Genomic DNA, 94,877 nt, shown 5'->3' with positions numbered 1-94,877 from the left:
ATGGGAGTGTAGCGAAGTCTGGCTAAACGCGACGGACTGTAACTCCGTTCCTTCGGGTTCGTAGGTTCGAATCCTACCGCTCCCATTGCTGCCCCTGGACAGCTGGTGTTTTACGACTGCCCCTTGGCCAAGTGGTAAGGCAGAGGTTTTTGGTACCTCCATGCGCTGGTTCGATCCCAGCAGGGGCAATCGTTAAAGGGCAATCTCAGTATTGAGATTGCCTTTTTCTTTATCAAAAAAGCCCTGACATCATTGTCAGGGCTTTTTGCTTTTAAGCTAGGTAGCTTTTGTAAAGTTCAAGTTCTTTTGGTTTGAGGGCGACCCGGATAGTCGTACCGCTTTCATCAAAGTCTTGGCTAATCAAGGCGTGGTCGTCCAAGATGGTCGCCACAATTTTTGATTCAGCAAACGGCACGTGCAGATTAACTTCGGTCATATCCGCAAACAGGGCCTTTTTGATGAGGTCAAGAACCGCATCCTGTGAGGCGCGGTCTTGAGCCGTAATCGTGATTGACTGGTCACCATCAATAATTGGGTAAGCCAAATCGGCCCGGTCCGCCTTATTGTAAATCGTAATCATTGACTTATCTTTGATACCAAGACGAGCGAGTGTTGCCTCTGTCGTTGCCATCATCTCTTGATAATGTTCATCTGAGACATCAACCACTTGCAAGAGCAAATCGGCTTGTGCCGCCTCTTGCAGAGTTGATTCGAAGGCTGCCACTAAGTGGTGGGGCAGCTTTGAGACGAAACCAACTGTATCAGAGAGCAAAAACTGCGTTTTGTCAGGTAGAGTCAATTGGCGAATGGTGGTGTTCAAAGTCGCAAAGAGCATGTCCTTTTCAAAAACTTGCTTACTTTGATCAGTTTCTGCTCCTTGGCCAAAGCGCGCTAGTAGTTGGTTCATCAAAGTTGACTTACCAGCGTTCGTATAACCAACCAGGGCAACGGTTGGCATGTCGGATTCTTGCCGCTTTTTAGACTGGATACTGGCATCTTTTTGCAGTTCAGCCAGTTCCTTTTTGATTTGCACCATTTCACCTGTCAGGCGCCGCCGTGATTGTTCGAGCTTGGTTTCACCAGAACCACGACTGGTAAAGCCGGCCCCACCGGCACCAGTTTGCTGGTCTAGTGACACAGACATCGATGTCCGCAAACGAGGGAGCTGGTATTCCAACCGTGCTAGTTGAACCTGCAACTTGGCGACCTTGGTTTGGGCCCGGTCGGCAAAGATGTCCAAGATTAAACCGGTGCGATCAACAACCGTCGCACCTGTCTCGGCCTCGAGGTTCCGGATTTGTGATGGGGATAATTCATCATTGGTGACAATCAGGTCCGCATCGTAAGTCTGAACGGCGATTTTTAATTCTTCGACTTTTCCCTTACCAAAGTAAGTGGCTGGGTTAGGTCGGTCTAAGGCCTGCAAAAAGGTCTCAACGGGTTCCAGGTTATTGGCGAGGGCCAGGTTCTCCAGTTCCGTTAGTTCATATTCCAAATTTTGCTTTTGATCCGTCTTTAAACCGGCTAAGAGAACCGGTCGGACGGGTTTTAAGGTCGTGTCTTTAAAGGTTGTGGCCATAAAGTATTGTTGCCTTTCGATACAAGAAACCGGTTAAGTAGATGACTTAACCGGCGGGGGATAAAGTGCAATTTTTACCCGAGTTATTCAAAGTGGGTAGTAATGTCGTTGAAGGCCAAAACGTCGCAACCATCATCCGTCAAACGCAAGTGCATGACAGCACCATTATGCACGGAATTGGCTGCCATTTCGGGGTGACCAAAGTAATTGGCGATGGCGCGAATTGTCGTCCCATGGGAAACAAGCAAGACCTTGTCACCATCTTGGTGGCGGTCACGTAATTGCTGGAAACCGGCTTGAACGCGGTCTAAGAATTCCTGGTATGATTCGGCTAGTTGGTAGGGATCATGAGCGGCAAAGAGGTCCATGACGGCTGGCATGCCAAGGTCGGCTACCATCGCAGCATAATTCTCATATGGCTTGTCAACGTAGGCGTTTAAATCCGTCAAGGTCACCTGTGAATCACGGCCTTCAAATGAACCAAAGTTTTCTTCCCGGAAGTTTGGGAGGGTTTCTGGTTCCTTTGGTGAGCCAGCTTGGTTTTCACTCAAGGCATAGCGGGCGGTATGGATGGCGCGTGTTAAATCTGAGGAGTAGGCCCCATCAAAGTGGATTTTAGCAAGACGGTTACCGGCGCGGTGGCCATCTTGAATTCCTGATTCTGTCAAAGGTGCATCAGAAAATCCTTGAAAGCGGTGCAAAAGGTTGAAATACGTCTGGCCGTGACGAACCATGTAGATGTCGATAGCTGCCATGAAATGTGGGTCTCCTTCAAAGTCATTTAATTACTTTAAGTGTACCACGAAAAGGCCAAGGGCTAAATGATTCTGCCCTGCTTTTCAGTAATTTGGCCAAAGAAAAAACCACTCCTTTTCGAAGTGGCTTTCACGAACTGATTAATCGTGGTGCTTTTCTTTTTCGGATAGTTGGAACTTCAACCGTTCACGATCCTTATCGGACATAGCATCCTTACTTTGACCTTCGTTACCTTGTTCACCTTCCTCAGCACCATCTGCTTCGGGTTCAGGCTCAAGTTCCTTAACGGCGAATTCAGGAATAAAGGCATTTTCGTAATCCAGTGCCGTAATTTGATAATTGGCAATTCGCAAGGAATCACCAGTACGGAAGTCAGGATCACGCTTCAAGACGTAACCGGTCAAAGTGACGGCCTCGTCTTCGTCCAATTCCTTCACGTTAGTTTGGAAGTAACGCTGGAAGTCATACAAGGTTGTCTTTCCAGAAACCTTATAGCGGTGGTTACCAAGCTTTTCGATGTACTCATCAGATTCGTCATCGATTTCATCACGGACGGAACCGAAAAGTTCCTCATAAATATCTTTGTCGGTGATGATTCCGGCGGTACCACCATATTCGTCAACAACCACCGCAATTGGGGAACGCTTAATAATCATTTCGTCCATAACGTCATGGAGGTCCATGTTTTCAGGAACGGCAGGAATATCACGCATAATCCGAGCTACAGGTTCTTGACCAGAAATCCGGTTTTGACGGACAAGGTCGTAGTTAAAGACATAACCTAAGACCTTATCCTTATCGTTGTCGGCAACGACAGGGAAACGGGAATGACGCTTTTGCAAATATTCGTCCAAGCCCTTTGAAATTGAATCGTGCACATCGATGACGTCCATTGATGTTCGATCAATCATGACATCAACAGCGACCTTATCATTCATTTCAAAGGCTCGTTGCATGAAGGTCAAATCTTCGGTATCAAGCTCACCAGCTTCAGCGGCACTCTTTGATAAGGACAAAATTTCTGTTTGAGAATAAATGTCATCATCGTTGGTAACCTGGAAGCCAATCAAACGAGTCAACCAGTTTGATAGGTGATCCAAAATCCAAATGAATGGGAACAAGACGATGTGGAAGAAACGTACCGGCCGCACAATCAAAAGTAGAACCTTGATTGGTTCTTGGATAGCAATGTTTTTTGGCACCAAGTCGGTAAAGACGGCATGGACAATCGTAAAGATGACAATGGCCGCGACCGAAGCAACTGGCTTTGCTAAGTCAGCAGGTAAAATATTAGTTGCTAGAATCAAATCCGCAACTGTTTCTTCACCAATCCAACCTAAAATCAGCGATGTTAAGGTGATTCCCACCTGGGCAGTTGAAAGAAACTCTGTCAGATGGGAGACCATGTGGATGGCATGGGCAATGTTTTTTGATGGCTTCTCCCGGTCTTCTTGCAGCGCCTCAAGGGCTGACAAGCGAACCTTAACAAGAGAATATTCCGTTAATGTAAATAGGACCGCCAGCAATAAAACAAAAATGATGACGAACGCATTTAATAAGAACGAGGGACCAGAATCCACAGTTATTACCTCACTTTAATAGTTATTATTTCTATTATAACAAATTTTTACGAAACAACGCAGGATTTACAAGTTTAATAATGAATCTAAAAAAAGTACGTCAGTTTTTTTCACAAAGAAATTCTTTTCGTATGTTCGACAAATGCGATTAGACCGTCTAAAAATTATGAGAAAAATGGGTAAAAAGGCCTCAAAACAACCTTTAGTAAAAAATGAAACATTTGTGAATTAAAAAATTTGTTTTTGTAAAACCGCGCCATAAAGGCGTTTAGGCGAACAAATGTTTGTGCAGACAATTTTAGACCTTGAACTCTAAAAAAAATCGGCTAAACTAGTAATTAGCTCGAATGTTCGCTGCAAATTTCAAAGCAGTTGTAGCAGGGGAATGTAGAAAATCTAGATAGAAAAGGGGACGTTAAATATGGCTCAAGTAACGGTCTTTACTAAAAATAATTGTGTACAATGCAAGATGACGAAGCGTTATCTCGATGGAATTGGTATCGGTTACGAAGAAATCAACATCGAAGAACAACCAGAATATCTTGCTCAATTGAAGGAAGCTGGTTTTAAGCAGACACCAGTCGTTCAAATTGCCGGACAAGAAGCATTTTCTGGTTTCCAACCAGCGGCCTTGAAGTCTTTGACAGCATAAGTTTTTTTAGTGTCGCTAAAGTCCGGATAGGCTGTGATTAGTCTATGCGGACTTTTATATTATCTACTGACGATTAATTTGTAATTAAAAAGCTGGGAGAAGAAGTGTATGTCACTATTAGACTTAGACCTGACAAAGGTTACGTATTTTGATTTAAATAATGAAATCAACATTCCAAAGGATAATCAGATCCAATTGCAAAAGGATCAGGAAGCTTTGGCTGCTTTTATGAAGGAAAACGTTGAGCCTAACTTAAAGCGTTTTGCTTCAATTGAAGAGCATTATAACTGGTTGATTGAGCATGACTTCTTGGACAAAGACTTGGTGGCTAAGTATGACATGGCCTTCATTAACAAGCTTTATGATTTCTTGGAAGCTCAAAACTTCCAATTCCAATCATTTATGGCGGCCTTTAAGTTCTACAACCAATATGCACAAAAGACTAACGATAAGGCTTATTACGTTGAATCATATTTGGATCGAGTAGCCTTGAACGCCTTGTTCTATGCGAATGGTGACGAAGATTTGGCCATGTCTTTGGCCAATGAAATGATTCACCAACGTTACCAACCAGCCACACCATCATTCTTGAATGCTGGCCGTGCTCGTCGTGGTGAATTGGTGTCATGTTTCGTCTTGCAATCAAGCGATGATATGAACTCAATTGGACGGACAATCAACTCCGCTTTGCAATTATCAAAGATTGGTGGAGGGGTTGGAATTAACCTTTCCAATTTGCGTGAAGCCGGTGCCCCAGTTATGGGGATTGATAACTCAGCTGGTGGAATCGTCCCAGTCATGAAGTTGTTGGAAGACTCTTTCACTTTCTCATCACAAGTTGGTGCCCGTCAGGGAGCCGGTGTTGTTTATTTGAACATCTTCCACCCAGATTTGTTGACGTTCTTGGCAACCAAGAAGGAAAACGCCGATGAAAAGGTTCGAGTTAAGACCCTATCACTGGGCTTGATTGTGCCTGATAAGTACTACGACTTGATTGAAAAGGGTCAAGAAATGGCCTTGTTCTCACCAGTCGATGTTGAACGTGAATTCGGTATGCCATTTAACTATGTTGATATTACTGCAGAGTATGACAACATGTTGAAAAACGACAAGATCACCAAGAAGATTGTTTCTGCACGAACGGTTGAAGAAGAAATTTCAAAGTTGCAGCAAGAATCTGGTTACCCATACATCATTAACATCGATACGGTTAACCGGGCCAATCCGGTAGCCGGTAAGGTTGTTTCTTCTAACCTTTGTTCAGAAATTTTGCAGGTGCAAACGCCATCTGATATCAATAATGAACAAAACTATACAACGTTGGGTGAAGATATCTCATGTAACTTGGGATCGATCAACATTGTTAACATGATGAAGACTGAAGACTTCGGTGCTTCCGTTGAAGCCATGATTCGGGCATTATCATTTGTTTCAGAACAATCTGACTTGAACATGGTGCCATCCGTACAAAACGGAAACCAAAACAACCACGCCGTTGGTTTGGGAGCAATGGGCTTGGCAGCCTTCTTTGCTCAAAACAAGATGATGTATGGTGATGAAGAGTCACTAGACTTCACCAAGGTCTTCTTCATGACGTTGAACTATTACTCATTGAAGGCCTCAATGCACATTGCAATGGACCGTCATGAAACGTTCAAGGACTTTGATAAATCAGCCTATGCTGACGGTTCATACTTTGACAAGTACGTAAACCAGGACTGGGGTCCAACAACGGCCAAGGTTCAGGAGCTCTTTGCTAACTTACCAGTACCAACCATGGACGACTGGAAGGAATTACGCGAACAAGTCATGAAGAATGGCTTGTACAACGCTTACCGTCATGCGGTTGCCCCAACTGGTTCAATTTCATACGTCAATAATACGACGGCTTCATTGTTGCCAATCGTCAACAAGATTGAAGAACGACAAGAAGGAATGATTGGTAAGGTCTATTATCCAGCACCAGGCCTTTCAAATGAAACTTTGCCATATTATGTATCTGCTTATGATACCAATATGAAGAAGGTCATCGACATTTATGCTGCGGCTCAGCCACACGTTGATCAAGGAATGTCATTGACATTCTTTATGCGGTCAACGATTCCTGATGGTTTGTATGATTGGAAGAATGGCCGAACTGAGAAGATGACGACACGTGATTTGTCAAAGTTGCGTAACTACGCCTTCAAGCAGGGAATTAAGTCACTTTACTACGTTCGAACATATACTGATGATAATCAAGAAGCTGGTATTAACGAATGTGAGTCTTGCTCAATTTAATTAGTTGAAAAGGATTCTAATTGCGGCCGGTCACAATTGATTTTTTGAAAATTTTTATCAAAATAAAAATATTGTGAAATATAGTTCAAATCGTTTTAATGGTTAGTTTTAATTTTCACAAATAGCCAAGTAAGCCTTGGCTGTACATAATCGAGTGGTTGACGCCTGTTAACCAACCTGATAAATTAATATCCAGTGACCGATGGTTGTTTCATAAAGTTAGAATGTTGAAGCAGTTAATCGGTGACTTTGTCTAGAAAGGACGGTTCATATGGCGACATACCGGCTCTTATACGCAAGTATTGAGGGAAATACCACGTCATTTATTAAAAAGTTGACGGCGGTGGCTGAGGAAAACGGGGATACGGTTGATGCACAAGTGGTCGGCGAGGAAACCGATTATGCTGCTGAAACCAAGCCATTTGTCGCGGTGGTACCAACCTATTTGACGGGTGGTACGGGAACCGGTCTGCAAGTAGTCGAGATCTTTACAAATGCTCTGGCAGACTATATTGATTTTGCAGATAATGATAAACTAATAAAAGGGGTCGTTGGTTCGGGTAACCGAAACTTTAACGATCAGTATATTTTGACCGCAAAACGCTATGCGCAAAAGTATTCTGTGCCAGTGATTGGTGACTATGAATTGCGTGGTAGTGTCTATGACGCAGAAAAGATTTATCAACGAATCAAGGAAACATTAGGAGAATAAGATGGTCGAACACGTTAATAACGGATCATATACAGCAATTAATTGGAATGACATCGAAGATGCCTTGGATAAGGCAACTTGGGAAAAGTTGACCCAACAGTTCTGGTTGGATACACGTATTCCAATTTCAAACGATTTACGGAATTGGCGCGGGGACTTGAACGATACGGAACGCCGCGTTTACAACCTTGTCTTTGGTGGCTTGACTACTTTGGATACTTTGCAATCACAAGATGGAATGGCTTCATTGCGTCGTGATGCAGTTAACCAAAAGGAAGAAGCCGTTTTGAACAACATCCAGTTTATGGAATCTGTTCACGCCAAGTCTTATTCTTCAATCTTTGAAACGTTGAACGAAAAGTCAGAAATCGATGCCACATTTGAGTGGGCCGACCATGACGAATTCTTGCAATACAAGGCTAACAAGATTAATGATGTCTACCAAAACGGAACACCTTTGCAAAAGAAGGTTGCTTCGGTCTTCTTGGAAACTTTCTTGTTCTACTCTGGTTTCTACACGCCTTTGTACTACTTGGGCCACAACCGGATGCTAAACGTTGCCGAAATCATTAAGTTGATTTTGCGTGATGAATCAGTTCACGGAACTTACATTGGTTACAAGTTCCAAATTGGTTTCAACAAGCTTTCCGAAGCTGAGCAAGAAGAAATGAAGACTTGGATGTACGACTTGCTCTATGATTTGTACGATAACGAAGAAAAGTTTACGCACGAAATCTATGACCAAATCGGTTGGACGGAAGATGTCATGACATTCTTGCGTTACAACGCCAACAAGGCTTTGATGAACTTGGGACAGGAACCATTGTTCCCTGACAATGCCGATCAAGTTAACCCAGTTGTGATGAACGGAATCTCAACTTCAACATCAAACCACGACTTCTTCTCAGGAGTTGGTAACGGTTACCTTTTGGGTCAAGTTGAAGCGATGGACGACGACGATTACAAAGACTAATTGCAATACTAAAAAAGCCTCGATTCAAACGAATCGGGGCTTTTTGTATAAAGTAAATAATAATTATGCTTCTTGATCCTTGAAGAGCCAGAAGCGGCGTTGCAGATAAGTGGCAACGGCCGGATAAAGGCTGGCACAAAGGACGACCCAAGCATAAGCAAGGAAGAAGGCAGCAATTGTATCAGAGATGTAGTGGGCTGAGAAATAAATCCGAGCCATCATGTCCATCAAAGCAAGGGTAATCAAGACCCATTTGATAAAGATTCGAATAATGGCTGAGTTGATATTTGGGGTTACCAGGATGAACATGATAAAGATGATAATCCAAATTGAGGCAACGTGCAAAGAAGGGAAAGAGTAGCCGGTATCGGTCAAAAGGTGTCCGATTGGACGTTCGCGGTGCACAATTATTTTTAGTAGTTGAGTGAAGGCGAGACCACCAAAGCTGGTTAGAACCACCCAGATAGCTGGCAGTTTCAAATTGGCTAACAGCAAGACGGCCGCAAGCAAGACAGCATAAATCAAGCACATCACCGGAGAACCAAGGAAGTTAGCGGCAGACATGACGGCGTCACCGTAGTTCGTTTGGATGCCCGTCATAAAGAAACGAACGGATTCATCCATCTGGCTTGGAAAGGATGCGTTAGTGCCGACAAGGACGGCTAAAATAATAAAGAGTAAAGTCGCAAAGACGGCTCGACGTCGTTGTTTATTTTCAACGGAAATAATCATTTATTTGGTCTCCAAAAACAAAATTACTTATAATTTAGTATAAACATGAAATGCTTGTAAAACAAGCATCCTTAATCGGTTTATTAAAAATTACAAAAAAAAACTAGCTTCACGCTAGTTTTTCTTACTTGGTGCTTGTGTTAGGAATATCCTTTTCCTTGCCCTTAGCCCATTGTTGCAACTTAGCAACTGCGGCTTGGCGCTTCTTCTTAGAAGAATCATGTCCGACCTTACGGCCACGCGCGAATGAATTCAAAGGCGTCTTGACTGCCATAATAGTAACTCCTTATATTTATAAATTAAATGTTTCGTACAGAAATCAATTATACCTGATTAGATGGAGGTTTTCAAGTGCTATAATATTAGTTATGGAGAATTGGAATCGAAAGACAATTGAAGCCTTCCGGAAAGATCTGCTTGCTTGGTATGACCAAGAGGGCCGGTCAACTTTGCCATGGCGGCAAAATACCGATCCATACCGCATTTTGGTCTCGGAATTGATGTTACAGCAGACGCGGGTCGAGACGGTGATTGACTATTTCAACCGCTTTATGACCGCTTTGCCCACCGTGCAAGACCTGGCCGCTGCACCAGAAGACCAGGTCTTAAAGCTTTGGGAGGGGTTGGGTTATTATTCCCGGGCCCGTAACTTGCATAAGGCTGCCAAATACGTAACGAACGACCTGCAGGGGCACTGGCCGGAATCTTATGATGACTTGCAAAGCTTGCCCGGAGTCGGGCCATACACGGCGGCAGCGATTGCCTCGATTGCCTTTGGACAAGTCGTGCCGGCTATTGATGGGAACTTCTTTCGGGTTTTTTCCCGTTTGTTGAAGATTGATGATGACATCGCCCAGCCCAAGAGCCGCAAGGTCTTTTATCAGGCCATTGAACCGATTGTTGACCCAGACCGCCCGGGTGATTTTAACCAGGCAATTATGGATCTTGGGACCACTTATATGAAGACGGATAATCCAGATACGGTGCATTCGCCGGTAAAAAAGTATAATGCGGCCTATCGTGATGGGGTGGAAGACCAGTATCCCGTTAAGACTAAGAAAAAGAAGCCCGTGCGCCAACTTTATCAAGCTCAGGTGACTCGTGATAGTCAGGGCCGGTTGTTGTATGAAAAGCGGCCGGATACAGGTTTGCTGGCTGGTTTTTGGACCTTTCCGCTGAAAGAGGTTCAATCAATTGAAGACTTGCAGGGTGAACAGTTGACAGTTAAACCAGTGGTCCACATTTTTTCTCACCGTCGCTGGGAAATCTGGCTGGTGGCAATGCCGGTTGAAGCTGGAACGGATTTGGCAGAGAATCAGGCATGGTTATCGGTGGACGAACAGGCGGCTTTGGCCTTGCCAAAAGTACAGCATAAATTATTGAAACAGTTGGGAGAGATTGACGATGTTTCCAAATGATAAATTCAAGCACATCTTTTTTTGGACAATTGAAGCCCTAGCGTTGGCCTGCCTGATCTTTTTGGTTTTTCGCTTTGACTTTTTGATGCATCCTTTGGCAGTCTTCGCCAATACCGTCTTTATGCCATTGCTGGTGGCGGGCTTCTTGTACTACGTGTTGAAGCCCATCATGAAGGCAATTGAGAAAATCAAGATTAAGGGTTGGCAAATGCCTCGGACTTTGGCCGTTTGGATTACCTTTACCTTGTTTTTGTTGGTGGTCGTTGGGGCTTTTGTAATCTTTGTGCCGTTGATTTTAAACGAAATCACCAATATGATTGCTTCTTTGCCGTCGGTCATTAGGCATGCTCAGAATTATGCCAATGAAATCATGCACGAATCATGGTTTAAACGCTTGAATATTACAATTTCCGATGACGAAATTAAAAATACAATCACCAAATACGGCACGTCCTTGCTGTCGTTAACGGCCGGAACGCTCCAATCGGTCATTATGGGAACGACCTCCTTTACGATTAACGCCCTGATGGTACCAATCATTCTGTTTTACATGTTGAATGATGCCGACCATTTCTTACCAGCCGTTAAAAATTTTTTTCCAAAGAATAAGGCAAAGGATGTCTTTGAACTTGGAGGACAGCTGGATAAGACGATTGAGCGTTATATCTCTGGTCAAGCGATTCAAATGGTCTTTGTTGGCTTTGCCATGAGCATTGGTTACTGGTTGACTGGTTTGCCCTATATTTGGTTACTTGGCTTTGTGGCTGGGGTAGCGAATATTGTGCCCTACGTTGGTCCCTTTATTGGTGTGATTCCGGCGGTAGTGGTCGCCTTGTCAATTTCATGGAAGATGACGATTGGGATTGCAATTACGATGGCCATTGTTCAACAGGTTAATGGATCGATTATCTATCCGGCTTTGATTGGTAAGAGCCTAAAGATTCATCCTTTGACAGTGATGCTGCTTTTACTTGGGGCAGGGAACCTGTGGGGAATGGTCGGTATGATTATTGTCGTGCCGGTTTACGCCATTATCAGGACAATTGCCTTGTATGCCTATAAGTTGCATGTTTCGCAAAATAAAAATGATGCTGTCTTAGAGTTAGTTGATCAGGAACTTGACGATGGTGATGAGCACTGAGGGTAGCCTCGGTGCTTTTTTATTGTTGCGGGATGGAATGGTTAGGCAGGTAAATTTTAGCCAAAAAAGTTTCTAAAATAATGCTTGACGGGCATAGGAAAATCCAGTATTATTAAATGGTTGCTAAAAGCAGTAACAAAGCACTTTGCGGATGTGGCGGAACTGGCAGACGCGCTGGATTTAGGTTCCAGTGGAGTAATCCGTGCAGGTTCGATTCCTGTCATCCGTATGACGATATTTGAAAAAATATTGTTGTAGTATCGAGTAGCATTTGCTATAATATTTAGGTACTGACTTTGCCGACTTAGCTCAGTTGATAGAGCACCTCACTAGTAATGAGGGGGTCAGCGGTTTGAGTCCGCTAGTCGGCATCTTTGCTAAAATACAGCACAATTTAAAAAACACTTTATATTAGCCTTAATGGTTGATATAGAGCGTTTTTTTTGTTTTCTTGATTTTGTATTATCATTGATTTTATTCCGTATTTGATGAGGATATAAAAACTCTGCACCCATCATTGCCGATTTGTGCAGAGTTTTTTGTGTAAAAGATTTCTATCCCAAAAAGGATGAATTAATTAACGCTATTTACCAAAGCAGCAATAATCGCACCAATAAAGGCAATGTAGAGAACTACTAAGACGACAGTGATTAAGAACATAATCAGACCGGCACGGTTCCAAGTTGCTTGAACTGCTTTGAAAGTTTGAACATCTTGATAGTTGCCCTTCTTCCATGCCCATTCGTTACCTTTAGCACCACAGACAAAAATCCAAACGATGTTAAAAATTGGAATTAAGCACAACAATGGGAGGTAGGTCTTGTTTCCCAATCCCCAGGCAATGTTGAACTGGAAAGCACCCCAGTTCCACTTCTTAACTTCTGTCGGAACACTACCGTTGTTAATTACTCTTGCGTCGTTTTGATCCATTTTTTTCTCTCCTAAATGCAATGTATTTTTATGACAAAATACATATCTTCTTAACTGACAATACAACTATATTCTAGAATACTTAGCCATATTTGTAAAATAAAATTAATGTTTTATGCTTATTCGTCATGAAGAGGAGAGACAAGGAAAATTATTTAATCATGGTGATCCAGGTCATCATGATTGTAATCAAGGCTGGAATCAGAATCGCATAGCCGCCCATCGATGGAATCAAGAGACTAATCATTAGCGCTCCGGCAAAGAAGGTGAAGATAACGGTCGCTATGTCCTTGGCTTTGGTAGCCATTTGCTTATTTTTCAAAAAGATAGCTTCATACAATGCTTCATACAGGGTACGGAAGTTTCCCGTCATCATGAGGGGCATGAATGGGGCACCCTTTAATTTGCGAAATTCTTGTAAGGCCGCAGCGGCTGCGAGGGACAAGATTGACGTACCGACGATATTTGGTACTGACTTCTCTAATAAGGCTGAAAGGATAAGTAGGGCGGTAATGTATAGCAGAACGGTTCGTTGTTCAACGGGAGCCTGCGTGCCACGACTTTTTAGAAAATGCTGTAGCATTTTGACAATGATTGTTCCAACGCAAAAGGCTAACAAGGAAATTAAATAATGACCGGCGGTGGCAAAGTGTAATTTACCGAGATTAATCCCTAATAGGATTAGGTTTCCAGTTTGCAAGCCGGCAAAGACTTCACCGTGGATTAAATAAGAGTAGGCATCTAACGATCCGGCAGTCATTGTTAATAGGCTGGCAAAAAGCAGGCGTTCATGTGATGGGAAAGTGTTTTTTGACAAAGTAGTAACCTCCAATACGGATACTATTGTACAGCAGGTAATGGCTGATTTGCGATTGAATTCGTTCAAGACCTTTGGCAAATTTTTCATAGAAAGTTTGGTTTTTGTCTAAAATGAGAATAATTCTAGTCAAAGTGCTATATTCAACTTACCGTGATGAGAAGCAAGGGAGGAGAAGCAAATGAAGTACGGTATGCGGAAACCAAGTTGGAAAAAATCATTGTCGGCGCGCACAAGCGGTCGGATGAAACGTTCAATTAAGCGCGCTCTAATTCCTGGATATGGGACCCGGGGACGTGGTTGGTTGAACCCCAAAAAGAAGCTTTACAACAAGGCTTATCACAAAACGACCTTCGGGGTTTCGGATTTATTCAAATAATCATTTTAGCTCTCACTCAAAATGGGTGGGAACTTTTTATTTAGAATTTTTATTAATTGGTGTTGACAAGCAAAATAAATCGGATTATTATACATGCAACAGATAAATTATAAATTACTGAGAAAAGATGAGTAAATATTTAGCTGATTTTAACAGAGAGCCTGGATTTGGTGCAAACGGGTATTTCAGCGGATATTGAAGATGGTCTTTGTTTACGGTATAAGTGGTGAGTTTTGAATGAGCCGCTTACGGATTAACACTCGTTACTGTGTTGATAGATAGCTTCGATTAGTGTCTTGAGGGTTGGCCAATAAGCCAGCAGTAGGGTGGTACCGTGCCATATTTGGCGCCCCTAGAATTACATTTTTATGTGTAATTCTAGGGGCGCTTTTTTGTTGAATTAAAGACGATTAAGTCATGTTAGAAAGTAATTTCTTGGAGGAAAAAAGATGAAAAAGAAACGTGTTGGTTGGATTTTGTTGATTGTAGTAATTGTTATCGCGGTGGTTGGTTTTACGTTTAAAAAGCCGGAAACTTCGAATGAAAAAATCATTCTTGGTTCTCAAGGGACAGATACCTTAGTTTGGAAACATATCGCTAATTCGGATGCTGCTAAAAAAGCTCATCTTGATATCACGGTTAAAGACTTTACAGATTCGAATAGTTTAAATACCGCTCTTGCCAATAATGATATTCAGGCCAATGCTTTCCAGTCATATGCTTTTTATACAAATTACAACAAGACGAACTCAAAAAATAAAGTTTATGCATTAGGAACTAGTTATATTCAACCGATGGGATTGTATTCATCAAAAACTAAAAACTTGAAAGATATTGCCAATGGTAGCGTAATTGCCATCGCCAATGATCCTGCAGCGGAAAGCCGAGGATTGAAGTTACTTGAATCTGCCGGGTTAATCGAATTAAAGAAGCATAGTGTCAATGATTTGCTTACCCCAAATGACATCACAGCGAATAAGAAGAACATTAAGATTAAAACCGTCGTCTCAACATCGACACCTAATTTGTTACATGATGATGGTGTTACAGCTGTCGTTATCGACAACAACACAGCTCAAATGGCTAAGTTGAATGTCTTTAAGGATTCACTTTATCACGAACAGTTAGACCAAAATACTCGAGCAAATGTTAATGTCATCGTTACCAATCAAAAGCATCGTAACGATAAGGATTATAAGAAATTAGTTGAGCTGTACCACGACTCAGAAATTCAAAAGTGGATTAAGAAGAATTATCCAGGAAAAATGGAAGTCAATAAATCTTTGAGTGATTTAGAAAAGTGAGTTAGCAATGAAATTAATATTATTCGGAGACATGTTATTTTCGAGTAGAAATTTAGCAAAACGCCTCGATCAACAGTTAGTCAATAAAATTAGCTCTGCAGATGCCAGTTTTGCCAATGCGGAATTTACGACCCCAGAGGCAGATAAAACGGTGGCTGCAGGTCGCGGTTATGTGACAGCAGTTCGACCAGAAGCATTAAAAGAACTGGAAAATTTGCAGGTTAATCTTGTCTCCTTTGCTAATAACCACAGTGGTGATTTTGGCATAGCAGGCATGAAGGACACATTAGCCGCCGCCAAAAAACACAATTTAATTGCTTCTGGATTAGCCCCATCACTTGATGAAGCCAGGTTAGCCCAGTTTTATGATACAGAATCAGAGAGGGTTGCCTTTATTAGTTTAACGGCAACTAGGGCAGACGTTTTTAAAGCAAGCAATGCGGGTAATGGTGTTCCTGCCCGTGTGGGGGTGAATCCCTTAAGATGGCATGAAGTCTATCAAGTTAATGAAGATGAGTTCGATCAAATCAAACAAATTTCGAATCATTTAGGATTAACAGCCAGTAATGCTCAGGGAAGAGTTGTGGAAGGTTGGTCAGAATTAACAAGTGACCAGTTCCAATTTGGCTCATTGTTTGAAAAAAATTTGCTCTTCAAACGGGGACAAGAAACGAAATTTAAAACCGAAGCCAATCAAGAAGACATAGAAAATTTGCAAAAAAGTATTGAGGACGCGAAAAAACGTAGCGACTTTGTCTTTGTGGATGTGCATACGCATGAGGGGGTAGACGGGAATTGGTACGCCGATGAACCTGCCGATTTCTTCGTTGATGCAGCTCACAAAGCAATTGATGCAGGGGCCAATATAGTCATTGGCCATGGCGCACATTTTATGCGCGGAGCAGAAGAGTATAAAGGAAAGCTGATTTTCTATAATTTGGGTAGCTTAATAATGGAATTTGAAGCTGGAAATTCCATTATCCCGCCTGAAATGTATGAAGCGTATGGTTTGCCTAGCAATTCAAAGCCATCTGATTTACATGGAAAAAGAACTTTTGATGCGGATGGTGCCTTTATTGGCTTTGGAGCAGATAGAAAATTTTCGCAAAATATTGGTGTTGAAATTAGCATTCCTAAGAATGAAGAGCCAAAAGTAAAATTGATTCCACTTGACTTAGGGTTAAACAGGGAAAACCCAGTGTTAAGGGGATTACCAAAAATTGCTGACCAGCAGGAAGCTTTGAATATCTTGAACCGATTAAATGAATTGAGCAGTGCATTTCAGACCAGTTTTGTCTTGAACGAAGAGGAAAACAGCATCGAATTGGCTACTAAGTCTCGATAAGCAGGAGGAAAAATATGACCGCCAATGCAACCAATGGTTTCTTGCACTACAAGCAAGAATGGCCAAATCAACAATTAAAGAATCCATTGCGGATCTTAGTTTGGAATTTGATGCCGACTAAGGCCAACACCGAGGAACAGTTTTTACAGCTTTTAAACCAGGTGGACCAGGATGTTGAATTGACGTTTCTCTACGCCTGTAGCCATCAGTTTAAGACGGTGCGCCGGGAAGATGTTAAAAAATGTTATGCCTGCCTGCATCAGATTGAAGATCAGACCTTCGATGGTTTGATTATCACAGGAGCGCCGGTGGAAAAGCTCGAGTTTGAAGATGTTGATTATTGGAAAGAGTTTTGCCAAATCAAAGACTGGGCCGAAAAGCATGTCGGGCAAACAATTAACGCCTGTTGGTCTGCTCAAGCCGCCCTTTATCATGACTTTGGCATTCAAAAGCGGGGCCTTAATCAAAAGTTGTTTGGAATTTTTCGGGCAAACACGATTGAAAGCAAGAGTCCTTTGACGGCCGGCCTTGAAAATTTCAAGACACCGCAGTCCCGGCATTCGGAATCGGTGATCGACGAAGCGCATTTGCCAGAGAATTTGCAAGTCTTATTAACTAGCTCAGAGGCAGGACCACTGGTTTTGCAGTCACTAGACAAAAAGCAGACCTACGTTACTGGTCATTCTGAGTATCAGACCCAGACGCTTGATCAAGAATACCGCCGTGATTTGGCCAAGCATACCATTATCCACGAACCAAAGAATTACTATCCCGATGGCTATTATGACCAGGGTGAAGAAATTGAAAATACCTGGCAGCAAAGTAGCTGTCAGCTGTATCAGAACTGGCTCAATTTAATCACAACGAAGGAGAAGATTTATGACTGAAAAAAAACTACATTTTGAAACCCTACAAGTGCACGCCGGTCAGGTAGTTGACCCTGAAACCGGCTCACGGGCGGTACCAATTTATCAGACAACATCTTACGTCTTTAAGGACGCCGAACAGGCTGCAAACCGCTTTGGTTTAACGGAGGCCGGTAACATTTATACCCGGTTGACGAATCCCACCACGGACGTCGTTGATAAGCGGGTGGCTGCTTTGGAAAATGGGACGGCCGGTGTGACTTTGGCAACTGGATCCGCTGCCATTACCGCAGCAATCTTGAACATTGCTGGCCAGGGGGATGAAATCGTTGCTGCCAGCACTTTGTATGGTGGTACTTACGACCTCTTTGCCGTCACCCTGCCAAAGTTGGGCATCACAACGACTTTCGTTGACCCGGACGACCCAGAAAACTTTGCCAAGGCAATTACCGATAAGACCAAGGCCGTTTATGTTGAAAGTATTGGAAATCCCAATATTAACCTAGTCGATTTTGAAGCAATTGGTAAGATTGCCCACGAACACCAAATTCTGTTCATTGTGGATAACACATTTGGTACGTCCTACTTAATTAAGCCGCTGGACCACGGTGCCGACATTGTGGTGCATTCCGCCACGAAGTTTATCGGTGGGCACGGGACCACGATGGGTGGCGTGATTGTCGAAAAGGGTGATTTTGATTATAAGGCGAGTGGCAAGTACCCTGGCTTTACCGAGCCGAACGCCCAGTATAACGGACTGGTCTTTGCGGATTTGGCACCGGCTGCCTTTACGACAAAGGTTCGTGCTGAAACATTGCGAGACCTTGGGGCCACGATTAGTCCATTCAACTCATTCTTGTTGCTACAGGGATTGGAATCCTTGTCACTACGAGTTGAGCGGCACGTTTCGAACGCTGAAAAGGTTGTGGATTATTTGGCCAAGCACCCAAAGGTTGCTTGGGTTAAGTATCCAAAGTTGCCGGACAGCCCTTACCATGCTTTGGCCGACAAATACTTCCCCCATGGTGTTGGCTCAATCTTTACGATTGGCCTAACTGGCGGTGAAGCGGCCGGCAAGAAGTTGATTAGCAAGTTGAACTTGTTCTCATTGCTAGCGAACGTTGCTGATGCCAAATCACTGATTATCCATCCGGCCTCAACCACTCATGCACAACTGAACGAGGAAGAATTGAAGGCGGCAGGAGTAACACCGGATTTGATTCGCATTTCAATTGGTGTGGAAAACGTTGATGATTTGATTGCGGATTTGGACCAGGCATTGGCGCAGGTTTAAAACAGAAAGGAAAAATTAATGGCAACTGACTGTACTTGGCAAAAGAAGATTGATACGATTTTGGCTCAGGCGGGCAATCGGGTGGATAACGTAACGGGATCGATTTCGATGCCGTTGTATTTCTCTACCGCTTACCGCCACGAGGGCTTGGGCAAATCGACTGGCTATGACTATTCACGGATGACGGAACCTACGCGGGATGTCCTAGAAGACGTTTTGGCACAAATGGAAAACGGGGCGAAGGCCTTTGCGGTTTCCTCGGGGATGGCTGCTATCCAGCTAGTGTTCTCGCAGTTTAAGACGGATGACCACATTGTGGTTTCAGACGACCTCTATGGTGGGTCTTTCCGCTTCTTTGATTTGCTCAAGGATCATTATCATTTGCGTTTTAGCAAATGGGATGGACAAGACTATCAGGTCCTGGACCGTCTCCTAGCAGACGATGCCAAGGCAGTTTGGATTGAAACACCGTCAAATCCAACGATGAAGGTCATTGATATCGAAAAGACTGCAGACCATGCTCACCAGGTCGGTGCGCAGCTCTTAGTCGATAACACCTTCTATACGCCGTTGATTCAGCAACCCCTCAATCTAGGTGCTGATATCGTCGTTCATTCTGCTACCAAGTATTTGTCAGGGCATAATGATATTTTAGCCGGCGTAGTTATCTGCAAAACGGAAGAAACGGCAGCAGTCATCGGCAAAAATTTGATCACTATTGGCCCAAATTTGGCACCGTTTGATTCTTGGTTGCTCTTGAGGAGTCTCAAGACGTTACCACTACGGTTAAAGAAGCAGGAAGAAAACGCACAAACACTGGTCGAACACTTTAAGCAGTCGGCATTCGTTTCGGATGTACGTTATCCCGGCCGCGGTGGCATGGTCAGCATTTATGTGGATAAAGCAGTCAATATTGATAAGTTTTTGTCAGCCTTAGAAGTAGCTTCTTTTGCAGAAAGCCTTGGTGGAACAGAAACATTGGTGACAGTGCCAGCCGTGCAAACGCATGCGGATTTGTCAGAAGAAGAGCGGCAAAAGACGGGTATTACCGCCGAATTATTGCGAATTTCTTGTGGAATCGAAAACAGCGAGGACTTGCTGCGCGACTTTAATCAGGCATTTGCCAAAGCAACAACGAAGGAAGAGGAATTGATTAATGGCTAAGGAAGTATTCTCAGATTGGACTGAGGTGATTAAGACGACCACCAAGCCTGATAAGGAAAGTGGGGCAGTTAACCCATCCATTCAAATGTCTTCGACCTTTGAGCAGCGTGACTTTGACCGCTTTGGCAAGTGGGATTATGCCCGATCGGGTAATCCAACCAGAGATGTCCTAGAAGAGTCGATTGCCAAGCTCGAACATGGCAACCGTGGTTTTGCCTTTGCGACTGGGATGGCGGCGATTTCGACGGCATTGCTCACGTTAAATCAGGGAGACCATGTCATTTTGACGAAAAACGTCTACGGTGGAACCTTTCGCTTGGTGACTGAGGTCTTGGTCAAGTATGGAATTGACTATACCTTCGTTGATTTGGGTAATGAAGAGGAGTTGCGCGCAGCTTTTCAAGATAATACGAAGGTGGTTTATATTGAAACGCCCTCGAATCCGACTTTGCAGGTGACAGACATTCGCTTAGTCGTTGAAATTGCTCATGCGCACCAGGCGCTGGTGTTCGCGGACAATACCTTTATGACCCCGGTTTTGCAAAAGCCATTGGACCTGGGTGTTGATTTAGTGGTGCACAGTGCCACCAAATTTTTGGCGGGACACAGTGACATTTTGGCCGGGCTAGTTGTCACAAAGGACGAAGAGTTAGGGAAGCAGGTTTACTTCCTGCAAAATGCCATGGGCGCCACTCTGGGAGTTTCGGATAGTTGGCTGCTACTGCGCGGGATTAAGACTTTGGCCGTTCGAATGGAAAAGGAATCTGCTAATGCACTCGAATTGGCAGAATGGTTGGAACAACAACCGCTCGTGACTAAGGTTAACTATCCAGGTCTTAAGAACGATGACAATTACCAGGTGCAAGCCAAGCAGGCTAAATCTGGTGGGGCAGTGCTTTCCTTTGATATTGGAAGCGAAGATAACGTGCGCCAGCTGATTAAAGAAGTTAAAATTCCGATTTTTTCCGTCTCTTTAGGAGCGGTGGAATCGATTATTTCTTACCCACCAAAGATGTCGCATGCTGAAATGAATCCGGTTGAGCGGCATGAGCGGGGGATTACTGATGGTCTAATCCGTTATTCGGTTGGTTTGGAAGATATTGAAGATTTGAAGGCTGATTTACAACAAGCCTTTGACAAAATTAAATAAGCGATGGTAGTTAAAATGGCTTGTCGCAGGCAGCTCACGAAGTGAAGATAGCTCAGACCATTTTTGCCGCTAACAAAAAAGAAGTTTTGTCCCGTTAAAATTTAATAGCTGCAAAAGAAAAAGCCCCTGCTGATTGAATCAGCGGGGGCTTTTATAAGCAGAGTTTATATTGAGTGTCTTAATTTTTATTCGGCAGTTGTTTCTGAAACAACAATTGTTGACTTCTTACCAAGGGCGAAGAGAATCATACCAACAACGATGTATGAAAGCAAAACAGTCATTGGCAAGGCGATGGCATTACCGTTAAAGAAGGCGATGTCACGCAAGAGTGATCCAGTTGCACCAGGTGGGAGAAGCTGTCCGAAGAAGCCCCAACCCTTTGGCAACATTTCAGGAGCTGATGAAAGTCCTGACAGTGGGTTTCCAAGCAAGATCAACATGATAGCGGCGATAATCAAACCACCGTTACCCATGACTTCCAAGATACCAAGAACGAAGTATGCTGTGGCAGCAATTCCGACCATGGCACCAAGTGAAGTCAACCAGTAGTTACCATCAAATGTTCCAACACCGAATTGGATAACACCAACTAGTCCAAGTCCACCGACAACGGCGAAGGCTAATGCAGCAAAGAACTTTTGCTTCTTACCCTTAATTACGTTAGCGATGGCAACGGCGCCAATCCAACCGCCAAGGGCGATTGGCAAGGCACCAGCGGCCAAACCAGTTCCCTTAGGGTCATCCTTAGGGAAGGCGCGTAATTCAACGACCTTCAAAGTCTTTGCATCAACAGCGGCTGACTTAGCGTTCAAAGCCTTCAAGGCGTTGATGTCTTGAGTTTGGGCCATCATTGGTGCTAATTGTGCCTTAGCGGCTGCCTTTTGTTGGGTAACCACACCTTGACCAATTTGGTTCAAGCCTTGAGCAACAGCGGCAGAAGCAGCAGTTGCTTGGTAAAGGCTCAAATCACCAGTTGCTGATAATTCAAAGGCGCCGTAAATCTTACGCTCCTTAACAGCTGACTTAACGTCGGCAACGTTATCATAGTGCTTCACCTTGAAGCCCTTGTCTGATAATGGCTTAGCCAACTTGTCATAAGTAGCATCGTTGGGGGCTACCACACCAATTGGCACATTGTTAATGCCCGACTTAACGGCTGGCAATGAGAAGGCAGTCATCATGATTCCAAGAACGACTGTCAAACCAACTGCCAAGCCTAAGATAAACTTGTATGATGATTTCATCGGTACTTCCTCTTTTCTTGTACTGTGATTAGTATAATTAAACTGTTTGAGCATTAAAACCAACCAGTGTCGCTTAAAAGTTGGATAAGTGAATATTTAGCCACTTATCCAACAAAAAGATCCCCTTTGATGGGGATCTTTTTCTTTGATTTAAGCTTGAGCATGAATAACTTTGGTTAACATTGGTGGTACGACACGAATAATAATCCGCGTAAATTCCTCTGTTGACTCTTCATAGTCGGACCGAATCCAAGTAATAATCATGTTGGTAACGGTTCCGGTTAAAATGTTCAAAGCGTATTTAGACGGAATTGCTAATTTGACTCCGTCGGTTGTATTAAAGAATTCCTTCTTAGCCCGTTCAACCATGCGATTTTCAAAGGAGTGCTCAGCATGCTTGGAAAGCATCAATGAGGCTAATTCTCGGTTTTGATAGAGCTTTTGTACCAAATAAGCGGCGCGATGTTTGAAAATGTCCGATTTATCAAAGGAGTCAATTGCCATATCGGGTAGGGCACCAATTGTATCGTTTAACAAATCAACTTGGATTGTCTCCATCAAGTCGTCTTTATCCAAAAAGTGAGCATAAAAAGTCGACCGGTTAATCTCGGCGTTCAAAATAATTTCTTGAACGGAAATTTTATGGAAATCTTTTTTCTTTAATAGTTCTAGAAAAGTTTGGCGGATGGCGTCATCGGCTTTTGTATAGCGTGCGTCAGTTTTCATAGTCTTAGATTAATTTTTTTTATAAAATTCGTTAGCAAAGAGTCCCATCATTAGTGAATCATGGTAGCAACCCTCGGCGTAAAAGTGTTGTTTGAGTCGGCCTTCTTCTTGGAAACCAAGTTTTTTATAGATGTCAAGGCGGCAGGGTTCTGGACATCAACAAAAAGATAAATCTTGTGCAAGTTCAAAACCGAAAAACCATATTCGATGCCGGCATGCATTCCTTCTTGGGCTAAACCGCGGCCCTGGAACTTAGTATCAATAATGATTTGAATTTCGCAGTGACGGTGAATGGTGTTGATATCAATCAACTCAACGACACCAGCAAATTCGTTATCGTCTTCGATGACAAAGCGGCGTTCGCTTTGATCGAGGATGTGACGATCATACAAAAGTTTCAATTCGTCCAAGGAGTTAAAGGGCTCCTCAAACCAGAGGGCCATTACGGACCGAGAATTCTTTTGCTGGTAAATATGGGGTAAGTCCTGTCTTTCAAGGGGACGGATATTCACTTTTTCTCTCCATTTTTTTGTGTTGGTAGCAATCCAGGCTACCAAAGGGAAAAGTACTTACTAATAAGATAACATAAAAAGGTGACCTTGTTTTACCAAGGTCACCTTTTATTACAATTATTGCCCCTGCTGGATTCGAACCAGCGCATAATGGCACCAGAAGCCACCGCCTTACCGCTTGGCTAAGGGGCAATTACTTGATATATATTACATGTTTTATTGATGATTTGCAAGCATTTTAAAAGAGAAAAAGTAAAATTTTCTCATTAAAAGGTATGGTTAAAAATGGTTGTTGATAAAGTATAGAAAAGAGTAAAGTTACTGACAGGGTTTGAATTATCTGCCTAGACCAATTATAATGAGCAGAGAAGGTAGGTAGACGTTTTTACTTTTACCAACGAATATCAGTAGCTAAGGAGCATTTTTAATTATGGCTATACCACGTTATATTGAAATTCATAATGAGATTCGTCAACGAATCGCTGCCGGTGAGTGGGGCACCAACAAACGCCTCCCCGCCGAACGTGATTTGGCAGAATCTTTTAATGTTTCTCGGATGACTCTTCGTCAGGCGATTCAAACCCTAGTTGATGAGGGAATTTTGGAACGCCGGGTTGGCTCGGGAACTTATGTTGCTGAAAAAAAGGTTTCTGAACGGGTCTTGGGTGTGACTTCCTTTACCGAATTGATGAAGAAGTCTGGTAAGCAAGCACAAACGGTGACGGTTTCTTATAAGGTGACCACACCATCTGTTTCAGAGTTGGAACACCTCCAACTAAAGCCAGAAGATGAAGTTTTGGTGATGGAACGGTTGCGTTTAGGTGATGATGAGCCGATTTTGCTCGAGCAGACAACTTTGCCGGTCAAGTTGGTGAACAACTTTACGCGATCAAGTTTGACTGAATCATTGTACGCAACTCTGATTGCGGCGGGAATCCAGCCGGGTCGTGCTGAGCAAACGGTGACGGCGTCGCTGGCGACTGAGCGTCAGGCCGACTTCTTGCAAATCAAGCGAGGTGACCCAATCTTGTCGGTTCGGCAAGTCTCTTATGACCAGCAGAATAAACCTTTCGAGTACGTTCGCTCCTATTACGTTGGCGAGCGCTTTGAATTTAAATTAACGCGTTAGTAAAAAAGAATGACCAACATATTGTTGGTCATTCTTTTTGTTTTTAAAAATTATTTATGGTTGTAGTGCTTAGCCAAGTAGTCACCGACCACTTGGACGATAAGGACTAGAATCAAGACCAGCAAAGTGGCCACAAAGGTGGTGTCGTTAGCGAAGCGGTTGTAACCGTAAGCAACGGCCATGTTACCCAAACCACCGGCCCCAATGGCCCCGGCCATGGCAGTCAAACCGATGAGGGAAATCATCGTTACGGTTGAAACTCGAATCAGTTCTGACCGTCCTTCGCGCAGGTAAACGCCAAAGACGATTTCGCTAAAGGAAGCTCCAACTGACTGGGCGGCTTCGACGATTCCTGAATCGACTTCAGAGAGGGCTACCTGCACCTGACGGGCGTAGAATGGGAAGACACCCAATGAGAGGGGAACCAAGGCCGCAGTGGCCCCGATTTGGGTCCCAACGATTGCCTTAGTTACTGGGGCGATGAAGGCCAGCAAAATGATAAATGGCACGGCCCGGAAAAGTGAAACAATCTTATCAAAAATCCAAAAAAGGGTCCGGTTTGGGGTGATGCCGCGAGGGCTCGTTACGACCAAGCCAAAACCAAAGATCAAGCCAAGCAGACCACCGAAGATGGCGGACCAGAAGGTCATGAAAAGTGTTTGGGTGATGGCAGTCAACCAGCCGGTATCACCGGACCAGCCTTGATAAATGACGTTTGGAAAGGTTTGTGATATCCAATTGCTCATGCTTGTTGTCCTTTCAAGATTTCAACGTGAATGCCTTGGTCAGCAAGGTTTTTCAAGGCGCTAGTTAAGCCGTCCTGTGAGCCTGACAAAATCACTAGGAGGGAACCGATTTCAGTTCCTTGGAGGATTTCGACGTTACCGTACAAGATGTTGGCAACCACTTCATACTTTTGGTACAAGGCGGTAATCAATGGTTCGTTCGTCGTATTACCAGAGTAAGTCAACCGGGCAAAGACTTGACCGGCCTGCAAATTAGCCACGGCTTCAGATTCTTCGATGGTTGCCAAAGACTTATCCTGGTTGGTAGCCGTTTCGATAAATTCCTTCGTTAAGGCAGCTTGTGGCTTGGTAAAGATGTCCAATGTTGAACCCTTTTCCAAGACAACTCCTTGCTGCATCACAGCCACTTTGTTGGCGATTTCCTTGACGGCTTCCATTTCGTGGGTGATCAACAAAATCGTCAAATGGTACTTTTCATTCAATTTCTTCAATAGTGAAAGAATTTGATTGGTCGTCTTAGGGTCCAAAGCAGAAGTTGCTTCATCTGAAATCAAGATTTCAGGGTCGTTAGCAAGGGCGCGGGCGATGGCCACACGCTGCTTTTGTCCACCAGACAACTGTGAGGGGAACTGTTCGGCGCGGTCTGAAAGTTCAACCAATTCGAGCAATTCAGCTACCTTGGCCTTCTTTTCGTTGGCTTTTAGGGGGCTGTGTTGCAAGGCAAAGGCAACGTTTTCAGCAACAGTCCGTTCATTCAGTAAGTTAAAGTGTTGGAAGATCATTCCAATCTTACGGCGGCGGTTACGAAGTTCGTTGGCCTTAATTTGTACGCCGTCCTTACCCTTGCTACCGTCATAAAAAGTTTCGCCATTGACAATCACTTGGCCGGCAGTTGGTACTTGGAGAAGGTTGACGACACGGACTAAGGTTGACTTTCCGGCACCGGAATAACCAACAATTCCGTAGATATCACCCTTGTTGACATCAATCGAAACGTCTTTAACGGCTTCGATGGTCTTTTTCTTTTGCGTGAAGGTCACGTCAATATTTTTTAAAGAAATAATAGGATTGCTCATAGATAAATTCTGGTGCTTGCGCACTTTCCTTTCTGTCTGCTGCTACTAATTAGCATAGCTACCAATGATTAGTTTAACAAATTTGATGTTGTCTTCGTAATCGGTGAGGCGAATATTTTCATTAGGAGCGTGGTCCAAGGCACCCTGGTAACCAACGCCGAGGCTGATGATTGGGGCCTTGATGGCATTGTTGACGTAGGCCATTGGTCCAGTTCCTGGAGAAGTTGGTGAAACTACTGGTTCGCCGGGGTAAAGTTCCTTGGCTAAGTTGATAACTTTGATAATTTCAGGGTCAGACATGTCTGACCGGTAACCAGGTTGGCCGAGGGTCTTTTCGACAATTAAGTCGCCAAAGCCCTGGTCGGCCAGGTAGTCCTTGATTTGCTGTAAGGTCTTGTCCGGATCCATACCGGGCACCAACCGGGCTTCCAGTTTCGCGTGGGCTTCGGCTGGTAAGACGGTTTTGACACCGGCTTCTTCGTAACCAGCAGAAATTCCTTCGATGTTGATGCTTGGTTCGAAGTAGAGGGCTTCCTTCCAGTCGACGCCGCGCTTGTCACTTAACAGTGGGGCAGTGATTTGGTAACCCTTGATGAAGTCTTCCTTAGTGCCAGGTAGGGCATTGACCAAATCTTTTTCGCGCTGATTTGGCACGACGACATCATCGTAGAAGCCGGGCACTTGAATTTTACCGGTCTTAGGGTCAAAGAGGGTTGCCAAACCTTGGCTGAGTCGCCAAGCGGCAGAATCGGCCACAACGGCTAATGATGAGTGGAGGTCAATCTTACCAGTCTTAGCAGTCACATCAAAGGTAACGATTCCCTTGGTTCCACCACCGAGCTCAATTTGGCCTTGGTCATCTTTATTACCGGACTCCCAGATAATCAAGTCAGCCTTCAATTCGGGGTGCTTGGCTAGGTAGTCATCCAAATGCTGTGAAGCGGTTTCTTCTGAACCTTCGAAAAGGAAGGTGATATTGACTGGCAGCTTACCTTGGTTTTCGTCGAGGTATTCGGCCAAAGCCGTTAACCGAGCGGTGATGTTTCCTTTATCATCATCCACGCCACGACCAATCAGGTGACCGTCCTTTTCAGTCAAAGTCCAGGGGTCTTGTTCCCAGAGGTCAAATGGTTCGGCTGGCTGAACATCATAGTGGTTATAGATGATCAGGTTCTTAGCATCGGCTTGGTCGCTATCAAATTGGCCGATGACCAATGGGGCAAAATAGCTGTCATCAATGGTAACTTTGCCACCTAACTTTGTCAGGGCGTTACCGAGGACTTGAGCTGTTTCTGGTAGGCTGTCATGTTTAGCCGAAACACTAGGCAGGGCAATTAGTTCGTTTAAAAGGTCAAGATATTCTTCTTTACGGTTAGTCATAGGGGATGGTTCCTTTCAATTTTTTAATATGTACGCGGGGAAGGAATCCCCGCATGGTTGTTACTTCTTGTAGTCCCAAACAGTAACTTCAGCGTCACCGTAGTACTTCTTAACCAAATCCTTGGTCTTTTGTGTTTGCAATGACTTCACAACGTCCTTGTAGGCCTTCTTGTCCTTATCGGACTTGTTAGCGGCGATGAAGTTAAAGAATTGCGTTGTATTCTTGTTCAAACCTTCAACGTAAATAGCTGAATCAAAGTTCAGACCAGCTGATTGAGCGAAGTTGGTGTTCACAACGCCACCAGCAAACTTAGGATTCTTCAATGAAGAAGCAGTTTGTGAAGCGTCAACTGGTACCAACTTCAAGTTCTTTGGGTTTGAAGTGATATCGTTTGGTGTTGCCTTATTTGTATCCTTGATTTTAATCAAACCGGCTTCGGCCAAAAGATGAATACCACGGTTTTCGTTGGTTACATCGTTGGCAATGGCGATTTGGCTACCTGATGGGATATCGTTCAAACTCTTGTACTTATCTGAGTACAAACGCAATGGTGTAGTCCAAGTATCACCAATTGAAACGATGTCAGTCTTGTTAGCCTTGTTCCAGTTTTCTAAGAATGGGTAGTTTTGGAAGGCGTTCAAATCAACGTCGTGGTTCGTCAAAGCCTTGTTTGGCTGTGAATAGTCTGAGAACTTAACGGTCTTTAATGTAATACCGTACTTGTCCTTGGCTGTCTTAGCGGCGGCCTTCCAGATTTCGTCATCGGCCTTGTTACCGTTCATGACCCCAATCTTAACTACCTTGTCGTCTTGGCTGCCGTGGTTAAAGAAGCTAAAGTAGCCAATTCCAACAATTGCTGCAGCGGCTACAATTCCAATAATCGTCTTTTTTGCACTCATAGTCGTTTTCTCTCTTCCCTAAAGTAAATTAATTGCGTTTACTTGAATGTCTTATCCCAAGCAGCAACTTCTGAATCACCATACTTTTCATGGATCAACTTCTTAGTGGTTGCAGTTTGGTAAGCCTTCACAACGTCCTTGTAGGCGCTGTTGTTCTTGTCCTTCTTGCGGGCAACGATGATGTTAACCCATTGGTGTGAATCCTTGTTCAAAGGTTCAACGAAGATGGCATCTTGATACTTCAAACCAGCAGTTTGTGCGTAGTTACCGTTGATAACGGCTCCTTGAACGTCTTGCAAGTTACGGGCAGTTTGATCAGCTGAAACTTCCTTGATGTTCAAGTTCTTAGGGTTTGAAGTGATGTCCTTAGTGGTTGCCAATGACAAACCTGACTTCAAATCAATCAAGCCGGCGTACTTCAAAACGTAAAGGGCACGACTTTCGTTTGATGGGTCATTTGGAATAACAATGGTGTCGCCGCTCTTAAAGTCGCTAACTTTCTTGTATGAATCTGAGTAAAGGCGGATAGGGCTGATGGCTGTTTCACCAATAGCAGTTAATTCGTTACCGTTCTTCTTGTTGTAAGCGTCTAAGAAGGCGTAGTGCTGGAAGGCGTTCAAATCAACGTCGCCGTTTTGCAAAGCCTTGTTTGGTTGCGAGTAGTCTGAGAACTGCTTGAACTTAATGGTGATACCATACTTGTCCTTGGCTGTTTCTGAAACGCTCTTCCAAATGGCGTCGTCATCCTTACTTGATGACATGATTCCAACTGTCACGGTTTTTTTATCGCTGGTACCGTGGTTACCAAAACTAAAGTATGCTAATGCTGCAACTGCAACAACGGCGATACCTGAAATTATCCAACTCTTCTTTGACATGTTCCTTGTTCTCCTTGCATAACGTGCGTCTATGTTTTTAGGCAACAAAAAAGTCGCTTCTATCTCTAAGATTTAAGACAGAAGCGACTTTCGCGTTACCATTCTGAGTTTTTGCCTAAGGTTACCCGTAGGCTGCTCACTAACCATCGGGCCCCGGGGAATGATCCTAGCCGAATGGTGTGCCCGAGTAACGAGGGCCAATCCGTCAACTACTAACGGTAAACCGATTCGTAGTTGCCAATCACAGGTCATTTTCAAAAGCTCGCTTACCTTACCTTGCACCAACCGGTAAGTCTCTAGGCTAAGTTTACTTTTTACTTTCCTGATCCACTTGTTTGATATGTTGTGTCTATATTACAAAATGTCAGCTTACTTGTCAAGAAAAAGACTAAAATTTTTTAATAAAAGTTTTTGAAAGGGCGAAATTAGAATGGTTATAGGAAATCATTACTTATTTCGTTTTGTAGCAAAGTAAGCTACCAAAGAGGCAATTACTGCAAATAATGAAAGGTAAACCGCACTATTTTTCTCAACCCGTGATCCTGTTGCGGGTAAATTAGATGTTTGGTCTTGAGTATTTGTACTACTAGTATTCTTGCTGTTTGAATCTGTAGCCTGATTGCTTTCGCTATCAGCACTTTTATTCGTTGAGCTAGCAGAGTCGGTTGAAGTAGCGTTCGTGGCAGAAGTTGAGCTTTCACCGTTTGTATTAGTAGTGTTATTAGCACTATTCTGGCTCGATGTCGGGGTAACTGCACTTTCAGAATAAACAACGTTAATGGTTTCATCTTGTTCATTAAGAGTGTTGTCGAGGGTTGGTGTTTCAGCTGCAATACTTGTTACTGCCGCGCCGTTTACCTTTGGGTTAGCATATTTGTTATCAACGGTTTGTGGTACATCAACAGCATCGAACTGTGAAGTACCAGATACTTCTGGTGTCCAATTACTATAGGTAACATTACCAATTGGGTCGGTCGTTTGTGTACGAGTGTATTTTAATTCTTGTACAGTAGCGGGTTGGTCTGAAAGGCTGTTGCCAGAAGCGTCCTGGTAATTAATGGTTCGTTTGACGATTTTTTCTTGATTAACGACGGTATTTTGTCCGGCTGTTCCTAAAAGATACCATTCTGTATTAGTTATATTGCCATCGGCAAGAGCAAAAGCGAATTGTTGAATTGTCATTGAAACACCTTTGGGATCTGCAAGAGTCCCTCCATTCGCCTCATCAATGGGTGTAACGGAAGTATACGTACTGCCTTGTAGGGCATCGCCGATGGTCATCGTTTTTTGACCGGGCAACTTAAGATAAAATGTTTTTCCATTACCAACATTGGATAGGGCGCCAGATCCCGAGAAATATTGATTAGCAAAGTTAAAATTAGAAAGATCTAAATAGCTTAGTGAAGTACAACCACTGAATGTACCGACAAGTGTTTCAAGCTTATTGGTGTTGAAGCTTGAAAGATCGAGAGAAGTGAGTGATGAACATCCACTAAAAGTAGAACCCATGCTTGTCACGTTTGAAGTGTTAAAATGTGAAAGATCGATTGATGTTAATGAGCTATCATCGGAGAACATATCATCCATCGCAGTTAGCTGGCTTGTGTCTAATTTATCTAGACCAGTAAAATTTTTTAATGAAGTCAGGTGCGCAAATAACAGCCCAAGGCCCATACCGCTAGTGACGGGTTGGGTAAAAACAATATGTGCGACGTTTGGGAAGAGACTACTTATCTGGACATCGGTTCCACCTCCGGAACTAGTTTGAAACGACCCGCCACCTGTAAATGTCAACGTATTGGTGGAAGTGTCATAACTGTATGGCACAGTACCAATCGTTCCGGTTGTTGCTGTAGTATCCGCGCTGGCTTGCAAATGTGTTAGTGACAAACTATCGGAGTGAGTTGTGTTGGCGACTAAACCAATAGAAGCAAAAGCAGCCAGAGATGTTAAGGAAAGCGCCAAGCCTTTCTTTTGTAATCTAGTTTTTAATTGATGTTGTTTCAGGTAATCGTTATATCGATTAATTCTTGTCTGAGCCATAATAAATTCCTCTTCTAAAATATGATTACATTCTCTAATTGACTTTATTGTAACTCTTGTAATCTAAATAAGTGTATTTATTTTTAATTGTAATATTTAAACTGAGAAAATCAGGGCCATCAGCTAAACGAGTCTGCGTATATTTTTCGCTGTTTGAAAGGGTTGTAAAGCCGTTGACCTATCTCTTTCTTTTAGACTAAGATAAATTAGTAGAATGTAATGGTTATAAATTTTTGAGAAGAGTGGGGAGAAGTGAATATGAAAAATAAGCTTTTAATATCAAGCTCAATATTGATTGTTGCAGTATTCATGAGCGGTGCATATTTCCTAGGCAAGAACACTACCAAACATGTCAACGATTCTAAGGTGACGAAATCGACAGCAATAACAAAGAATTCTTCAGCTGATGACAATGGTAATCAGCAAGCCAAAAATAATGATCAATCTGATTCTTTTGAGGCATTACCTCAAAAGATAAAATTAGCATTGCTCAGTTTTAAAGAGTTACCCAGTGACTATGGTACAGGTTATAAGACACACTACACCGTCTATATGGGCGACCAAAATAAAATTGTGATTTACGATGACGGAGAAGGCGCTGGTGGAATGGCTGAACATTCTGTCATGTTTACCGATAATCATGATGGAACATTCACGGTATCAGCCATTCAATCGAGTGCCGACTCAATGGCTAATTATAATGCTCAGAATTCCTATTGGAAAAAATATAAAACACTTTCCGAAAATCAAATGATGAATGTTTATCAAAATCATAAAGATGAAATTGAGTATGCTAGCAGTTTGATGGATTTATCAAAATCTGATCAATCTTTTCCTTTAGTGCCTACTAATCAGGAGACGATGCCAAACTAATAATGTTGAAAGTGAATCGAGAAATTACTGCTGTTTAAAGGAGCCTTGGTATGGAAATTCGGCTATTACAATACTTTTTAAAAGTTGCGGAGACGCAAAATATTACCCAGGCAGCCGCTGAATTGCACATTACCCAGCCGACCCTCAGCCGGCAAATCCATGCCTTTGAAGAGCGGCTGCAGACTAATTTGTTTATTCGTGACAATAAAAAGCTCACACTAACTGATTCGGGCCGGTTTTTGAAAGCCAAGGCGGAGGAGCTAGTCGCATTAGATCAGAAGACGGAACAAGAATTTGCGACCTATCAAGACCGTGAGTTGACGGGAAAGGTGACGATTGGTTGTATCGAGTCTGAAAATTCAACTTTTATGGCTCAAATTATGAAAACGATGCGGCAAAAACATGAGCAGGTGACTTTTGAAATTTATAGTGGGAATGGGAATGATATCCTAGATAAATTGGAGAATGGCTTGCTCGATCTGGCCTTTATGGTTGGACCGTTGAACCCGGATATGGCGGATTTTCACTTGACGCATTTGCCAGGGAAAGAAATTTTAGGGGTGGTTGTTACCAATGACAGTCCGCTGGCCCAAAAAGAGGGCATTACGGCCGAAGACATTAAGCGGCTGCCAATCATTGGGGCGAAGCGGGAGGCGGTGCAGGAGAGCTTTTATCATTGGGGTAATTTTCAACCTGAGGAACTGAACATTATTGGGATGTATAACTTGATTTTTAACGTCTTGCCAATGGTCCGCGAGGGTGTCGGGGTTGCCTTGGCCATCAGTGGGAGTAGTATTGGCGATGAGGATGGGACCAAATTCATCCCGCTGACGCCAACACTAGCCGCTGATCGGATGCTTGTCTGGAAGAAAAATCGTATTTTGAGTCCAACAGCACAGGAATTTATTCAATTAGTTAATCATGCCTCAAAAGCATCGGATGAAGCTTAATAAGTATTATACGTATGAATGATTTGGTATTAAGATGGAATTGTACCAAATGAGAGGCAAGTGCTTGGTCGCGAAAGCGGCTTTTTTTGTGCCATTCTCTTGAAAGTGAGGAAAATTTTTTTGAAAAAACGAGTCTATTTGTTGGCGGGATTGGGCATCATTTTAATCGGTGCTGACTTGCGTCTGCCAATTACTATCTTGCCGCCAATTCTGCCTCAGTTGCATTCGATTTTGGGAGTGCCAACCAGTGTCAGTGGCTGGCTTACGACCATTCCAATCTTAATGTTTGCTTTGGTGTCACCGGCGATTGGAAAATGGGGAGTGCGCGCGGGTAACCCCCAGGTGCTATTCTATTCGCTGCTGTTACTGACGGTAGGGGTGGCGATTCGGGTGATTACGAATCCCATCTTACTTTTTGTGGGGATGATTTTGATTGGAATTGGTCTTTCGGGTGGAAATGTTTTGTTGCCAAGTATCATTCAGGAGTATTTTCCAAAGCAAAGCGCCCTATTAACTGGAATTTATCCAGCCATGATGACACTTTTCTCCGGTATTGGTACGGCGACGGTTGTACCAATTTTAAAGACAACCAATTTTTCAACAACGATGATTATTTTTGCGACTGTGACGGTCTTAACGTTGGTAGTTTGGGGCAGTGCCTTCAGGCAGTTGCCACAGACTGACCACGAATTGGAAAGTGAAGAAGAAGCCAAGGGTGATTTTTCGGTGAAAAATTATCGGGTGACTTGGCTGATTACGCTTTTCTTTGGGATTCAGTCATTGCTGGCCTACTCATTGATGACCTGGATGCCAAATTATTGGGTTGATCACGGCTTCACGTCCACAACGGCTGGGGTTTTGTCCACCTTCTTCCAAGTATTTGGGATTCCGATGGCCTTTTTGACGCCGACAATTGCCAAGCGTAAGCCAGGCACGGTTGGGATGGTGATTTTTATTGCCATTACTGTTTCTATCGCGACATTTGGCTTGCTTTTCCCAGTTCATAGTTTCTTTTTGAACGCCCTCTGGTCAGGGTTATCTGGAATGGGGACAGCGGCCGCCTTTACCTTGAGTATTGTCTTTTTCCAACGCAAGACGGCTAGTTTTGAATTGACGGCTGAGTTGTCAGGGACAGCTCAATCCGTTGGTTATTTGTTAGCTGCTATCGGTCCAATCGCCTCTGGTTATTTGATCAATATCTTCCATTCCTGGGATTTGATTTTTGGGATTTACTTTATCCTGGCAGTCTCACTTGGATTCTTGGGTTTTGCCATTATTTTCAGCAAGAGAATTGGCGAAGAACAAAACAATAGCTAATTTTTAATATAGAAGAAATGATTACGGCAAATGAGCTTTGGCCCGTGATGAATGCCAAAAAGACCACTATCAAAACGATAGTGGTCTTTTATATTTGAGACAAAGATTGTTATTTTATTTGGCGAAAAGTTTTCTTAATGCTGCCTCTGTTGAAATCATGTCACGGCCAAGGTACTTGGCCATGTCATCGGCTGGCACCGCAGCGCTATTGCTTTGCAAAGCTTGTTGCATCATACCAATATAATCGGCTACATTCTTTGGGAAGCCGGCTTCTTGTAAGAAGGTCGAAGCTGCTTCGGCATCACCTTCGACAATTTCAATATCTTTGCCCGTGGCCTTGGCCAGGGCTTCACCTAATTGACCATAGGTCTGCAATGGTCCACCAACCTCAATGATAGCGGGGAAGTCGAACTGACCAGAAACGGCCCGGGCACCAATTTCAGCAAATTCATCACGGGTACCCCAACCGACTTGGCCGTCCTTAGCTGCATGGACAAGACGACCGGCTTTGAGCGCTGCTCCAAGAATTGGCATTTCATTTTCAAGGTAGAAATTGTTGCGCAAGAATGTGTGGTCGATACCAGCATCAGCAATCAATTCTTCAGTAAACTTGTGGTCCTTAGCTAATTGTCTAGCGGGGGTATCGGCCTTAGAAGCACTGGTATAGGCAATGTAGTTGACGTTGTTTGCCTGAGCGGCCTTGACAACGTTTTGGTGCTGAGTCTGCCGGTCATTCAAATCGTTACTAGAAACGAAGAGAAGGCGGTCAATGCCCTTTAAAGCGGTATTTAGACTTTCTTGATCGAAGTAGTCACCAATCCTTGTTTGAAAGCCCTCAGCTGAGAGTTGGTCAGCCTTCTCCTGCGTACGGGCCAAGGCAAAGACTTCTTGGTCTGGTACCAATGTTTTTAATACTTCAAGAGCGTGATGCCCATAAGCGCCGGTTGCGCCAGTTACTAAAATTGTCATAGCTCCTCCAAATGAGAATAGAAACGAATGTGTTATTTATAAAAGTACAACTTCATTATAGGCAGGTATTTGAGAATAGTCAAAGCAAATTGACCGGGATTTTAAAGGAATACTGGTGCTTAGCTTGGTGGATTCGTTGCTGTTTGCTCTTCCAATTTTATAAATTACTTTAGAAATGTAAAAATAGCTATGCAAGAAGAAAAAATCTGTTATACTAAAGACATAATATAATTTCTGAGGGAGTAACTGACGAAATGTTCGTGGCTGAAAACCGTCAAAGCAAAACAGCAATGTTTTATATCGTGCAAGACTTATTGCACCGGCTTAGCCTTAAACAGTGAGACTCATACCGACATGCTTTTTTGTGTGTGGTATGGGTCTTTTTCTTTTACCCGACCAGATAGAAAACAGCACAATATAAAGGAGAGAAAATTGTCAAAGCAACCATATCAAATTGACGTGGCCGATTTGACCAGTCAGCTTGAAACAAACGATCAGACTGGTTTAACGGCTGAACAAGTTCAAGACCGCTTAGCGGAATACGGACCCAATGCCTTAGTGGCTAAAAAGAAAAAAACGTTACTACAAAAGTTCATTGATCAGTTTAAGGATTTGATGATTGGAATCCTGTTAGCGGCAGCCTTAGTGGCGGCCTTTACGGGTGAACAAACCGATGCAGCCTTTATCTTGGCCATCGTGATTATTAACGCCGTCTTCGGTGTTTTCCAAGAAAGTAAGGCTGAAGGGGCAATCGAAGCCTTGAAGGCTTTAGCGACACCAAAGGCGCGGGTCATCCGTGATGGTCGTGATCAAGAAGTCTTGGCCACTGACTTGGTTTCAGGTGACTTAGTGCATTTGGAAGCAGGAGATGTTGTTCCAGCCGACTTGCGTTTGGCTTCCGTGGCTAATTTGCAGGTGGAAGAATCAACTTTGACCGGTGAATCAGTGCCAGTTGAAAAGACGGCCGCGGTCTTGACCGGTGACAACTTGCCGTTGGGTGACCAAGCTAACTTGGCCTTTATGAATTCGAACGTAACCTATGGTCGGGCAACCGGTGTAGTTACTGGTACTGGAATGAAAACTCAAGTTGGATTGATTGCCGAATCATTACAGTCAACGGATGAAACCAAGACGCCATTGCAGGAAAACTTGAAGCAGTTGGGTAAGATTTTGACTTACTTGATCTTAGCGATTGCTACTTTGACTTTCGTGGTTGGTTACTTTACGCAAAATGCTAAAATCATCGACTTGATCCTGACATCAATCTCATTGGCCGTTGCGGCAATTCCAGAAGGTTTGCCAGCGATTGTGACGGTGACCTTGGCCTTGGGTACTGCTCGAATGGCTAAGAAGGCCGCTTTGGTCCGCAAGTTGCCAGCCGTTGAAACGTTGGGATCAACGGATATCATTGGTTCTGATAAGACTGGTACTTTGACGCAAAACAAGATGACGGTTGAAAAGTTGGTCTTGGACGGTCAAATTATTGACTTGAAGCAAGAAAATCCTTTCGAAGCCGAACAGGTCAACCCTGATTTGTTAAAGTTAGCCGATGTGTTGGCGCTGAATAACGATACGAAGGAAATTGATGACGGCTTGGTTGGAGACCCAACCGAAACGGCCTTGATTGCTTTTAACCAAAAGTACCGTCCAGCCTATAAGGACACGTTGGCGAAGATGCCACGTGTCAGTGAAATCCCGTTCGATTCTGAACGAAAGTTGATGACGACGATTCATCCGGTCGATTCTGCCTATGAAGCGACTGTTAAGGGTGCGCCGGACTCAATCTTGGCCCGGGTGAGCCAGGTTTTGGACCACGGACAAATCCGTCCGGTGACCGATGCCGATTTGGCCAAGTACCAAGAAATTAACGCCGAATTGGCCGACCAGGCCTTGCGTGTCTTGGCCTTTGCCTATAAGGATTTGGCGGCTGTGCCCGAAAATCCACAGGCTGATGAAATTGAAAAGGGCTTAATCTTGGTTGGTTTGATTGCCATGATTGATCCGGAACGTCCCGAAGTCAAGGGAGCGGTTGCCGAAGCCAAGAAGGCCGGTATTCAGCCAATTATGATTACGGGTGATCATCCAAAGACGGCGGCAGCGATTGCCGGCCGTTTGGGTATCTTGACGGATGAAGACGACCGCGACCGGGCAGTGATGACCGGGGCGCAGTTGGACGAAATGCCAGAAGAAGAATTTAAGGACCGAGTAAAAGACGTGCGCGTCTATGCCCGAGTTGCTCCAGCCCACAAGGTCAAGATTGTTCAAGCTTGGCAAAATAAGGGCAAGGTTGTTGCCATGACCGGTGACGGTGTTAACGATGCCCCTGCATTGAAGACGGCCGATATTGGAGTCGCGATGGGAATTACCGGAACGGAAGTTTCCAAGGAAGCCGCCGACATGGTCTTGGCCGACGATAACTTCTCAACCATTGTTGCCGCTGTTAAGGAAGGACGAAAGGTCTTTGCTAACATTCAAAAGGCCTTGCAGTATTTGTTAGCCTCGAACTTGGCCGAAGTGATTGCCATCTTTATGATGACCTTGCTTGGTTGGCAGGTCTTGGCACCGGTGATGATCTTGTGGATTAACCTGGTAACCGATACATTGCCAGCGATTGCCTTAGGATTGGAACCAGCCCAGAAGGGCGTGATGTCACAAAAGCCTCGTGGTAAGACGGCCAACTTCTTGTCTGCCGGTGTTGGACCAGCCATTATTTGGCAGGGAACCTTGCAGGCCTTGATTGTTCTTGGTGTCTACGGAATGGCCTTGGCCTTCCCAGAACACCAGGGCTACGACTTGATTCACGGGGATGCCTTGACGATGGCCTTTATGACCTTAGGATTGATGCAAATGTTTAACGCGATTAACGTGAAGAGCGTTTACCAATCAGAATTCGGTCCACAGGCCTTTGCTAACAAGTTCTTTAATTGGGCTTTGGTCTTCTCACTCTTTGCCATGATGGCTGTGGTCTTCATCAAGCCATTGAACCCAATCTTTCACGTAACTTACTTGGATAGCCACCAATGGTTGACAGTTGTTTTGGCCGCTTTCTCTATCATTGTGATTGTCGAACTGGTAAAATGGGTCCAGCGACATTTCTACAAAAAAGGATAAAGAAAATTGGCAAAATTTAATCCCAAGCAATTACAATACTACCTCCAAGCATTACAAGAGGTTTTGACTAAGACGCAAGAAGCAGCTGACCACGTTTCACCATTTTTCGTGAAGTTGGATGAAGCAAAGGAGAAGGGCACTGTTGCCGACATGGCCAAGGCCGACTTTGCTGAAATCAAGGCGGAATTTGATGACGTTGTGGCGATTTACCAAGCAAACGCTAAGACGTTGGCTGGGTTGACTGTTCCAGTTCGTTTCTTAGGCGCACACAAGACCTTGGCAAAGGCCTACCAAGATTACGCCGATGCCACTCAAATGATGGCGGATGCCGTTATTCTTGACGGTCAAAAGATTGATGACGATAAGTTTGCTCAATCTGAAGCTGACCAAGAAACTTATTTGAATAAGGTTCAGGCCCAAGTTGGTAAAATTTTTGGAGTCTAAATAACGAAGGGAACGCTCGTGACCAAACCCGGTTGCTAGCGGACCCTTTTTTATTTTGCAGTGAAAGTGAACCGATTGAATAATTGTTCTCAGGCTTGGTCTGATGCACCTTTGTGATATTTTGTGTGGAAATGAGCGAGTTGGGAGAGCCGTTTTTGACTAAGCCAATTCCTGACAAAGTGGATAAGAATGGCTGTTAGGAAAGGTATTCGGACTAGACCATTCGCGTGATAAAAGCTGACATCGCCTTTCGGGCGGGTGTTAGTTTTTGGTACAATAAAAGCATTATGAAAAAGAGGTTATTATGAAAAAAGTACTAATGACTTTGGTGACTGCGGTAGCAGCATTCTTGATGGTGGGAGTGGCTGCTGTTAAACCAGCCCAGGCCAGCAAGCCCCACTATATTATTGCAACGGATGCCACCTATGCACCTTTTGATTTCCAAGATAAAAACAATCAATACGTTGGTATTGATCAAGACATTTTAGCAACGATTGCTAAGCGCGAAGGCTTCACTTATGAATTGAAGCCAATGTCATTTAACGCCGCCACTCAGGCCGTTGCTTCTTCACAAGCAGACGGTGTGATTGCCGGTATGTCAATTACGGATGCCCGCAAGCAAGTCTTTGACTTCTCAACACCTTACTACCGTAGTGGTATTGGTTGGGCAACTGCTAAAAATTCAAAGATTAAGTCTTTGTCTGATTTGAAGGGCAAGACAGTTGCCTTGAAGACTGGAACTGCCGGGGCACAATACGCCGAATCAATCCAGTCAAAGTACGGTTTCAAGATTACTTACTTCTCTGATTCTGATACTTCATATCGCGATGTGATTAACGGGAACACGGTCGCTACCTTTGGTGACTTGCCTGTTTTGCAGTACGCGGTTAAGAACGGAACTGAATTAAAGGTACAAAACCCTAAGGATCCATTTAACGCTGGTGACTATGGTTTTGCCGTCAAGAAGGGTTCAAATGCGGCTCTCTTGGCTGCCTTTGACAAGGGCTTTGCAGCAATCAAGAAAGACGGTACTTACGATAAGATCGTCAACAAGTACTTGGATGCCAAGGCCTCAACCTTTACTGGTTCAGCCGCTGATAACAACAGTGTGACTGGAATTCTTCGTTCAAACTCTTCTGCTTTCTGGCATGGTTTGAAGGAAACGCTTTACCTAACAATTGTTGGAATTATTTTGGCAACCCTTTGGGGATTGCTTCTTGGTGTGATGGGTGTTTCTAAGTCAAAGTTCCTCCGTGGCTTGTCAACAACCATTATTTACATCTTCCGTGGAATGCCAATGATGGTTTTGGCCTTCTTCATCTACATTGGCTTGCCTTCTGTGGTTGGAACAAAGATTCCTGCCTTTACAGCTGGTGTTTTGACTTTGATCTTGAATGAAGGTGCTTATACCGGTGCCTTTGTCCGTGGTGGTTTCAATTCTGTTGATAACGGTCAAATGGAAGCTGCCCGTTCTTTGGGACTTTCTCATGGTAAGGCCATGCGCAAGGTCATCATTCCACAAGGATTGAAGTTGATGATTCCTAGTTTCATTAACCAATTCATCATTACACTGAAGGATACGTCAATCTTGTCAGCAATTGGAATTTTGGAATTGACGCAAACTGGAACGTTAATTGTCACTCGAAATTCACAAGGATTCCGTGTTTGGGCAATTATCGCTATGATATACTTAATTGTAATTACGTTACTTACATGGTTGAGTAACTGGGTTGAAAAAAGGACACAAGCATGAGTGAAGAAAAGCAAGTGAAAGTACACGTCGACAAGGTTAACAAGTCATATGGTGACAACCATGTTTTGCGTGACATCTCTTTGGACGTAATGGCCAACGAAGTGGTCGTAATGATTGGCCCTTCAGGTTCTGGAAAGTCAACATTCTTACGGATGCTTAATCAGTTGGAAATGCCAAATTCAGGTTTGGTTGAAGTCGATGGTTATGACATTTCAGACCCAAAGACTAATATCAATAAGGTTCGTGAAAACATCGGAATGGTGTTCCAGAACTTTAACCTTTTCAATAACTACACCGTTTTGGAAAACATTACTTTGGCACCCGTTCAATTGGGCAAGATGACCAAAGAAGAAGCCGACAAGCGCGGTCGTGAATTGTTGGCAACTGTTGGCCTTTCAGATAAGGCTGACGTATCAGTTAATTCTTTGTCAGGTGGACAAAAGCAACGAATCGCGATTGCCCGTGCCTTGGCAATGAACCCTGACATCATGCTCTTTGATGAACCAACATCTGCCTTGGATCCAGAAATGGTTGGGGATGTTTTGGATGTAATGAAGGACTTGGCTAAGTCAGGAATGACGATGATTATCGTTACCCACGAAATGGGCTTTGCCAAGCAAGTAGCTGACCGGGTTGTCTTCTTTGAATCTGGAAAGATTCAGGAATCTGGTACGCCTGAAGAAGTCTTCAATGCACCAAAGAACGAACGTTTGCAAACGTTCTTGTCAAAGGTGATGCAGGCCTAAGTTTCCTGCAATGAAACAAGTTAGAAAGAAAGAGATACTATGGTCAACCAACGAGTAAAGCCGATTTTGGTTGCCTTGGCACTGTTTTTGGGCCTTTTTGCCTTTGGACAACGCGCCAACGCAGCTGAGCCTAATTATGTGATTTCAACCGATGCCACCTACGCACCCTTTGATTTTCAGGATAAGAATAATGAGTATATCGGAATTGATCAAGATATCTTAAAGGAAGTTGCAAAGCGGAACCACTTTACTTATACGCTGAAGCCAATGTCCTTTAACGCCGCTGCTCAAATGGTTGCCAACGGTCAGGCCGATGGAATCATTGCCGGAATGGCGATTACAGATGAGCGAAAGCAAGTCTACGATGTTTCAGATCCTTACTATAAGACCGGGGTTGCCTGGATTACAAAGAAGGGTTCAAAGATTAACTCATTGTCTGAATTAAAGGGCAAGACGGTTGCGTTGAAGTCTGGAACAGCCGCTTCAAATTATGGTCTTTCTTTGCAAAAGAAGTACGGCTTTAAGGTTAAGTACTTTAACGATACGGATACGATGTATAACGATGTGGCCAACGGTAACAGTGCCGCCACATTTGAAGATATGCCAGTTATCCAATACGCCATCAAGAACGGCTTGAAGTTGGAGATTAAGAATCCAAATAACCCTGGTAACGCCGGGGCTTACGGTTTCTTCGTCAAGAAGGGGCAAAACCCTCAATTGATTGCTGACTTTAACAAGACTTTGAAGGAAATGAAGGCTGATGGAACTTATCAAAAGATTGTTGATAAGTATTTGAAGTCAGACCAAAAGACTTTCACTGGTTCAACGGAAGATAACAAGACTACTTGGGGAATTTTGAAGTCAAACAAGACTGCTTTCTTCAATGGTTTGGTTGAAACGATTGAATTGACGGTCTTTGCTATCATCCTGGCCTCACTTTGGGGTATCTTGCTTGGAACGATGGGTGTGTCACAGTCAAAGTTCTTGCGTGGCTTGTCAAATACCATTATTTACGCCTTCCGTGGCTTGCCACTGATGGTTTTGGCCTTCTTTATTTACATTGGTTTGCCAGGAGTAATTGGTACTAAGATTCCTGCCTTTACGGCCGGCTTGCTGACATTGATTTTGAACGAAGGTGCTTATACTGGAGCCTTTGTTCGCGGTGGTTTTGAAGCAGTTGACCGTGGCCAAATGGAAGCGGCCCAGTCACTTGGTTTGCCTTATGGTAAGGCAATGTCTAAGGTCATCATTCCGCAAGGTTTGAAGATCATGGTGCCATCATTTGTTAACCAATTTATTATTACGTTGAAGGATACATCAATCCTTTCAGCTATTGGTATTTTGGAATTGACTCAGACGGGAACATTGATTGTTGCCCGGAATTCACAAGGATTCCGCGTCTGGGCCATTATCGGTATCATGTACATGATTGTGATTACGCTGTTGACTTGGTTGTCAAACTGGTTGGAAAAGCGTTTGAACAAATAATAAATTTTAAAAGGTCCCGTTCGTCTAATGAACTAGGGGCCTTTTTATTATGCTAATTGCTGTCAACAAACAAAATCAATATTGTCTGGCCGACCGAGCCGGACCTGAAGAAGAATATTTTTGTCCGGCTTGTTTTAAACCAGTTTTGTTGCGCCGCGGCCAAATCAAGGTGAGCCACTTTGCCCACCAACAACGGTCGGGGTGTTCTTTTTTAGCCGAGGGGGAGACGACGACACATTTGCGCGGAAAACTGTCGCTATTTCGCTACTTTTCCACCTTTGGTCAAGTTGAAATTGAACCGGTGTTAAAGGAAATTGGTCAGCGGCCGGACTTATTGCTGGTCGACCAAAACGAAAGCCGTTTAGCAATCGAATACCAGTGTTCGCCGCTTTCGGTTAAACGGCTGCACGAACGAAATGCAGGCTACCAGAAGCTGGGCCTGCGTGTTTTGTGGCTATTGGGACCCCGGTATTTACAAAGGCGATTGTCGGGTGAAATGATTGCCCGCTATTTGTCGGCCAACCAATCGCTTTGGTTCTTCGTCAGTGATTGTCGACAATTTGTTGTTCAAGACCAGTTTTGTAAAGTTGACTTTCAACGGCTTCATTTTCGGCAACGAACCTTCGCGCAACCAGCCTTGACCGACCTGTTGGGGAAAGAAACAGCTAAGCAGGGTACTTTTCAACCCGGAATTGTCTCGGTCGACCGGCAACGAACCAAGTTAACTTTGTTAATGCTTCAAGGGCGCGTTCCAGTCGAAGTTGTTGATTATCTTTATCAGCGTGGCCATCGGCTTGATCAAATTCCAGATTGGTGTTTGTTGGGTCAGCAATTTGGCCTAATTGTGCCCAATTGGCAGTTTCGCTTAATTTTTATCTTGTTATTAGAAAAATATTCGAACCAAATAATTAATTGGCCAACTTTGCAATACCGGTTGCATCGCTATTTTTATCCCAGTTATCAGTTTTGGCAAACAGCGTTAGATCAAGTTTTAGCGGAATTGGTGGCTGGTGGTTATCTACAGGAAGAGCATGGGCAAATCAAGGTCAAAAAGTTGCCAAAATTTCGTTAAGATGAGTTATCGTATGTTAAAATGAGTAAAAAATGAAAAAGGGGGGCCTGCGGCTGCAAGGCTTTGGGCAAGAAGTATATGGCAACAATTACAAGACAAGAAGTACCCACGAAATTGACTTGGGATTTATCAACCATTTTTAAGGACGACCAGGATTATCAGGCCGCCTTTAACCTTTTGAACGATCGCTTGGGTGAGCTGGACCAGTACGTCGGTCACTTGGCGGATTCAGCCGAAACGCTGTTGGCTGGTTTGGAAGCGGACCTCGCCATTGAGCGCACATTTGAAAAGATTTATATTTATGCACACCAGAAGTTTGACCAAGATACTTCTAATAACACTTATGCTGGGATGAACGCCCAGGCGCAAGACCTCCTGGCGAAGGTGAGCCAAGCCACGGCTTTCTTCCAACCAGAAGTCTTGGCAATGGATAGTGCCGTTTTGTCGTCTTATTTGAAGGAACCGGGCTTGCTACCATACCGTCACTTCTTTGACGTGTTGTTGGTCGAAAAAGCACACACTTTACCAGCTGACCAAGAGGCCTTGTTAGCCGGTGCTTCGACAGTTTTGTCATCATCAGAGCAAACTTTTTCAGTTTTGGATAACGCTGATATCGACTTTGGTGATGTCGTCGATGAAGACGGCAACATGCAGGAATTGACCAACGGTTTGTACGCCGTTATGTTGCGGTCAAAGAAGCCAGCAGTGCGTCAAGAAGCCTTTGCGGCCCTCTACGATGCCTACATGTCGCTGAAGAATACCTTTGCTTCAACCTTGTCAGCAACCGTGAAAAAACACAATTTCTTGGCCCGCACTCGTCATTATCAATCTGCCAAGGAAGCTGCTGTTTTGTCAAACCAGATTCCAACTGCTGTTTATGATACGTTGACGGACCGAGTTGAAAAGAACCTGCCATTGCTCCACCGTTATGTGGCCTTGCGTAAGAAAGCCTTGGGTCTTAAGGAAGTTCATTCCGCTGACTTGTACGTCTCATTGACGGATGACGTTGACTTGCCAGTGACTTATCAAGACGCCAAAGAAATTGCCTTGAAAGCCTTGGCACCAATGGGTGACGATTATTTGGAAGTTGTCCAAAAGGCCTTTGATGAACGCTGGATTGATGTTGTTGAAAATAAGGGAAAGCGTTCTGGTGCTTACTCTGGTGGGGCCTATGATACGAATCCCTATATCTTGTTGAATTGGCAAGACACTTTGGATAACGTTTATACCTTGGTGCACGAAATGGGCCACACAGTTCATTCCTACATGACGCGTCATAACCAGCCTTACCACTACGGTGACTATCCAATCTTCCTGGCTGAAATTGCCTCAACGACTAACGAATCACTCTTGACGGACTACCTTTTGAAGACATATGATAGCCCTAAGGTACAGGCCTACGTTTTGAACCAGTACTTAGATGGCTTTAAGGGAACGGTATTCCGCCAGACCCAGTTCGCAGACTTTGAAGCTTGGATTCATGACCAAGATGCAGCCGGTCAGCCATTAACGGCCGAAGCAATGGCCGATTATTATGGTGATTTGAATGCCAAGTATTACGGTCCTGATTTGGAACGGGACCCAGAAATTGCTTACGAGTGGACACGAATTCCACACTTCTACTACAACTTCTACGTTTATCAATACGCAACTGGTGAAGCGGCAGCGACCACCTTGGCCCATAACATTTTGGAAAAGGGTGAAGCAGACCGCTATAAGGAATATTTGAAGGCTGGTAACTCAGCTAGTCCGCTTGAAGTCATCAAAAAGGCTGGTGTGGACATGGAAAAGGGTGATTACTTGGATCAAGCCTTCTCCGTCTTTGAAGACCGCCTAGATCAATTGGAAAAGCTCTTAGGATAAGAGCCAGAGAAAGGAAGTAGACAAGAACATGGCAAAAATCTTGGTATTTGATGGAATCGACGAAAGTGCTTTGACTTTAATTAAAAAGGCCGGCTTTGAGGTCGTTTCTAACAAACAGCAAACGCCAGAGGACTTTGCTGGTGACCCTGATGTTGTTGGGATTATCTTGATGATTTTTGATGTGGATGGGGCCGTGATGGACCGCTATCCAAATTTGAAAGTAATCGCCCGTCATGGTGCAGGTTATGACACAGTTGATTTGAAGGCTGCAGCCGAACGTGGCATTGTCGTGACGAATACACCCGGTGCCAATGCGACGGCGGTGGCTGAAACTGCTGTTGCTTTGATGCTGGTTGCTGGTCGTTACTTTGGTGCTTATCATGATTCAATTACCGATTCAAAGGTTAAGAACTATTTGGTCGGTAAGAAGGCGCAACAGGTATCAGGCAAGATTGTCGGAATTCTTGGCTTTGGTCATATCGGTCAAGATATTGCCAAGTTGTTAACCGGTTTTGGTGTCCATGTCTTGGCTTATGCCCGTCATGACCGTGACGTACCCAATGGTCGGATGGCATCTTTGGATGAGATTTACCAACAGGCCGACTACATTGTCTCTGCTTTGCCAGCCACACCGGCAACAACGGGGATGATTAACCAAGAGGCCTTTGACAAGATGAAGTCAAATGCTGTGATTGTCAATGTTGGTCGTGGACCGGTGATTGATGAACAGGCGATGATTGATAGTCTTAAGGCTGGTAAGATTGCTGCAGCCGGTTTGGATGTGGTCAATGAAGAACCAATTCAACCAAGCAATGTATTGCTATCGTTGCCAAATGTTTTCGTCTTGCCACACATTGCTGGTTTCTCAAAGGAAGCCAACCACGAAGTCGCTAAGACAGCTGCCGAGGATGTCTTGTCAGTGATTGCTGGTAAGGGAACGGACCACCAAGTTAATTAAAGATAATCAACCGCTGAGCCATAAATCAGGCTAGGCGGTTTTCTTTTATTTTGTTATACTAGAAGTACGATGAAGGACCTAGTAAAGGTTTGCTAGCAATGAAGCGAGCGGGAAACAGTGAAAGACCCGTTTGCTGGCACCTTGAATTTCAGTCTGGAGACTTTGGCTTAATCGCCAACGGTAGCCGCCGATACCGGCTAAAAGTGCTAGTAGTAATACTAGAAACTGGGTGGTACCGCGGAAGTTCTCTTACGTCCCTTGTGTTGACAAAGTCAATACAAGGGACTTTTTTATTGGATAAAAGAGGAAGATAGATGACATTAATCGATGATTTAAATCAAATTGCACAAGCAGCGCAAGCTGACTTGGACCAAGAGGGGGTTGACCTCGAACAAGTGCGGGTGGCCTACCTTGGTAAAAAGGGAAAGATTACCCAGGTCTTGAAGTCAATGAAAGACCTTTCTGTTGATGAAAAGAAGGCCGTTGGTCAGGTGGGGAACCAGGTCCGCGAAGCCATTCAAACCAGTCTGGATGAAAAGAAAGAAGCCCAAGCTGCGGCTGCTTTGAATGCCAAATTGGCTGCCGAAACAATTGATGTCACCTTGCCAGGAACAAAGCCTAAGCTCGGTAACCGCCATGTTTTGCAACAAATTATGGACGAAATCGAAGGGCACTTTTTGGGCTTGGGTTATCAGGTAATTGATGATCCAGTTGACTCACCCGAAGTCGAAACGGATGAATACAACTTTGAACGAGAAAACTTGCCAAAGGACCATCCGGCCCGTGATATGCAGGATACGTTCTACATCACGCCAGAAATTTTGTTGCGGACGCAGACCTCACCGGTTCAATCACGTGCGTTGGAAAAGCATGACTTTTCAAAGGGACCACTGAAGATGATTGCGCCGGGTAAGGTTTACCGGCGGGATACGGATGATGCTACCCACTCACACCAGTTCCACCAAGTCGAAGGTTTGGTTGTGGGAAAGAACATTACGATGGCTGATTTGAAGGGAACTTTGCTGTCAATCATGCAGGAACTCTTTGGTGAAAAGCATCAAATTCGCTTGCGACCATCTTACTTCCCCTTTACGGAACCATCAGTCGAAGTTGATGTTTCCTGGGATGAAGTGACAGAAGATACTAAGCCAGAAGACATTCGTTGGATTGAAGTCTTGGGTGCGGGGATGACCCACCCCAATGTCTTGAAAATGGACGGGGTTGACCCCGAAGAGTACTCGGCCTTTGCCTTTGGCTTGGGGCCTGACCGTTTTGCCATGCTGAAGTATGGTGTGGAAGACATTCGTCAGTTCTACTTGAACGATGTCCGGTTCTTGGATCAATTTAACAAGCGGGGGAACTAATAATGAAGACCAACTTAAAATGGTTAAATGAATACTTAAAGCCGGGCCTTGATTTGAGCGAACAGGCCGTCTTGGACCTGGCTCAGCAAATCGAATTGACGAGTGTTGAACTGGAATCTGCTGGAACGGCCGCTGCCAAGCAAACTGGCTTGGTCGTTGTCCGGGTTGACTCGGTTAAGCCTCATCCAGATTCTGATCACATGGTGATTACCCAGGTCTTTGATGGGCAAAATCAGATTCAAGTCGTGACTGGAGCACCAAATGTGGCCGAGGGCCAATTGGTTGTTTTGGCCAAGGTAGGTTCACAAATCGTTGACCGCCAGACTGGTGAATTAGTGACAATCAAAGAAGCCAACCTTCGTGGTGAAGTTTCTTATGGTATGTTGGTGGCCTTACAAGAAATTGGTTTGGCCGATAGCGTTGCCCCACAGGACTTTGAGGTTGGTATTCACGTCTTTGCCGAAAACGACAACGTCCAACCGGGCGACGATGCCTTGGCCGTCTTGGGCTTGTCAGATCCTGTGATTGACACGGATTTGACACCCAACCGGGCTGACTTGCTGTCAATGTTGGGGATGGCCTATGAAATTGCTGCCATGACGGACCAAACGGTTAATTTGCCGGCACCAGCGGTCTTGTCTGATCAGGCAAATTCAAATGCGCAAGTGACGGTTACCGGGGATGCAGAGTTGGCAACTGGTTATGCCGTCCGTGTTTTGAACCAGGTCAAGGAACAACGGTCACCACTTTGGTTGCAATCACGCCTTTGGGATGCCGGTTTTAAGCCGGTAAACACCATTGTTGACGTGGCGAACTACTGGCTCTTGTTAACGGGGCAGCCACTACACGTCTATGATTTGGACCAGGTTGAGGGCACTCATTTGGAAGTGCGCTTAGCCCGTGAGGGTGAAGTTTTGCCACAAGAGGCCGGCGAAGAAGCCATTGCCTTGCGACCAGGACAAGATATTGTGGTCGCTGCGGGTCAGCAAATTTTGTCATTAGCTGGGATTGCCGTCAACCCAGCGGTGGCGGTCACAGCGGCGACGAAGCGGGTCATTGTTGAAACTGGACAATTTAATCCAAGCTTGATCCGGCAAAGTGCTCGACGCCATAACTTGCGGTCAGAATCTTCTTTCCGTTTGGAACGTGGCATCAACTTGGACCAAACTTTGGAAGTAATCGACCAGGTTACTGCTCAAATGGCCATCCTGGCTGATGCTAAAATTGTGCCTGGTTTGAGCAAGTTTGGCTTTGATTACCGTGCGCCTGAAGATATTCAAATCACTCAAAAGCGAATTAACCAAATTTTGGGAACTGATTTGTCAGTGGCGACGATTTCAGCTTTGTTTAAGCGTTTGGCCTTGCCATTTACTGAAACAAACGGGGCTTACTCGGTGACGATTCCGGGTCGACGGACTGACCTAACGATTCCGGCGGACTTAATCGAAGAAATTGGCCGACTTTATGGCTATGATAATTTGCCAACGGCCATGATTGATGGCCAGAGCACACCGGGTGACTTGACACCCCGGCAAAAGAAAATTCGCGCTAGCCGTGAAATCATGGAGAGTCTTGGCTTCAATCAGGCAATTTCTTATGCCTTGACGACGCCAGAAAAGGCAACACGCTTTAATTTAGCTGACGATCGGGCAGTGGTGGCCTTGGATTACCCAATGTCATCAGACCGCACAACCATCCGTCAAAACCTCTTAGCAGGGCTGTTAGACGATGTAGCTTATAACGTGGCCCGTTCGGTGAAGGACATCGCTTTGTACGAGCAAGGACGGGTGTTCTTGTCACAGGGTGATGATGTTCAACCAGAAGAACGGGAACACCTGGCGGGTGTTTTAGTTGGAAATCTGGCTGAATCAACTTGGCAAGCAGGTGAAAAAGACGAGGCCGTTGATTTCTACGATATTAAGGGTCGAGTTGAAAGCTATTTGGCAGCGATTGGTATCGGAACGGTTCGCTTTGAAACGAGCCAAAAGCACGCCGCAATGCATCCTGGCCAAACGGCTGACATTTACCTTGGTGATGTTTACTTGGGTTATGTTGGTCAAATTCACCCACAACTTTTGGCTGATGCGAAGTTACCAGCAGTTTTTGCCTTTGAGCTTGATCTTGAAAACGTGATTGCTCACAGTCAAAACCCAGTGGCTTATCAGCCAGTATCAAAGTACCCACAGATTAGCCGAGACTTGGCTTTGTTGGTCGATGAAAATGTTAGCCAACAGGCTGTTTTGGATGTAATTCAAGCCAATTGGGGCCAGTTCCTCCAGCACGTGACGTTCTTTGATTTGTATACCGGTGAAGGGGTTCCTGCAGGTAAGAAGTCATTGGCCTATCAATTGGTGTACCAAGATCCAATGGATACTTTGGTCGAAACTGTTGTGACGGCTGATTTTGAACAGATGACACAGGCGCTGGAGACAAAATTAGGGGCTGAAATTCGTTAATTTGTTTGTTTTAGCACGCTAAAACAGATATAATTGAGGTAAACGCATAATTAAGTAGGATTAGCCCTTATGGCAAAAATTATTATTAACGGTGGCCGTAAAATTTCAGGATCGGTGACCATTGGCGGGGCCAAAAACTCAACGGTTGCACTGATTCCAGCTGCGATTTTAGCGGATACCCCAGTCAGATTTGACAATGTACCACAAATTTTAGATGTTAAAAACTTACAGTATATTTTGGCGGCAATGAATGTTCGCTCAGAATTTACCCGTGGTGATTTATCGATTGATCCAACCACGATTAATGAATCAGAATTACCTTCTTCAGCAATTAAGTCGCTACGTGCTTCCTATTATTTCATGGGTGCTTTGCTAGGAAAGTTTGGCCGAGCAACGGTGACTTTCCCAGGTGGGGACAACCTTGGTTCTCGACCAATTGACCAACACATCAAGGGTTTTGAAGCCTTGGGGGCAACGGTCAGTGAAAAAGATGATGTGATTACCATTGATGCAACGGCAAATGGTTTGAAAGGGGCCCGAGTGACCCTTGATACGGTTTCTGTTGGGGCAACGATTAATATTATTTTGGCTGCGGTTAAGGCTGACGGTCAAACGATTATTGAAAACGTCGCTAAGGAACCAGAAATCATTGATATTGCGACCTTCTTAAACAACATGGGCGCAAATATCCGTGGTGCTGGAACGGATACCATCCGCATTACTGGTGTCGACCGGCTTGAAGCCCGGAACACGCATACGGTGATTCCGGATCGAATCGAAGCCGGTACCTATATGTCAATGGCTGCTGCCTTTGGTGAAGGCGTGACAATCAAAAACGTCATTCCTGAGCACTTGGAGTCTTATACTTCCAAGGTGCTTGAGATGGGCGTTGACATGCAAATTGGCGAAGATTCAGTTTTCATCGGCCCAAGCCATGATTTGAAGCCGGTTGCCATCAAGACGATGCCGTACCCAGGTTTTGCGACTGATTTGCAACAACCAATTACGCCATTACTATTTTTGGCTGATGGTGAAAGCACGATTACCGAAACGATTTACCCCGCCCGAATTAAGCATATCGCTGAATTGCGGCGGATGGGGGCTGAAGTATCTTCTTTGAACCCCGGTGAAATCAAGGTCAACCACTCAAGTCGTTTGGTTGGAACAACGGTTGAAGCTGCTGAAATCCGTGCAGGAGCCGCTTTGGTGATTGCCGGAATCATGGCTGATGGTCAAACGGTGATTGAAAACGCCACTCACATTTTGCGTGGTTACGACCGTTTGTCTGAAAAGTTGGAAGCCCTCGGTGTCGATTTAAAGATCGAAGGCGTTGACATGATCAACTTGATGCCGTAATCCTTGCGTCAATCAAGTTGCTGTGATAGAATAATTAGGTTAATAACTGACTCTGGTTCTTATGAATCAGGGCGCTAAGGAGATACTCATGAAAAAAGACATCCATCCAGACTACCGTCCAGTTGTATTTATTGATGCCGCAACTGGTAAGAAGTTCTTGTCAGCATCTGTTGTTGAAACAGAAACTACTACTGACTTTGAAGGTCAAGAATACCCATCAGTACGTATGGAAATCACTTCAGATTCCCATCCTTTCTACACTGGTAAGCAGAAGTTTACTCAAGCTGATGGTGCGGTTGACAAGTTTAACAAGAAATTCGCAAACTTCGGTTTCAAGAACAACAACTAAGTTGTTGGATAAAAACGCTCACCTTGGTGGGCGTTTTTCCTTTATCTGGATAATTTTAGTCGAGTGGTGGAGGGCAAATGGCCAAGACGCAGGTTCCCGTAAAATTAAATCAACACCTGGTGGTGACAATTGATCATATCCGGCAAAACGGAATGGGCCTGGCTTATGTGACCCCTGCCAAAGACTATCCGGTCTACCTGGCAGACGCCATGGTCGGTGAAGAGGTGGAAATTGAAATCATTCAGGTTGATAAGCATTCGGCTTATGGCCGAATTGTCGCTTGGATCAAGCCGTCAGCCGGTCGGGACAACCAGGACCGACAGTACCTGATTGAAGCCGGAACGGCTCCGTTGGTCAACTGGCCCTATCCAGACCAGAAGGCTTTCAAAAAAGAAATTGTCCAACGAAACTTCCACGATGCAGGTCTCAAAGTTGATGTGGCTGATCCAATCACCATGGATACCACGCCAACCTATTACCGCAATAAGACGGTGGTACCGCTAAAGTGGCAAGATGGCCAGTTACTGTCTGGTTTTTATCAGCGCGGCAGTCATCATTTGGTACCGATGGAAGACTATTATGTCAATGACCAGCGGTTGGACGAAGTGATTGTCATCGTGCGTGAGATTATTGCGCAACGAGGCATCTCCGCCTTTGACCCGGACTTAGAAGAGGGCGCCATTCGCTATATCATGGTGCGCCGGGGTTACTATTCCAAGCAGCTGATGGTTGTTTTGGTAGCCAACGAGCAAGAATTAGCCGATGAAGCCGGTTTGGTTGCCGATATCCAAGCGGCATTGCCGGACTTAACCTCATTGATCTTGAACTTTGCCCCCAAGAAGGACTATGTTTTGCTGAGCCCAAATAATCGGACTTTGGCAGGAGAAGACCAGATTGAAGATACCTTGTTGGGTAAAAAGTTCTTGATTGGACCAAACTCCTTTTACCAGGTAAATCCAGTGATGACGGAAAAGCTGTACCAAAAAGCAGCTGATTTAGCGGATTTGCAGCCAACGGATTTGGTGGTTGATGCCTACGCCGGTATTGGAACGATTGGAATTTCGGTTGCCGACCGGGTAAAAGAGGTGATTGGGGTCGAAGTTGTCCCCGGCGCCGTGGTCGATGCCAATAAGAATTTGCAAATCAATCACATTCAAAACGCGACTTATATCGAGCGGGATGCGCCAGACCAGTTTGCGGACTGGCAGGCAGCCGGAATTCAACCGGATGTTGTCTTTGTTGACCCACCGCGCCGTGGCCTGACAGCAAAATTGATTGAAAGTACGGCCCAAATGGGGCCCGACCGGGTGGTTTACGTTTCATGTAATCCAATTACGGCGGCTCGAGATGTCGCATTATTCCAAGATTTAGGCTATCATGTTGCTGGGCCGGTTGTTCCAGTGGATCAGTTCCCACAAACGGCACATATTGAGACAATCACGGTATTAAAAAAGAATGATTAATAATTTAATTCTGAGGAAAAAGTAATGAAGCTTTCTTTACAAGACATTGCGACTGCAACCGGTGGAAGCATTCAGGGCCAAACCCAGGCTGCCATTCAAGGAGTCACCTTTGACTCACGGCAGGTGAAGGCCGGTGACCTGTTTGTTGCCCTAGTTGGCGATAATGATGGCCATGATTATATCGATCAGTCCTTGCAAAGTGGTGCCGTGGCTGTTTTGGCGCAAACTGAACATGTCATTGGTGGTGATGTACCAGCAGTAGTCGTTGATGACACATTGGTTGGCTTGCAGGACTTGGCTAAATTTTACTTAAAGCAGGTTCAGCCAAAGGTTGTGGCCATTACTGGTTCAAACGGTAAGACCACAACCAAGGATATGGTGGCGGCGGTTTTGGCACAAAAATACCAAACCTTTAAGACGCCAGCTAACTTTAATAACGAAATTGGTTTGCCTTTCACCATCTTAACGATGCCAGAAACAACTGAAATGCTGGTATTGGAAATGGGGATGGACCGACCAGGTCAGCTGACCTTCTTATCAAAGTTGGCCCAACCCGATGTGGCCGTGATCACGATGATTGGTGAAGCCCATTTGGAATTTTTCAAGACTAGGGCAAAGATTGCGCAGGCTAAGCTTGAAATTACGGCGGGGTTGAAGCCCGGCGGACTATTCTTGATTCCAGCAGACGAACCACTGTTGCAAGAGGCGGCTAATTTGCCAAGCAACACGCAAAGCTTTGGGACAGAACCGGCCGAATGCGTGGAGTCATTACAGGAAACGCAATTTGTTGATCAGGGTCAACGGTTTGCAATTCCGATTTTGGGTCGGTATAATGTTAGGAATGCCTTAGCGGCGATTCGTGTTGGCCAGGCTTTTGGCATCGATTTGATGACCATTGCCAGCGCCTTGAAAAATTTCACTTTGACGAAAAACCGCACCCAAATTTTGACTGCAAAAAATGGGGCAATGGTGATTTCGGATGTGTATAACGCTAACCCAACGGCTACCAAAGAAGTCTTACTAGCTTTGGCTAAGGAACAAACAGCCAACCTGGTTGTTGTCTTAGGTGATATGTTGGAGTTGGGCGAACAGGGACCAGCCCTGCATGCTGGTCTGGCTGATGCCGTTTTCCAGGCACAACCAAAGGCTGTTTATTTAATTGGGCCTTTGATGGTTGATAATCTTGGACCCGCATTGAAGAAGAATCTCTCCGAAGAAATTATTCACCAGTATCAAAGCAATCAAGTTGAGCAACTCGGTCAGGATTTGTTGGCCGTTTTGAAAGCTGATGACTGTGTCTTTTTGAAGGCTAGTCACGGTATTCATCTTGAAAAGGTAGTGGATGAGTTAGTACCCCCAGGGAAGTAGGAGGTCTTCATGTTAAAGCGGGTTGATATATTTCCTGAACGAGTAAAATTGTTATGGTTTAAAGACCATTGGCTGGCACTATCAATGGTGGTTTTGATTTTGCTTTGTATGGCCGGTGCGATTGGCTTGGCCAAAATCAATAAGACAACACCGACAGCGGTTTTAACGACCACCACGCAAAAAACGTTTTCAGCTGCTAACAGCAAAAATTTGAAACTTGATTTGGAGCCACAGACCAAGACGGCCCAAGAAATTGACCAAGATTTGAAAAATGCTAACTTCACTGGGACAGCTTTATTGGTTAAAAATGGAGAAATTGTCTTAAATCAAGGTTATGGCTTTGCTAATTCAAGCAAACAGTGGCACAATAATGCACAGACGGTCTATCATATTGCTTCGTCCGCTAAATTTTTGACGGCAGTCTTGATTGGCCAGGCAGTTGCCAACCAGCAATTGTCTTACGATGACCACCTAGACAAGTATTACCCAAATATCCCGAATGCCGACCAAATTACGATTCGGGATTTGTTAACGATGACTTCGGGCTTGCAACAAAAGCTGCAGCCAACGACCTTTACCACGGAAGCAGATAATGCCCAGTTTTCCGCTGACAATACTAATCCGACGGGAGCAGCGATTGGTTCTGGAAGAGGTTGGACGTATCAGCCAGTCAACTACCGTCTCTTAGCCGGTATCTTGATGAAAATTACTGGTCAGTCTTTTGATACGTTGACCAAGCAATACTTTAACCAAAAGTATCATCTGAACGTGGAAGATTATGACAAATTCCACAGCGACGATAAGGCGGCCTTGGGCTACCAAAAGAGTTTAGATACACCAACGGGTGTGACTGAAGTTGAATATCAACGAGAAACCGGAACTGGAAACTTGGCAATGTCTGCCGGAATGCTTTACCGGGCCTATTGGCTCTTCTTTAACGGTAAGTATTTTGCCAACCCATTAAGTTTGGTGGAACAACATTTGCCAGCGCACTACACGTCTGGTTTGTATCGTTATGGGGATGTTTATACCTCACACGGTATCTTTAATGGTTATGAGCCCTCGGCTGTGATTGGTAAGAACGGTCAGGATGCGGTTATTCTGTTGGCCAACCAGTACTATAAGGGACATACCTTTGAAGGTTTGTCTCATGAAATTTATCAAAAGTTAACGGGATCAAAGATTCCCTCATAAAACGAGTCGGCCCAGCTAGACTATAAACTGCTTGGTGTATTTTTTGACGTGCTGGTTGCACGTTTATAATGGAAACGGCCCGAAGAGGGGCCTGGGCGCGCTTAACCAGTGCGCAAAAAGGAGATAATTTTGAAGTTTAATGAACTCGGCTTGTCACAAGCCATTTTGCAGTCAATCGAAGCCCACGGCTACGTTGAAGCAACCCCCATCCAAGAAAAGACGATTCCATTGACCCTTGCTGGTAAGGACGTCATTGGTCAAGCGCAAACAGGAACTGGTAAGACAGCCGCCTTTGGTTTGCCAATCTTGGAAAACATTGACTTGAATGATCAAAACATTCAAGCAGTGATTATTTCACCAACGCGTGAATTAGCTATTCAGACCGCTGAAGAATTGAAGAAGCTTGGCTCAGATAAGTCAGTTAACGTTCAAGTTGTCTTTGGTGGCGCCGATATTCGCCCACAAATTAAGGGCTTGAAGTCACACCCACAAATCTTAGTAGGAACTCCTGGTCGTTTGTTAGACCACATTAACCGTAAGACTGCCAAGCTTGGTGGTGTCAAGACTTTGGTCTTGGATGAAGCCGACGAAATGTTGAACATGGGCTTCTTGGATGACATTGAAGCCATCATCGCTCAAGTGCCAGACCAACGTCAGACATTGTTGTTCTCCGCAACGATGCCAGAAGCAATTAAGCGAATCGGGATGAAGTTTATGACCGACCCCGAATATATCCAAATTAAGGCCAAGCAATTGACCACTGATTTGGTTGACCAATACTTTATTCGTGTTCGTCACGAAGAAAAGTTTGATGCCTTGACTCGGACAATTGATATCCAAGAACCATTCTTGGGTATCGTCTTTGGTCGGACAAAGCGCCGTGTTGAAGAATTGGCTCGTGGTTTGGAAGCACGTGGTTATCGTGCTGCCGGCTTGCACGGTGATTTGACCCAGCAAATGCGGTCACGGGTTTTGGACCAATTTAAGGCCCATGAAATTAACCTCTTGGTGGCAACAGATGTTGCTGCCCGTGGTTTGGATGTTAAGGACGTGAGTCACGTCTATAACTTTGATATTCCACAAGACCCAGAATCATACGTTCACCGTATCGGCCGTACTGGTCGTGCCGGTGCCGAAGGTGTTTCAGTGACTTTGGTTGCACCAAACGAAATGGATTACTTGCGTGCCGTTGAAGACTTGACGAAGAAGCGCATGACGCCATTGCAACCTGCAACTTTGAAGGAAGCTCGAATTGGTCGAATTAACGGTGCCATCGACACTGCAGCCGCAACCATCAAGGGCTTGAACCCAGCTGAGTTGCAAGAACAAGTTAACCAAATGACGTCACAATTCACAGCTGAACAATTAGCTGCTGGTTTGTTGGCTGCCGTAGCTGGCTTGGACAAGCAAAACGCACCAGTTGTTTTGTCACGCGAACGTCCTTTGCCACGTCGTAAGGGTAGCTCATCATCACGTCGTGGTGGCTATCGCGGTGGTAACCGTCGTTCAAATGGTAATGGTGGTGGTTACCGTGGTAACGGTAACGGCCGTCGCAATGGGAATGGTGGAGGCTACCGCAAGGGTGGTTCAGGTAACCGTTCACACTCTGAAAACCGCGATAACCGTGGTGGACATCAAGGTGGTGGCAACCGTCGCCGCCGTGACTTCACTGTTCGCGAAAAAGATTAATCAGTTCGACTGTTTGGTCGCTTGAATTTTAATAAAAAAATAGTGAAACCGTCTGTTGTCAGACGGTTTTTCTGTTTTATAATGAATGTACTGAATTAATTGGGAGAAAAGATGTTTAAGAGTTTAGACGAGGCGGTTGCAGCCATTCATAGTCGGCCGAAAGCTGGCAAAAAAGATAGTTTTGAACGGATGCAGGCACTGTTGTCAGCCTTAAATCATCCAGAAGAGCAAATGCCCCCGGCCATCCACATTACCGGCACCAACGGTAAGGGCTCGGTGGCGACAATGGTAAGTGCGGTTGCCAAAGAAGCTGGGTATCGGGTGGGTAGTTTTACTTCACCCTTCATCGTTGACTTTCGCGAGCGCTTTCAGATTAATGGCCAGCTGATTGAACCAATTGACCTGGTTCATTATGCCAATCGGGTTCAAACCGCCATTGATCAGGTTGAAAGTGATTCCGCACAGCGATTACAGCCAACCGAATTTGAAATGGTGACTGCCATCATGTTGGTTTATTTCGTTGAAGCAAATTTGGACCTGGCCGTGATCGAGGTGGGCATTGGTGGCCGTTATGATTCTACCAATGTCTTAACCACGACGAAGGTGGCCGTGATTACCACGGTTGCCTTGGACCACCAGGCCATGCTTGGCAATACCGTGGAAGAGATTGCTGCTCAAAAGGCCGGCATTATTAAAGAAGGGACCATCACCATTTTGGGGCCTAACCTGCCGGCCGGTGCTCAGTCCGTGATTGTCGACCAGGCTAATCAACAGCGTAGTCCTGTTCAAGTTGGTGTAGTTGGTGAATTCCAATCGGGCATGCATGGGTCTTTTCAGGCGGAAAATACGGCAACAGCAGTTGCGGCTTTGCGGGCTTTTAACCCCGAACTGGCAGACAGTACGATTGCTTCAGGTTTGAAAAAGGCCTTTTTACCAGGGCGATTTGAAGAAGTACAACCCGGGTTGTATTTGGACGGGGCGCATAACCAAGCTGGCCTACATGCCTTGCACCAAACGATTCAACAGGAAATCAAGGGGCCGGTCACGGTGATCATCGCTGCTTTGGCCGATAAAAATGTTGATCAGGCCTTTTGGGAATTAGCGGCGGATAAAGACATTCGGCTGGTCTTTGTTCCTTTTGCTGGTTTGACTGGCCGTCCGGGGCTGACACAGGCTGAAGTCGTTGAGGAGATGGGTCAGCAAGTTGATTGGTATGAATCATTGGAAAAAGCTTTGGCTGAGCAAAAGCAACGAAGCGTTGTGGTAACTGGTTCGCTGTACTTTATCAGTGATGTAAGGAGAAAATTATGCAAGAAAAAGTCCTAAGCCCTCGGCTAATTTTTAGTATCTTAGCGATTGCTCTTTTAGGCTTTACCGATATTATGCTGGAAACTGCTTTGAACGTTTCCTTCCCCGACCTAATGGAAGAACTACACGTGGACGGGGAAACGGTTCAGTGGCTCACTTCTGGGGTGATTTTGCTGACGTCGATGATTATCATCATGTCTCCTTGGTTAAAGAAGCGCTTTAGCAATCGGTCACAGTTTATGGTGGCCGGCGTAATTTCTTTGATTGGAATTTCCATCGATGCGACTTCCAGTCAGTTTTATGTGGTGCTGTTTGGTCGGTTGCTTCAGGGTGTTGGTGCGGGGGTTGGCCTGCCATTGATGAACAATGTTGTTTTCGAGCAGGTACCTGATAACCGACGGGGAACGATGATTGGCTTAGCTTCTTTGATTGTTTCTTTCTCGCCAGCCTTAGGGCCCGCATTTGGTGGTTTCTTGACTGCCTTTTATGGTTGGCACATGATTTTTTGGGTAGTTTTGCCAATCCAATTGTTCGCCTTGATTTTAGGTTGGTTTACCATCCAGCAAATTGATGAGGTCGGTAAGGCTCACTTTGACTTTGTTGGTTGGCTCTTGCTATCTTGCTTCTTTATTGGTGGCTTGATCACAATTGACCGGCTTTCAAGCCATGGCCTGTTGAATCCGGCCAGTTTGGTTGCCTTGGTGGCAATGATTGCCGGGATTGGGGGCTATTACCTATATGCCCGCAAGGAAGCAGATCCTTTGCTTTCACCAAAGATGTTCACGCTGCCAATGTTTCGTCAGGCGGTCTTTGCGGCCATTTTGATTCAAATCGTCAATTTGACTTTTAACTATGCCATTCCAATGGGACTACAATTAATCTTGAAGCAAAACTCAAGTGTGGCTGGTTTGTCACTCTTCCCAGGAGCCGTTGGCTATGCCTTTATGTCAATTATCTCTGGTAACCTCTATGATCGCTATGGTGCTCGAATTCCAAATATGATTGGTTTGACATTGATTGGTGCCGGAATGGTCTGGATGGTTTTGCTGCCATTTAACGTCTGGTCAATGACGATTGGCTTTACCCTGAGTCAACTTGGTGGTGGTTTCTGGTTTGGAAATAACATGACCAATGCCATTTCACATTTGGACCACAACTTCCATAGTGCCGGTAATTCAATCTTTGCGGCGGTGAATAACTATTCGGCAGCCGTTGGAATTGCCTTGGCTGCATCGATCGTCTCTGTCTTCCAAAAGGGGGCAGGTGACCTGTCAGCAAACACTTTGGCTGGAATCCAATGGACTTATCGCTTGGACGTCATCATGATTGCCTTGGCCATTTGGTTATCGATTTCGGTCATGAAAAAGGTCCGAGCTGAGCAAACAGTCTAAAAAAGTTTAATGAAATTGATAACCTGTTTTTTCGTCTAAACACTGTAGAGGTGATAAAGATGAAAAAACAGGTTTTTGATTTCTATCAAATCTTGGAACAAGATGCTAAAAAGAATACAGAGATTTTTTCACTGTATTTTCCGGAAAATTATCATTTTTTGGAAATGGATGAGGATACGCGGACGGACTTTATTGCGGAAAACCCGCAAATGAACCGGGCCTTACTGATAGCAATCGGGATGGGCTTTCAATTAGCCAAAGAAAGTCGGCCGGTGTTACTGTCGGCCAGGCACTCGAGCTTGGTCGGGGCTTTTGCCCAGGAAAAACTGGGGGACCTCAAACAAGAACAGCTCTTTTTAGCGCTCTTAAACACGCAGTTGGATGTGATTGGTTGGGAAGTGGTTTTTGTTGGCACGCTGACTGAGGTATCTGCCTCGCCACGAGAAATCTTTCAACGGGCGTTAAAGGCAAACGCCTACGCCATTATTATTGCCCATAATCATCCTTCCGGTAATTTACGGCCCTCGGTTCAAGATAAGCGCTTTACGAAGCGCCTTTACGATGTTGGCCAAGAACTCAATTTACCGCTGTTGGATGCCTTTATTGTTAGCAAAGACGGTTATTGGTCGATGCAGGAAAAGGGACAATTATGGGAACACCTCCTAGATGAATAAGAACTTTCAGTTTGGAATTATCCTTGCTTTCTAACACCGCATATTTAGGAAAAATGGTAAAATAGTAGCAGTATAAACAAGGGAGAGAACCGCGAAATGACTGCAAAAATTGTGATGATTGGTGGGGGTTCGGGTCTACCAGTAATCATCAAGCCGCTCGTTCAACAAAACGTTGATCTAACAGCGATTGTGACGGTTGCCGATGATGGTGGATCGTCAGGGCTTCTCCGTGATTATGTCAACATTATTCCACCTGGGGATATTCGCAATATTTTAGTGGCGATGTCTGAAGGAGACCAAGATATTTTGGATTTATTCCAATATCGCTTTAAAACTGATGACGACTTTTTGGCCAAGCATGCGGTTGGAAATTTGCTAATTGCTGCCCTAACTGAGATGACGGGCGATATTTCTCAGGCAATTGCAAAGTTAGCCCGTTATCTAAAAATCAAGGGACATGTCTACCCGGTTGCTAAGCAACCATTGATTTTGCATGCTGAAACGAAGCATGGCGAAGAGTTAAAGGGGGAGGCCTCGATTACGGCTGCCCATCAGGCGCTTGATCACGTTTGGGTGGTTGATAATGAAGGCAATCAAGATATTCAAGCAAGTCCAGAAGCAATTGAGGCCATTTTATCGGCTGATTTAATTGTTTATGGGCCGGGATCATTGTTTACCTCAATTTTGCCAAACATTGTTGTCCCTGGAATCCGCGAAGCCTTACAAAAGACCAAAGCCAAGCAGGTTTACATTGCCAACATCATGACCCAAAAGGGTGAGACGGATGCCTATACCGATGCCCAACATTTGCAAGTTTTGAACAAGCACCTGCAAGCACAGTTAGTTGACTACGTCTTAACTAATGATCAAGAAGTGCCGGCAGACTTTGTTGATTATCAAAAATGGGGTGAAATTTCAAAGCAGGTAATCCAAGACCCAGAGGCTATCGAACAAGAGGGGGCCAAGGGCATCTCTGGCGACTTCTTAGCCCTACGTGATGCTGGTGCCTTCCATGATGGTCAAAAGGTGACCGATGTTCTATTATCCTTAGTGGAGGAGTAAATGTCTTACGCGGCAGAAGTGAAAAAAGAATTAACCGGTCGAATTGTCTCAAATGATGCCGCCAAGTCAGAATTGGCAGCACTGCTGCAGATGAACGGTGTTTCCACTTGGGGGATGAGCCAAGAGGTTCGGGTCCAAACGGAAAACCCCGCCATTGCCCGGCGTATTTATACTTTGATTAAGCAGCTTTATCCAGCGGTGCCGGTCGACGTTCAAGTTAACAAACGGGTCGCCCTGACGGAGCGGAAAACCCTGATTGTGGTTTTGCAAAATCAGGTCGCGGATATCTTGGAAGACCTAGGAGTCGACCCGCTCGGAATTGACCAAGAGGTACCCGCTTGGTTACTGAATAACGAAGAAAAGAAACAGGCCTTCTTACGCGGTGCCTTTCTGGCTGCCGGTTCGGTCAATTCACCTGAAAAAGCCAATTATCATTTGGAAATCTATACTAGTCATGAGGCTTTAGCCGAGCAGTTGGTGACCCTGATCACGGGCTTTGACTTGCCGGTCAAAGTTGCTGACCGCCATTCGGGCTACATTGTTTACATGAAGCGGGCCGAAAAAATTGTTGATTTTTTGAAACTGATTGGGGCAGTCGAAACGATGCTCCACTTTGCCGATATTCGGATTGCTCGGGATACGAGAAATTCGGTGAACCGCGTCAATAACGCTGATATGGCGAATTTGCAGCGGACCGCCGTAGCGGCGAATAGCCAGGTTCAGGCAATCCTAACCATTCAAGGTAAGATTGGTGACTTGGATGATTTACCACCAAAGCTGGCCGACTTTGCTCGAGCGAGACTGGAACACCCGGATGGGTCGCTGGCGGAAATTGGGGATGTCTTAGAGATTTCCAAGTCGGGTGCTAATCACCGGATGCGTAAGCTGGCTAAGTTAGCCAAAATGATTGAAGAACAAGAAGACTTTAATCTGGATGATATTTAATGTTGTTAAAGTAGGCGAAGACTTTGGCGTTGTTTGAAAAATGCGTTACAATGTTGTTCTAAGAAGAGAAATAAAGGAGTACTGCTATGTGGCCAGGAGTAATTGAACAAACTGCAAACGGACGTGAATCTTATGACTTGCCCTCACGTTTGCTAAAGGACCGAATTATTTTGGTCCAAGGAGAGGTCGAGGATAGCATGGCAACTTCAATTGTTGCACAATTGCTATTTTTGGAAGCTCAAGATCCTGAAAAAGAAATTTCTATGTATATTAACTCACCGGGTGGTTCTGTGACGGCCGGTTTGTCAATTACCGATACGATGAACTTCATCAAGGCACCGGTCACGACCATTGTTATGGGACTGGCTGCCTCGATGGGAACCATCATTGCCGCATCTGGTGAAAAGGGTCACCGTTTCATGTTGCCAAATGCGGAATACTTGATTCACCAACCAATGGGTGGTGCTGCCGGCGGTACCCAACAAACAGATATGGCCATTATTGCTGACCAATTGACTAAGACTCGTAACAAGTTAAACAAGATCTTGGCTGATGGTTCAGGCAAGAGCCTAGATGAAATTGCGCATGATACGGAGCGTGATTTCTGGATGTCGGCTGAAGAAACGCTGAAATACGGTTTGATTGACGGAATCATGGAAAAAGCCGGCGAAAAGCCAATAACTTTGAAAAATAAGTAAAATCATCACATATTTTGATGAATTGTAGTGTATAATATTGTTAGATATTTAATTTGGAGGACGAAAATGAAAATTTTTGCTTACGGAATTCGCGATGATGAAAAGCCAGCTTTGGAAGATTGGGAAAAGCAAAACCCTGAAGTAACGGTAGAATACACACAGGAATTGTTGACGCCCGAAACTGCTAAGTTAGCTGCAGGTTCTGACTCAGCAGTTGTCTACCAACAATTGGACTATACAAAGGAAACTTTGGAAGCCCTTGCAGCTGTTGGTGTAAAGAACATGTCTTTGCGTAACGTTGGTACGGACAACATTGATTTTGATGCCGCTAAGGAACTTGGCTTCAACATCTCAAACGTTCCCGTTTACTCACCAAATGCTATTGCAGAACACTCAATGATTCAATTGTCTCGTTTGCTCCGTCGTACGAAGCCAATGGACGAAAAGGTTGCTAAGCACGACTTGCGTTGGGCACCAACTATTGGTCGCGAAATGCGCATGCAAACTGTTGGAGTTATCGGAACTGGTAACATCGGTCGTAAGGCCATCAACATCTTGAAGGGATTTGGTGCTAAGGTTATCGCCTTTGACAAGTTCCCTAACAAGGAATTGCAAGAAGAAGGATTGTACGTTGATACTTTGGATGAATTGTTTGCACAAGCAGACGCCATCTCATTGTACGTTCCTGGTGTTCCTGAGAACCATCACTTGATCAACAAGGAAAACATCGCTAAGATGAAGGACGGCGTTGTTTTGGTAAACGTTTCTCGTGGAAACTTGGTTGATGTTGACGCTGTTATCGACGGTTTGAACTCAGGTAAGGTTTCTGACTTCGCAATGGACGTTTACGAAAACGAAGTTGGTTTGTTCAACGAAGACTGGTCAGGTAAGGAATTCCCTGATCCAAAGATCGCTGACTTGATTTCACGTGACAATGTTTTGGTTACGCCACACATTGCCTTCTATACTACTAAGGCCGTTGACGAAATGGTTCACCAATCATTTGATGCCGCTGTATCATTTGCTAAGGGTGAAACACCTGCAATCGCTGTTAAGTTTTAATTGATTTGAAAGAGCTAGGAATGATTATTCCTAGCTCTTTTATTTTTAATTGAACAACCATTAGCTTCACAGTCCAATAGGCGGTTTTTAGTCGATGAATTATCTTGTTATAATTAGACAACTTAGTTGACCTTTTTAGCAGGAGAGCGTAAAATACTTTTATTGTAAATTTACTAAATGGAGGACAAAATGAAAGTTTTTGCTTATGGAATTCGTGAAGATGAAAAGCCGGCCCTAGAGGAATGGAAAAGCCAGCATCCTGATGTGACAGTGGCTTATACACAAGAAATTTTGACTCTGGCAACGGTTGATCTAGCGAAGGGCTTTGACGCCATTAACGTTTTGCAACTAACGGCCTACAGCGAAGAGCTATTAACAGCTCTAGCAAATATCGGTATCAAGAGTATATCGCTGCGAAATGTCGGAACGGACAATGTTGACTTTACAGCGGCCAAAAAGCTCGGTTTCCGCGTATCAAATGTGCCAATGTATTCGCCAAATGCGATTGCGGAACACTCGATGATTCAACTATCACGATTATTGCGGCAAACTAAGCCAATGGACGCCAAGGTGGCTAAGCATGACTTACGCTGGGCGCCAACAATTGGCCGAGAAATGCGGATGCAAACAGTCGGAATTATTGGAACTGGTAATATCGGTCGTAAGGCCATTAACATCCTCAAGGGCTTTGGGGCAAAAGTGGTTGCTTATGATAAGTTCCCTAATCCGGCGCTGCAAGAAACGGGTATCTACGTTGATTCGTTGGCGGACTTATATGCACAGGCCGATGCAATTGCCTTGTATGTACCGGGTATTCCTGAAAACCACCACTTAATTAACAAAAAAAGCATCACTAAGATGAAGGACGGCGTAGTCATCGTCAATACTGCGCGCGGTAACCTGCTCGATACGGATGATGTCATTGCGGGCCTTGATTCCGGTAAGGGTGGGTGCCTTAGCCATTGACGTTTATGAAGGAGAAGCTGGAATCTTTGACTTGGATTGGTCTGATAAGGAATTCCCTGATAGCCGTTTGGCAGACCTGATCGACCGAGACAATGTTTTGGTAACACCTCACGTTGCCTTTTACACGACGACTTCGATTACAGAGATGGTTCATCAATCAATGGATGCGGCTGTGGCCTTTGCCAAGGGTGAAGAATCAGCGGTTGAAGTTAAATTTTAAAAGTTTGTTAGCAATTGTTCACGGACAATTGCTTTTTTGTTGTCACTTATGAGGGCAAAGTCAGGCAAAAATGTCATTTTTTTAATTTTATTAAAACGATTATAAATTAACTAGATAAAAGTGCAAAATAATCAAAAAAAGTCGGGTGAATATCTGAAAAAATTTATATTTCTTAAAAAATCTGGTATAATTAATACGTTAAAAATAATACTTCACAAGAAGTGAAGATGGAGGAAAAAATATGACTACGACAGAACAGTTCTCTGGTCAGCAGTCACTCGGCGTTAAGGACTTCTTTTTCAAGGTGCTTTCGGGTTCAGCCCAAGGAATTTTGATTGGTGTCCTTCCGGCTGCCGTTATGAAATATGTGATTCAGTTCTCGGGAATGGGTAAGACCGACCTTGGTGCTGACTTTGCCGCGATTTTGACACTATTTACTTCAATGGTACCGTTTTTGATTGGAATGGCAGTGGCTATGAACTTCAAAATGAAGCCTTTGGATACCGGAATTGTTGCCTTGGCAACTTTGGCTGCTTCAAATTCAATTCAATGGACAATGGCTAAGGCCGGCAGTGTTCATCCATTAACTGGTAAAGCCTTGCTTGCACCAACCCGTTTGTATGTTGCTAACGGGGCCGGTGATGTTATCAACGCAATGTTGGTGGCCGGGATTGCCGTCGTTGCCTTGTGGCTGATTGATCGTTACCTTGGTGGCTTTGGTTCCGTGGCAATTATCTTGTCACCAATCGTTGTGGCTGGTGGTGTTGGTTTGCTTGGTAAGGAAATGGCACCATATGTTGCCCACATCACTTCATGGATTGGGGATATGGTTGAATCGTTTACCAAATTAGCCCCAATGCCAATGGCAATTTTGATTGCGATGGCCTTTGCCGTGATTATTATCACGCCAATTTCAACCGTTGGAATTGCCTTGGCAATTAACCTACACGGAATGGCTGCTGGTGCAGCTGCCATGGGTGTTGTTGCGACAACGCTTGTCTTGGTGATTAACTCATGGAAAGTGAACAAAAAGGGAACTACGATTGCCATCTTCTTGGGTGCGATGAAGGGAATGATGCCTTCAATCTTTAAGAAGCCGGTGATGTTGCTTTCATTTATGTTTGCTGCTGCTCTTTCAAGTATTTCAGTTGCGCTCTTTGACATTCAAGGAACATCAACGACCGCTGGTTTTGGTTACATTGGGATGGTTTCACCATTGCAATCAATGATCAAAGACTCAGCTATTCCTAGCTCAATCATCAGCCACTACATCACGCCGGTGGTTGGAATTATTGCATGGGCAGTGATTCCGGTGATTGCAGCCTTGATTGCACAATATGTCTTTGCTAACTTGTTGAAGTGGTATCAACCAACAGACTTGAAGCAAGAACTTTAAGCATTAATCGTTAAAGCGAGTCAGATGATTTATCTGACCCGTTTTTTCTTGCCTTCCAATCGTTTTTTCGATAAAATTCTTGGGTATCTTTTAATTTTTAAAAGGTAAAAAGATTAACGATTGTTTTTATAAAAATAATATTGTTCGTATATGGTTATTTTTAAAAGTAATTATGAGAAAATATACCAGCTATGTCCGAATATATGTTAAGATAGTTAACGTCAATTGTTATAGAAAGTGGAGGGCCATCATGGCAGAAGAAGACAAGTTGAACAGAGGCTTTGGCCTTTGGTCATCATTATCGCTCGTAATTGGAACAATTATTGGTTCCGGAATTTTCTTTAAGCAAGGATCCGTCTTGCAAACTGCAGGTGACACCAATACCGCCCTCTGGGCTTGGTTGGCCGGTGGAATCTTAACCTTAACGGCCGGGATGACGGTTGCTGAAGTTGGTTCACAAATGGCTGAAACCGGTGGAATTTATTCCTATTTAACTCATTTGTATGGAAAGACGGTCGGCTATTTGGCCGGTTGGATGCAAGTAATCTTTTATGGCCCAGCAATGATGGGGGCCATCTCAGCTTACTTTGGTGTTCTCTTTGTTGCCTTATTTGGCCTTGGTAGCTCATGGTCATTGCCAGCAGGAATGGCAGCCTTAGCCTTTGTGGGCTTGGTCAATTCAATTCCTAATCATTTTTCGGCCGGTTTTCAAGTGATCACGACGACGATTAAGATGTTGCCAATTGTGGCCTTGATTATTTTTGGCTTGTTCTTTGGTAAGCATGATGCACTAGGACAAACAGTGACAGTGATGTCTCATGGTAGCATGGGTGGCTTTGGTGTCGCCGTTTTGGCAACGTTGTTTGCCTATGATGGTTGGGTTACTTTGGCCAACATCTCTGGTGAAATTAAAAACCCACAAAAGGTTTTGCCAAAGGCCATTATTACTGGAATTTTGATTGTGATTGTTGCCTATATGGGAATTTCATATGGGGCTTATCGTTCATTAACGGCCAACGAAATTGTGAACCTTGGTGAAAATACAACCCTGAAGATGGCAACGAATGCCTTTGGCTACTGGGGTGGCCGCGTCTTGTCAGTTGCCATTTTGATTTCCTTAATTGGAACTCTGAATGGTAAAGTTGTCTCGTTTCCGCGGATTTTGTACGTTATGGCCAAAAAGGGTGACTTTATCTTTGCTAAGAGCTTTGCCAAGATTCATCATCGCGCAAAGACGCCAAACAATGCTATTTGGTTTATGGTCGTTATCGCCTACGTGATGATGCTGTTGACGGATCCGGATCAGTTATCTGATTATGCGATTTTCGTGACCTTCCTATTTTATATCCTGGTATTTATTGGTGCTTTCATTTTGCGTCGTCGTGATCCAAAGGGGGAAAAGCGGACCTTCTCAATGCCGCTTTACCCGGTTATTCCGGTGATCGCCATCCTTGGATCTTTGTATGTTGAAATTTCCGAATTGCTAAATGATTTGCATGGTGTGCTAATTTCGGTTATCATTATTTTACTTGGTTTGCCAATTTTCTGGTGGCTTAATCGTAAAAAATAATCGTTAGATAATCGTGAACTAGCAAAATATGGCTATTTCTTATACAAGATAAAGTTGTTTTGTATATTTCCTTGACCGATGTTACGGAAGCGTTATCTGTTTTAATATTCTTGTAATATTGATTGGGGAAAATAATAACCATGATGTTTAATAAAGTTTTAATTACTAGTATGGCTGTAGCCGGTTTAGCACTGACTGCCGCCAACTCACAATTTAATAAAGGGAAATCGACTACTGATCAAGCGGTTAAGACTGTTGGTTCGGTGAATACAAAAACGGTTTCAACTGCTGTGGATTCTTCAGTTAACGCCATTAAGACTGCTGAAGATACTGCTGCTAGCCAAACTGTGGCTAGCTCAGACGATTCACAAAGCAGCGAATCAGATGATAGCAATAATCAAAGCTCAGCAACTGTCTCAACTTTGGCTTCATCTTCTGCAACGCAGACAACCGTTACACCAGCAACAACGACCACAACGACAACCAGCGCATCTGCTTCAGGTGATATCAACTGGTTGATTTCTCGCGAATCTGGTGGAAACGTGAATGCGCAAAACGGATCATTCTACGGAATTGGTCAATTGTCACCATCTGCATATGCAACTTATGCAGCTGGTCAAAATTACCAAGGAAACTATGCTGTTCAATTACAGGCTATGCAAGGGTACATTGCTGCCCGCTATGGTTCTGTTGCCAATGCTATTATCCATTTCCAAAACAATGGTTGGTACTAAAATTTAGGAAATTACTTAGGGAGGGCTCCGCTTTGGGGTCCTTTTTTGCTGTCTAAAACAGGTGGTTTTCGTGTATAATAGAGCTAAGTAAACAAAAAGGAAGATAAATATGGCCCTTAATTTCTTGAAGCCAACCTATCTTGTCAAATCAGTTTATGATTTGTCAGTGGCTGAATTAAAAGACCAAGGTATCAAAGCAGTGTTGACTGATCTCGATAATACACTGCTTGCCTGGAACAATCCCAATGGCACACCAGAGCTACACGCTTGGTTGCAAGAGCTAAAAGAAGCCGATATTGAGGTTGTTGTTGTTTCAAACAACACTTGGGACCGAGTAAAAAAGGCGGTTGCTGGATTAGATGTTGACTATGTGGCCTGGTCATTGAAGCCATTGCCACGCGGAATTTTAAAGGTTTTGAAAAAGCAGGGCTTGAAAAAAGAAGAAGTCCTAATGGTCGGTGACCAAATGCTGACCGACGTCTGGGCGGCTCACCTAGCGGGGGTTCGTTCAGTCTTGGTCAAGCAGCTAGTTGAATCCGACATGTGGCAAACTTGGCTGAACCGGTCAATTGAAAAGCTAGCAAAACGAATTATTTATCGTAAGTTTGGCGGACCAATTTGGCATGATTCATTGGGTGTCGCAGCAGAATCAAAGGATAATAAGACAAATTAATGACAGAAGAGAACTTTGAACAACAAGCATCAGTGGCAACTGAAGAAGAAGTAAGCCAGGCCCTCGAAGAGGGATTGTACTGTATTGGCTGTGGTGCTTTGATGCAAGTAAAGGACCCAAATGGTGTTGGCTATTTGCCAATGTCTGCGCTGAGAAAGGCTCTGGCTTCCGAGCAGCTGCTATGCCAGCGCTGTTTCCGTTTGCGCCACTACAACGAAATCCAGCCGGTTGATTTAACCGATGATGATTTTGCCAAGTTGCTCCACCAGGTGTCAGAAAATCATGCTTTGATTGTTTATGTAGTCGATTTGTTTGATTTTTCTGGTTCGACGATTCCTGGCCTACCTCGCTTTGTTGGGAAGGATAATCCAATTTTAGTCGTGGCTAACAAGGTTGATTTGTTACCAAAATCCCTCAAGGAGCATAAGCTCAAGGCTTGGGTTCAGGGTCAGCTCAAGGAGCAGGGGATCAACGCGGTTGGTGTTGAGTTAACCTCTGCTGCTCATCCAAAGAATTTGGATGCGATTTTGGATAAAATTGATGAATTGCGGGCCGGCCGCGACGTTTATGTTGTTGGAACAACTAATGTTGGTAAGTCGACATTCATTAACCAAATTATTAAATCCAAAACCGGCGTGCAGGAATTGATTACGACTTCGCGTTTCCCAGGAACAACTTTGGATCAAATTGCGATTCCTTTGGATGATGGAAAAGCACTGATTGATACACCTGGAATTATCAAAAAAGACCAGTATGCTCATTGGGTGAGCAACAAGGACTTGAAGTATGTCTTGCCAAAGGCTGAGATTAAGGCCCGGACTTATCAATTAAATCCGGAACAAACACTGTTCTTTGGTGGCCTAGCCCGCTTTGATTTAGTTAGTGGCGCTAGCGATGACAGCAAGACGGCAGTCACGGCTTACTTTGAAAATAATTTGAAAATCCATCGAACTAAACAAGCAGGTGCATCAGAATTTTTTGAAAAGCACCGCGGCGACCTATTGTCACCAGCGCCAAAGGACGAAAATGTTCAGCTGGCCAAATACGAATTTAAAATAAGCGAAAAAATGGACTTGGTTTATGCGGGCCTTGGTTTTATTACCTTACCAGCTGGTATCCATGTTCAAGCCTATGCCCCTGAAGGGGTTGGCGTTTTCGTTCGAAAGGCAATGATTTAATGCAAGATTTAACAGGAAAACAAAAGCGCTACCTTCGTTCAGCAGCCAATGGCTTAACTCCGATTTTTTCGGTTGGGAAAGCTGGTGCAAACGTTGAATGGTTGGCGGAAGTCAACAAAGCCTTGGCTAAGCGTGAACTAATTAAGGTTAACCTTCAACAGGGGACAGAATGGTCAGCTAAAGACCTGGCCCAGTTTATTGAAGATAATTCAAACATCACGGTTGCCCAGGTGATTGGTAAAACCTTGGTGCTTTACCAAGCTGCCAATGATGCCAAGTACATGAAGTATTCATTAGAAGTTGAAAGCTTAGCTTAAATCTGGCCGATAGGCCGATGGGAGGTTTGCATGACCACTTTTGCAGAAGAATTGAAAACAATCGAAGAAAAAGTCAAAGCACATTTGTCAGACGGTCGTTTTCAGCATTGTTTACGGGTAAAGGACTATGCCATTAAGTTGGCTAAGGAAAATCACCTTGACGAAGAACAGGCGGCCTTAGCCGGCTTGGTCCATGATTATGCCAAGGAACGGCCAGCCGAGGACTTTTTAAAGGTGATTGACCAATTTGACCTGGATCCAGACTTAAAAAACTGGAACCGGTCAATTTGGCACGGGGTTGTTGGCGCTGTGATGATTCGAGAAGAATTGGGCATTAACGATCCGGCCATTCTGGATGCGGTTGTGAACCACACGACCGGTGACGGCGTGGCGATGTCTCCCCTAGCGAAAGTGGTCTTTATGGCCGATTACCTCGAAACCGGGCGTACCTTCCCCGGGGTGGAGGAAGCTAGGAAGATCACGGATCAGTCGCTTGATGCAGGGGTTTTCTATCAGCTAAAACACACATTGGCGTTTTTGGCTGATCAGGGTAATCCAATTTACCCGAAGACCGTTGCCAGCTATAACGAATGGGCTCGTCACTTTTCGAGCAAATAAGGAGAATGTATGACAGCAATCGATTCAAAGGATTTATTGCAAGCAACAATTCAGGCAATTGACAGCAAGCACGGTGAACAAATTACCGCACTTGATATGCGGTCAGTCTCATTATTGGCCGACTACTTTGTAATTGCCTCTGCCGGGTCTAACCGGCAGGTACAAGCAATCGTCCGGGAAGTCAAAGATGAAGTGCAAAAGCTAGGCGGCCAAATCCTCAATATTGAAGGTTTTGACCGAGCTGAATGGGTCTCACTTGACTTAGGTGATGTGATTGTTCATGTTTTTGACGAAGAATCACGTGATTTTTACCACCTCGATCGTCTCTGGTTTGACGCTGAGAACGTCGATTTGACGGAATACTTAGCAGAAGAAGTAAATTAAGAATAAAAAAGGTGGCTGGTGGTGCTAACAAGTTGTTATACCACCAGCCGCTGTCGTTAAAGTGAGATTTTGAAATGACGCAAGAAAACAGTTCCCCATACGAAACATTTGCTGGTCTTTATGATCAGTTATTTGACGCCGACTTGTACCAGGGTTGGCTTTCTTTTGTGAAAAAACGTTTGCCTGCTGGTAAAATCTTGGACCTAGGTGGTGGAGCAGGCCGGTTAGCCGTTTTGCTGGCTCAAAAGGGCTATCAGGTCGATTTACTGGATTTGTCACCGGCAATGCTCGCACTCGCCCAAAAGCACGCCGAAGAGAGTCAAGTTGACTTGCGGCTGCTTGAAGCTGATATCCGTGACTTTTCTGATTGGGAAGAACGTTATCCGGCGATTGTTTCTTTTGCGGATACCTTTAACTATTTACCGGGGAAGGTTGATTTTGAAGCAGGTCTCCAACAAGCCTATGAGCACTTAGAGGAGGGTGGGACCTTCCTCTTTGATGTGATTACCCCGTACCAAGTCAACGTTTTGTATGATAATTATTGCTACAATAACGATGACAACCCGGACCAAATTTTTATGTGGACGAGTTTTCCTGGTGACGAAAAAAATTCGGTCGACCACGATTTGAAATTTTTCTTGTACAACGAAGACATCGACGCCTTTAATTTGGTTCGAGAAGTGCACCACGAGCAGACCTATGATCTGGCCTATTACCAGAAGGCCTTAAAGCGAGCCGGCTTTACGAACATTCAAGTCAGTGCTGATTTTGGTAAAAAGGAAGCTGGCAGTGAAGACGACCGCTGGTTCTTTTCAGCGCAAAAAGGAGAAAAGTAATGAAAGCAGTTGGTATTATTGCTGAATATAATCCTTTTCATAATGGCCATGCCTACCACATTGCCCAGGCTAAAAAAATCACCGGAGCCGATTTAGCGGTGGTGGTGATGTCTGGTAACTTTGTCCAGCGTGGCGAACCAGCTATCCTGGATAAGTGGGAGCGGACCGATTTAGCCCTGCAAGCCGGTGCTGATTTGGTGGTAGAATTACCAGTCTTTTATGCTGTTCAACCTGGGCATTTATTTGCTGCAGGGGCAGTCGAGATTTTGCAAGCTCTTGGGGTTCAAGACCTAGTCTTTGGCTCAGAACATCCAGACGTTGACTTTATGGACCTAGCCAAGCAGGCCCAAGCGATTGAAAGTGAAGGGCAGTTTACTGACCGGACCCAGACCTTTGCTTCGGCCTACGCCCAGCAATTAGAAGAAAAAACCGGCTTTACATTGGAAGATCCGAATGATATTTTGGCCTTCTCGTATGCTAAGGCGGTTTTGCAAAGTGGTAAAGAAATGGCTTTGCATCCAATTGGCCGCTTGCAAGCTGGTTACCATGACCAAACTTTTGCCGATGACCAAGAGATTGCTTCAGCATCTTCAATTCGGTTGGCGCTGCATAAGGGTAAGTTTGATAAAATTAAAAACGTTGTGCCCGAAGCAACCTGGTCCGCTTTGACAACTAAGCCCAATACCTTAGACTTTGAAAAGCCGTTTTTTGAACTATTACGTTATCGCTTGCTGACAGATACGGTCGGTCAATTAGGCCAGGTTTATCAAATGGCCGAAGGCTTGGAACACCGCCTGGCGGGGGTTGCTGCAGCGGTTGAGGGACCACAGTCCTATCAATCGTTCATCAAGTCCGTCAAGACAAAGCGGTACACATTTGCCAGAATCCAACGGACATTGTTGTACACGGTCTTAAATATTAAGGTGGATCAAATGCAAGCCGCCATGGCTGATTCTTATATTCGCCTGCTTGGCTTTAACGACTTAGGCCAGGCCTACTTGAGTGCAGTCAAGCGCCAGGCACGATTGCCGATTATTTCGCGGGTTGATACCGGCCTAGCGAAGGCGAACCTGCGCCTTGACTATAAGGCGGGGCAAATTTGGCAGCTGTTGTCTGGACAAAGTCAGGTTAAGGTTGGTCAAGACCTTGGACGCAAGCCAATTTATCGACAAGAAGGAGAGTAAATGATGAAATACGCAAAGCAGCAATTAATAAAGTATCGCCAAAGTCCACTGCTGGTTGATCAAGATTTAGATTTACAAAATTTGATTGATGAGCGTTTTTCTGATTTAATTATTAATGCTCGTCTTGTCCATGTTCAGGGAACAATTCGGATGCTAGCAAACGAAGAAATCGTGATGGCAGTAACGGTGAAGGCTGATTTAACTTTACCATCATCGCGGTCACTAGAACCGGTCGATTGGTCAACTGAGGTTCAAATTCATGAAACTTATGTGACAACAGCAGAAGAATTGTCTAAGTTTGAAGAGGACGAGGCAGTTTTTGTCTTGGAAAATGATAGCCTTGACATTGACCAGGTAGTCCTGGATAATATTATCGCTGTGCTACCAAGCCAAATTCTGACGGCTGCTGAAGAAGAAGGCGAAAGCCTACCTGCCGGTAAAGACTGGCAGGTTATCTCTGAAGCGGACTTTGCCGTTCAGCAAGATGAGAGTCAAGAAGATGCTGCTAAAGAGGAGAAAACTCTAGATCCGCGTCTCTCCAAATTGGATGACTTTTTTAAATAATGAGAAAATTAGACGTTTATGGTAGAATAAAATTAAAACTTATTCATTTTTGTTCGACGACCCCTGAGTTGTTGAGCATACAGGGACGTCGTGAGGGAAATATATGAGTCGAATTTTAATTGTAGAAGATGAAGAAAACCTAGCTAAGTTTGTCAGTTTAGAACTAAAGCACGAAGGTTATGATGTGGAAACGGTGTTGAATGGACGCGAAGGATTGGAAAAGTCTTTGGATGAAGACTTTGACTTGATTTTGCTTGATTTGATGCTGCCAGAATTAAATGGTTTTGAAGTTGCGCGTCGGTTGCGCGAAAATAAAAAGACGCCAATAATTATGATGACGGCCCGTGACTCTGTCATTGATCGAGTATCCGGTTTGGATTATGGTGCCGATGATTATGTCGTGAAGCCATTTGCCATTGAAGAATTGTTGGCCCGTGTGCGCTCGCTTTTGCGTCGAATTGATATTGAACAAAATCCAGCAGACAAGTCACCATCCATTATTCGTTTCAAGAACTTACAGCTTGAAAAGGAAAACCGGATTGCCCGTCGTGATGATCAGGTGATTAACTTGACCAAGCGTGAATATGACTTGTTGTTGCTCTTAGTTGAAAATATCAACGTTGTGCAGTCACGAGAAAAGTTACTGAAAGAAGTTTGGGGCTTTGACACGCAAATTGAAACGAACGTTGTCGATGTTTATATTCGATACTTGCGTAATAAGCTAGACGACCCAGAGTCTAAGACTTCTTACATTCAAACAGTTCGTGGAACTGGCTATGTCATGCGGAGCTAAGATGACGGAATCAAAGCAAAAACAAAAAAAGAACTCACCGGAATTATCAATACAGACAATCTTGACGCTGGCATTGACGGTGGGTTTTTTGCTCCTTTTATCGGTGATTTTATTTAGTTTAAAGACGATTGTGGGCATCCATATTCAAGACGCTGTGCTGGAAGATATTAGCCACTGGTGGCTCCTATTAATCCTAGTAACTCTTTTTTGGACTGTCTTTTTAGCTTGGTTTTTGGCGCAGTTGCTGGTGCGACCGGTCAAAAATTTACAAAAGACGATGTTAGCCTTTGAAGAAGATCCATTGACAGACAGTCGGGTGACGCCGGTTGCCTATAACAAGGAGTTAAACGATTTAGGCCAGGTACAAAATTATACAATGGACAAGGTCCAGGGACTAATTCATTCCCAACAAGACTTTGTCTCGGACGTTTCGCACGAATTGCGGACACCGGTTGCCATTGTGAAGGGGCACTTGGAATTGCTAAATCGGTGGGGGAAAGATGATCCAGAGGTCTTAGAGGATTCGATTACTTCATCACTGTCAGAAATTCGGCGAATGGAAACTTTGGTCAACGAAATGTTGGTTCTCACTCGGGCTGAAAATTTGACGGTCGATGCCCAACCCGAAGAGACCGAGGTAACTCCAATTTTGGAACGGGTTTACCATGATTTGCAGATGGTTCACCCCGACTTTTCATGGACCTTGGACAATGCCTTGGATTCGAGTGCGATGGTGGGTGTTCGATCAGATCATTTGGAGCAACTATTAATCATTTTGATTGATAATGCCTTAAAATATTCGACTAGTCGAAAAGAAATTCACCTAGCCTTGGCTTTGGCCGGCGGTTGGGTTGAAATTGGTGTTCAGGACTTTGGGCAAGGAATTGCCGCTGAGGACCTAGACCGAGTCTTTGATCGCTTTTACCGTGTGGACAAGGCCAGAGTTCACCAAACTGGTGGAAATGGTTTGGGTCTAAGTATTGTGAAAAAAATGGTGGCGGCCTATGGTGGTCAGGTTCAAGTCGAATCAGCGCTGGGATCGGGTTCTGTTTTCCGTTTGCGTTTCCCATTAATTAAAGAAGAAAATAACCAGTAAGCGCCTTGCTTGTCTGGTTTTTTGCTTTCTTTTGCTAAAGAAGGGCTTTTTACAGCTATTCTTGTTATAATGGATGAGATTAACTAATAAAAAGAGGATTATTTTCATGAAATCAGCAAAGCGGACATTCACAATTTTGTTTGTCCTGTTAGATATTTACTTAATGACTGGTGGCTATGGGGTTCATGGCCGGATGTACCGATTTGTTTCAACACCGATTGCCCATATCTTGACGGAATTAGCAAAGGCAATTGGTGGGGTCAACGCAATTGGTTGGGCCATCATTATTTTGACGGCGATTATTCGTTTGATTTTGTTGCCAATCTTTATTAACCAGCAAAAGAACACAACGATTTCATCTTTGAAGATGCAAAAGTTGCGACCAGAGTTGGAAAAGGTTCAAGCAGCTGTTAAGAATGCTAAGACTAGTCAAGAACAGCAGGCCGCCTCAATGGCTTCAATGTCTTTGTACCGTGAAAACGGAGTCTCATTGACTGGTGGAATTTCATGGTTGACCATGGCCATTCAATTGCCAATCTTTTCTGGCTTGTACTTAGCAATACAACATGCCAATGGTTTGCGAACAGCAACATTCTTCGGTATGGCTTTGTCAAAGCCACAAATTTTGCTATCGGCAGCCGTTTTCGTGATTTATGCTTTCCAGGCTTACTTGTCAATTTTGCACATGCCTGAAGAACAAAAGAAAACAAGTGCGCAAATGCTTTGGATTTCACCAGTAATGATTGCCGGAATTACTTTGATTTCTTCTGGTGCCTTGGGCTTGTATTTCTTGGTTGGTGGTTTAAGTGTTGTGATTCAAGCGTTGACCATCCACTTTATGCACCCTAAGTTACTTGCACATGTTGAAGAAAGCTTTACAATTAAACGTGGGGCCGATGATTTATTGAAACAGTCAGCGCCTACTGGTTTTGGTCAAGACCAAAATCGAGTACGACCAGAAGATTTGCGCCCACGGGATGTAACGGATGACGATACGACAAGTCAGACGCCCGCAAAGCGTAATGCCGGTAAGCAACAGCGCCGGAACAAAGATTAATTAAAGGACGACAAATGGAACGGATTCTTTCCAAACAAAACGCAAAGGTCAAGGCCTGGGCAAAGTTGGCGACTAAAAAGGGCCGCCAAGAACAAAAGACATATTTATTAGATGGTTGGCACCTAGTGGAAGAAGCCATCAAAGCAAATGCCAAATTCCATGCCATCATGGCAACGGAAGAACAAATGGAAGCACATTTGCCAGATGTACCACACGGTGTACCCGCTTTTGAAATTTCAAAGGAAGTTGCTGCGCATATCGCCGGTTCAAAGACACCACAGGGAATCTTTGCCGAAGTGACTTTGCCTGAAAAGACTTTTGACCCAGCCTATGTTCATGATGGTTTGTGGTTGTTCTTGGATGCCATTCAAGATCCAGGTAACGTTGGGACTTTGATCCGAACGGCCGATGCCGCCGGTTTCAAGGGTGTGGTCTTGGGACAGGATACCGCTGATGCATATGCACCAAAGGTTGTTCGGGCCATGCAAGGTTCACACTTCCATTTGGAAGTTTTGCAAGGCGACTTAAATGACTGGATTGATGCCTTCGAGCAAAATGACTTGCCTGTCTATGGTTCAGAATTGAATGAAGCAGCTAAGCCTTACCAAGACATTCACGGTTTGTCAGCCGGTGCTTTGATTGTGGGAAACGAAGGCCAGGGCTTGAACCCAGACTTGGCAGCTAAGACGACGGCCAATTTGTACATTCCAATTCTTGGATCAGCCGAATCACTTAACGTGGCGGTTGCGGGTGGAATCTTGATGTTCCGTCTTAGTCTTGGAAATTAAGCAGATATCTGCTATACTAATCCTATGAATAGCGAGTGGAGGCGGTCTTTGTGGCTAATATTCTAACCATCCTTTTGCTGGTTGTCGGTTTTCTGCTAATTGTGACAGTCATGATGCAACCAAGCAAACAACAAGATGCTTTGTCAGCCTTGTCTGGTGGAGCAGCAGATTTATTTACCGAGCGTAAGTCACGCGGTTTCGAAGCCGTATTGCGTCGGTCAACAGCAATTTTGGGAGCCATCTGGTTCATTATTGCTTTGGCTTTGATGTACATTGCCGCTCATTAATTGAAAGGTCAGTTTACTTTTTTGTAGACTGATTTTTTATTTACCTTTTTTAGGAGAAAATTTTAGAATCAATGGAAATCAAACAGTTAAAAGAACAAATTACAGGATTTTTGCGTGCTAACCAGGGTCAGGGCTTCACCGCCCAGAATTTGGCCGATGGCTTGCGCTTAAATGATGCAGCGGGTTACCGTCAGGTTGTCAGCGTGTTAGAGGGCATGGTTGATGCTAAGTCCGCTAAAAAAGAAGGCGACACCTATCAATTCCAAAACCAGAGTGGGGAAGTCATCGGTGAATTTAAGGCCAACGATAAGGGTTTTGGTTTCGTCCGCTATGATGACGTTTTGCCAGATTATTTTATTGCCCCAGACAATACTGGTCAAGCGATGCAAGGGGATGCCGTGCGCGTTTCCACCGTTAAGCCCGCTCAGTCCGAAGACCGTGGCCCTGAAGGAAAAGTGGAAGAAATTATTGAACACGCCTACCAACGGTTGGTCGGTGTCTTTACTTCTGGTTCACAGCAAAAAGGAATTCTTGGCCAAATTCGTTTGAACGACAAAAAGGCCGGTTCGTACCAGGTGTTGGTCTCTCAGGCGTCCGCTGATTTGGAATTGCATGATGGCCAGGTGGTGGTGGCAGATGTTGCCCGTTTTGCTGATAAAGTGAATCCAAAGCAATTATTGGTTAAGGTGACGCAGATTTTGGGTTATGAAAACGAACCCGGCATGGATATCATGCAAATCGTTGAGAATAAGAAGGTACCAAATTATTTCCCTGATGAAGTGATGGCCGAAGCTGATGCGATTCCAAATGAAGTCCAACCAGAAGAATGGCAGGGCCGTGTTGACGCAACGGACCAACCACTGGTAACGATTGATGGTGCCGACACCAAGGATATCGATGATGCCGTCGTTGTTTGGAAAAAGGATAATGGCAATTATCATCTCGGTGTTCACATTGCCGACGTTTCCCACTATGTTCGTCCGGGCTCTGCAATCGATAAGGAAGCCTATAACCGTGGCACCTCTGTTTATTTGACGGACCGCGTCATTCCGATGCTGCCACAAAAGTTGTCAAACGGGATTGCTTCTTTGAATCCCGATGTGGTTCGCTTGGCGATGTCAGTTGAAATGGAAATCGATTCGCAAGGGCGAATAGTCAAGCACGATATCCACCAATCTGTGATTAAGTCGCATGCTCGGATGACTTACACGGCCGTTAATGAAATTTTGGCTGGTAAAGAAGATACCCGCGCTCAGTACGAAGGCTTAGTGCCGATGTTTGAGGAAATGGGCGAATTGCACCAAATCCTTTACAAGATGCGGTCACGCCGTGGGGCAATTGAATTTGATACCCCAGAAGCATCGATTGTGGTCGACCAAGACGGTAAGGCCATTGATGTGGTCGTCCGTGAACGTGGCACTGCCGAACGCATGATTGAATCCTTCATGTTGGCTGCTAACGAGACGATTGCTGAGCACTATGACCGTCTTAAGGTCCCATTCTTGTACCGGATTCACGAAGTGCCGGATGAAGACCGTGCCCAGTCATTCTTTGAATTTGCTAAGACGTTAGGTTATCCCGTTCAAGGTGATCCAGCCAAGGTGACACCAATGATGTTGCAAGGCTTGATGGAACGCGTCAAGGATGACCCAGCCGAGCAAATGATTTCGACAATGATGTTACGGGCCATGAAACAGGCCAAGTATTCACCAGACCCAATGGGACACTTTGGTCTGGGGGCTGATTACTATACTCACTTTACATCACCAATCCGTCGTTACCCTGATTTGACGGTTCACCGCTTGATTAAGTGGTATGCCGCCAATGGTACTGGTGTCGAAGCACAGGAAAAGTATGCTTCACACTTGGGCCAAATTGGTGAAGACACTTCAACGCGCGAACGTCGAGCCATTGATACAGAGCGTCTGGTTGACGCGATGAAGAAGGCCGAATACATGGAAGACAAGGTCGGCCAAGAATTTGACGGGGTGGTCAATGCCGCCTTGAAGTTTGGTCTCTTTGTTTCTTTGGAAAACACGGTTGAAGGCTTGGTTCACATTTCAAACTTGACGGATGACCATTACGAGTATGATGAAAAGCATGCCGCCTTGATTGGTCGGTCAAAGCACCATATTTTCCAAATTGGGCAAAAGGTCCGGGTCAAGGTTTTGCGGGCTAACAAGGAAGAATCAACAGTTGACTTCATTTTGTTAAACCCCAATGAGGCACCAACGACCGAAATTCGTGTGCCACAAAAGGACAACGGCAAATTTGGTCGTGGCCGCGGCCGTGGCAATGGGAACCGCCGTAATCAGGGGCGTTCTGATAAAGGCCAAGGGGGCAAGTCTGATGGCCAACGTGGTGATGCTAACCGCTCTAAGCGCCATGGTGGCCAGGGTCAGAGTAAATCTCATGCCGGAAGTCAATCAGGTCAGGCCAAACGGTCTAATCAAGGCCAGGCAGGCAAACGTCCTAGTCAGGGACCAAAGCAGGGTGGACAACACCAATTTAAGGTCAAGCAGCGACCATCTTAAGCTGTTAGCCTAAGAAAGGGGGCCGCATGGCAAAAAAGAAAACAACGCAAGATCCTGCCTTAGCGCAAAATCGCAAAGCGCGTTTTAATTATGCTATCGAAGACACCCTGGAGGCCGGGGTCGTCTTGACTGGAACCGAAATTAAGTCTGTTCGGGCCGGTCAAATTACGATTGGCGATGGTTTTGTTACCATTAACGGTGGTCAGGCAATCTTGACGAATGTGCATATTGCCCCATATGAAAATGGGAACCAGTTCAATGTTGACCCATTGCGCAACCGGGTTTTGCTCTTGCATAAAAAGCAAATCGTCCGGCTGGCAGTTGAGGCCAAAGAGGCTGGTGTGACGATTGTGCCCCTGAAAGTCTACCTAAAGCACGGCTTTGCCAAGGTGCTTTTGGGAATTGGACGAGGGAAAAAGCAATATGATAAGCGCCAATCGATTAAAAAACGTGATCAAGAACGCGATTTAAACCGCCGTTTTAAGAATTAACGTTAAATTTAAAAAGTTTTGTTCTTCGGAACAAAACTTTTTTTATGTGCTAGAAGCTGAAGAAAAAAGATATTAGCCATTTGTAGCTTTTTTATTTAAAAAAACAAAAATTTGACATATTGTTTTCTAATTGACCCAAAGCCAGTTTTTGTCTATACTAGAAATGTGAATTGTCAACAATTCACAATGCTGAAAGGAAGAAAATACGATGGGTATGATTATTATTTCAGCGTTCTTTGCTTTAGTAATCGGTTTAGCTGGTGGCTATTTAACGAAGCGTATCTTAGATAAGATTCGCTTAGATAGCGCTAAACAGGTTGCAGCAAACATTTTAAAACAAGCAAATGATGAAGCCAAAAGTATTAAGCGGGCTGCAGAAGTCGATGCAAAAGACATCGCGCAGAAGTATCGCCATGATGTTGAACAGTCTTTGACTGGTCGCCAACAAAAAGTCGATGCACAAGAAGCGCGTTTGCAAGACCGAATTGATACTTTGGATAAAAAAGACGCAACTCTGAATCAACGTGATGCTTCTTTGATTCAAAAAGAAAATCAGGTTCAGGAACACTTAGCGGATGCTGAGCAAAAGTCCGAAGCAGCCAATCAAGCATTGGTTGCTCAGGAAACGAAGCTTCAAGAAATTGCCGAATTAACTAAAGAACAGGCCAAGGAAGTGATTTTGACTGAGTCAAAGGCTCAGTTGGATCGCGAACGGGCTGCGTTAATTCAAGAATACGAAGTTGATGCTAAGAGTGAAGGGGAACGCCGGGCTCGAAACCTGGTGGTGGAAGCCATTCAGCGTTCTGCTGCTGATACTGTGTCCGATGTGACTGTATCGGTGGTCAACCTACCTGGTGAAGAGATGAAGGGCCGAATTATTGGACGTGAAGGTCGTAATATTCGGACATTAGAAGCTTTGACTGGAATCGATTTGATTATCGATGATACACCAGAATCAGTGGTTCTATCAGGATTTGATCCGCTTCGTCGCCAAATTGCTAAAAATGCTTTGGAAGCTTTGATTGCTGATGGTCGGATTAATCCGGCAAAGATTGAAGAAGCTGTTGAAAAGGCCCGCCGCCAAATGGACGAAAATATTCGTCAAAAGGGTGAAGAAGCGGTCTTTGAATTAGGATTACGTGGTTTGCACCCTGACTTAATTAAGTTGGTTGGTCGGATGAACTATCGTACATCTTATGGACAAAATGTCTTACAACACTCAATTGAAGTGGCCAAAATCACTGGTTTGATGGCGGCTGAATTTAAAATGGATGTTGCGCTGGCAAAGCGCGCTGGTCTCTTGCACGATATTGGTAAGGCAGTTGATGCAGAAGTCGAAGGTTCACACGTTGAACTGGGTGTTCGCATCGCTGAAAAGTACCAAGAAAAGCCGGTGATTGTAAATGCTATTGCCGCCCACCACGGTGATACAGAAGCCATTTCACCATTGGCTGACTTGGTTGCGGCGGCGGATGCAATTTCTGCTGCTCGCCCAGGCGCTCGATCAGAATCTTTGGAAAACTATGTTCAACGATTGACTGATTTGGAAAACATTGCGGATGGTTACCGCGGTGTCAAGTCGGCCTATGCTATTCAAGCAGGCCGTGAAGTGCGCGTTATCGTGGAACCGGCACAGGTAACGGATATTCAAGCAACAGTTTTGGCCCATGATATTAAGGCTGAAGTTGAAGAAAAGTTGGAATACCCAGGACATGTGAAGGTGACGGTTGTTCGTGAGACACGAGCCGTCGATTACGCTCGTTAAAAAAGTCCCCTCTGGGGGCTTTTTCATTTGGAATCTGTGGAAAACCTGACTTAAAGGCTAAAGTTTGCTACAATGAAGTACAAATTACTGTTGCAGCATAATCGGGAGGAATATATGACCGTTGGAGAAATTTCGTTACTAATTTTTGCCTTAGCTTTCTTGCTATTGGTCGTCTTTATTGGCATCTTTTTATTGCGTTTGACGCGGTCGGTCACTGTCTTAACCGACGATATTGATACGCTGACGCGGTCATCAAATGAGGTTTTAGCCAATACCAATATTCTTTTAGATGATGTGAATGATAAGTTGGCGACACTGGATGTGACTGTGCAAACGGCAGCCGAACTATCTGAGACAGTTTCTGATTTGAATTCTTCTGTGCGCAAGGCCTCAACCAATCTTTCGGGCTTGGGAACATTGTCAAAGGCGGGGGCGACCTTTGCGTTGACTCGTTTCTTGAACTTGTTTGGTAAAAAAGATAAAAAATAAATGAAAGGAGGTCTATCTATGTCAAAATCATCAAAGGGTGTTGTCGCAGGTTTTTTGTTTGCGATGGGCGCTACCGCTGCCTATAAGTTGATGCAATCAAATGAGCGTCAAGAAGAGGTGAAGGTGCGTATTCGAGCAGGTAAGGACCAGGCAAAGGAAATTACAGAGCGCCTACAGCAAGCGTTGTCACCTTATTTGGAAAAGGCTAAGTCAACCTTGGACGAGAAAAAAGCTGATTTAGCCAATCAGGTAGTCGACCAAGAAGAAAATAGTCGAGAAGATATTGAATTAAAAGCAGCAGACTTATCAGTAACGGATGATAAGTGAGCTTACTAAAAAAACACTGATGGGATTGAAACCATCAGTGTTTTTTACTCATTAATTTGATCAAAGTTTCGCCAATTTTTCGGCCTTTTGCGTATTGGCGAAGTGCAGTTTAGCAAAGTGGCGCAGGTTGGCCTTTTCTTTGATTAGTTTGGCTGCGACGCGGTCGGTTTCCTTGCCGGCACCAATTGGTAGGGTCATACCGGCCTCTTGACTGAGGTGCTCCATCGACTGCAATTCAACGTAGCGAGCCAAAATCGAGGCAGCCGCCACCGCTAGGTGGAAGGATTCACCCTTAGTCGTAAAGTAAACGTTTTGCTCAACAATCTTACTTTGTCGATTTTTTTTCAAATAGCGAAAGTAAGACGAAGGGGCCACAAATTGATCAATCAGAAAGCCATCCGGTTGAGTTGGCTGTATCTTTTCTAGGACGGTTTGCAAGACAAAGTTATGGGATAAAGCCTTCATGGCGACGATGTTTTCCCCTTTTTCCTGCAATTCGTTGTACTTTTCGGGCATCAGATTGACGACATGGTGGGGGAGGCGGTCAATAATTTGCGGTGCAATTTTTAGCATCTTTTCGTCCGTGAGGGTCTTGGAGTCGGCAATCCCAAGACTCTTTACCCAGGCCAGCTCCTCCTTGGGAACATAGACGGCCGCCGTGGTTAAGGGACCAAAATAAGCACCGGCACCAACTTCGTCTGAGCCAATCACACTCCAGTTGGCAAAACCAGCGGGAAGGTTTTCCCCCGGCTTGGCTTTACCGGCCTTAGCGGCTTTGGTAGATGGAGACTTACTTGCTAATTTAGATTGGTTGGTCGTGGTGGGTGTTGTTGGCCCTTGAGCCAAAGCCTGCCAGCGAGCAGCCTCTGTTTCCGCTTCTTGTCCCTGAAACATGACTTTACCGGATCGATAGGCCGTAATAGTCACCCCGTTAACTGCTGCACGGAAAATGCCGCCAGCTGGTGTCGGACTCACTAAACTATTTTGATAGTATTGCCGGCACTTTTTGATGGCATCATTGGGTAAGCTGATTACGCTTTGCATTGGGACCTACTTTCTACTAGCAAATAACGATTTGAATGTCTTAATTATAGCAGTTTTTAATGCTATAATTGACGTTATTGAGTACGAGAAATTGCGCATTTGTTCAAGGAGAGAGCTGCTGTATGTGCAAGTTAATAGGAGCAGTTTCATGATTTTAACGTTAATTTTTCTGGTCTTTTTGCTGTTAATGGTCTGGTCAGGCTATAGTGAAGGCTTAGTCCATGTTTTGGCCCGCTTAGCTGTTTGGGCATTGGTCTTTTATATGGCAACTGTTCTTTCAAAGCCATTAGCCGAACTCTTCTCCAGTTGGGTATCCGGACAATTTGCCCGGCCAGGTGTGCCGCAAACCGTTTCGCGTGAAGGAACACAGTTTTTGTCTTCGGGATTGGCCTTTACGGTGGTCATGATGGTTGGTTCGATGATTGGCCATTTCTTGTTGCGCCCAATTCGTTTTGTTCGCCGCTTACCTTTCTTAGGTCGGCTCGATGGTTTGCTGGGTGGATTGGTTTTTTTGGCAATCGGCGTGGTCGTTTCGTTCTTTGTTTTGCAGGTACTGTCAGTCTTACCAAACGCCTGGCTCCAAATGCAATTTAGTCAAAGCCAATTTTTGAATCAATTCTTGGATTCTACCCCTGTACTGTCGAATCAGATTTATCAGTGGTGGCTGTAAACATTAGAGGAATTTGTTTAGGATGAATAAAAAAGTCTTACAAACATTAGAATATGACAAGGTGAAAGACCAGCTCTATCCCTTTATCCAAACGGAACAGGGAAAACGCCTGGTGGCAGACTTGATGCCTTCATCTGATTTTGATCAGGTCTCAACGTGGTTGCAAGAAACCAATGAGGCTGTTTTAATTGACCGCTTAAAGGGTGGCCTGATTTTACCGGCTCTAGTTGACATTAAGGACCAAGTTCGTCGGTTGGAAATTCAAGCCAGCCTGAATGGTAGTGAAATTGTTAGCTTGGCCCAGGTTTTGACGGCCACGGCGGCCATTGCTCATTTTTTTGAAAAGATGCAAGATGATGACCTGGCGGGGTCGATTGACTTGTTGAATGCGCGGGTGGAAAACTTGACGCTTTTGCCGGAGTTAACGACAACCGTGCAACGGTCGATTGATGAAACTGGCCAAATTTTAGACGCGGCTTCATCAACGTTAGCCAGCATTCGGCGCCGGATGGTTGGCCATGAAAATGCTATTCGCCAAAAGCTTCAGTCCTATACTCGGGGCAAGTCGGCTCAGTATTTGTCGGAGGCAATCGTCACGAAGCGGGCGGACCGCTACGTTTTGCCTGTTAAGGCGGAATACCGTCACCAAATTCCTGGTGTTGTTTACGATCAAAGTCAAAGTGGGCAGACTTACTATATCGAACCCCAGGTCGTCGTCGAAATGGCGAACCAGTGGTCTGAACTACACGTTCAGGCGCTGGCTGAAGAGGACCGCATTCTAGCGGATCTTTCAGCGCGCTTAGCCGAGCATAGTGAAGACTTGCTTACCAATGCGCTGATTCTTGGACAATTAGACTTCATCAACGCCAAGGCGCGTCTGGCTAAGAGCCAAAACGCCCAGGCACCAGCGCTATCAAAGGACCGGTCGGTTAATTTACAACAGGCCTGGCACCCGTTGATTGGCGAACAAAAAGCAGTTAAAAATGATATTGCCCTCGGATTGGATTATCAAACCTTGATTATCACCGGCCCCAATACGGGTGGTAAAACAATTACGATTAAGACCCTGGGGCTGTTACAGTTGCTGGCCCAGTCTGGCCTTTTTATCACGACGGGGCGTCCCTCAACGGTAGCGGTTTTTGATCAAATCTTTGCCGATATTGGGGATGAACAGTCAATTGAACAGAACTTATCCACATTTTCATCGCACATGGCCAATATTAAAAATATTTTGGCCGAAACAAATGACCAATCTCTGGTGATTTTTGATGAATTGGGTGCGGGGACTGACCCACAAGAGGGTGCTGCACTGGCAATGGCTATTTTAGACCGGGCACGGTCTTTGCAGGCTAAGACGATTGCCACAACTCACTATCCTGAATTAAAGCTATACGGTTACGACCGAGACCAGACAGAAAATGCGTCAATGGTCTTTGATGTGGAAACCTTGAAACCCACTTATCAGCTCTTGATTGGTGTACCGGGGCAATCAAATGCTTTGGCGATTGCTAAGCGTTTAGGTTTTGACGATGAATTGTTGGCAGATGCCCAATCGATGGTTAATCCAGAAGATCAAAACCTGAATCGGATGATTCAAGACTTGGTCGACCAGCGCCAGTTGGTTAAAACTGAGCGGGCTGATTTGGCCGATAAGACTAAGCAAGTTGAACAAGAATCGGCTGACCTGTCCGAAAAGACTTTAAAACTGGAACAAAGCCAAGCCAAAGTGATGTTGGATGCCAAAAATGAGGCCAACCACTTGGTGGCCAAAACTCGCAAAGAAGCAGAGCAGCTCATTGCCACAATCCGCAAGGAACGTTTGGCTGGTGGCCAAACGGCTAACTTGTCCGAACAGGATTTGCAAAAGCAAAAACAAGCGATTGCGGCTTTGCACCAAACGGATCACTTAGAGAAAAACAAAATTTTGCAAAAGGCCAAAAAGGCGAAGACGCTGTCGGCTGGGGATGAAGTGGTGGTTCAGTCGTATAACCAGCAGGGAACCTTGGTCAAGAAACACAAAAATGGCCAGTGGGAAGTTCAACTTGGTATCTTAAAGATGCTGGTGGACGAAGACGACTTGGTTAAAACCGAAGCCACGGCCAAGGCCCAAAAAGAAAAGCAAAAGCAGCACAAGCAAAAGGTCGCAAAGACTGTTCATAACACTTCGTCAACGGGGCGCGTTCAAGCAAAGTTGGATTTGCGTGGTGTTCGTTATGAAGCGGCGATTGTTGACTTGGACCGTTACTTAGATACGGTGGTCTTAGCGAACCTTTCCTCCGTTGAAATCATTCACGGTAAGGGAACCGGGGCACTCCGGAAGGGTGTGACCGACTTTTTGCGGTCAGACCGTCGGGTAAAGGAATTTCACTTTGCTTCAGCAAATGCTGGTGGGGATGGGGCAACCATCGTCACCTTGCGCTAAGTGTTAAAATATAATTATTCATACGTATAAAACGTCAAATAAAGGGAGAACAGATGTCAGAAGAAAAGTATCCGGCTGGCGAATTTTTATCAGCACTTTTTCTATATGCTCATGACTTTAACTACAACCACTTGGTCTTTGAGGCGAACCGCTTTAAGGTCTCAGTGAACTTGGTTCGTCGGTCAAATACCTATGGAAATGCCGAGTTATTCTATGCCTCTGCTGATCCAAAGAGCTTCGCTCCCGTCATGTCAGCCATCAATCAGGCAATTGAAATTGCTGAATTGGAGGGAGACCGTCAGGCGAAGGTTATGACGCCGGATTTGGAACGTGGTGAACAAATTTTTCAGTTTAAACTACGGGAATTTGGCCACGGCCGTTACCAATTAGACTTGAGTATTTAAGGGGATTATTGTGAAACAAGGAAAATCAGCCCAAATTAAGGCGATGAAGCATCGCAATCAGCAGCACAAGTATAAGGAAAACAAGAAGTTGCCACCCTTTGACTATAATGAGTTTGCTGGCTTCTTGCGGGCCCGGTTCTTTTTGACAAAACGTCAGGCCTACCAACCGGAAGTCTTTGAAGTGGCTTCCTTTTTCCTGGATGACTTGATTGCCACCATGGTGCAGCAAAACTTCTCGGCCTTTACGAGCGATGAACGAGTGATTGTGAACCTAAACGAGGCAATGCAAGCCACTTTAGTTCAATCAACTGACCGCGATTGGCGCTATTTCATCTTGCTGATGCCTGTTTTGTACGATATTCAAGCTTTCTTAGCCAAAGAAGGACAGGTTTCACCAAGATATGGCGTTAAGACAACGAAATTTGATGTAAATTTCTGGCGAATGATTATTCGAACGGTGCTAGCGGTTAACTACTTCCGTTTCCAAGGTCAGGATGTTGCCAAGTTGATGGCCGAGTCATCGGCAATTGATGATTTGCAATTCAAGTTCTTGAGCCAAAATGGGGATGATGATGACTTCGATTTGGCAACGATTCAAGAAGTCTATCGTGGCTTAACCATTACGATGCCAGAATTGAAGGCAGCGGATGCCAAGCCATTGGTAGACAAGCTCTCGGCAGAGGAAATTCAGGACGAAGTTGACTTTGGTCAGCGAATGGTGGAAACCTTCGAAAAGACATCGACTGCCGGTGTCGTTTCCAAGCAAGAAATGGCCATGCTTGAATCATTGCATCGTGGCTTAGCTGAAAAGTTTAATGCCAGTCATCGCGACTGGACGGCGAACATGTTGGCTAGCTTTGTCAAAGATGACTTGTTTGACTACTGGCAGCCCGAATGGGATTCATTGGATGGCCTAGGTGGTGAAATTAGTCGTTACGTGCAGTTTTTGTCAGATAAAAAAGCCATCGATGATGGCCGTAAGATTCAACGCGGTCTCGAAGGACTTGATCATTACCTTGATATCGCTGCAGTTAATACACTATTGGGACAATTATCAGTCAAAGCAGTTGAAAAATTATTGCAGTCTGAAAAATAAGGACAAAAAAACGGTTGGCTTAGCCAACCGTTTTTTATTGATGCTTATGAAAATGAGATGTGCCGCAACAAATCTGGCATTAACTGGTGAAGCTGCTTACTCTTTTGATCTTGAATCAATAAGATACCAGCAGGGGTCTGAGATAAGACACCGTAAAAGTCTTGAATGTTTTCTTGATCGAAACCAAAATTCATTTGAACCTTAACGGGTTGTCCCATGTTAATGGCTAATTCTAAGCGATTGATCAACTCTGTGCTGCTTTGTTGGTGTTCTAAGGGCACCACAGCAAAGTGTCGACGCAAGCGGGCTAGTACCTGCTTGCCTTGCTTAAAGATTTGATTGTAATTTGGTCGGCTTTCAAGGTTAACTTGCATGTGACCGCCTCCTCTTTATCTGTTGACTTTAGTATACGAACAAATGTTTGGAAATGCAAGGGGTTTTGATGTTTAAATTTTTATTAAGGTGGTGATAAACCTTTATATAACAGCGTTTATTGTGGATTTTTTATGAGGCGAACAGACATTCTTAAAGGGCGAACAAAGCCAAACAAAGTATTTTGCCTAAGGCAGAGGTGAGAGCGGGTGCTGATTGATTTCATGCGAATTTTCTGGTAAACTACTGCTATTAGTAGATTGTATGTAAAGAGGAAGATTATGACACAACGTGGTTTGTTAATCGTCCTTTCTGGCCCTTCTGGTGTTGGAAAAGGAACTGTGCGTAAGGCAATTTTTGAAGATGATGGTGTAGACTTTCGCTACTCCATTTCAGCAACTACTCGGAAGCCCCGAGTTGGTGAAGTAGACGGTCAGGATTATTTCTTCGTAACGCGTGAACAGTTTGAAGAAAAGATTCAGGCCGGTGATATGCTTGAATATGCCGAATACGTTGGTAACTACTACGGGACTCCTCGTTCATTTATCGATGAAACCCTTGCTTCTGGTCGCGATGTCTTCTTGGAAATTGATGTTCAAGGAGCTTTGCAGGTTAAAACCAAGATGCCAGAAGGGGTTTATATTTTCTTGACCCCACCTGACATTAAGAACTTGCGTTCTCGTTTGGAAGGCCGGGGTACTGATTCTCCTGAAGTGATTGACCAACGGGTTGAAGCCGCTAAGGATGAATTGAAAAAAATGATTAATTATAACTATGCCGTTGAAAATGATATTGTGGAACGGGCTGTTGACCGGATCAAGGCAATTATTACTGCCGAACGGCTCAAGGTTAGCCGCGTTTTTGATCAAATTGCGGAATAAAGGAGTAGCAAATGTTATTATATCCATCTGTTGATAAGTTGTTGGAACGCGTTGATTCACGTTACAAGTTAATTGCTTTGGCCTCAAAGCGCGCTCGTGAATTGGATGCTGGTTTGCCAGCTACACGTGTGAAGTTTAATTCTAACAAGTCAGTAGGACAGGCTTTAGAAGAAATCGAAGCTGGGGACGTTGTCATTAACCCGGTTGTCCAAGACGAAGGGGAATAAGATGGCTGACTTTCCACAGTTGCACTTGGCTGATGCAACGGCTCAAGCAACTTTGAAGACCAACCGTGGTGATATTGATCTTGTGTTCTTTGCGGACCAAGCACCAAAGACTGTTGAAAATTTCTTGACTCATGCTAAAGAGGGATACTACGATGGTGTTGTTTTTCACCGTGTCATTCCTGATTTCATGATTCAAGGTGGTGACCCTGAAGGGACTGGCCGTGGCGGGGAAAGTATCTGGGGTAAGCCATTTGAAGACGAATTTTCAGATGACTTATTCAACTTGCGTGGGGCCCTTTCAATGGCCAATGCTGGACCAGCTACAAATGGTTCACAGTTCTTTATTGTCCAGGCCAGTCATTTTCCTGGACAAATGAAGTCAGCGATTGCTGACTTGCCAGAAGAAGTGCAAGCCGCTTACCAAGAAAATGGTGGGACACCTTGGCTTGATGGCAAGCACACTGTTTTTGGACATGTGGTTGCTGGGATGGATGTTGTTGACCAAATTGCTCAGGCAGAGGCTGACTATACTGACCGTCCGGTTGATGATATTGTGATTGAAAAAGTTGTCCTTCACTAAAAGTGAAGGACGCTTTTTGCTATAATGGGCTTGAATAGGAGACAAAACATGGATTATCGTATTGGACAACTAGTAACTGGGACGGTTACTGGTATCCAACCTTACGGTGGCTTCGTCAAGTTAGACGAGGAAACGCAGGGGTTGGTTCATATTTCCGAATTTAAATCTGGTATTGTGAAGGATTTACACGGTGAATTAAAAGTTGGCGACAAGGTTCAAGTGATCATTTTGGATATTGACCAGTACAGTGGCAAAATATCACTATCATTACGGCAAGTTGGAATTATGTCTTTAAAAGATACACCGATTATTAAGAATACCAACATTAAGAAGCATTTTTGGACGAATTACCATTTGGATTACGGTTTTGAACCGATTGCCTTGGCTTTGCCAGGTTGGGTTGAGGAAGCAAAAAAACGAATTGGTTGAGGTGACAAGATGACAATGATAGCAGCGACGGTTATCGCCTATGAAGATAACATCCCATATTTTTTAGTGCATCAAAAGGCAAAGCAAAATCAATTTTGGGCAGTTAAAGTCCATCATCATGAGACCAAAACCTCGATGGGGACAATTTTAGATGAGTTTGCTGCCATTGGCGTCAAAAACTTTGATGATTGGCGCTTGGGTGAGCTGACGACTGTTAAGGCAAATGGTCATAATGAAGCGCTCTATTCATTTCAGGTGCCGGATTATCATGCTTTGGAAAAAGAGTTACCAAAAGAATTAGTCTTTAAAAGTGCGGATGAACTCCGTGATTTAATGATGACAATACAGCCGCGGACGTTTATATCATTTGATGATGAATAAAAGAACGGACGATAGGTGCTGTATTAAAACCAATGTTCGGATAATAAGGCAAAGAAAAGGGCGAAAGTGATATTCTTTCGCCCTTTTATAATTCTTCTAAAAAAGTGCAAAATGTTGTTGACGACACACCTTCAGGGCGCTATACTAGTTATTGTTCGTTACGAAGCGAAGGTGCTTCTAACGAGGAGCTGGGGTCTGGCAACAGGAACCGGACAACAAAAAGTTTTCCAAAAAGTCATTGACAAGCGTTGATGATTCAGGTAAACTAAATGAGTTGCCCTAACAAGGCATCGCACATTGAAAACTGAACAAAACTTTGAACAAACAAATCTGTAACGGTGGCTACTTGGTAAGTAGTCACAAACAAATTTGCGAAGTCAATTCGTAACAAACAATAAACGGATAGGCGTTATCGAGAGATAATAACTAGTCAGTTTAATCGAAGAGCAATCTTCAAACTTTTAACATGAGAGTT

The 94,877-nt window shown here is 44.5% G+C and carries 88 protein-coding genes, 5 tRNA genes, 2 pseudogenes and 1 other annotated feature; of the genes and pseudogenes, 75 read left to right on the top strand and 20 right to left on the bottom strand.

All coding sequences use genetic code 11. The features are described from left to right. Window positions 1–2 precede the first annotated feature (2 nt). Window positions 3–85 (top strand) — tRNA-Tyr (locus tag BLW39_RS05845). 32 nt (window positions 86–117) lie between these two features. Further along, window positions 118–189, top strand: a tRNA-Gln gene (locus BLW39_RS05840). 82 nt (window positions 190–271) lie between these two features. On the opposite strand, the gene hflX is transcribed toward BLW39_RS05840, so the two are convergent. The 3 genes from hflX to BLW39_RS05825 form a co-directional block, all read right to left on the bottom strand. Beyond that, window positions 272–1,579 carry a GTPase HflX gene (gene hflX, locus BLW39_RS05835; protein WP_074717833.1) on the bottom strand — a complete coding sequence of 436 codons (1,308 nt, stop codon included), beginning with the start codon at window positions 1,577–1,579 and terminating at the stop codon, window positions 272–274. An 83-nt stretch (window positions 1,580–1,662) separates the two neighbouring features. Next, window positions 1,663–2,334 carry a histidine phosphatase family protein gene (locus tag BLW39_RS05830; RefSeq protein WP_059378068.1) on the bottom strand — a complete coding sequence of 224 codons (672 nt, stop codon included), beginning with the start codon at window positions 2,332–2,334 and terminating at the stop codon, window positions 1,663–1,665. A gap of 141 nt (window positions 2,335–2,475) precedes the next feature. After that, window positions 2,476–3,915 carry a hemolysin family protein gene (locus BLW39_RS05825; protein WP_059378070.1) on the bottom strand — a complete coding sequence of 480 codons (1,440 nt, stop codon included), beginning with the start codon at window positions 3,913–3,915 and terminating at the stop codon, window positions 2,476–2,478. Window positions 3,916–4,336: 421 nt separating this feature from the next. Here BLW39_RS05825 and nrdH point away from each other — a divergent pair, with 421 nt between their 5' ends. From nrdH to nrdF, 4 genes are all read left to right on the top strand, one after another. Next, window positions 4,337–4,567 carry a glutaredoxin-like protein NrdH gene (gene nrdH / locus BLW39_RS05820; RefSeq protein ID WP_059378072.1) on the top strand — a complete coding sequence of 77 codons (231 nt, stop codon included), beginning with the start codon at window positions 4,337–4,339 and terminating at the stop codon, window positions 4,565–4,567. A 108-nt stretch (window positions 4,568–4,675) separates the two neighbouring features. Further along, window positions 4,676–6,847: a class 1b ribonucleoside-diphosphate reductase subunit alpha gene (gene nrdE / locus BLW39_RS05815; RefSeq protein WP_059378073.1), complete on the top strand. Its 2,172-nt coding sequence runs from the start codon at window positions 4,676–4,678 to the stop codon at window positions 6,845–6,847. A 271-nt stretch (window positions 6,848–7,118) separates the two neighbouring features. Further along, entirely contained in the window at window positions 7,119–7,559 is a 441-nt protein-coding gene (locus BLW39_RS05810) for a class Ib ribonucleoside-diphosphate reductase assembly flavoprotein NrdI (protein WP_059378075.1), read from the top strand. A 1-nt stretch (window position 7,560) separates the two neighbouring features. Continuing rightward, window positions 7,561–8,532, top strand: a complete 972-nt coding sequence (nrdF, locus tag BLW39_RS05805; RefSeq protein ID WP_059378077.1) for a class 1b ribonucleoside-diphosphate reductase subunit beta — start codon at window positions 7,561–7,563, stop codon at window positions 8,530–8,532. Window positions 8,533–8,595: 63 nt separating this feature from the next. Here the strand turns inward: nrdF and BLW39_RS05800 are convergent, their stop codons facing one another. Together BLW39_RS05800 and BLW39_RS07065 are read right to left on the bottom strand one after the other, a co-directional pair. After that, a complete protein-coding gene (locus tag BLW39_RS05800) occupies window positions 8,596–9,264 on the bottom strand; it encodes a phosphatase PAP2 family protein (protein ID WP_059378079.1) in 669 nt (222 codons plus the stop codon). Between the two features lie 124 nt (window positions 9,265–9,388). After that, on the bottom strand, window positions 9,389–9,538 hold the full coding sequence (locus BLW39_RS07065; protein ID WP_170124523.1) for a hypothetical protein: 150 nt from the start codon (window positions 9,536–9,538) through the stop codon (window positions 9,389–9,391). Between the two features lie 94 nt (window positions 9,539–9,632). On the opposite strand from BLW39_RS07065, the gene mutY reads away from it, so the two are divergent. The 4 genes from mutY to BLW39_RS05780 all read left to right on the top strand — a co-directional run bounded on the left by mutY (window position 9,633) and on the right by BLW39_RS05780 (window position 12,194). Further along, complete coding sequence (gene mutY / locus BLW39_RS05795; RefSeq protein WP_059378081.1) at window positions 9,633–10,682, top strand: A/G-specific adenine glycosylase; 1,050 nt, start codon at window positions 9,633–9,635, stop codon at window positions 10,680–10,682. Then, on the top strand, window positions 10,669–11,823 hold the full coding sequence (locus tag BLW39_RS05790; protein ID WP_059378083.1) for an AI-2E family transporter: 1,155 nt from the start codon (window positions 10,669–10,671) through the stop codon (window positions 11,821–11,823). The genes mutY and BLW39_RS05790 overlap by 14 nt, the downstream gene beginning before the upstream one ends. Before the next feature lie 147 nt (window positions 11,824–11,970). Further along, window positions 11,971–12,052, top strand: a tRNA-Leu gene (locus tag BLW39_RS05785). A 69-nt stretch (window positions 12,053–12,121) separates the two neighbouring features. Continuing rightward, window positions 12,122–12,194: transfer RNA gene (locus BLW39_RS05780), tRNA-Thr, on the top strand. Between the two features lie 202 nt (window positions 12,195–12,396). On the opposite strand, the gene BLW39_RS05775 is transcribed toward BLW39_RS05780, so the two are convergent. Continuing rightward, entirely contained in the window at window positions 12,397–12,753 is a 357-nt protein-coding gene (locus BLW39_RS05775; protein ID WP_059378084.1) for a hypothetical protein, read from the bottom strand. A 151-nt stretch (window positions 12,754–12,904) separates the two neighbouring features. Beyond that, on the bottom strand, window positions 12,905–13,570 hold the full coding sequence (locus BLW39_RS05770; RefSeq protein WP_059378087.1) for a YoaK family protein: 666 nt from the start codon (window positions 13,568–13,570) through the stop codon (window positions 12,905–12,907). Between the two features lie 181 nt (window positions 13,571–13,751). Here BLW39_RS05770 and BLW39_RS05765 point away from each other — a divergent pair, with 181 nt between their 5' ends. The 7 genes from BLW39_RS05765 to BLW39_RS05735 all read left to right on the top strand — a co-directional run bounded on the left by BLW39_RS05765 (window position 13,752) and on the right by BLW39_RS05735 (window position 21,072). Next, a complete protein-coding gene (locus BLW39_RS05765) occupies window positions 13,752–13,949 on the top strand; it encodes a hypothetical protein (protein ID WP_059378089.1) in 198 nt (65 codons plus the stop codon). Window positions 13,950–14,398: 449 nt separating this feature from the next. Further along, window positions 14,399–15,253: a MetQ/NlpA family ABC transporter substrate-binding protein gene (locus tag BLW39_RS05760; RefSeq protein WP_059378090.1), complete on the top strand. Its 855-nt coding sequence runs from the start codon at window positions 14,399–14,401 to the stop codon at window positions 15,251–15,253. 7 nt (window positions 15,254–15,260) lie between these two features. Beyond that, window positions 15,261–16,598, top strand: a complete 1,338-nt coding sequence (locus BLW39_RS05755) for a CapA family protein (protein ID WP_059378092.1) — start codon at window positions 15,261–15,263, stop codon at window positions 16,596–16,598. A 14-nt stretch (window positions 16,599–16,612) separates the two neighbouring features. Next, a complete protein-coding gene (locus BLW39_RS05750; protein WP_059378093.1) occupies window positions 16,613–17,485 on the top strand; it encodes a homoserine O-acetyltransferase/O-succinyltransferase family protein in 873 nt (290 codons plus the stop codon). Then, complete coding sequence (locus BLW39_RS05745) at window positions 17,478–18,758, top strand: O-acetylhomoserine aminocarboxypropyltransferase/cysteine synthase family protein (RefSeq protein ID WP_059378096.1); 1,281 nt, start codon at window positions 17,478–17,480, stop codon at window positions 18,756–18,758. Before BLW39_RS05750 ends, BLW39_RS05745 begins: the two co-directional genes overlap by 8 nt. An 18-nt stretch (window positions 18,759–18,776) precedes the next feature. Next, window positions 18,777–19,922 carry an aminotransferase class V-fold PLP-dependent enzyme gene (locus BLW39_RS05740; protein WP_059378097.1) on the top strand — a complete coding sequence of 382 codons (1,146 nt, stop codon included), beginning with the start codon at window positions 18,777–18,779 and terminating at the stop codon, window positions 19,920–19,922. Then, on the top strand, window positions 19,915–21,072 hold the full coding sequence (locus BLW39_RS05735; protein WP_059378099.1) for an aminotransferase class V-fold PLP-dependent enzyme: 1,158 nt from the start codon (window positions 19,915–19,917) through the stop codon (window positions 21,070–21,072). The genes BLW39_RS05740 and BLW39_RS05735 overlap by 8 nt, the downstream gene beginning before the upstream one ends. 185 nt (window positions 21,073–21,257) lie before the next feature. On the opposite strand, the gene BLW39_RS05730 is transcribed toward BLW39_RS05735, so the two are convergent. The 4 genes and pseudogenes from BLW39_RS05730 to BLW39_RS05715 all read right to left on the bottom strand — a co-directional run bounded on the left by BLW39_RS05730 (window position 21,258) and on the right by BLW39_RS05715 (window position 23,746). Further along, on the bottom strand, window positions 21,258–22,316 hold the full coding sequence (locus BLW39_RS05730; protein ID WP_059378101.1) for an ABC transporter permease: 1,059 nt from the start codon (window positions 22,314–22,316) through the stop codon (window positions 21,258–21,260). Between the two features lie 150 nt (window positions 22,317–22,466). Continuing rightward, on the bottom strand, window positions 22,467–23,042 hold the full coding sequence (locus tag BLW39_RS05725) for a TetR/AcrR family transcriptional regulator (protein ID WP_059378103.1): 576 nt from the start codon (window positions 23,040–23,042) through the stop codon (window positions 22,467–22,469). Between the two features lie 9 nt (window positions 23,043–23,051). Beyond that, window positions 23,052–23,554, bottom strand: a pseudogene (locus BLW39_RS05720) (GNAT family N-acetyltransferase). Window positions 23,555–23,674: 120 nt separating this feature from the next. Continuing rightward, a tRNA-Gln gene (locus tag BLW39_RS05715) sits at window positions 23,675–23,746 on the bottom strand. 238 nt (window positions 23,747–23,984) lie between these two features. Here BLW39_RS05715 and BLW39_RS05710 point away from each other — a divergent pair. Beyond that, on the top strand, window positions 23,985–24,683 hold the full coding sequence (locus tag BLW39_RS05710; RefSeq protein WP_059378104.1) for a GntR family transcriptional regulator: 699 nt from the start codon (window positions 23,985–23,987) through the stop codon (window positions 24,681–24,683). Between the two features lie 50 nt (window positions 24,684–24,733). Here the strand turns inward: BLW39_RS05710 and BLW39_RS05705 are convergent, their stop codons facing one another. The 6 genes from BLW39_RS05705 to BLW39_RS05680 all read right to left on the bottom strand — a co-directional run bounded on the left by BLW39_RS05705 (window position 24,734) and on the right by BLW39_RS05680 (window position 31,706). Then, the gene (locus BLW39_RS05705; protein WP_059378106.1) at window positions 24,734–25,429 is read right to left on the bottom strand and encodes a methionine ABC transporter permease; all 696 of its coding nucleotides are present in this window, start codon (window positions 25,427–25,429) and stop codon (window positions 24,734–24,736) included. Then, the gene (locus tag BLW39_RS05700; RefSeq protein WP_059378108.1) at window positions 25,426–26,505 is read right to left on the bottom strand and encodes a methionine ABC transporter ATP-binding protein; all 1,080 of its coding nucleotides are present in this window, start codon (window positions 26,503–26,505) and stop codon (window positions 25,426–25,428) included. The genes BLW39_RS05705 and BLW39_RS05700 overlap by 4 nt, the downstream gene beginning before the upstream one ends. Before the next feature lie 45 nt (window positions 26,506–26,550). Then, window positions 26,551–27,885, bottom strand: coding sequence for a M20/M25/M40 family metallo-hydrolase (locus BLW39_RS05695; RefSeq protein WP_059378112.1), 1,335 nt, complete (start codon window positions 27,883–27,885; stop codon window positions 26,551–26,553). Between the two features lie 60 nt (window positions 27,886–27,945). Beyond that, complete coding sequence (locus BLW39_RS05690; protein WP_059378117.1) at window positions 27,946–28,785, bottom strand: MetQ/NlpA family ABC transporter substrate-binding protein; 840 nt, start codon at window positions 28,783–28,785, stop codon at window positions 27,946–27,948. 38 nt (window positions 28,786–28,823) lie between these two features. Beyond that, the gene (locus BLW39_RS05685) at window positions 28,824–29,663 is read right to left on the bottom strand and encodes a MetQ/NlpA family ABC transporter substrate-binding protein (RefSeq protein ID WP_059378121.1); all 840 of its coding nucleotides are present in this window, start codon (window positions 29,661–29,663) and stop codon (window positions 28,824–28,826) included. Window positions 29,664–29,739: 76 nt separating this feature from the next. Further along, window positions 29,740–30,002 (bottom strand) — a binding site (T-box leader). A gap of 108 nt (window positions 30,003–30,110) precedes the next feature. Then, window positions 30,111–31,706, bottom strand: a complete 1,596-nt coding sequence (locus BLW39_RS05680; protein WP_059378124.1) for a BspA family leucine-rich repeat surface protein — start codon at window positions 31,704–31,706, stop codon at window positions 30,111–30,113. Between the two features lie 258 nt (window positions 31,707–31,964). Between BLW39_RS05680 and BLW39_RS05675 the strand changes: the two genes are divergently transcribed. The 3 genes from BLW39_RS05675 (at window position 31,965) to BLW39_RS05665 (ending at window position 34,846) form a co-directional block, all read left to right on the top strand. Beyond that, a complete protein-coding gene (locus BLW39_RS05675) occupies window positions 31,965–32,579 on the top strand; it encodes a hypothetical protein (protein WP_059378125.1) in 615 nt (204 codons plus the stop codon). Between the two features lie 50 nt (window positions 32,580–32,629). Further along, window positions 32,630–33,529, top strand: coding sequence for a LysR family transcriptional regulator (locus tag BLW39_RS05670; protein WP_059378128.1), 900 nt, complete (start codon window positions 32,630–32,632; stop codon window positions 33,527–33,529). A gap of 120 nt (window positions 33,530–33,649) precedes the next feature. Continuing rightward, window positions 33,650–34,846, top strand: coding sequence for an MFS transporter (locus BLW39_RS05665; protein WP_059378129.1), 1,197 nt, complete (start codon window positions 33,650–33,652; stop codon window positions 34,844–34,846). 114 nt (window positions 34,847–34,960) lie between these two features. Here BLW39_RS05665 and BLW39_RS05660 read toward each other — a convergent pair whose 3' ends face one another. Then, window positions 34,961–35,815, bottom strand: coding sequence for an NAD(P)H-binding protein (locus BLW39_RS05660; RefSeq protein ID WP_059378131.1), 855 nt, complete (start codon window positions 35,813–35,815; stop codon window positions 34,961–34,963). A 432-nt stretch (window positions 35,816–36,247) separates the two neighbouring features. On the opposite strand from BLW39_RS05660, the gene BLW39_RS05655 reads away from it, so the two are divergent. From BLW39_RS05655 to BLW39_RS05435, 45 genes and pseudogenes are all read left to right on the top strand, one after another. After that, the gene (locus BLW39_RS05655) at window positions 36,248–38,926 is read left to right on the top strand and encodes a cation-translocating P-type ATPase (RefSeq protein WP_059378133.1); all 2,679 of its coding nucleotides are present in this window, start codon (window positions 36,248–36,250) and stop codon (window positions 38,924–38,926) included. Between the two features lie 6 nt (window positions 38,927–38,932). Next, the gene (locus tag BLW39_RS05650; protein ID WP_059378135.1) at window positions 38,933–39,370 is read left to right on the top strand and encodes a hypothetical protein; all 438 of its coding nucleotides are present in this window, start codon (window positions 38,933–38,935) and stop codon (window positions 39,368–39,370) included. 352 nt (window positions 39,371–39,722) lie between these two features. Next, a complete protein-coding gene (locus tag BLW39_RS05645) occupies window positions 39,723–41,123 on the top strand; it encodes an ABC transporter substrate-binding protein/permease (protein ID WP_242975637.1) in 1,401 nt (466 codons plus the stop codon). Continuing rightward, entirely contained in the window at window positions 41,120–41,869 is a 750-nt protein-coding gene (locus tag BLW39_RS05640; RefSeq protein WP_059378139.1) for an amino acid ABC transporter ATP-binding protein, read from the top strand. The genes BLW39_RS05645 and BLW39_RS05640 overlap by 4 nt, the downstream gene beginning before the upstream one ends. 39 nt (window positions 41,870–41,908) lie before the next feature. Beyond that, window positions 41,909–43,357, top strand: coding sequence for an ABC transporter substrate-binding protein/permease (locus BLW39_RS05635; protein ID WP_059378140.1), 1,449 nt, complete (start codon window positions 41,909–41,911; stop codon window positions 43,355–43,357). 49 nt (window positions 43,358–43,406) lie between these two features. Further along, entirely contained in the window at window positions 43,407–44,429 is a 1,023-nt protein-coding gene (locus tag BLW39_RS05630) for a competence protein CoiA (RefSeq protein ID WP_059378145.1), read from the top strand. A gap of 78 nt (window positions 44,430–44,507) precedes the next feature. Then, the gene (gene pepF / locus BLW39_RS05625) at window positions 44,508–46,292 is read left to right on the top strand and encodes an oligoendopeptidase F (protein ID WP_059378150.1); all 1,785 of its coding nucleotides are present in this window, start codon (window positions 44,508–44,510) and stop codon (window positions 46,290–46,292) included. Between the two features lie 28 nt (window positions 46,293–46,320). After that, window positions 46,321–47,250 carry an NAD(P)-dependent oxidoreductase gene (locus BLW39_RS05620; protein ID WP_059378153.1) on the top strand — a complete coding sequence of 310 codons (930 nt, stop codon included), beginning with the start codon at window positions 46,321–46,323 and terminating at the stop codon, window positions 47,248–47,250. 314 nt (window positions 47,251–47,564) lie between these two features. Further along, window positions 47,565–48,614 carry a phenylalanine--tRNA ligase subunit alpha gene (gene pheS, locus BLW39_RS05615; RefSeq protein ID WP_059378157.1) on the top strand — a complete coding sequence of 350 codons (1,050 nt, stop codon included), beginning with the start codon at window positions 47,565–47,567 and terminating at the stop codon, window positions 48,612–48,614. Window positions 48,615–48,616: 2 nt separating this feature from the next. Continuing rightward, the gene (gene pheT / locus BLW39_RS05610; protein WP_059378161.1) at window positions 48,617–51,070 is read left to right on the top strand and encodes a phenylalanine--tRNA ligase subunit beta; all 2,454 of its coding nucleotides are present in this window, start codon (window positions 48,617–48,619) and stop codon (window positions 51,068–51,070) included. Window positions 51,071–51,139: 69 nt separating this feature from the next. Next, window positions 51,140–52,426 carry a UDP-N-acetylglucosamine 1-carboxyvinyltransferase gene (locus BLW39_RS05605; RefSeq protein ID WP_059378165.1) on the top strand — a complete coding sequence of 429 codons (1,287 nt, stop codon included), beginning with the start codon at window positions 51,140–51,142 and terminating at the stop codon, window positions 52,424–52,426. Window positions 52,427–52,514: 88 nt separating this feature from the next. Then, window positions 52,515–52,775, top strand: a complete 261-nt coding sequence (locus BLW39_RS05600; protein WP_059378167.1) for a type B 50S ribosomal protein L31 — start codon at window positions 52,515–52,517, stop codon at window positions 52,773–52,775. Window positions 52,776–52,852: 77 nt separating this feature from the next. Then, window positions 52,853–54,238 (top strand): 23S rRNA (uracil(1939)-C(5))-methyltransferase RlmD, encoded by a 1,386-nt coding sequence (gene rlmD / locus BLW39_RS05595; RefSeq protein WP_059378169.1) that lies wholly within the window; start codon window positions 52,853–52,855, stop codon window positions 54,236–54,238. A 24-nt stretch (window positions 54,239–54,262) separates the two neighbouring features. After that, window positions 54,263–55,606: a UDP-N-acetylmuramoyl-tripeptide--D-alanyl-D-alanine ligase gene (locus BLW39_RS05590; RefSeq protein WP_059378170.1), complete on the top strand. Its 1,344-nt coding sequence runs from the start codon at window positions 54,263–54,265 to the stop codon at window positions 55,604–55,606. 9 nt (window positions 55,607–55,615) lie between these two features. Next, a complete protein-coding gene (locus BLW39_RS05585; RefSeq protein ID WP_059378171.1) occupies window positions 55,616–56,800 on the top strand; it encodes a serine hydrolase domain-containing protein in 1,185 nt (394 codons plus the stop codon). Window positions 56,801–56,929: 129 nt separating this feature from the next. After that, window positions 56,930–58,489: a degradosome RNA helicase CshA gene (cshA, locus tag BLW39_RS05580; RefSeq protein WP_059378172.1), complete on the top strand. Its 1,560-nt coding sequence runs from the start codon at window positions 56,930–56,932 to the stop codon at window positions 58,487–58,489. Between the two features lie 111 nt (window positions 58,490–58,600). Further along, window positions 58,601–59,815 carry a bifunctional folylpolyglutamate synthase/dihydrofolate synthase gene (locus BLW39_RS05575; RefSeq protein WP_059378174.1) on the top strand — a complete coding sequence of 405 codons (1,215 nt, stop codon included), beginning with the start codon at window positions 58,601–58,603 and terminating at the stop codon, window positions 59,813–59,815. Beyond that, complete coding sequence (locus tag BLW39_RS05570) at window positions 59,797–61,188, top strand: MFS transporter (RefSeq protein WP_074717830.1); 1,392 nt, start codon at window positions 59,797–59,799, stop codon at window positions 61,186–61,188. Before BLW39_RS05575 ends, BLW39_RS05570 begins: the two co-directional genes overlap by 19 nt. A gap of 59 nt (window positions 61,189–61,247) precedes the next feature. Then, complete coding sequence (locus tag BLW39_RS05565; protein WP_322788005.1) at window positions 61,248–61,862, top strand: JAB domain-containing protein; 615 nt, start codon at window positions 61,248–61,250, stop codon at window positions 61,860–61,862. 96 nt (window positions 61,863–61,958) lie between these two features. Then, the gene (locus BLW39_RS05560; RefSeq protein ID WP_059378176.1) at window positions 61,959–62,924 is read left to right on the top strand and encodes a gluconeogenesis factor YvcK family protein; all 966 of its coding nucleotides are present in this window, start codon (window positions 61,959–61,961) and stop codon (window positions 62,922–62,924) included. Then, window positions 62,925–63,869 (top strand): DNA-binding protein WhiA, encoded by a 945-nt coding sequence (gene whiA / locus BLW39_RS05555; RefSeq protein ID WP_059378177.1) that lies wholly within the window; start codon window positions 62,925–62,927, stop codon window positions 63,867–63,869. 86 nt (window positions 63,870–63,955) lie between these two features. Then, a complete protein-coding gene (locus BLW39_RS05550; RefSeq protein ID WP_059378179.1) occupies window positions 63,956–64,567 on the top strand; it encodes an ATP-dependent Clp protease proteolytic subunit in 612 nt (203 codons plus the stop codon). Between the two features lie 66 nt (window positions 64,568–64,633). Continuing rightward, window positions 64,634–65,629, top strand: coding sequence for a D-2-hydroxyacid dehydrogenase (locus BLW39_RS05545; RefSeq protein WP_059378181.1), 996 nt, complete (start codon window positions 64,634–64,636; stop codon window positions 65,627–65,629). Window positions 65,630–65,818: 189 nt separating this feature from the next. Then, window positions 65,819–66,815, top strand: a pseudogene (locus BLW39_RS05540) (D-2-hydroxyacid dehydrogenase). 241 nt (window positions 66,816–67,056) lie between these two features. Further along, window positions 67,057–68,211 (top strand): PTS sugar transporter subunit IIC, encoded by a 1,155-nt coding sequence (locus BLW39_RS05535; protein ID WP_059378182.1) that lies wholly within the window; start codon window positions 67,057–67,059, stop codon window positions 68,209–68,211. A gap of 250 nt (window positions 68,212–68,461) precedes the next feature. Next, window positions 68,462–69,781, top strand: coding sequence for an APC family permease (locus BLW39_RS05530; RefSeq protein ID WP_059378184.1), 1,320 nt, complete (start codon window positions 68,462–68,464; stop codon window positions 69,779–69,781). Window positions 69,782–69,921: 140 nt separating this feature from the next. Next, window positions 69,922–70,515, top strand: coding sequence for an aggregation-promoting factor C-terminal-like domain-containing protein (locus tag BLW39_RS05525; protein ID WP_059378186.1), 594 nt, complete (start codon window positions 69,922–69,924; stop codon window positions 70,513–70,515). 109 nt (window positions 70,516–70,624) lie between these two features. Then, window positions 70,625–71,188, top strand: a complete 564-nt coding sequence (locus BLW39_RS05520; protein WP_059378187.1) for a YqeG family HAD IIIA-type phosphatase — start codon at window positions 70,625–70,627, stop codon at window positions 71,186–71,188. Further along, window positions 71,188–72,366, top strand: a complete 1,179-nt coding sequence (gene yqeH / locus BLW39_RS05515; protein ID WP_059378189.1) for a ribosome biogenesis GTPase YqeH — start codon at window positions 71,188–71,190, stop codon at window positions 72,364–72,366. Before BLW39_RS05520 ends, yqeH begins: the two co-directional genes overlap by 1 nt. Then, entirely contained in the window at window positions 72,366–72,683 is a 318-nt protein-coding gene (gene yhbY, locus BLW39_RS05510; RefSeq protein WP_059378191.1) for a ribosome assembly RNA-binding protein YhbY, read from the top strand. The genes yqeH and yhbY overlap by 1 nt, the downstream gene beginning before the upstream one ends. 30 nt (window positions 72,684–72,713) lie before the next feature. Continuing rightward, window positions 72,714–73,301, top strand: coding sequence for a bis(5'-nucleosyl)-tetraphosphatase (symmetrical) YqeK (gene yqeK, locus BLW39_RS05505; RefSeq protein WP_059378193.1), 588 nt, complete (start codon window positions 72,714–72,716; stop codon window positions 73,299–73,301). 9 nt (window positions 73,302–73,310) lie between these two features. Further along, window positions 73,311–73,685, top strand: coding sequence for a ribosome silencing factor (gene rsfS, locus BLW39_RS05500; protein WP_059378195.1), 375 nt, complete (start codon window positions 73,311–73,313; stop codon window positions 73,683–73,685). Window positions 73,686–73,759: 74 nt separating this feature from the next. Further along, a complete protein-coding gene (locus BLW39_RS05495) occupies window positions 73,760–74,521 on the top strand; it encodes a class I SAM-dependent DNA methyltransferase (protein ID WP_074717827.1) in 762 nt (253 codons plus the stop codon). Then, window positions 74,521–75,705, top strand: coding sequence for a nucleotidyltransferase (locus BLW39_RS05490; RefSeq protein WP_059378201.1), 1,185 nt, complete (start codon window positions 74,521–74,523; stop codon window positions 75,703–75,705). The genes BLW39_RS05495 and BLW39_RS05490 overlap by 1 nt, the downstream gene beginning before the upstream one ends. Further along, window positions 75,706–76,269 (top strand): YceD family protein, encoded by a 564-nt coding sequence (locus tag BLW39_RS05485; protein WP_244267949.1) that lies wholly within the window; start codon window positions 75,706–75,708, stop codon window positions 76,267–76,269. It abuts the gene before it with no gap. Window positions 76,270–76,372: 103 nt separating this feature from the next. Beyond that, a complete protein-coding gene (locus BLW39_RS05480; protein ID WP_059378203.1) occupies window positions 76,373–77,062 on the top strand; it encodes a response regulator transcription factor in 690 nt (229 codons plus the stop codon). After that, a complete protein-coding gene (locus BLW39_RS05475; protein ID WP_244267948.1) occupies window positions 77,046–78,158 on the top strand; it encodes a sensor histidine kinase in 1,113 nt (370 codons plus the stop codon). Before BLW39_RS05480 ends, BLW39_RS05475 begins: the two co-directional genes overlap by 17 nt. Window positions 78,159–78,264: 106 nt before the next feature. Continuing rightward, window positions 78,265–79,215 carry a membrane protein insertase YidC gene (gene yidC, locus BLW39_RS05470; protein ID WP_059378210.1) on the top strand — a complete coding sequence of 317 codons (951 nt, stop codon included), beginning with the start codon at window positions 78,265–78,267 and terminating at the stop codon, window positions 79,213–79,215. Window positions 79,216–79,229: 14 nt separating this feature from the next. Beyond that, window positions 79,230–80,003 carry a TrmH family RNA methyltransferase gene (locus BLW39_RS05465; protein WP_059378212.1) on the top strand — a complete coding sequence of 258 codons (774 nt, stop codon included), beginning with the start codon at window positions 79,230–79,232 and terminating at the stop codon, window positions 80,001–80,003. A gap of 50 nt (window positions 80,004–80,053) precedes the next feature. Beyond that, on the top strand, window positions 80,054–80,290 hold the full coding sequence (gene secG, locus BLW39_RS05460) for a preprotein translocase subunit SecG (RefSeq protein WP_059378215.1): 237 nt from the start codon (window positions 80,054–80,056) through the stop codon (window positions 80,288–80,290). A gap of 71 nt (window positions 80,291–80,361) precedes the next feature. Further along, complete coding sequence (gene rnr, locus BLW39_RS05455; RefSeq protein ID WP_059378217.1) at window positions 80,362–82,824, top strand: ribonuclease R; 2,463 nt, start codon at window positions 80,362–80,364, stop codon at window positions 82,822–82,824. 26 nt (window positions 82,825–82,850) lie between these two features. Continuing rightward, complete coding sequence (smpB, locus tag BLW39_RS05450) at window positions 82,851–83,315, top strand: SsrA-binding protein SmpB (RefSeq protein WP_059378220.1); 465 nt, start codon at window positions 82,851–82,853, stop codon at window positions 83,313–83,315. A gap of 208 nt (window positions 83,316–83,523) precedes the next feature. Beyond that, on the top strand, window positions 83,524–85,080 hold the full coding sequence (gene rny, locus BLW39_RS05445; protein WP_059378221.1) for a ribonuclease Y: 1,557 nt from the start codon (window positions 83,524–83,526) through the stop codon (window positions 85,078–85,080). Between the two features lie 114 nt (window positions 85,081–85,194). Beyond that, the gene (locus BLW39_RS05440; RefSeq protein ID WP_059378223.1) at window positions 85,195–85,569 is read left to right on the top strand and encodes a DUF948 domain-containing protein; all 375 of its coding nucleotides are present in this window, start codon (window positions 85,195–85,197) and stop codon (window positions 85,567–85,569) included. Window positions 85,570–85,587: 18 nt separating this feature from the next. Then, a complete protein-coding gene (locus BLW39_RS05435) occupies window positions 85,588–85,896 on the top strand; it encodes a hypothetical protein (RefSeq protein ID WP_059378225.1) in 309 nt (102 codons plus the stop codon). Between the two features lie 60 nt (window positions 85,897–85,956). On the opposite strand, the gene rnhC is transcribed toward BLW39_RS05435, so the two are convergent. Next, window positions 85,957–86,940, bottom strand: coding sequence for a ribonuclease HIII (gene rnhC / locus BLW39_RS05430; RefSeq protein WP_059378227.1), 984 nt, complete (start codon window positions 86,938–86,940; stop codon window positions 85,957–85,959). Window positions 86,941–87,088: 148 nt separating this feature from the next. Here rnhC and BLW39_RS05425 point away from each other — a divergent pair, with 148 nt between their 5' ends. Genes BLW39_RS05425 through BLW39_RS05410 form a run of 4 tightly spaced genes read left to right on the top strand, consistent with a single transcriptional unit; the run spans window position 87,089 to window position 91,532 of the window. Beyond that, window positions 87,089–87,610: a CvpA family protein gene (locus BLW39_RS05425; protein ID WP_059378229.1), complete on the top strand. Its 522-nt coding sequence runs from the start codon at window positions 87,089–87,091 to the stop codon at window positions 87,608–87,610. Window positions 87,611–87,632: 22 nt separating this feature from the next. After that, window positions 87,633–90,032, top strand: coding sequence for an endonuclease MutS2 (locus BLW39_RS05420; protein WP_059378231.1), 2,400 nt, complete (start codon window positions 87,633–87,635; stop codon window positions 90,030–90,032). A gap of 53 nt (window positions 90,033–90,085) precedes the next feature. Next, entirely contained in the window at window positions 90,086–90,436 is a 351-nt protein-coding gene (locus tag BLW39_RS05415) for a hypothetical protein (protein WP_059378233.1), read from the top strand. 10 nt (window positions 90,437–90,446) lie between these two features. Beyond that, window positions 90,447–91,532, top strand: a complete 1,086-nt coding sequence (locus BLW39_RS05410) for a hypothetical protein (protein WP_059378235.1) — start codon at window positions 90,447–90,449, stop codon at window positions 91,530–91,532. Window positions 91,533–91,576: 44 nt separating this feature from the next. Here BLW39_RS05410 and BLW39_RS05405 read toward each other — a convergent pair whose 3' ends face one another. Further along, a complete protein-coding gene (locus BLW39_RS05405; RefSeq protein WP_059378236.1) occupies window positions 91,577–91,906 on the bottom strand; it encodes a hypothetical protein in 330 nt (109 codons plus the stop codon). A gap of 279 nt (window positions 91,907–92,185) precedes the next feature. Here BLW39_RS05405 and gmk point away from each other — a divergent pair, with 279 nt between their 5' ends. From gmk to BLW39_RS05380, 5 genes are read left to right on the top strand one after another with little or no spacing between them, the layout of a single operon-like run. Next, window positions 92,186–92,785, top strand: coding sequence for a guanylate kinase (gene gmk / locus BLW39_RS05400; protein ID WP_059378238.1), 600 nt, complete (start codon window positions 92,186–92,188; stop codon window positions 92,783–92,785). 11 nt (window positions 92,786–92,796) lie between these two features. Further along, window positions 92,797–93,012 carry a DNA-directed RNA polymerase subunit omega gene (gene rpoZ / locus BLW39_RS05395; RefSeq protein ID WP_059378240.1) on the top strand — a complete coding sequence of 72 codons (216 nt, stop codon included), beginning with the start codon at window positions 92,797–92,799 and terminating at the stop codon, window positions 93,010–93,012. 1 nt (window position 93,013) lies between these two features. Then, a complete protein-coding gene (locus BLW39_RS05390) occupies window positions 93,014–93,592 on the top strand; it encodes a peptidylprolyl isomerase (protein WP_059378242.1) in 579 nt (192 codons plus the stop codon). 48 nt (window positions 93,593–93,640) lie between these two features. Beyond that, entirely contained in the window at window positions 93,641–94,021 is a 381-nt protein-coding gene (locus BLW39_RS05385) for a CvfD/Ygs/GSP13 family RNA-binding post-transcriptional regulator (protein WP_059378243.1), read from the top strand. Between the two features lie 9 nt (window positions 94,022–94,030). Next, window positions 94,031–94,402, top strand: a complete 372-nt coding sequence (locus BLW39_RS05380) for a hypothetical protein (RefSeq protein ID WP_059378244.1) — start codon at window positions 94,031–94,033, stop codon at window positions 94,400–94,402. The last annotated feature ends 475 nt before the right edge of the window (window positions 94,403–94,877 follow it).

The organism is Fructobacillus pseudoficulneus (assembly GCF_900108455.1).
In the GTDB taxonomy this organism is placed as follows: domain Bacteria; phylum Bacillota; class Bacilli; order Lactobacillales; family Lactobacillaceae; genus Fructobacillus; species Fructobacillus pseudoficulneus.
This window is presented reverse-complemented; position numbering and strand designations above follow the sequence as displayed.

Bases quoted from the DNA above. Each gene is read 5' to 3' on its own strand.
- hflX (WP_074717833.1), bottom strand. From the start codon at position 1,579: ATGGCCACAACCTTTAAAGACACGACCTTAAAACCCGTCCGACCGGTT.
- BLW39_RS05830 (WP_059378068.1), bottom strand. From the start codon at position 2,334: ATGGCAGCTATCGACATCTACATGGTTCGTCACGGCCAGACGTATTTC.
- nrdH (WP_059378072.1), top strand. From the start codon at position 4,337: ATGGCTCAAGTAACGGTCTTTACTAAAAATAATTGTGTACAATGCAAG.
- nrdE (WP_059378073.1), top strand. From the start codon at position 4,676: ATGTCACTATTAGACTTAGACCTGACAAAGGTTACGTATTTTGATTTA.
- BLW39_RS05810 (WP_059378075.1), top strand. From the start codon at position 7,119: ATGGCGACATACCGGCTCTTATACGCAAGTATTGAGGGAAATACCACG.
- nrdF (WP_059378077.1), top strand. From the start codon at position 7,561: ATGGTCGAACACGTTAATAACGGATCATATACAGCAATTAATTGGAAT.
- BLW39_RS05800 (WP_059378079.1), bottom strand. From the start codon at position 9,264: ATGATTATTTCCGTTGAAAATAAACAACGACGTCGAGCCGTCTTTGCG.
- BLW39_RS07065 (WP_170124523.1), bottom strand. From the start codon at position 9,538: ATGGCAGTCAAGACGCCTTTGAATTCATTCGCGCGTGGCCGTAAGGTC.
- mutY (WP_059378081.1), top strand. From the start codon at position 9,633: ATGGAGAATTGGAATCGAAAGACAATTGAAGCCTTCCGGAAAGATCTG.
- BLW39_RS05790 (WP_059378083.1), top strand. From the start codon at position 10,669: ATGTTTCCAAATGATAAATTCAAGCACATCTTTTTTTGGACAATTGAA.
- BLW39_RS05775 (WP_059378084.1), bottom strand. From the start codon at position 12,753: ATGGATCAAAACGACGCAAGAGTAATTAACAACGGTAGTGTTCCGACA.
- BLW39_RS05765 (WP_059378089.1), top strand. From the start codon at position 13,752: ATGAAGTACGGTATGCGGAAACCAAGTTGGAAAAAATCATTGTCGGCG.
- BLW39_RS05760 (WP_059378090.1), top strand. From the start codon at position 14,399: ATGAAAAAGAAACGTGTTGGTTGGATTTTGTTGATTGTAGTAATTGTT.
- BLW39_RS05755 (WP_059378092.1), top strand. From the start codon at position 15,261: ATGAAATTAATATTATTCGGAGACATGTTATTTTCGAGTAGAAATTTA.
- BLW39_RS05750 (WP_059378093.1), top strand. From the start codon at position 16,613: ATGACCGCCAATGCAACCAATGGTTTCTTGCACTACAAGCAAGAATGG.
- BLW39_RS05745 (WP_059378096.1), top strand. From the start codon at position 17,478: ATGACTGAAAAAAAACTACATTTTGAAACCCTACAAGTGCACGCCGGT.
- BLW39_RS05740 (WP_059378097.1), top strand. From the start codon at position 18,777: ATGGCAACTGACTGTACTTGGCAAAAGAAGATTGATACGATTTTGGCT.
- BLW39_RS05735 (WP_059378099.1), top strand. From the start codon at position 19,915: ATGGCTAAGGAAGTATTCTCAGATTGGACTGAGGTGATTAAGACGACC.
- BLW39_RS05730 (WP_059378101.1), bottom strand. From the start codon at position 22,316: ATGAAATCATCATACAAGTTTATCTTAGGCTTGGCAGTTGGTTTGACA.
- BLW39_RS05725 (WP_059378103.1), bottom strand. From the start codon at position 23,042: ATGAAAACTGACGCACGCTATACAAAAGCCGATGACGCCATCCGCCAA.
- BLW39_RS05710 (WP_059378104.1), top strand. From the start codon at position 23,985: ATGGCTATACCACGTTATATTGAAATTCATAATGAGATTCGTCAACGA.
- BLW39_RS05705 (WP_059378106.1), bottom strand. From the start codon at position 25,429: ATGAGCAATTGGATATCACAAACCTTTCCAAACGTCATTTATCAAGGC.
- BLW39_RS05700 (WP_059378108.1), bottom strand. From the start codon at position 26,505: ATGAGCAATCCTATTATTTCTTTAAAAAATATTGACGTGACCTTCACG.
- BLW39_RS05695 (WP_059378112.1), bottom strand. From the start codon at position 27,885: ATGACTAACCGTAAAGAAGAATATCTTGACCTTTTAAACGAACTAATT.
- BLW39_RS05690 (WP_059378117.1), bottom strand. From the start codon at position 28,785: ATGAGTGCAAAAAAGACGATTATTGGAATTGTAGCCGCTGCAGCAATT.
- BLW39_RS05685 (WP_059378121.1), bottom strand. From the start codon at position 29,663: ATGTCAAAGAAGAGTTGGATAATTTCAGGTATCGCCGTTGTTGCAGTT.
- BLW39_RS05680 (WP_059378124.1), bottom strand. From the start codon at position 31,706: ATGGCTCAGACAAGAATTAATCGATATAACGATTACCTGAAACAACAT.
- BLW39_RS05675 (WP_059378125.1), top strand. From the start codon at position 31,965: ATGAAAAATAAGCTTTTAATATCAAGCTCAATATTGATTGTTGCAGTA.
- BLW39_RS05670 (WP_059378128.1), top strand. From the start codon at position 32,630: ATGGAAATTCGGCTATTACAATACTTTTTAAAAGTTGCGGAGACGCAA.
- BLW39_RS05660 (WP_059378131.1), bottom strand. From the start codon at position 35,815: ATGACAATTTTAGTAACTGGCGCAACCGGCGCTTATGGGCATCACGCT.
- BLW39_RS05645 (WP_242975637.1), top strand. From the start codon at position 39,723: ATGGTGGGAGTGGCTGCTGTTAAACCAGCCCAGGCCAGCAAGCCCCAC.
- BLW39_RS05640 (WP_059378139.1), top strand. From the start codon at position 41,120: ATGAGTGAAGAAAAGCAAGTGAAAGTACACGTCGACAAGGTTAACAAG.
- BLW39_RS05635 (WP_059378140.1), top strand. From the start codon at position 41,909: ATGGTCAACCAACGAGTAAAGCCGATTTTGGTTGCCTTGGCACTGTTT.
- BLW39_RS05630 (WP_059378145.1), top strand. From the start codon at position 43,407: ATGCTAATTGCTGTCAACAAACAAAATCAATATTGTCTGGCCGACCGA.
- pepF (WP_059378150.1), top strand. From the start codon at position 44,508: ATGGCAACAATTACAAGACAAGAAGTACCCACGAAATTGACTTGGGAT.
- BLW39_RS05620 (WP_059378153.1), top strand. From the start codon at position 46,321: ATGGCAAAAATCTTGGTATTTGATGGAATCGACGAAAGTGCTTTGACT.
- pheS (WP_059378157.1), top strand. From the start codon at position 47,565: ATGACATTAATCGATGATTTAAATCAAATTGCACAAGCAGCGCAAGCT.
- pheT (WP_059378161.1), top strand. From the start codon at position 48,617: ATGAAGACCAACTTAAAATGGTTAAATGAATACTTAAAGCCGGGCCTT.
- BLW39_RS05605 (WP_059378165.1), top strand. From the start codon at position 51,140: ATGGCAAAAATTATTATTAACGGTGGCCGTAAAATTTCAGGATCGGTG.
- BLW39_RS05600 (WP_059378167.1), top strand. From the start codon at position 52,515: ATGAAAAAAGACATCCATCCAGACTACCGTCCAGTTGTATTTATTGAT.
- rlmD (WP_059378169.1), top strand. From the start codon at position 52,853: ATGGCCAAGACGCAGGTTCCCGTAAAATTAAATCAACACCTGGTGGTG.
- BLW39_RS05590 (WP_059378170.1), top strand. From the start codon at position 54,263: ATGAAGCTTTCTTTACAAGACATTGCGACTGCAACCGGTGGAAGCATT.
- BLW39_RS05585 (WP_059378171.1), top strand. From the start codon at position 55,616: ATGTTAAAGCGGGTTGATATATTTCCTGAACGAGTAAAATTGTTATGG.
- BLW39_RS05575 (WP_059378174.1), top strand. From the start codon at position 58,601: ATGTTTAAGAGTTTAGACGAGGCGGTTGCAGCCATTCATAGTCGGCCG.
- BLW39_RS05570 (WP_074717830.1), top strand. From the start codon at position 59,797: ATGCAAGAAAAAGTCCTAAGCCCTCGGCTAATTTTTAGTATCTTAGCG.
- BLW39_RS05565 (WP_322788005.1), top strand. From the start codon at position 61,248: ATGAAAAAACAGGTTTTTGATTTCTATCAAATCTTGGAACAAGATGCT.
- BLW39_RS05560 (WP_059378176.1), top strand. From the start codon at position 61,959: ATGACTGCAAAAATTGTGATGATTGGTGGGGGTTCGGGTCTACCAGTA.
- whiA (WP_059378177.1), top strand. From the start codon at position 62,925: ATGTCTTACGCGGCAGAAGTGAAAAAAGAATTAACCGGTCGAATTGTC.
- BLW39_RS05550 (WP_059378179.1), top strand. From the start codon at position 63,956: ATGTGGCCAGGAGTAATTGAACAAACTGCAAACGGACGTGAATCTTAT.
- BLW39_RS05545 (WP_059378181.1), top strand. From the start codon at position 64,634: ATGAAAATTTTTGCTTACGGAATTCGCGATGATGAAAAGCCAGCTTTG.
- BLW39_RS05535 (WP_059378182.1), top strand. From the start codon at position 67,057: ATGACTACGACAGAACAGTTCTCTGGTCAGCAGTCACTCGGCGTTAAG.
- BLW39_RS05530 (WP_059378184.1), top strand. From the start codon at position 68,462: ATGGCAGAAGAAGACAAGTTGAACAGAGGCTTTGGCCTTTGGTCATCA.
- BLW39_RS05525 (WP_059378186.1), top strand. From the start codon at position 69,922: ATGATGTTTAATAAAGTTTTAATTACTAGTATGGCTGTAGCCGGTTTA.
- BLW39_RS05520 (WP_059378187.1), top strand. From the start codon at position 70,625: ATGGCCCTTAATTTCTTGAAGCCAACCTATCTTGTCAAATCAGTTTAT.
- yqeH (WP_059378189.1), top strand. From the start codon at position 71,188: ATGACAGAAGAGAACTTTGAACAACAAGCATCAGTGGCAACTGAAGAA.
- yhbY (WP_059378191.1), top strand. From the start codon at position 72,366: ATGCAAGATTTAACAGGAAAACAAAAGCGCTACCTTCGTTCAGCAGCC.
- yqeK (WP_059378193.1), top strand. From the start codon at position 72,714: ATGACCACTTTTGCAGAAGAATTGAAAACAATCGAAGAAAAAGTCAAA.
- rsfS (WP_059378195.1), top strand. From the start codon at position 73,311: ATGACAGCAATCGATTCAAAGGATTTATTGCAAGCAACAATTCAGGCA.
- BLW39_RS05495 (WP_074717827.1), top strand. From the start codon at position 73,760: ATGACGCAAGAAAACAGTTCCCCATACGAAACATTTGCTGGTCTTTAT.
- BLW39_RS05490 (WP_059378201.1), top strand. From the start codon at position 74,521: ATGAAAGCAGTTGGTATTATTGCTGAATATAATCCTTTTCATAATGGC.
- BLW39_RS05485 (WP_244267949.1), top strand. From the start codon at position 75,706: ATGATGAAATACGCAAAGCAGCAATTAATAAAGTATCGCCAAAGTCCA.
- BLW39_RS05480 (WP_059378203.1), top strand. From the start codon at position 76,373: ATGAGTCGAATTTTAATTGTAGAAGATGAAGAAAACCTAGCTAAGTTT.
- BLW39_RS05475 (WP_244267948.1), top strand. From the start codon at position 77,046: ATGTCATGCGGAGCTAAGATGACGGAATCAAAGCAAAAACAAAAAAAG.
- yidC (WP_059378210.1), top strand. From the start codon at position 78,265: ATGAAATCAGCAAAGCGGACATTCACAATTTTGTTTGTCCTGTTAGAT.
- BLW39_RS05465 (WP_059378212.1), top strand. From the start codon at position 79,230: ATGGAACGGATTCTTTCCAAACAAAACGCAAAGGTCAAGGCCTGGGCA.
- rnr (WP_059378217.1), top strand. From the start codon at position 80,362: ATGGAAATCAAACAGTTAAAAGAACAAATTACAGGATTTTTGCGTGCT.
- smpB (WP_059378220.1), top strand. From the start codon at position 82,851: ATGGCAAAAAAGAAAACAACGCAAGATCCTGCCTTAGCGCAAAATCGC.
- rny (WP_059378221.1), top strand. From the start codon at position 83,524: ATGGGTATGATTATTATTTCAGCGTTCTTTGCTTTAGTAATCGGTTTA.
- BLW39_RS05440 (WP_059378223.1), top strand. From the start codon at position 85,195: ATGACCGTTGGAGAAATTTCGTTACTAATTTTTGCCTTAGCTTTCTTG.
- BLW39_RS05435 (WP_059378225.1), top strand. From the start codon at position 85,588: ATGTCAAAATCATCAAAGGGTGTTGTCGCAGGTTTTTTGTTTGCGATG.
- rnhC (WP_059378227.1), bottom strand. From the start codon at position 86,940: ATGCAAAGCGTAATCAGCTTACCCAATGATGCCATCAAAAAGTGCCGG.
- BLW39_RS05425 (WP_059378229.1), top strand. From the start codon at position 87,089: ATGATTTTAACGTTAATTTTTCTGGTCTTTTTGCTGTTAATGGTCTGG.
- BLW39_RS05420 (WP_059378231.1), top strand. From the start codon at position 87,633: ATGAATAAAAAAGTCTTACAAACATTAGAATATGACAAGGTGAAAGAC.
- BLW39_RS05415 (WP_059378233.1), top strand. From the start codon at position 90,086: ATGTCAGAAGAAAAGTATCCGGCTGGCGAATTTTTATCAGCACTTTTT.
- BLW39_RS05405 (WP_059378236.1), bottom strand. From the start codon at position 91,906: ATGCAAGTTAACCTTGAAAGCCGACCAAATTACAATCAAATCTTTAAG.
- gmk (WP_059378238.1), top strand. From the start codon at position 92,186: ATGACACAACGTGGTTTGTTAATCGTCCTTTCTGGCCCTTCTGGTGTT.
- rpoZ (WP_059378240.1), top strand. From the start codon at position 92,797: ATGTTATTATATCCATCTGTTGATAAGTTGTTGGAACGCGTTGATTCA.
- BLW39_RS05390 (WP_059378242.1), top strand. From the start codon at position 93,014: ATGGCTGACTTTCCACAGTTGCACTTGGCTGATGCAACGGCTCAAGCA.
- BLW39_RS05385 (WP_059378243.1), top strand. From the start codon at position 93,641: ATGGATTATCGTATTGGACAACTAGTAACTGGGACGGTTACTGGTATC.
- BLW39_RS05380 (WP_059378244.1), top strand. From the start codon at position 94,031: ATGACAATGATAGCAGCGACGGTTATCGCCTATGAAGATAACATCCCA.